This is a genomic window from Streptomyces sp. NPDC059256 (assembly GCF_042753785.1).
Lineage (GTDB): Bacteria > Actinomycetota > Actinomycetes > Streptomycetales > Streptomycetaceae > Streptomyces.
In genome coordinates this window covers 111777-226210 of the sequence record NZ_JBHYZO010000004.1, presented here as the reverse complement: position 1 = coordinate 226210, position 114434 = coordinate 111777, and the positions used below count along the sequence as shown (strand labels likewise).

At 69.4% G+C, this 114434-nt stretch carries 98 protein-coding genes, 1 pseudogene and 1 riboswitch (2 of these 100 cut by a window edge); of the genes and pseudogenes, 49 read left to right on the top strand and 50 right to left on the bottom strand.

What is annotated here, in order from left to right; all coding sequences use genetic code 11:
• A protein-coding gene (locus tag ACFXJL_RS12500; RefSeq protein WP_358877158.1) for a TetR family transcriptional regulator crosses the window boundary here: on the bottom strand, positions 1–378 show its 5' portion. The gene continues 207 nt to the left of window position 1, outside the view; the window shows 378 of its 585 coding nt (coding positions 1–378); the start codon lies at positions 376–378; its stop codon lies off the left edge, out of view.
• 87 nt (positions 379–465) lie between these two features.
• Between ACFXJL_RS12500 and ACFXJL_RS12495 the strand changes: the two genes are divergently transcribed.
• From ACFXJL_RS12495 to ACFXJL_RS12480, 4 genes are all read left to right on the top strand, one after another.
• The gene (locus ACFXJL_RS12495; protein WP_384692119.1) at positions 466–1146 is read left to right on the top strand and encodes a pyridoxal 5'-phosphate synthase; all 681 of its coding nucleotides are present in this window, start codon (positions 466–468) and stop codon (positions 1144–1146) included.
• 281 nt (positions 1147–1427) lie between these two features.
• Complete coding sequence (locus tag ACFXJL_RS12490) at positions 1428–2585, top strand: flavin-containing monooxygenase (RefSeq protein WP_384691680.1); 1158 nt, start codon at positions 1428–1430, stop codon at positions 2583–2585.
• A 607-nt stretch (positions 2586–3192) separates the two neighbouring features.
• Positions 3193–4554: a cytochrome P450 gene (locus tag ACFXJL_RS12485; protein ID WP_384692116.1), complete on the top strand. Its 1362-nt coding sequence runs from the start codon at positions 3193–3195 to the stop codon at positions 4552–4554.
• A 276-nt stretch (positions 4555–4830) separates the two neighbouring features.
• Positions 4831–6174, top strand: a complete 1344-nt coding sequence (locus ACFXJL_RS12480; RefSeq protein WP_358877156.1) for a cytochrome P450 — start codon at positions 4831–4833, stop codon at positions 6172–6174.
• Positions 6175–6238: 64 nt separating this feature from the next.
• Here ACFXJL_RS12480 and ACFXJL_RS12475 read toward each other — a convergent pair whose 3' ends face one another.
• Complete coding sequence (locus ACFXJL_RS12475; RefSeq protein ID WP_384635559.1) at positions 6239–7549, bottom strand: MFS transporter; 1311 nt, start codon at positions 7547–7549, stop codon at positions 6239–6241.
• A 169-nt stretch (positions 7550–7718) separates the two neighbouring features.
• On the opposite strand from ACFXJL_RS12475, the gene ACFXJL_RS12470 reads away from it, so the two are divergent.
• Positions 7719–8702, top strand: coding sequence for a GlxA family transcriptional regulator (locus tag ACFXJL_RS12470; RefSeq protein ID WP_384691677.1), 984 nt, complete (start codon positions 7719–7721; stop codon positions 8700–8702).
• A 127-nt stretch (positions 8703–8829) separates the two neighbouring features.
• Here the strand turns inward: ACFXJL_RS12470 and ACFXJL_RS12465 are convergent, their stop codons facing one another.
• The 3 genes from ACFXJL_RS12465 to ACFXJL_RS12455 all read right to left on the bottom strand — a co-directional run bounded on the left by ACFXJL_RS12465 (position 8830) and on the right by ACFXJL_RS12455 (position 11502).
• Positions 8830–9288, bottom strand: a complete 459-nt coding sequence (locus tag ACFXJL_RS12465) for an ATP-binding protein (protein ID WP_329020459.1) — start codon at positions 9286–9288, stop codon at positions 8830–8832.
• A 1135-nt stretch (positions 9289–10423) separates the two neighbouring features.
• The gene (locus ACFXJL_RS12460) at positions 10424–10939 is read right to left on the bottom strand and encodes an EF-hand domain-containing protein (RefSeq protein WP_358877153.1); all 516 of its coding nucleotides are present in this window, start codon (positions 10937–10939) and stop codon (positions 10424–10426) included.
• A 101-nt stretch (positions 10940–11040) separates the two neighbouring features.
• Positions 11041–11502: an STAS domain-containing protein gene (locus ACFXJL_RS12455; RefSeq protein ID WP_358877152.1), complete on the bottom strand. Its 462-nt coding sequence runs from the start codon at positions 11500–11502 to the stop codon at positions 11041–11043.
• A 380-nt stretch (positions 11503–11882) separates the two neighbouring features.
• Here ACFXJL_RS12455 and ACFXJL_RS12450 point away from each other — a divergent pair, with 380 nt between their 5' ends.
• From ACFXJL_RS12450 to ACFXJL_RS12440, 3 genes are all read left to right on the top strand, one after another.
• A complete protein-coding gene (locus tag ACFXJL_RS12450) occupies positions 11883–12461 on the top strand; it encodes a sigma-70 family RNA polymerase sigma factor (protein ID WP_329020463.1) in 579 nt (192 codons plus the stop codon).
• Positions 12458–14029, top strand: coding sequence for a zf-HC2 domain-containing protein (locus ACFXJL_RS12445; protein WP_384691672.1), 1572 nt, complete (start codon positions 12458–12460; stop codon positions 14027–14029). The genes ACFXJL_RS12450 and ACFXJL_RS12445 overlap by 4 nt, the downstream gene beginning before the upstream one ends.
• Before the next feature lie 116 nt (positions 14030–14145).
• Positions 14146–14592 carry a DUF4240 domain-containing protein gene (locus ACFXJL_RS12440; RefSeq protein ID WP_358877150.1) on the top strand — a complete coding sequence of 149 codons (447 nt, stop codon included), beginning with the start codon at positions 14146–14148 and terminating at the stop codon, positions 14590–14592.
• Positions 14593–14601: 9 nt separating this feature from the next.
• On the opposite strand, the gene purU is transcribed toward ACFXJL_RS12440, so the two are convergent.
• Positions 14602–15453: a formyltetrahydrofolate deformylase gene (gene purU, locus ACFXJL_RS12435; RefSeq protein WP_358877149.1), complete on the bottom strand. Its 852-nt coding sequence runs from the start codon at positions 15451–15453 to the stop codon at positions 14602–14604.
• A 45-nt stretch (positions 15454–15498) separates the two neighbouring features.
• Positions 15499–15945: a hypothetical protein gene (locus ACFXJL_RS12430; RefSeq protein ID WP_358877325.1), complete on the bottom strand. Its 447-nt coding sequence runs from the start codon at positions 15943–15945 to the stop codon at positions 15499–15501.
• Between the two features lie 189 nt (positions 15946–16134).
• Here ACFXJL_RS12430 and ACFXJL_RS12425 point away from each other — a divergent pair, with 189 nt between their 5' ends.
• Positions 16135–17460: an ABC transporter substrate-binding protein gene (locus ACFXJL_RS12425; protein WP_384691668.1), complete on the top strand. Its 1326-nt coding sequence runs from the start codon at positions 16135–16137 to the stop codon at positions 17458–17460.
• A gap of 31 nt (positions 17461–17491) precedes the next feature.
• Here ACFXJL_RS12425 and ACFXJL_RS12420 read toward each other — a convergent pair whose 3' ends face one another.
• Complete coding sequence (locus ACFXJL_RS12420) at positions 17492–19078, bottom strand: hypothetical protein (RefSeq protein WP_384691665.1); 1587 nt, start codon at positions 19076–19078, stop codon at positions 17492–17494.
• A gap of 197 nt (positions 19079–19275) precedes the next feature.
• Positions 19276–20658 (bottom strand): transcriptional regulator, encoded by a 1383-nt coding sequence (locus ACFXJL_RS12415; protein WP_358877146.1) that lies wholly within the window; start codon positions 20656–20658, stop codon positions 19276–19278.
• A 321-nt stretch (positions 20659–20979) separates the two neighbouring features.
• On the opposite strand from ACFXJL_RS12415, the gene ACFXJL_RS12410 reads away from it, so the two are divergent.
• From ACFXJL_RS12410 to ACFXJL_RS12395, 4 genes are all read left to right on the top strand, one after another.
• Positions 20980–21645 (top strand): bifunctional DNA primase/polymerase, encoded by a 666-nt coding sequence (locus ACFXJL_RS12410; protein WP_358877145.1) that lies wholly within the window; start codon positions 20980–20982, stop codon positions 21643–21645.
• Positions 21646–21731: 86 nt separating this feature from the next.
• Positions 21732–22556: an ABC transporter ATP-binding protein gene (locus ACFXJL_RS12405; RefSeq protein WP_384635545.1), complete on the top strand. Its 825-nt coding sequence runs from the start codon at positions 21732–21734 to the stop codon at positions 22554–22556.
• Positions 22553–24229 carry a transporter gene (locus ACFXJL_RS12400; RefSeq protein WP_384691661.1) on the top strand — a complete coding sequence of 559 codons (1677 nt, stop codon included), beginning with the start codon at positions 22553–22555 and terminating at the stop codon, positions 24227–24229. Before ACFXJL_RS12405 ends, ACFXJL_RS12400 begins: the two co-directional genes overlap by 4 nt.
• Positions 24230–24634: 405 nt before the next feature.
• Positions 24635–25072, top strand: coding sequence for a subtilase-type protease inhibitor (locus tag ACFXJL_RS12395; protein ID WP_384691658.1), 438 nt, complete (start codon positions 24635–24637; stop codon positions 25070–25072).
• Positions 25073–25177: 105 nt separating this feature from the next.
• On the opposite strand, the gene ACFXJL_RS12390 is transcribed toward ACFXJL_RS12395, so the two are convergent.
• The gene (locus ACFXJL_RS12390) at positions 25178–26065 is read right to left on the bottom strand and encodes an alpha/beta hydrolase (protein WP_358877143.1); all 888 of its coding nucleotides are present in this window, start codon (positions 26063–26065) and stop codon (positions 25178–25180) included.
• Between the two features lie 869 nt (positions 26066–26934).
• The gene (locus tag ACFXJL_RS12385) at positions 26935–27627 is read right to left on the bottom strand and encodes a metal-dependent transcriptional regulator (RefSeq protein ID WP_358877142.1); all 693 of its coding nucleotides are present in this window, start codon (positions 27625–27627) and stop codon (positions 26935–26937) included.
• 234 nt (positions 27628–27861) lie between these two features.
• Here ACFXJL_RS12385 and ACFXJL_RS12380 point away from each other — a divergent pair, with 234 nt between their 5' ends.
• Positions 27862–28617 (top strand): SIS domain-containing protein, encoded by a 756-nt coding sequence (locus ACFXJL_RS12380; RefSeq protein WP_358877141.1) that lies wholly within the window; start codon positions 27862–27864, stop codon positions 28615–28617.
• Positions 28618–29021: 404 nt separating this feature from the next.
• On the opposite strand, the gene ACFXJL_RS12375 is transcribed toward ACFXJL_RS12380, so the two are convergent.
• The 4 genes from ACFXJL_RS12375 to ACFXJL_RS12360 all read right to left on the bottom strand — a co-directional run bounded on the left by ACFXJL_RS12375 (position 29022) and on the right by ACFXJL_RS12360 (position 34479).
• Positions 29022–30446, bottom strand: a complete 1425-nt coding sequence (locus tag ACFXJL_RS12375; protein WP_384691653.1) for a PAS domain-containing protein — start codon at positions 30444–30446, stop codon at positions 29022–29024.
• A gap of 636 nt (positions 30447–31082) precedes the next feature.
• Positions 31083–31733, bottom strand: a complete 651-nt coding sequence (gene pdxH / locus ACFXJL_RS12370; protein ID WP_384692113.1) for a pyridoxamine 5'-phosphate oxidase — start codon at positions 31731–31733, stop codon at positions 31083–31085.
• A 161-nt stretch (positions 31734–31894) separates the two neighbouring features.
• On the bottom strand, positions 31895–33466 hold the full coding sequence (locus ACFXJL_RS12365; RefSeq protein ID WP_384692110.1) for a 4-coumarate--CoA ligase family protein: 1572 nt from the start codon (positions 33464–33466) through the stop codon (positions 31895–31897).
• A gap of 167 nt (positions 33467–33633) precedes the next feature.
• Positions 33634–34479 (bottom strand): DMT family transporter, encoded by an 846-nt coding sequence (locus ACFXJL_RS12360; protein WP_384635875.1) that lies wholly within the window; start codon positions 34477–34479, stop codon positions 33634–33636.
• A 211-nt stretch (positions 34480–34690) separates the two neighbouring features.
• Here ACFXJL_RS12360 and ACFXJL_RS12355 point away from each other — a divergent pair, with 211 nt between their 5' ends.
• The 3 genes from ACFXJL_RS12355 to ACFXJL_RS12345 all read left to right on the top strand — a co-directional run bounded on the left by ACFXJL_RS12355 (position 34691) and on the right by ACFXJL_RS12345 (position 36721).
• Positions 34691–35548 carry a LysR family transcriptional regulator gene (locus tag ACFXJL_RS12355; RefSeq protein ID WP_358877138.1) on the top strand — a complete coding sequence of 286 codons (858 nt, stop codon included), beginning with the start codon at positions 34691–34693 and terminating at the stop codon, positions 35546–35548.
• A 676-nt stretch (positions 35549–36224) separates the two neighbouring features.
• Complete coding sequence (locus tag ACFXJL_RS12350; RefSeq protein WP_358877137.1) at positions 36225–36530, top strand: hypothetical protein; 306 nt, start codon at positions 36225–36227, stop codon at positions 36528–36530.
• Positions 36527–36721 carry a hypothetical protein gene (locus tag ACFXJL_RS12345; RefSeq protein ID WP_358877136.1) on the top strand — a complete coding sequence of 65 codons (195 nt, stop codon included), beginning with the start codon at positions 36527–36529 and terminating at the stop codon, positions 36719–36721. The genes ACFXJL_RS12350 and ACFXJL_RS12345 overlap by 4 nt, the downstream gene beginning before the upstream one ends.
• Before the next feature lie 13 nt (positions 36722–36734).
• Here the strand turns inward: ACFXJL_RS12345 and ACFXJL_RS12340 are convergent, their stop codons facing one another.
• Entirely contained in the window at positions 36735–39623 is a 2889-nt protein-coding gene (locus ACFXJL_RS12340) for an FAD-binding and (Fe-S)-binding domain-containing protein (RefSeq protein ID WP_384691647.1), read from the bottom strand.
• 233 nt (positions 39624–39856) lie between these two features.
• Between ACFXJL_RS12340 and ACFXJL_RS12335 the strand changes: the two genes are divergently transcribed.
• The 3 genes from ACFXJL_RS12335 (at position 39857) to ACFXJL_RS12325 (ending at position 42526) form a co-directional block, all read left to right on the top strand.
• On the top strand, positions 39857–40456 hold the full coding sequence (locus ACFXJL_RS12335; RefSeq protein WP_358877320.1) for an ATP/GTP-binding protein: 600 nt from the start codon (positions 39857–39859) through the stop codon (positions 40454–40456).
• Positions 40457–40622: 166 nt separating this feature from the next.
• Positions 40623–41741, top strand: a complete 1119-nt coding sequence (serC, locus tag ACFXJL_RS12330; protein WP_358877134.1) for a phosphoserine transaminase — start codon at positions 40623–40625, stop codon at positions 41739–41741.
• 173 nt (positions 41742–41914) lie between these two features.
• Positions 41915–42526 carry a Uma2 family endonuclease gene (locus ACFXJL_RS12325; RefSeq protein WP_384691642.1) on the top strand — a complete coding sequence of 204 codons (612 nt, stop codon included), beginning with the start codon at positions 41915–41917 and terminating at the stop codon, positions 42524–42526.
• 57 nt (positions 42527–42583) lie between these two features.
• Here the strand turns inward: ACFXJL_RS12325 and ACFXJL_RS12320 are convergent, their stop codons facing one another.
• Positions 42584–43468 carry an ABC transporter permease gene (locus ACFXJL_RS12320; RefSeq protein ID WP_384691639.1) on the bottom strand — a complete coding sequence of 295 codons (885 nt, stop codon included), beginning with the start codon at positions 43466–43468 and terminating at the stop codon, positions 42584–42586.
• On the bottom strand, positions 43465–44430 hold the full coding sequence (locus tag ACFXJL_RS12315) for an ATP-binding cassette domain-containing protein (RefSeq protein ID WP_358877131.1): 966 nt from the start codon (positions 44428–44430) through the stop codon (positions 43465–43467). The genes ACFXJL_RS12320 and ACFXJL_RS12315 overlap by 4 nt, the downstream gene beginning before the upstream one ends.
• Positions 44431–44576: 146 nt before the next feature.
• Here ACFXJL_RS12315 and ACFXJL_RS12310 point away from each other — a divergent pair, with 146 nt between their 5' ends.
• The gene (locus ACFXJL_RS12310; protein WP_358877130.1) at positions 44577–45347 is read left to right on the top strand and encodes a TetR/AcrR family transcriptional regulator; all 771 of its coding nucleotides are present in this window, start codon (positions 44577–44579) and stop codon (positions 45345–45347) included.
• A gap of 37 nt (positions 45348–45384) precedes the next feature.
• On the opposite strand, the gene ACFXJL_RS12305 is transcribed toward ACFXJL_RS12310, so the two are convergent.
• Entirely contained in the window at positions 45385–46362 is a 978-nt protein-coding gene (locus tag ACFXJL_RS12305) for a WD40 repeat domain-containing protein (protein WP_384691634.1), read from the bottom strand.
• Positions 46363–46535: 173 nt separating this feature from the next.
• Between ACFXJL_RS12305 and ACFXJL_RS12300 the strand changes: the two genes are divergently transcribed.
• Positions 46536–47264, top strand: coding sequence for a GDSL-type esterase/lipase family protein (locus tag ACFXJL_RS12300; RefSeq protein WP_384691631.1), 729 nt, complete (start codon positions 46536–46538; stop codon positions 47262–47264).
• A gap of 19 nt (positions 47265–47283) precedes the next feature.
• Here ACFXJL_RS12300 and ACFXJL_RS12295 read toward each other — a convergent pair whose 3' ends face one another.
• The 4 genes and pseudogenes from ACFXJL_RS12295 to ACFXJL_RS12280 form a co-directional block, all read right to left on the bottom strand.
• Positions 47284–48795: a DUF6056 family protein gene (locus ACFXJL_RS12295; RefSeq protein WP_384691630.1), complete on the bottom strand. Its 1512-nt coding sequence runs from the start codon at positions 48793–48795 to the stop codon at positions 47284–47286.
• 7 nt (positions 48796–48802) lie between these two features.
• Positions 48803–49804, bottom strand: coding sequence for a glycosyltransferase family 2 protein (locus ACFXJL_RS12290; RefSeq protein ID WP_358877126.1), 1002 nt, complete (start codon positions 49802–49804; stop codon positions 48803–48805).
• Positions 49805–49944: 140 nt separating this feature from the next.
• The gene (locus tag ACFXJL_RS12285) at positions 49945–50985 is read right to left on the bottom strand and encodes a CU044_5270 family protein (RefSeq protein ID WP_384691628.1); all 1041 of its coding nucleotides are present in this window, start codon (positions 50983–50985) and stop codon (positions 49945–49947) included.
• 211 nt (positions 50986–51196) lie between these two features.
• Positions 51197–51791, bottom strand: a pseudogene (locus ACFXJL_RS12280) (RNA polymerase sigma factor); the annotation flags it as partial.
• Between the two features lie 157 nt (positions 51792–51948).
• On the opposite strand from ACFXJL_RS12280, the gene ACFXJL_RS12275 reads away from it, so the two are divergent.
• A complete protein-coding gene (locus ACFXJL_RS12275) occupies positions 51949–52935 on the top strand; it encodes an aldo/keto reductase (protein WP_358877124.1) in 987 nt (328 codons plus the stop codon).
• A gap of 133 nt (positions 52936–53068) precedes the next feature.
• Here the strand turns inward: ACFXJL_RS12275 and thpR are convergent, their stop codons facing one another.
• Positions 53069–53653: an RNA 2',3'-cyclic phosphodiesterase gene (thpR, locus tag ACFXJL_RS12270; RefSeq protein WP_384635505.1), complete on the bottom strand. Its 585-nt coding sequence runs from the start codon at positions 53651–53653 to the stop codon at positions 53069–53071.
• Positions 53654–53865: 212 nt separating this feature from the next.
• On the opposite strand from thpR, the gene ACFXJL_RS12265 reads away from it, so the two are divergent.
• Complete coding sequence (locus tag ACFXJL_RS12265; protein WP_384635502.1) at positions 53866–54279, top strand: hypothetical protein; 414 nt, start codon at positions 53866–53868, stop codon at positions 54277–54279.
• A 200-nt stretch (positions 54280–54479) separates the two neighbouring features.
• On the opposite strand, the gene ACFXJL_RS12260 is transcribed toward ACFXJL_RS12265, so the two are convergent.
• Positions 54480–55856: an MFS transporter gene (locus ACFXJL_RS12260; protein ID WP_384691623.1), complete on the bottom strand. Its 1377-nt coding sequence runs from the start codon at positions 55854–55856 to the stop codon at positions 54480–54482.
• Between the two features lie 28 nt (positions 55857–55884).
• Complete coding sequence (locus ACFXJL_RS12255; protein WP_329020532.1) at positions 55885–56328, bottom strand: MarR family transcriptional regulator; 444 nt, start codon at positions 56326–56328, stop codon at positions 55885–55887.
• Positions 56329–56524: 196 nt separating this feature from the next.
• Between ACFXJL_RS12255 and ACFXJL_RS12250 the strand changes: the two genes are divergently transcribed.
• The 4 genes from ACFXJL_RS12250 (at position 56525) to ACFXJL_RS12235 (ending at position 59568) form a co-directional block, all read left to right on the top strand.
• Positions 56525–56707 carry a ribbon-helix-helix protein, CopG family gene (locus ACFXJL_RS12250; RefSeq protein ID WP_358877121.1) on the top strand — a complete coding sequence of 61 codons (183 nt, stop codon included), beginning with the start codon at positions 56525–56527 and terminating at the stop codon, positions 56705–56707.
• 321 nt (positions 56708–57028) lie between these two features.
• Positions 57029–57730 (top strand): TauD/TfdA family dioxygenase, encoded by a 702-nt coding sequence (locus ACFXJL_RS12245; RefSeq protein ID WP_384691620.1) that lies wholly within the window; start codon positions 57029–57031, stop codon positions 57728–57730.
• Positions 57727–58665 carry an NAD(P)-dependent oxidoreductase gene (locus tag ACFXJL_RS12240; RefSeq protein ID WP_384691617.1) on the top strand — a complete coding sequence of 313 codons (939 nt, stop codon included), beginning with the start codon at positions 57727–57729 and terminating at the stop codon, positions 58663–58665. Before ACFXJL_RS12245 ends, ACFXJL_RS12240 begins: the two co-directional genes overlap by 4 nt.
• Positions 58666–58701: 36 nt before the next feature.
• The gene (locus ACFXJL_RS12235; protein WP_384691614.1) at positions 58702–59568 is read left to right on the top strand and encodes a hypothetical protein; all 867 of its coding nucleotides are present in this window, start codon (positions 58702–58704) and stop codon (positions 59566–59568) included.
• A 169-nt stretch (positions 59569–59737) separates the two neighbouring features.
• Here the strand turns inward: ACFXJL_RS12235 and ACFXJL_RS12230 are convergent, their stop codons facing one another.
• The gene (locus tag ACFXJL_RS12230; protein ID WP_358877117.1) at positions 59738–61180 is read right to left on the bottom strand and encodes an NCS2 family permease; all 1443 of its coding nucleotides are present in this window, start codon (positions 61178–61180) and stop codon (positions 59738–59740) included.
• 173 nt (positions 61181–61353) lie between these two features.
• Here ACFXJL_RS12230 and ACFXJL_RS12225 point away from each other — a divergent pair, with 173 nt between their 5' ends.
• Together ACFXJL_RS12225 and ACFXJL_RS12220 are read left to right on the top strand one after the other, a co-directional pair.
• A complete protein-coding gene (locus ACFXJL_RS12225) occupies positions 61354–61617 on the top strand; it encodes a DUF2530 domain-containing protein (protein ID WP_358877116.1) in 264 nt (87 codons plus the stop codon).
• Between the two features lie 226 nt (positions 61618–61843).
• Positions 61844–64306, top strand: a complete 2463-nt coding sequence (locus tag ACFXJL_RS12220; RefSeq protein ID WP_384635494.1) for an HAD-IC family P-type ATPase — start codon at positions 61844–61846, stop codon at positions 64304–64306.
• A 97-nt stretch (positions 64307–64403) separates the two neighbouring features.
• Here the strand turns inward: ACFXJL_RS12220 and ACFXJL_RS12215 are convergent, their stop codons facing one another.
• Positions 64404–67568, bottom strand: coding sequence for a sacsin N-terminal ATP-binding-like domain-containing protein (locus ACFXJL_RS12215; protein ID WP_358877114.1), 3165 nt, complete (start codon positions 67566–67568; stop codon positions 64404–64406).
• Positions 67569–68344: 776 nt separating this feature from the next.
• Positions 68345–69292, bottom strand: a complete 948-nt coding sequence (locus tag ACFXJL_RS12210) for a DUF3027 domain-containing protein (protein ID WP_384691609.1) — start codon at positions 69290–69292, stop codon at positions 68345–68347.
• Positions 69293–69763: 471 nt separating this feature from the next.
• Here ACFXJL_RS12210 and ACFXJL_RS12205 point away from each other — a divergent pair, with 471 nt between their 5' ends.
• The 4 genes from ACFXJL_RS12205 (at position 69764) to ACFXJL_RS12190 (ending at position 73422) form a co-directional block, all read left to right on the top strand.
• Entirely contained in the window at positions 69764–71119 is a 1356-nt protein-coding gene (locus ACFXJL_RS12205) for an MFS transporter (protein WP_358877112.1), read from the top strand.
• 303 nt (positions 71120–71422) lie between these two features.
• Positions 71423–71899 (top strand): DUF2771 domain-containing protein, encoded by a 477-nt coding sequence (locus tag ACFXJL_RS12200; protein ID WP_329020556.1) that lies wholly within the window; start codon positions 71423–71425, stop codon positions 71897–71899.
• 27 nt (positions 71900–71926) lie between these two features.
• Complete coding sequence (locus ACFXJL_RS12195) at positions 71927–72586, top strand: futalosine hydrolase (protein ID WP_384691606.1); 660 nt, start codon at positions 71927–71929, stop codon at positions 72584–72586.
• Positions 72583–73422, top strand: coding sequence for a 1,4-dihydroxy-6-naphthoate synthase (locus ACFXJL_RS12190; protein WP_384691604.1), 840 nt, complete (start codon positions 72583–72585; stop codon positions 73420–73422). The genes ACFXJL_RS12195 and ACFXJL_RS12190 overlap by 4 nt, the downstream gene beginning before the upstream one ends.
• Before the next feature lie 54 nt (positions 73423–73476).
• Here ACFXJL_RS12190 and ACFXJL_RS12185 read toward each other — a convergent pair whose 3' ends face one another.
• The gene (locus tag ACFXJL_RS12185) at positions 73477–73860 is read right to left on the bottom strand and encodes a cold-shock protein (protein WP_329027583.1); all 384 of its coding nucleotides are present in this window, start codon (positions 73858–73860) and stop codon (positions 73477–73479) included.
• Positions 73861–74624: 764 nt separating this feature from the next.
• Between ACFXJL_RS12185 and ACFXJL_RS12180 the strand changes: the two genes are divergently transcribed.
• Positions 74625–74861: a hypothetical protein gene (locus ACFXJL_RS12180; protein WP_329020563.1), complete on the top strand. Its 237-nt coding sequence runs from the start codon at positions 74625–74627 to the stop codon at positions 74859–74861.
• 87 nt (positions 74862–74948) lie between these two features.
• Here the strand turns inward: ACFXJL_RS12180 and ACFXJL_RS12175 are convergent, their stop codons facing one another.
• Positions 74949–75683, bottom strand: a complete 735-nt coding sequence (locus tag ACFXJL_RS12175) for an HAD family hydrolase (RefSeq protein WP_384691601.1) — start codon at positions 75681–75683, stop codon at positions 74949–74951.
• A gap of 299 nt (positions 75684–75982) precedes the next feature.
• Complete coding sequence (locus ACFXJL_RS12170) at positions 75983–77107, bottom strand: hypothetical protein (protein WP_384691598.1); 1125 nt, start codon at positions 77105–77107, stop codon at positions 75983–75985.
• Between the two features lie 100 nt (positions 77108–77207).
• Here ACFXJL_RS12170 and ACFXJL_RS12165 point away from each other — a divergent pair, with 100 nt between their 5' ends.
• Positions 77208–79739, top strand: coding sequence for a helicase C-terminal domain-containing protein (locus ACFXJL_RS12165; protein WP_358877107.1), 2532 nt, complete (start codon positions 77208–77210; stop codon positions 79737–79739).
• Here ACFXJL_RS12165 and ACFXJL_RS12160 read toward each other — a convergent pair.
• Positions 79702–80346, bottom strand: coding sequence for a VanZ family protein (locus ACFXJL_RS12160; RefSeq protein WP_384692107.1), 645 nt, complete (start codon positions 80344–80346; stop codon positions 79702–79704). The genes ACFXJL_RS12165 and ACFXJL_RS12160 overlap by 38 nt on opposite strands.
• A 265-nt stretch (positions 80347–80611) precedes the next feature.
• On the opposite strand from ACFXJL_RS12160, the gene ACFXJL_RS12155 reads away from it, so the two are divergent.
• Entirely contained in the window at positions 80612–82249 is a 1638-nt protein-coding gene (locus ACFXJL_RS12155) for a DNA repair helicase XPB (RefSeq protein ID WP_358877104.1), read from the top strand.
• A 99-nt stretch (positions 82250–82348) separates the two neighbouring features.
• On the opposite strand, the gene ACFXJL_RS12150 is transcribed toward ACFXJL_RS12155, so the two are convergent.
• Positions 82349–82546 carry a hypothetical protein gene (locus ACFXJL_RS12150; protein ID WP_358877103.1) on the bottom strand — a complete coding sequence of 66 codons (198 nt, stop codon included), beginning with the start codon at positions 82544–82546 and terminating at the stop codon, positions 82349–82351.
• A gap of 365 nt (positions 82547–82911) precedes the next feature.
• Here ACFXJL_RS12150 and ACFXJL_RS12145 point away from each other — a divergent pair, with 365 nt between their 5' ends.
• Positions 82912–85029, top strand: a complete 2118-nt coding sequence (locus ACFXJL_RS12145) for a HelD family protein (RefSeq protein ID WP_384691593.1) — start codon at positions 82912–82914, stop codon at positions 85027–85029.
• Between the two features lie 173 nt (positions 85030–85202).
• Here the strand turns inward: ACFXJL_RS12145 and ACFXJL_RS12140 are convergent, their stop codons facing one another.
• Complete coding sequence (locus ACFXJL_RS12140) at positions 85203–85901, bottom strand: copper homeostasis protein CutC (RefSeq protein WP_358877102.1); 699 nt, start codon at positions 85899–85901, stop codon at positions 85203–85205.
• A 193-nt stretch (positions 85902–86094) separates the two neighbouring features.
• Between ACFXJL_RS12140 and ACFXJL_RS12135 the strand changes: the two genes are divergently transcribed.
• Entirely contained in the window at positions 86095–88362 is a 2268-nt protein-coding gene (locus tag ACFXJL_RS12135; protein WP_384691590.1) for a heavy metal translocating P-type ATPase, read from the top strand.
• Positions 88363–88456: 94 nt separating this feature from the next.
• Here the strand turns inward: ACFXJL_RS12135 and ACFXJL_RS12130 are convergent, their stop codons facing one another.
• Positions 88457–88774 carry a DUF6479 family protein gene (locus ACFXJL_RS12130; RefSeq protein ID WP_329020583.1) on the bottom strand — a complete coding sequence of 106 codons (318 nt, stop codon included), beginning with the start codon at positions 88772–88774 and terminating at the stop codon, positions 88457–88459.
• 167 nt (positions 88775–88941) lie between these two features.
• On the opposite strand from ACFXJL_RS12130, the gene ACFXJL_RS12125 reads away from it, so the two are divergent.
• From ACFXJL_RS12125 to ACFXJL_RS12115, 3 genes are all read left to right on the top strand, one after another.
• Positions 88942–89682, top strand: a complete 741-nt coding sequence (locus ACFXJL_RS12125; protein ID WP_384635471.1) for a hypothetical protein — start codon at positions 88942–88944, stop codon at positions 89680–89682.
• A 177-nt stretch (positions 89683–89859) separates the two neighbouring features.
• Positions 89860–91080 carry a Cmx/CmrA family chloramphenicol efflux MFS transporter gene (locus ACFXJL_RS12120; RefSeq protein WP_384692104.1) on the top strand — a complete coding sequence of 407 codons (1221 nt, stop codon included), beginning with the start codon at positions 89860–89862 and terminating at the stop codon, positions 91078–91080.
• Between the two features lie 125 nt (positions 91081–91205).
• Entirely contained in the window at positions 91206–91808 is a 603-nt protein-coding gene (locus ACFXJL_RS12115) for a Uma2 family endonuclease (RefSeq protein ID WP_384691587.1), read from the top strand.
• Positions 91809–91822: 14 nt separating this feature from the next.
• Here the strand turns inward: ACFXJL_RS12115 and ACFXJL_RS12110 are convergent, their stop codons facing one another.
• Entirely contained in the window at positions 91823–92089 is a 267-nt protein-coding gene (locus tag ACFXJL_RS12110; RefSeq protein ID WP_383536703.1) for a DUF4031 domain-containing protein, read from the bottom strand.
• Positions 92086–92442, bottom strand: coding sequence for a hypothetical protein (locus ACFXJL_RS12105; protein WP_384691584.1), 357 nt, complete (start codon positions 92440–92442; stop codon positions 92086–92088). Before ACFXJL_RS12105 ends, ACFXJL_RS12110 begins: the two co-directional genes overlap by 4 nt.
• 99 nt (positions 92443–92541) lie before the next feature.
• On the opposite strand from ACFXJL_RS12105, the gene ACFXJL_RS12100 reads away from it, so the two are divergent.
• Entirely contained in the window at positions 92542–93474 is a 933-nt protein-coding gene (locus tag ACFXJL_RS12100; RefSeq protein WP_329027591.1) for a MurR/RpiR family transcriptional regulator, read from the top strand.
• Between the two features lie 38 nt (positions 93475–93512).
• Positions 93513–94490: an N-acetylmuramic acid 6-phosphate etherase gene (gene murQ / locus ACFXJL_RS12095; RefSeq protein WP_384691580.1), complete on the top strand. Its 978-nt coding sequence runs from the start codon at positions 93513–93515 to the stop codon at positions 94488–94490.
• A 344-nt stretch (positions 94491–94834) separates the two neighbouring features.
• Here murQ and ACFXJL_RS12090 read toward each other — a convergent pair whose 3' ends face one another.
• The 3 genes from ACFXJL_RS12090 to ACFXJL_RS12080 form a co-directional block, all read right to left on the bottom strand.
• Entirely contained in the window at positions 94835–95884 is a 1050-nt protein-coding gene (locus ACFXJL_RS12090; protein ID WP_358877095.1) for a Clp protease N-terminal domain-containing protein, read from the bottom strand.
• 289 nt (positions 95885–96173) lie between these two features.
• Positions 96174–96581, bottom strand: coding sequence for a RidA family protein (locus ACFXJL_RS12085; protein WP_358877093.1), 408 nt, complete (start codon positions 96579–96581; stop codon positions 96174–96176).
• Positions 96582–96670: 89 nt separating this feature from the next.
• Positions 96671–96886 carry a hypothetical protein gene (locus ACFXJL_RS12080; protein ID WP_329020601.1) on the bottom strand — a complete coding sequence of 72 codons (216 nt, stop codon included), beginning with the start codon at positions 96884–96886 and terminating at the stop codon, positions 96671–96673.
• A 549-nt stretch (positions 96887–97435) separates the two neighbouring features.
• Between ACFXJL_RS12080 and ACFXJL_RS12075 the strand changes: the two genes are divergently transcribed.
• Positions 97436–98227 carry a hypothetical protein gene (locus ACFXJL_RS12075; RefSeq protein ID WP_384691577.1) on the top strand — a complete coding sequence of 264 codons (792 nt, stop codon included), beginning with the start codon at positions 97436–97438 and terminating at the stop codon, positions 98225–98227.
• Between the two features lie 30 nt (positions 98228–98257).
• Here the strand turns inward: ACFXJL_RS12075 and ACFXJL_RS12070 are convergent, their stop codons facing one another.
• The 6 genes from ACFXJL_RS12070 to thrC form a co-directional block, all read right to left on the bottom strand.
• Complete coding sequence (locus tag ACFXJL_RS12070) at positions 98258–99784, bottom strand: alpha/beta fold hydrolase (protein WP_384691574.1); 1527 nt, start codon at positions 99782–99784, stop codon at positions 98258–98260.
• Positions 99785–100293: 509 nt separating this feature from the next.
• On the bottom strand, positions 100294–101889 hold the full coding sequence (locus tag ACFXJL_RS12065) for an alpha/beta fold hydrolase (RefSeq protein ID WP_384692101.1): 1596 nt from the start codon (positions 101887–101889) through the stop codon (positions 100294–100296).
• Between the two features lie 419 nt (positions 101890–102308).
• The gene (gene groL / locus ACFXJL_RS12060; RefSeq protein WP_358877090.1) at positions 102309–103931 is read right to left on the bottom strand and encodes a chaperonin GroEL; all 1623 of its coding nucleotides are present in this window, start codon (positions 103929–103931) and stop codon (positions 102309–102311) included.
• Between the two features lie 797 nt (positions 103932–104728).
• Positions 104729–104932 (bottom strand): cold-shock protein, encoded by a 204-nt coding sequence (locus ACFXJL_RS12055; RefSeq protein ID WP_005315736.1) that lies wholly within the window; start codon positions 104930–104932, stop codon positions 104729–104731.
• 436 nt (positions 104933–105368) lie between these two features.
• Positions 105369–105644, bottom strand: coding sequence for a MoaD/ThiS family protein (locus ACFXJL_RS12050; protein WP_358877089.1), 276 nt, complete (start codon positions 105642–105644; stop codon positions 105369–105371).
• Positions 105645–105670: 26 nt separating this feature from the next.
• Positions 105671–106954, bottom strand: coding sequence for a threonine synthase (gene thrC / locus ACFXJL_RS12045; RefSeq protein ID WP_358877088.1), 1284 nt, complete (start codon positions 106952–106954; stop codon positions 105671–105673).
• Positions 106955–106971: 17 nt separating this feature from the next.
• A riboswitch (SAM riboswitch) is annotated at positions 106972–107184 on the bottom strand.
• A gap of 167 nt (positions 107185–107351) precedes the next feature.
• Between thrC and ACFXJL_RS12040 the strand changes: the two genes are divergently transcribed.
• The 3 genes from ACFXJL_RS12040 (at position 107352) to ACFXJL_RS12030 (ending at position 110947) form a co-directional block, all read left to right on the top strand.
• Positions 107352–108296, top strand: a complete 945-nt coding sequence (locus ACFXJL_RS12040; protein WP_329027594.1) for a glucosyl-3-phosphoglycerate synthase — start codon at positions 107352–107354, stop codon at positions 108294–108296.
• A gap of 38 nt (positions 108297–108334) precedes the next feature.
• Positions 108335–108532 carry a hypothetical protein gene (locus ACFXJL_RS12035; RefSeq protein WP_358877087.1) on the top strand — a complete coding sequence of 66 codons (198 nt, stop codon included), beginning with the start codon at positions 108335–108337 and terminating at the stop codon, positions 108530–108532.
• A gap of 1005 nt (positions 108533–109537) precedes the next feature.
• Positions 109538–110947, top strand: coding sequence for a trehalose-6-phosphate synthase (locus ACFXJL_RS12030; RefSeq protein ID WP_358879485.1), 1410 nt, complete (start codon positions 109538–109540; stop codon positions 110945–110947).
• Positions 110948–110956: 9 nt separating this feature from the next.
• Here ACFXJL_RS12030 and otsB read toward each other — a convergent pair whose 3' ends face one another.
• From otsB to ACFXJL_RS12015, 3 genes are all read right to left on the bottom strand, one after another.
• Positions 110957–111805 (bottom strand): trehalose-phosphatase, encoded by an 849-nt coding sequence (gene otsB / locus ACFXJL_RS12025; protein ID WP_384691567.1) that lies wholly within the window; start codon positions 111803–111805, stop codon positions 110957–110959.
• A 9-nt stretch (positions 111806–111814) separates the two neighbouring features.
• A complete protein-coding gene (locus tag ACFXJL_RS12020; RefSeq protein ID WP_329020619.1) occupies positions 111815–112072 on the bottom strand; it encodes a DUF3263 domain-containing protein in 258 nt (85 codons plus the stop codon).
• 112 nt (positions 112073–112184) lie between these two features.
• Complete coding sequence (locus tag ACFXJL_RS12015; RefSeq protein WP_358879487.1) at positions 112185–113459, bottom strand: extracellular solute-binding protein; 1275 nt, start codon at positions 113457–113459, stop codon at positions 112185–112187.
• Positions 113460–113791: 332 nt separating this feature from the next.
• On the opposite strand from ACFXJL_RS12015, the gene ACFXJL_RS12010 reads away from it, so the two are divergent.
• Positions 113792–114434, top strand: partial view of an SIS domain-containing protein gene (locus ACFXJL_RS12010; protein ID WP_384642122.1) — the 5' portion only. 257 nt of this gene lie beyond the right edge of the window; only the first 643 of its 900 coding nucleotides appear in the window; its start codon is at positions 113792–113794; the stop codon falls past the right edge of the window.

Sequence of the window (114434 nt, the reverse complement as noted above, 5' to 3'; positions counted from 1 at the left end):
CTGTTCCGTCAGCACGGCCCGCAACTGCGGTCGCCGGGTGGCCTCCAGCCTGAGTTCCAATAGGGCGAGGTAGCCGGTGCGGAACGAGGTGACCCGCTCCACCACCTCGCGCACCAGATCGGCGGTGTGCTCGCGGGTGGCGGGGCCGTCCGTCATCCGCGCGAGTGTCTCGTCGTCGGGCCGCATCCGCTCGTAGATCCGGTCGCCGACCTGGTTGAGGAGGTCATCGCGGTTGGCGAAGTAGTTGGACGCGGTGCCCTTGGGCACATCGGCCTCGATGTCGACCGCCCGGAAGGTGAGCCCTCGGGCGCCGTCACGGGCGAGGACCTCGATGGCCCCGTCGACCAGAGCGGCGCGCCGGGCCAGGTTCTGCCGCATGCATCGATCCCTTTCGCCGCCGCGCCGGGGCTCCGGCACGACCGGTTAACCACTATAGGCACAGTGGTGTTCACTGATCTTATGGACATGGACAAGGACCTCCACGAGGCGGGCGCCGGCTTCCACGACCTCCTCCGCACCCAGTTGATCTGGGACACGACACTGCCGGCCTTCGATCCCACCGATGCGCCCGACGCCCCCCTGTCGCTGTTCCAGCATTGGTTCGCCGAGGCATGCGCGGCCCGACAGCCGGAACCGCACACCATGAGCCTCGCCACGGTCGACGAGGAGGGGCGACCGGACGTCCGCATCGTGGTGATGCACGATGCGGACCCGGCAGGCTGGCACTTCGCCACGCACTCCACCAGTGCGAAGGGGCGCCAGTTGGCCGCCGTACCCGAGGCCGCGCTCGGGTTCTACTGGGCCACCCAGGGGCGTCAGGTCCGGGTGCGCGGCACGGTCACGGCGAGCGACGCGCAGCAGAGCCTGGCGGATCTCCACGCCCGCTCCACCGGAGCCCTGGCCGCAGCCCTCACCGGCCGACAGAGTGAGGTCCTCGACTCGCTCGCGGAGTTGAACCGGGCCTCACGGGCCGCATGGGAGCGGGCACGTACCGAACCGGACGCACCCGTGCCCAGTTGGACGCGCTATGTACTGGAGCCGCACGAGGTGGAGTTCTTCCAAGGAGACGCGGAGCGGCGCCATGTCCGGCTGCACTACCGGGGCGGACCCGGGAGGGGTTGGCGGCGGGAACTGCTCTGGCCCTGACGGCGACCCCGTACCCGATCCTGACCGTCCTGTCCGTCCTGTCCGTCCTGTCCGTCCTGTCCGGCCCTGCCCTGTCGGGTGGGCGGTTCCGCCTCCCTGCGCACCGGGGCAGGACCTCCCGAGGACGTACCGAACCGCACAACAGGCATGCACAGATGAACGGGAAACGTAGGAAAGTCGGATGCAGAACGCACAGAAGACTTACCGGCGTGATCAATTCGCAACCGATTTCCATCTTGACTGAGACCCAGCACGTGAGGTGGCGATTACGCTCACGACTCATGGCCGATGAAAAGGGCAAGCGCAAGGTCATCGACCTCACGGACGAACGCCCCGTCTACATCGTCGGCGGTGGCCCGGGTGGGCTCGCCGTCGCAGCTTCTCTGCGGGAACGCGGTGTGCGGGCCGTGGTCTTGGAGAAGTCCGATGCTGTCGGCGCGTCCTGGCGCCGCCACTACGACCGGCTGCATCTGCACACCACCCGAAGGCTCTCCGGCCTGCCCGGACTCGCCATGCCCCGGTCGTTCGGACGGTGGGTGTCCCGCGACGACATGGTGCGCTATCTGGAGAAGTACGCCGAGTTCCACGAACTGGAGATCGTGACGGGCGTCGAGGTCTCCCGCATCGAGCCCACCGGCTCCGACTGGCTGTTGCACGCCACGGGCGGTCGCCGACTGACCGGGCGGGCCGTGGTCATAGCCACCGGCTACAACCACACGCAGGCGCTGCCCGACTGGGAGGGCCAGGAGACGTACACCGGTGAACTGCTGCACGCCGGCGACTACCGCGCACCCGGACCGTTCGCGGGCAAGGACGTGCTGGTCGTCGGGGTCGGCAACACGGGTGCGGAGATAGCGGTGGACCTGGTCGCCGGGGGCGCAACCCGAGTTCGGCTGGCGATCCGGACTCCCCCGCACATCGTCCGCCGCTCCACCCTGGGTTGGCCGACCCAGCGCACCGGAGTGCTGGTCCGCAGACTGCCGGCCTTCCTCGTGGACCCGGCAGCACGCGTCCTGTCCCGGCTCTCCATCCCCGATCTGAGCGCGCACGGGCTACCCCGGCCCGCCAAGGGTCTGCTCAAGCGCGCACGCGAAGGCGCCATTCCGGTTCAGGACATGGGTCTCATCCAGGCGGTGCGCAAGGGGTCCATAGAGCCGGTCGCCGCAGTCGCCTCCTTCGATGGCGACAAGGTGCTACTGGCGGACGGCAGCACGATCTCGCCGGACGTGGTGATCGCGGCAACGGGGTACCGCCGCTCGTTGGAGGACCTGGTCGGCCACCTCAAGGTGCTGGACTCCCGCGGCAGACCCCTCACCCGCGGCGGGCGGACCCCCAAGCACGCTCCGGGGTTGTACTTCACCGGCTTCACCAACCCGATCAGCGGGATGCTCCGGGAGATGGCCATCGACGCCCGCAAGATAGCGAAGTCGCTCTCCTAACCGCACACACCGGTACGAGAGGCGAGCCGCTCGAAAGATCCTCAGTACCCGGGCCGCCCATGGGCGCCCGGGCGCTACCGCCCCCGCCGCTCCTGTCGTCCCGGTACTCAGCAAGGCGCGACTTCATGGGTGTTGCTCCTTCGCCGGCATCAGGCTGCACCGTCCCGTCGCACGTCAGCCCCGGTGCAGGCATTCTGACGACGACGCCCGCGAGCCCCGGAAACCCACACCGTGGATCCCGGGCGCCGGCACCCGATGGCCTCCCCTGGCGCCCCCAACTCCAACTGACCCGTATCATCCGGGGCTTGTGTGGTGAAAACAGTCAAGGGATGCCTGTTCCCGAGATTTCATACGCAGCTATGCTGCCGTCGCGATGTCGGACCTCGTCCGAGCGCCATCGACTCGCCGCTCGTTGAGCCGCCCAGGACGGGCAGGCGGTACGGGGCAGTTGGTGACAGCGCTGTCGTAGCCCCTCGTCCCGTCCCACCTCGCGTCTTCGCTCCACCACTTCCTTATCCACCCTCGTTCCGGAGGCCCCGTGACCACCATCCACCACCTCAGCGACGGTTCGGACCCCGCGCCTCCGCCGGGCTGCCCGGCCCACGGCATGGGCTCCGGTCTGGCACCCGCCGGGCTGCGGCGGCTCTACGGGCCCGAGGCGGAGACCGACCCGACGCAGATGTACGAGGCGTTGCGCCGCGAACACGGCCCCGTCGCCCCCGTCCTGCTGCACGGCGACATCCCGGCGTGGGTGGTGCTCGGGCACCGCGAGAACCTCGAAGTGATGCGCACGCCGTCGCTGTTCTCCCGGGACTCCCGCCGTTGGACGGCGTTCCAGGAGGGGAAGATCGCCGCCGACTCACCGCTGATGCCGATGGTGGGCTGGCAGCCGCTCTGTGTCTTCGCCGACGGCGCCGAGCACACCCGCTTGCGGCAGGCGGTCATCGACGGGCTCGACCAGTTCGACCGTCACGGAGTACGGCGCTATGTGGTCCGCCATACCGACCAGTTGGTGGAGGCGTTCGCCGCGACGGGGCGGATGGACCTCGTCCATGACTACGCCGAACGTCTGCCGATGCTGGTGATGACCCAACTGCTGGGCATGCAGTCGACCGAGGACGGCCCCGACCTGGTGGAGCCGACCCTCGATCTGATGCGGGGCACCGAAACGGCCCTGGCCAGCAATGAGGTGGTCACCAAGACCCTGCGCGAACTGGTGCAGAACAAGAAGCGGAAGCCCGGCCGAGACCTCGCGTCACGGCTCATCGCCCATGAGTCGAAGCTGACCGACGAAGAGATCGTGGAGCATCTGCGGTTGGTGTTGGTCGCCGCCCACGAGGGCACCGTGAACCTCATCGCCAATGCCCTGCGCCTGATCCTCACCGACCCCCGGTTCCGCGCCAGTCTCTCCGGTGGCCAGATGACCCTGCCGGATGCCCTTGAGCAAGTGATGTGGGACACCCCGCCCATCGCCATGGTGCCCGGCCGCTGGGCCACCGGTGACACCGTGATCGGAGGCCAGCAGATCAAGGAGGGCGACCTGCTGGTGCTGGGCCTGGCACCGGGAAATACGGATCCGGCCATCCGTCCTGACCTCTCGGCACCGGTCCACGGCAACCGCTCCCACCTCGCCTTCAGCAGCGGACCCCACGAGTGCCCGGGGCGCGACATCGGCCGCGCCATCGCGGACACCGGCATCGACCGTTTGCTGACCCTGCTCAAGGGAGTGCAACTGGCCGTGCCCGAAAGTGAACTCACCACGGATGGCGCCTGGTTGACTCGTCGGGTGGCGGCTCTGCCGGTTCAGTTCACCCCCTGGCGCACGGGCGATGAAGGCACGATCAGCACGGCCGTTCCGGTGTCACAACCGCTGCCCGCGACCGCTCGCCACACGGTGAGCACGCCCACTCCCGCCCCCGCCGCGACGACCGGCAGACCCTGGTGGAAGTCGCTGCTCTTCTGGCGGTAGACCGAACGCCCCTCCGTCGCACCGGAGGGACACCGCGAAGCCCCCGTCTCCCCTCGATGCCGCCGATGTCCTCCATCGGAAGCAGGGAGCGGGGGCTTCGTGCTGTGCGGCACATCGGCCGGGTGGACATGAGGCCCCATTGGAATGGCCGAGAACCATCGATACTATGCGCGATAGTTGATCACCGCCGCCGTCGTTCCCCCACACCGTCCCCGTACCGGACCGCACCCACCCCGCGGTCCGGAGTCGCGCATGCCCCGCTGAAAGGACATGTCGGTGTCGCTTGAGTTGTCGGCCATTCCCCGCGCACCCGGCGCGATCCCCCTCCTCGGTCACACCATCAAACTGATGCGCGGACCGCTCGCCTTCGTGAGGTCCCTGCGGGAGAGCGGCGAGTTCGTCCGAGTGAACATCGGCACCCTCCCGGTCTGCTTCGCCACCAGCCCTTCCCTCGTCCACGAAGTCACGGTCAGCAAGGCGCGCAGCTTTGAGAAGGGCCGGTTGTTCCAGCGCGTGCGGCCCCTGGTGGGCAATGGCCTGGCGACCGCGGACGGGGACACCCACCGCCGGCACCGCCGGCTGATGCAGCCGATGTTCCACCGGCAGCAGATAGCCGGCTATGTGGAGGTGATGGCACACCACGCCGACACGCTGGCCGCGTCCTGGACCCCGGGCCAGCGCATCGACGTGAACCACGAAGTGACCTCGCTGACCATCCGGACCTTGGCCGAAACCTTGTTCTCCGCCGAGATCGGCCGAGAGGCGGTGACCACGGTCGGCCGTGAACTGCCGGTCATCATGAAGAACATGCTGATGCGCACGGCATCGCCCCAACTCCTCGACGGACTGCCGCTGTGGCGCTCCTTCGACCGGGCGACCGCCAACATGCGCTCGGTCATCGACCGTCTGGTGGTGCAGACCCGGGCCTCGGGACAGCAGGCCGGCCAGCCCGACCTCCTGTCCGTACTGCTCGAAGCCCGGGATGCCGACACCGGAGAGGCACTGACCGACGAGGAGGTGCGCGACGAACTGGTCACCATCCTCTTCGCCGGCAGCGAGACCACCGCATCGGTCCTGAGCTGGGCCCTGCACCACCTGTCACAACACCCCGAGATAGCCCGGGCCGTGGTGGATGAGATCGAGCGGGTCACGGACGGCGGGCCCGTGGGCTTCGCGGAGGTGCCTCAACTCTCGCTGATACAACGGGTGCTCGACGAGTCCCTGCGGCTGCACGGCGTGGTCCTCCTGATGCGCCGGGCGCTGGAGCCGGTGGAGATCGGCGGATACACACTGCCGGCCGGTACGGAAGTGGCCTTCAGCCTGTACGCCCTGCATCGAGACCCCGCGATCTACTCCGCACCCGATGTCTTCGATCCCGACCGATGGCTGCCCGAGCGCCGAGCCGAGTTGCCACGGGAGGCCGTCGTCCCCTTCGGCTCCGGCAACCGCAAGTGCATCGGGGACGCGTTCGCCTGGACGCAGGCCACGGTCACGCTGGCGGCGATCCTGCGGCGTTGGCGGCTCAGCCCGGTGGAAGGCAACACTCCGCGCGAGATGCTGGCCGCCATGGCGAACCCCGACCGCGTCCTGATGACCGTCCATCCCCCCGCCGAGAGCTGAGCCGTTGCCTACCGGCCATCGCTGACACAACGTCACCTCGGCTGACGGCATCGAAACGGTGCCGTCAGCCGGCCTTGACCTCCTTGGGCCGCCTGGCCCCTTCCTGTCCGGGTGCGGACACCTGTGGCTGCGGCCGTCGGATCACCAGCGACATCAGGGCCGCCACTGCGCACAGGGCACCGGCGCCGTACCAGACCACGTCGTAGGAGCCGAAGACATCCCGGGCGACCCCGCCGGCGAAGGCGACGATCGCCGCGCCGACCTGGTGCGACGCAAGCACCCACCCGAAGACGACGGCACTGTCATCGCCGTAGTGCTCACGGCAGAGAGCGATCGTCGGCGGTACGGTCGCCACCCAGTCCAGCCCGTAGAACACGATGAAGAAGATCATCGGTGGCTGCACGGAGGGGGCGAGCAGCATGGGCAGGAAGAGCAGACTGATGCCCCGTAGCGCGTAGTAGATCGCGAGCAGTCGGCGAGCGGAGTAGCGGTCGGTGAACCAACCCGAGGCGATCGTGCCCACCACGTCGAACACCCCGATGACGGCGAGCAGCGAGGCGGCTGCGGTGATCGGCATTCCATGGTCGTGGGCGGCCGGTACGAAGTGGGTCTTCACCAGGCCGTTGGTGGAGGCGCCGCAGATGGCGAAGGTCCCGGCGAGCAGCCAGAAGGGTCCGGTACGGGCGGCTCGGAACAACACCTTCAGCGCCCTGCTGGCGGCTCCGGGTACGGGGTCGGGCTTGGGGGTGAACTCCTTCGCTCCGTACGCGGTGGTGCCCACGTCGGCGGGGTGGTCCCGCAGCAGCAGCCAGACGAGGGGGACGACGGCGAGCGCGGACAGGGCGACGGTGATGGCGGCCGGTCGCCAGCCGTGCTGCTCCACCAGCCAGGACAGCAGCGGCAGGAAGACCAGTTGGCCCGAAGCGCCGGCCGCGGTGAGTATTCCGGTGACGAGTCCGCGCCGCTGGACGAACCAGCGGTTGGTGACGGTCGCAGCGAAGGCGAGCGCCATGGAGCCGCTGCCCAGGCCGACGAGCACCCCCCAGTAGATGACCAGTTGCCAGGCGGTGGTCATCACCACGGTCAGCCCCGATCCGAGGGCGATCACCGCGAGTGCCACGGCGACGACCCGACGGATCCCGAAGCGGTCCATCAGCGCTGCGGCGAAGGGCGCGGTCAGCCCGTAGAGCGCGAGGTTGACCGAGACGGCGAAGCCGATCGTGCCGCGCGACCAACCGAACTCCTCGTGCAGCGGGTCGATCAGCAGCCCGGGCAGCGAGGCGAAGCCGGCGGCGCCGATGATCGTGACGAAGGCGACGGCCGCAACGGACCAGGCGCGATGGAAACGGGGGGTTCTGAGCGGGGGTGCGGTCACCCGTTCAGCATCCGTTCGGCGATCAGCCCCAGCGAGTGGCCCGAAGGACAGGCTTCGCTAGGATCGGGCCAATGCCTGCGTCGGCAGGGGTGCCAGCACTGCCGGCCAGCGGTCGGCGACCCGGGCCCGAGACGGGCCGACCGGTCGTACCGCGTTCGAAGGAGGCTCCTTGTCCGGCTCACGGCACCGCGTGGTGGTCCTCGCCCTCCCCATGACCATCCCGTTCGAACTGAGCACTCCGCACCGGATCTTCGGCCGGGCGTACTCGGCCGCGGGGGAACAGCTCTACGAGGTCATCACCTGCACCCCGGAGCCCGGGCTCGTCTCCACCCAGGCGGACTTCCAACTCCATGTGCCGAACGGCCCCGAGGAGTTGGAGAGGGCGGACACCGTGATCGTTCCGGCCAGCTACGGACCCCCGGGCCTCTTCGAGGAAGGACGGCTACCGGACGACCTCGCCGCGCTCTTCGCCCGCATACGGCCGGGTGCGCGCATCGCGTCGATCTGCACCGGCAGCTTCTTCCTCGCCGCAGCCGGTCTGCTCGACGGCCGACCGGCCACCACCCACTGGGCCTGGACGGAACGCTTCCAGCGACTCTTCCCCGCCGTCTCCGTGGACGCGGACGTGCTCTACGTGGACGACGGAGACATCCTGACCTCCGCTGGTGTGGCGGCCGGCATCGACCTCTGCATCCACCTGGTCCGTCGTGATCACGGGGCGGCCGTCGCCAATGACACGGCCCGCAAGAGCGTCGTACCGCCGCACCGCGACGGCGGCCAGGCGCAGTACATCCTGCGGCCGGTCCCGGAGGCCGAGTCGACGAGCACCGCCGCCGCACGGGAGTGGGCGCTGCGACACCTCGGCGATTCACTCCAGTTGCGGGACCTGGCCGAGCGCGAGTCGATGAGCGTCCGCTCCTTCACCCGACGGTTCCGTGCGGAGATGGGCGTGAGCCCGGGGCAGTGGCTCACCCAACAGCGGGTGGAGCGGGCCCGCCAACTCCTGGAGGCCACCGACCGCTCGATCGACCTCGTGGCACAGGAGTGCGGTTTCGGTACGGCGCAGTCGCTGCGGCAGCACTTCCAAGCGGCGCTTGGCGTGGCTCCCACGATCTACCGACGGACCTTCCGGAGCAACGGAGCCCGCTGCTAGGCCGTAGGGACCGCACTTCGGCATCGCTCCGACGGCAACCCCGACGGCGTGGGCCCGCCGTGCGGTCGTCCCCCTTCGGCAGAAGCCGGTCGGGGAACGAACCGCAGCGATGGCGGCCCGGACGGCCTCAGCGACGAGCGGTGGCGAGCCGTCGGGCGACCACACGTCCGTAGGCGACATCGGGTACACCCCGATCGACCTCGCACCAGATCGACTTGCCCGAGCCCTCCGGCTTCCAGCCCCATCGATCCGCGAGGCCGTCCACCAACTCCAGTCCGCGCCCATTGGTGTCATCACCGTCGGCGTGGCGCTGACGGGGCGGTCTGGAGCAGTTGTCGGCCACCTCGACCCGGACGGTGCCCGCCTCGGCCACGCCCGCCCCGAAGAGCATCCGGAGAACGGCCGGGCAGCCCGTGTGGACCACGGCGTTGGTGACCAGCTCCGAAATCAACAGGATCAAGGTGTCGGCCAGCGGCTCGTCAGGCCCTATCCCGGAGCCTACGAGCCGCGACCTGGCCCATCTCCGAGCTCGTCCCACCTCCGCGGGATCGGGTCCGACCTCCAACTGAACCTGGAGCACCTGCACCGCTCACACCATCCGAACCGGCGGACACATCGCCTCGCGCCTCGACTGGGTCATCGACCTCGACCAGGTCACTGAAAGTGACTCCCTTGCGAGACAGCATGGTTGACGTACAGTCACCGCAACAAGCGCTTCGGGCATATTCCAGCGTGAAGGATTACCCGTGCCGCATGCTGTGCGACGCGCGCTGCGGGGAGTCGAACAGACGCTCGCGACCTTGTGGGCCAGGGGAATCATTCCGACTCGCATCTCACGGAGCGTACCGGAGGCGAGCCCTCCCCATGGGCAGTGACGGCAGACCGAAGGACACAACCCGATATCAACGCTCCGTCACCCCAGCAACGATGGGACCCCTCTCCCCACCCTTCCCATGTGCATCCGGTCACCGACTCCTGACGCAAGGGGCCACCGTCCGAGCGTCGTCCCACCGTGCCCCGGGGCTGCATGGACCTCGCCGCGATCCGCCTGGTTCCGGGCCTGTCAGGGCCGTGGACCTCCTGTCGAGGCGGCGCGCCGGACCGGTTTCGGCCCCGCTGGAACGACCGGTGCGGCAGCCCGCACGAGCACGGTTCCACACGGTGTCGAGACCGCCTGCGAGGACCTGGAGTTCCGTCGTACGGGCCCCTGAAAGACGTGCGCTTGACGTTCCGGACCGTGCACCGGACCACCCGAATCGCTCAAACCCCTTGGCGTGGCGCCCTCGCCCGATGGGCTGCGCCCGCCCGACAGAGGCTCCGTACGGCACTCCTTGGAGTGAGGGAGGGTGCGCATGTTCGGGCGGCTCCCCCGTCAGGGAAGCCGTGGCGACGGGGCGGGTGGGGAGCGTACTGGCGGTCGGACGGTTCACGACCGGGGACGGAACGAGACCGGGGACGGAACCAGGCCGAGACGGTACGAGACCGAATCAGCGGGCTCGGGGGCCAACGGGCGCGGGAAGGCGGCCGGGCGAGCATGCGACGCGGCCGTCGTCATCGCCGTCCCCTACGAGGGCACGCACCGGGAGCCACCGGATCGCGCACGGGTCGGGCGGGCGGCGCCCGGGGGTGGAGCACATCGATTCCCCGCACCGGCCCAGTAGCTCTGAGCCGGTGCGGCCGAAGCCCTCAGGAGTCGACCCGAGGGGGCGGGACATCCGGGGTCAGGGCTGCTCAGGGGTCACGTAGTACCCAGCGAAGGCGGCCAGGATCTCCTCCTCGGTGATCCGACCGTCGTCGTCGGCGTCCAACCCGCGCGCCACCTCCCCCGCGAGGGAGGCGTCCACACCCAGTACCGTCAGCACCCGCTCGGCCGCCGACCGCGTCACGCCGCCACCGTCCTCATCGGCGACCGCGACCACCGCGTGGAGGAAGGGACGGGCGATCTCGGCGAACCGCTGCGGATTGTCCCGCAGCCGCTTCACCGCACCCGTGATGAACTCCTGTCGGCTCACGCGCTGGTCGCCGTCCACGTCGGCGATCCCCGCCATGCCCTGCCAGAACGCCTCTGCGCCGTTGTAGAGGGCCTGCCCCTTGTCCGAGCGTGCGGTCGTGGAGAACTCGGCGAGCAGCCTGGCGGCTGTCCCGCTGAAGTCCTCGCGGTCGATAAAGCCGTTGCCGTCCTGATCGAAGGCGGCGAAACGAGACGCGATCTTGCGCTCGTACTCTGCGCTGTCCATGCGGGGAGAGTACGGCCCCGAAACCCTGAAGGGTGCAGGTACCCGTCAAATTAACCGGAGCTCATCTGCGAGCTGGTATTTTCCGCAGCTCAGCGACCGGCTCAGGCGGAGAGAGCCTCCGCTTCCCCGTTGGGTGCGGCGCCCGCCGAACGCCCCTGGCCACGGCCCACCACGGCGACCGGAAGCGTCGCCGGTCCCGTCCCGGAAGCGGTCGCGGCGAGCGTCGACTCATGGACGTCAAACAGTCGGCGCACACCGAGCGCGCCCAGGACCCTGTTCACATGCGCCGGTTCGGCGGAGCCCACCGGACCCCGAGCGGGCAGCACCAACCGAAGTCGTCCGCCGCAGGAGTGCAGCAGGCGACGGGCGGCGATCAACACGCCCACCCCGCTGGAGTCGCAGAACACCACTTCCGAAAGGTCGAGCACCACATTCCGGCGACCGGCTGCGACGGCCTCGTGCACCTGCTGACGAACCCGTGGCGAGGACACGAGGTCCAACTCGCCCCTGATGCACAGTACGTTCCACGCGCCCCGCCGGGTCTCGTCCACCTTCAGCGTCACTGCCTGAAACCTCCGCTTGCGCCCTGGTGCCCCTGTCGAACCCGATCCGGACCGTGCCGCACAACCACGAGCGAACCCGTTTGCGATTCGCAGCAGGGGAAACCTGATGCGGAACCGGGAACGGAATTCACGCTTCTGGCCCGCCTTCCCTGTCAGCCAGGCATGAAACCCCTTACTGGTGGCAGGTTTCAGGCAGGACCGGAGGCTCACTACCATCTCCGTCTTCCCTTAGGGGCGCACTTAGCGCAAACAGGCGTGCGTCCGGGACGGCCGCATTACATTCGAAAGGGGGCGACACCGGCCGTTAGACAGTCGCCGTCGCGCTCGCGTCGACGCTGACCGGCACAGGAGCAGACCGCAGGGAAGGCTTTGGGGGCCGCATGGCAAAGGACACACCAGCGCGCTGGGACCGCAAGATGCAGCAGCGGCTGGCCCGGGGTGAGGCCGCGGCCCTGGGCGAGCTGTACGACAAGTTCGCTTCGCTGGTGCATATGTTGGCCCACCGCGTGCTCGACGACGAGGACGCGGCGGATCTGGTGACCCGTGAGGTCTTCGGGTACATCTGGGAGAACCCGGACGCATACGACCCCAAACAGGGCTCCCTGCGCTCCTGGGTGGCCAAACTCACCAACAGCCAGGCCCTGCACCGACTGCGCCAAGCCGAGGCCCGTGCCATAGCGACCGGTGAGAGCTCCGTGGACGAACTCGAACAGAAGGTGCGCAAGGCCGCCGCCGCAGCCCGCGCCGACTACATCGTCACATCGATGCCGGCACCCTTGCGCGCCGCACTCGAACTGGCCTACTTCCAACGCCGGGACTACCGCCAGACGGCAGCCGACCTCGGAGTGACGGAGGACGAGGCGCGGCGCAGACTGCGGCTCGGCCTCCAGTTGCTCTCCACGGCACACACGCGACCGCTGGAGGGCTCGTCCCCGCCCGGCTACGGGCGGTCGCTGTGAACGGCCCGATCGACAACGGGCCCGAGGAGCCCGGTCCCCCCGCGGACCGGGATGGGATACGGAACGCTCCCCGCATCCCGGCACCCCGTCCGGCCGTGGACGATCTCGACCCGCTGCCTCGGCATCCCCATCCGCCGCCCTCGTCCCACGGGCCGCGCCCCCGCCCCGAACCGTTCCGGTCAGACGTGGCGATACACAGCCCCGAACAGCCCGAACAGCACGGTCCACCCGAGTACGTGGACCGTCCCGAGGCCCGCGAGTTCCCCAAGGTGACCGATTCCCCCGACGCCCCCGAGTCCCCCGAGTCTGCGGAACCCGCCGAGTGCGCTGACCCCGCCGAGTGCGCCGAATCAGCCGAGTCCAAGCATCGCCCGGCGCAGCCGGACCGCCCCGGGGCGCCGGAGCACACCGACCGAACCACCGTCCCGCCCGAGGCCGACATGTCCCAAGAATCCGGCAGCGGCGCCGGGACCCCGTCCCACAGCGTCCTGAAGTCCCTCCTCGGCGCCTGGGCACTGGCCGCCTGTTCCACGGAGGAGACGGCGGCCGTGGAAGTCCATCTGGGCGAGTGCGCCCCGTGCGCCGACGAGGCGCTACGGCTGCGGGACGCCGTGGGGCTGCTGCACCCGGGCCGTGACCTCGATCTCGATCCACTGCTGCGGTTCCGGGTGCTGGAGAACTGCCTGGGCCGTCGCCCCGCCCGCATTCCCGTGCCGGAGTGGGCGAGCCCCTATGACTCGGAGACGGCCCGCCTCGACGCCCTGCTGCGTGACTTCGGCGAATCCGAGTGGAAGGCGCCGGTGGAGCTGAAGTGGTTCAACGGCACCCGGCTCGCCCACCGCACGACGACCGTGGGCGGAGTCATCGGCCACCTCATGACGGTGGACGGCCTGGTGGCGGGTGCGCTGGGGCTCGACGATCCGCTCGGCCGGGGCGCTCCCCACTCGCCGACCCGTCGTACCGAGCAGTTCTGGCAGGACGGGGCCCACCAGGCCATGGAGGAGGTGCACTCGCCGTGGCGGGACCAGAGTCATACGCTGGTGCGCACGGTGTCGTTCGCCGGCCGCGGCGTCGCCGAACTCTCCGTTTCCTACGGAGAGTTCTCCCTCCCGCTGCGGGACTCCCTGCTGGATCGTGCCTTCGAGTGTTGGCTGCACGCGGACGACATCGCGGACGCGGTGGACTACCCCTACGATCCGCCGCGCGGGTCCCATCTCAACCGGATGATCGATCTGGCCGCGCGACTGCTGCCCGCGACGCTGGCGGCCCGTCGTCGCCAGGGACTGGCCTCGCCGCCGAAGGAGTTGGTCATGGCGGGTGCGCCGGGTCGTTCGCTGCGGCTGGAGGTGGAGGGCGCCGGTGGCGGCAACTGGTACATCGCGCTCGATTCACCGGCGGCATTGGGATCGCCCGACCACACGGTGGCGCAAGTGGCCCTGGAAGGGGTGGAGTTCTGCAAACTCGTCGCCGGCCATGTGTCTCCCCGGGACGCGGCGGCCGGTCAGGACGGTGACCGTGAGGCGATCAACGAGGTACTGCTGGCGGCGGCGTCCCTGGGGCGGCTGTAGGCGGGCCCGTGCCGGCCGCGGGGGACGGTCGAAGGCCGATGGCCACCCGATGGGTCGATTGATGGGTCAATCGATGGTCGAAGCCGATGTCAGTGCGGTGCGCCATGCTCTGTTCCATGGACGAAGCAACCTTCTGGCAGCTCATCGAGGCGTGCAGCCCGCCTGAGCCCGATCCCGAGGCCGAGCTCCTCGCGCCCGCGTTGACGGCACGGCTGCTGGCCGGCCCCGTCGAGGATGTCATCGGCTTCGCGGAACAGCTCTCCCGGGCCCTGTACCTGCTGGACACCGAGGAGCACTGCGGCGACGAGTTGTCGGGCGACGCCTTCCTCTACACCCGTGCGGCCGTCGTGGCGGCGGGCCGGCAGACGTACGAGGAGGTCCTGCGCGAGCCCGCCCGGTTCCGACCGTACGCAGAGGAACTGATCTGGGCCGAGTCCCTGCTGTACGTGCCCGACGAGGCGTTCCGGGAGCTCACGGGCAAGGAGTGGGATCGCGCCACTCGCCACAGCTACGAGTCCTTCTCCAACACCGACGGCTGGCCCGTCCGCCAGCCGCGGCCCTGAAGCCGTCCTCTAGGCGAAGACGACCGTACGACGGCCGTTCAGCAGGATGCGGTGCTCGGCGTGCCACTTCACCGCTCGGGCCAGCGCCTGGCACTCCACGTCCCGACCGACGGCCACCAACTGCTCGGGGGTCACCCCGTGGCCCACCCGCTCGACCTCCTGCTCGATGATCGGGCCCTCGTCGAGGTCCGCGGTCACGTAGTGGGCCGTGGCTCCGATCAGCTTCACCCCGCGCTCATGGGCCTGGTGATAGGGCTTCGCGCCCTTGAAGCTCGGGAGGAAGGAGTGGTGGATGTTGATGATCCGGCCGCTGAGCTGCTTGCAGAGGTCATCCGAGAGCACCTGCATATAGCGCGCGAGCACCACCAGCTCGACGTTCTCGGTCGCCACCAACTCCAGCAGCTGGGCCTCGGCCTCCGCCTTGTTCTCCCTGGTGACCGGGATGTGGTGGAAGGGGATGCCGTACGAACCGACCAACTCGGCGAACTCACGGTGGTTGGACACCACCGCCGCGATCTCCACCGGTAGGGCGCCGATCCGGGAGCGGAAGAGCAGGTCGTTGAGGCAGTGGCCGAACTTGCTGACCATGAGGACGATCCGCATCGGCTCGTCGGCGAGGTGGATCTGCCAGTCCATCTGGAAGGAGTCGCCGACGGCGGCGAAGCTGGCGCGCAGCTTCTCGACGGTCACCGGGGCGTCGGCGGAGAAGTGCACCCGCATGAAGAACAGACCCGTGTCCCGGTCACCGAACTGCTGGCTGTCCTCGATGTTGCAGCCGGTGATGAAGAGATAGCTCGACACGGCGTGCACAATGCCCTTTTTGTCCGGGCAAGAGAGCGTCAGGACGTACTGGTCGGTCATCCTCGTAGAGTGCCACACCTGCGGGCCCGTGCCGGATTCCGTCCGTTACGCGGAACGAGTCATGATCCGCAGCACATCCAGTGACCGCGGCGGCACGTCCGGCTCGTCGCCGTCGTTGGCGGACAACTGCACATGGGCCTCACGACAGGCGAGCACCGCCTCCGGCCAGCCCTGGTGCTCCATGTACGCGGACACATGGGCATCCGCACCCACCTGGTGCATCACCCGCAGCACCCGCAACACGGCGGCGTCGACCAGAGCGGCCTCGTTCGCATCACGGAAGATCGTCCCGATGTACTTGTCGGCGGACCAGTTGTCGAGCCAGGTGTCCTCGACCAGTCGGTAGACGGCATCGGTCACATCGCCGTACCCCTCACGGCCTATCAGCCAGGTCTCCTGGTGGAAGACGGGGTCAGAGAGCATATGCAGCGCGGAGCGCACGTTGGTGCGCCAGCGCCACCAGGGCATGTCGTTGGGCGGCATACCGCCCATGGTGGAGGAGCGACGGGCGCGACGGGAAGAGAAGTCGATACCTTGCTGCACGCGTTCGATCGTACGGTCCCCGCGGCCCGGACGCGCACGGCCCCTCCTCGCGCCCCCCTCAACGCTTCATCGGGCTGTCATCAACCGTTGTCCCGTGCCCCACCCGGTGTTCCTCGGGCGCCGGAAACCTGATCGGCCATGACCCCTTGGCGACCCGCCCCCTTCTCGCACCTCCGACGGCTTCGCCGGCCCGCCGTGGTTCCCCGCCCCCGGCGAGTTCCGGGAGGTCCGGCCGCCGTACTGATCGCGGCCTTCGCCGTGCTGACGACCGGGTGCGGAATCATCCCCGGCACCGACGACGACTCCCGCGCGACCGTCACCGTGATGACCTTCGCCCCCGAGGGCACCGATGCCACCAACATGCCGGGCATGCCGGCCATGGCGACGGCCTACGCCCGCTGGGTCAACGCACGGGGCGGCATCGACGGGCACACCCTGCGGGTCATCACGTGCAATGAGCGCAACACCAGACGAGGGGCGGCCGACTGTGCGGACCAGGCGGCCGAGGAGGGTGCGGTCGCCGTCGTCGGCTCCTACAGCCAGTACGGCCGCTCCTTCCTCCCTCCGTTGCAGTCGGCCGGCATCCCCTTCATCGGCGGATACGGAATCTCGCACGAGGAGATGAGCAGCTTCCACTCGTACCCGGTCAACGGCGGTCAGATCTCGCTGCTGGCCGGGCATGGCATCCAACTCGCGGATGTCTGCGGACGCGTCGCGCTGGTGCGGCCCGACTCCCTGGTGGGCGACTCGCTGCCCGCCCTGCTGGACTCGGGACTCGCACGGTCGGGCCGGGAGACCCTCTCCGTGCTCGCCCCCGAGGACGCCACGGACTACACGCAGTACGCCCATCGGGCCCGTACCCATGCACGAGCCACCGAAGGGGAACGCCCGGGCTGTGTCACCACCGTGCTCGGCGATCGGACCGAGACCTTCTTCGACTCCTTCCGACGGCTGCCGGGCGAGCAGGGCGGGGTCAGGGTCTCGTCGGTCCTCGGCAGCGTCGACCAGTCCCTCATCGACCGCACGGGCGGCCCGTCGGGCATCTTCGAAGGCGCCTTCCTCACCGGCTGGTACCCGCCCGCCGGCGATGCGCGCTGGGCGGATCTGCGCCGGGTGATCGACGTCCACGCCTTCGACGACGACCGCATCGATCCGGCCGACCCGGGCGTCCAGACGACCTGGATCGCCTACACCGTGCTGACGGCGGTGATCGAGGCGCTCGACCGGAACAAGATCACCCCGGACGCTATCTCCCTGGCACTCGATCGCGGGCTCGTGGTGCCCACCGGCGGACTCACCCCACCGCTGCGCTGGCTCTACGAGGACACCATGAACGACCGGAGCTTCTCCCGGGCGGTCAACCGAAGCGTCACCTTCCAAGTGGTACGGAAGGGGCGACTGGTGGCACAGAGGCCCGACTTTGTGGATGTGACCACAACGCTACGGGCGCCCCGACGAACCTGACGGGGCAACCGCCCCCGACCCGGACCCGGGCCTAGAGCTGGTCGCTACGCCGTTCGGTCAGGTCATAGCGGGCCGCGATGGGGTTCCACAGCCCGGCGGCCTCCCGCTTGGCCGAGGTCGCCTCACCACTGGCGCGATTGCCCTGGGACGCCCTCTTGCTGGTGCGCGCCCGGCCGTCCCGGCACCACTTCTTGCTCTTGACCTGCTTGGCCCAGACCGCGTAGTGATCATCCGCGGCGGCGGACGCCTTCCATGCATCGGTGAGCGACTCGGCCAGTTCCTCGTGTTCGGGCAGCCGGTCGATGTCCAGCTTCTCCAGCCGGTCCACCAGACCGCGGCGCTGGTCGGCCGCCCCCCGCAGATCCCTGGACGCCTGGTCCAGGTCCTTGCACTCCTTGATGTTCGCGACCGACTGGATCACCACCGCACGGCTGTCGTTGCTGTCGTCGAGCAAGCGGTCCAGCGCCCGCGCCTGCTGCTCGACGGGGTCGGCGGCAGCGGCCTTCGGCGAGTTGGCCGCACTCGGGGTGGACGGGGCCGCGGCGACGTTGTTCCCCGGGACGGAATCAGCCGGCCGCTCGTCGTCGCCGCCGAACACCAGTGCACTGACACCGAGCCCGAGCACCGCACAGCCGACGACGACGGCGACACCGACCATCGGCACCGACGAGCGGCGGCGCGGCCCGGACCCGTCCTGTCGACGGCGGCTCCGGGGCGGGGCGGGCGGCTGTGGGGGCGAGGCCGCGGCGAATCCGTCCGTCGGTGGCGTCGGGTCCGGCCCGGCACCGGTACGGAAGAGGTTGTCGAACTCCGCGGGCGGCGGACGGTCGCCGGGGGCGCCGGGGCGGATGCCGTAGGGAGCGCTGGTCGGGGCGTCGGGGACGGGCTGCTGCCCGTACGGTCCGGTCGACCGCTGGTGAGAGGGGGGCGCCGGCCGCTCAGGAGGCAGGGCGCCCGGTGTGACCGGCGGCAGATAGGCGGTCGCGTCGGCAGCTGCGGGTACACCGGGACCATCCGATGACACGGACACGGGCGGAATCACCTGCGTCGCATCCATCCCACCCGCAGGCCCGGGCGGCACCGGCGGCAGATACGCCGTCGCATCCGCAGCCCCGGGAACACCGGGACCATCCGATGACACGGACACGGGCGGAATCACCTGCGTCGCATCCATCCCACCCGCCGATCCGGGCGGCACCGGCGGCAGATACGCCGTCGCATCCGCAGCCCCGGGGAACTGCTGATGGGGCGCATGGCCGTGCGAGGAGTCGTACGGGGGCGCTGCGGGGGCCACCTCGTCAGGCCGCGGGCCGGACGCAGCGGTGGGGACGCCGACGCCAGGTGATCCGTAGGGGTCCGCGCCGGGTGGGCCATAGCCGGGGTGCTGCGCGTAGGGCTGCGCCAACTCGGGTGACCCGTAAGGGCCTTGCGCGGACGGATCGGTCACCGGCTGCTGTGTTCCCCAGGGTTCGCCCCACGGCTGACCGCCAGCGGGCGCGGTCCGGTCGGCCGGCTCCCCTGGCACCCAGGGGCCGGAGCCGTCGGCGGGCAGTACGACGCCTTCCCGGGCGGGCCGGGCATCGGGATGCCGCTCATCACCCTGTCCGCTGTGTGTCACCAGGACTCCTACGTATCGGCCTACGGAACCGTCGGGTCACGCTACCGGGTGCCCTCCGTCGCCCTGCGCACACATGTGCGGGGGCGGGGCAACGACCCTGGACACACGGCCCGAGGGCCGTTGATCTGTGACTGCAGTCACAACTCCCGGGCCGTTGCCGCCCGTCTCTCAGGCCGTCACAAGACGGGCTCGCCCTCCTAGGCGGCCTGCATCTCGACACGCGCCCCGAACTCCCGGACCGCGGGCTCGTCCCCGTACGGCTCCAGCCGCAACTGGAAGTCCTCCAGGTACTCCGCGCCCCGACTGGAACGCAACTGCCCCAGCAGTTCCACCGCACGGGTCCCCGTGTGGCACGCCTGCTCGACCTCGCGCTGCTGCACCTGGGCGGTGGCCAACAGGACAAGACCGATCGCCCGCCGCCGCGCCCGGGACTCCGGATGGCCCTCAACGGACTGGGTGGCGTGGTGCGCGGCTGCTTCCGGCTGCCCCAGATCGCGGTAGCAGTGGGCGAGTTCATCGGCGAGGTACGCCTGGTCGAAGTGGGCGATCCAGCTGGGGTCGTCCCCACCCTGCGCCTCCGCCCGCTCCAGCGCGGCCAGCGCCTTGCCGACCACGGTGTGGCAGGTGTGGGCATCACCCAGGAGGGCGTGCCCGCGCGCTTCCGCCGCGAAGAACATCGCCTCGGCCCGGGGGGTGATCCGCCCGCGGGCCCCTTCCTGCGCGGCGCGCGCCAGTTGGGCGATCTCCCGCGGATTGCCCAACTGCGCCGCGAGATGGCTCATCGACGCGGCCAGTACGTATCCGCCGTACCCACGGTCCCCGGCGGCCTGCGCCAGTCGAAGTGCCTGGATGTAGTAGCGCTGCGCGAGACCGGGTTGGCCCGTGTCCACGGCCATATAGCCGGCGAGTTCGGTGAGTCGGGCCACCGCCGCGAACAGGTCACGGCCGATCGCATCCCGGTACGAGCCCGAAAGCAGGCCGGAGACAACGGAGTTGAGGTAGTGCACCACGACCGGGCGTACATGTCCGCTGCCGAAGCGATGGTCGAGTTCGGTCAGGGCCCGGGTCATCGCCCGTACCGCCTCGACGTCAGAGGCGCCGACGCGCGCTCCCGCGGTGCGCGCCACCTGGCCGTCCGCACCGGTGATCAACCAGTCCCTGCTGGGCTCCACCAGCGCCGAAGCGGCCACGGTCGCCCCGGACAGAAAGTCGCGGCGACCCACGTCACTTCGCCACAACTCGCACACCTGCTCGATCGCGCCGAGCACGGTCGGCGAGAACTGAAGGCCGACCCCCGATGCGAGGTTCTTCCCGTTGGCCATGCCGATCTCGTCGATGGTGACCGTACGGCCCAGTTTTCGGCCGAGGGCCTCGGCGATGACACCCGGCGCGCGTCCGCGCGGCTGCTGCCCCCGCAGCCAACGGGCCACCGACGTCTTGTCGTAGCGCAGGTCGAGCCCGCGCTCCGCGCCGACCATGTTGACGCGCCGTGCGAGCCCTGCGTTGGAACATCCGGCTTCCTGAATGAGCGCCTGCAGCCGTTCGTTCGGCTGTCGGGCGACAAGAGACCTGGCTGCCATTGGTAACCCCCTGAGGCCACGATCCACGGAGGGATCATTGCCCGGCTGATTTACGGAGAATGCAGACTTCCGCGGCTTGGTCTGTTTTTTCCAGAAGTCCCGGCGGATTTCCGGATCACGCCGACTATGCTTCTGGCGCGGGCAGAGACGGCGTGTCGCCCCCCTATGTATCAGTGGGTACCCGCCCCCGTGGCCGGTCCGCACGCGCGCCCCCGTCCGTGCATCCATGCGCCCCATATGCGGGATCATGACCCCGGGCGGCCCGTAGGACGCCCGTAACCCTAGGTGACAGCGGAAGTTGAGTGGTGCGTGGAAGAGACCATGGGAGTTGCAGAGGCCGCACAGATCCCCCAGCAGAGAGGTGAGCAGCTGCTGGATCATGCCGTGCGGTACGCGGAGGAACGGCACTGGGACGTTTTCCCCGGTACCTGGCTGGTGTCGGACGACGGCAGGGTGCGCTGCTCCTGCGAGCAGTCCGACTGCGCTGCGCCGGGTGCGCACGCCACCGGCTCGGACTGGGCGAACCAGGCCACCGGAAGCGCCACCGCCGCACGCCGCATGTGGGGCAAACACCCCAAGGCATCGATCCTGCTCCCCACCGGCCGCACCTTCGACGCGCTCGATCTCCCGGAGTCCGCGGGCTTCCTGGCACTGGCCAGGCTGGAGCGGATGGACCTCCCGCTCGGCCCGGTGACCTGCACCCCTGATCGACGGATGCTGTTCTTCGTACTGCCGGGCGGCGCACAGAAGGTGCCGGACCTGGTCCGCGGTCTCGGCTGGGCGCCGACCTCGATCGATCTGATCGGCCGGGGCGAGGGGCACTACATCGCGGCGCCGCCCACCCGGGTGGGAGCGCAGGGCGCGGTGCAGTGGGCTCGTCGTCCGACGCCCGCGAACCGCTGGCTGCCGGATGCGGAAGAGCTCATCAGCCCGCTGGCGTACGCCTGTGGACGTGAGGCGGTGGCGGCCCGCGCCCGCGGGCTTTAACTGGCGCTTACATAAGGTGGACCCGTACGGACGCGAACACACTGTCGACGCGTAGAAGAAAACGGGAACACCGAAAGGCGGGCACCATGCCGGATGACCGGGCGATGGGAGCCGCGGAGGCGGACGGAGCGAACACGGCACCGTCCGCTGTTCGCGTCGAGGGACTCTGGAAGAGATTCGGCCAGCAGATTGCCGTATCCGGCATCGATCTGACCCTGCCCGCAGGCAAGTTCATCGGCTTGGTCGGGCCCAACGGCGCCGGCAAGACCACCACGTTGTCGATGGTCACCGGACTCCTCCGCCCCGATCAGGGGCGCGTCGAGGTCGCCGGGCACGACGTATGGCGCGATCCCATCGCCGTCAAGGCACGGATCGGTGTCCTGCCCGAGGGACTCCGTCTCTTCGAACGTCTTTCGGGCCGGGAACTGCTGGCCTACGGCGGGCGGCTGCGCGGACTGCCGGGCGACGAGGTGGACAAGCGCGCCACCCAACTCCTGGACGTCCTCGACCTCGCCGGCGCACAGCACAAACTGGTCGTCGACTACTCCACCGGCATGCGCAAGAAGATCGGTCTCGCCGCGGCCCTGCTGCACAACCCCGAAGTGCTCTTCCTCGACGAGCCCTTCGAAGGCGTCGATCCGGTCTCGGCCCAGACGATCCGCGGAGTCCTGGAGCGGTACACGGCCTCCGGCGCCACCGTCGTCTTCTCCAGCCATGTGATGGAGCTGGTCGAGTCGCTCTGCGACTGGGTCGCGGTCATGGCCGGCGGCCACATCCGGGCCCAAGGCCCGATCGCCGAGGTCCGTGGCGAAGCCCCGAGCCTCCAGCACGCGTTCCTGGAGCTCGTCGGTGCGAGCGGACGCGATGCGGGAGACTCCCTGGACTGGCTCGGCGGGGGCGGTGCGCGGTGAGCGCCGCGGACAATCGAACGACGCCCGCACCCCCAACCGATGCGCTGGCACCCGTCGGCGGCCCCCGGGGAACCGAACTGGGCGCCCGACAGTTGGCCGGAGTCTTCGTCCGGCTCAAGCTGTCGCTGCTGCGCAACGGACTGCGGCAGTCCTCGGCGCGTACGGCCGTCTTCGTCATCTCATTGATCTTCGCCCTGCTGATCGCGGCGGGCCAACTGCTGGGTCTGGTGCTGCTGCGGGGCAACGAGCACGCCATGACGGTGGCCGTGCTGCTCACCGCGCTGCTCGCCCTCGGCTGGGCGGTGCTTCCGCTGTTCTTCCCGAGCGGTGACGAGACCCTGGACCCGACTCGGCTGGTGATGCTGCCCCTGCGTCCGCGTCCGCTGGTCTTCGCCCTGCTCACCGCGTCCCTGGCGGGCATCGGTCCGCTGTTCTCGCTCTGTCTGGTGCTCGGTGCGGCGCTGGCGCTCTCCCATGGCGCGTTCGCCGCCGTGATCTCCGTGGTCGCCGTGCCGCTGACGCTCCTGGTGTGCGTGGCACTGGCCCGGACGGTGGCAGCCGGCAACGTCCGTCTGCTGACCTCGCGCAAGGGCCGCGATCTGGCCGTGCTCAGCGGTCTGGTGATCGCGGTCGGGATCCAGGTCGTGAACTTCGGCGCCCAGCAGCTCAGTCGCTCCGGTGGGATGTCGGCCCTGGAACCGGTGGCCGAGGTCCTGCGGTGGCTTCCGCCCGCTGCCGCGATCGGCGCCATCGACTCCGCGGCCGACGGCTCCTACGCCGTGGCCCTCGTCCAGCTGGCCCTGACCGCCCTCGCCCTCCAGGCCCTCCTGTGGTCCTGGGGGCGGAGCCTGACCGCTCTGATGACCACGCCCGACGGCTCCACCCTGGCGGCGTCCTCGGCCCCGACCCGCAAGGGGTCGTCGACCGGCATGCACCGGCTGCTGCCCGAGGGGCGTACGGGCGCGGTGATGCAGCGCAGCCTGCGCTATGTGTGGCGCGACCCCAAGACCAAGGCCGCGTGGGTGTCAGGGCTGGCCATCGGTCTGCTCGTGCCCCTGTTCAATGTGCTCCAGGGCGCCGGATCGATCTACTTCGCCTGTTTCGCCGCGGGGATGCTGGGCGTCCAGATGTACAACCAGTTCGGTCAGGACACCTCGGCCTTCTGGATGGTGTCGCTGACCATCTCCACCACCCGTGACGCCTACGAGGAGCTGCGGGCCAGGGCGCTGGCCCTGCTCGTGATCACGCTCCCGTACACGGTGCTGGTCACCGTGATCGTGGCCGCGGTCCTCGGGGACTGGAAGACGTTGCCGTCGGCGCTGGGTCTCTCGCTGGCCATCCTGGGCGCGATGCTGGCGACCGGCGCTCTGGCGTCGGCGCGCTTCCCCTACTCGATCCCGCAGGACAGCGCCTACAAGAACGCCGCCCCCGGACAAGGCGCCATCGCCTGGCTGTCGATCCTCGGCGGCATGCTCGTCGCGACCTTGCTCTGCGCTCCGGTGATCACGGCGACGATCTGGCTGCACCTCACGGACGGGCACGACCAGCTGTGGCTGTTGCTGCCGGGGGGCGCGGCGTACGGGATGCTGATCGGTTGGGCCGGGGTGCGGCTGGCCGCGCCCTGGACCGCGAGGCGACTGCCGGAGATCCTGACGGCGGTCAGCAAGGGCTAGGACCACCCGGCAACTCCCGTCTGGTGGATCTTGCAGAGTAAGGGCCTCTGGTCGAGCAACTGCTCGACCAGGGGCCCGTCTTCGTACATCCAGTCCACCGCGGCAGCGATGGTTTCGCGTCGAAGGGAGAGGGCCGGGCAGTCGCACTCCTGTGCTGATCGCCGGCTGACGGTTCTCGGCGGTGCGGCTCCCGCGGGCAGAAGTCCAGTTGGGGTGCGGACGCACCACGGCGAAACCGGCCCGACGGAGCCGGCGACGAGCCGTCCTTGAGGCCGGATGGGTGATCCCGCCCATGGGGGTACGGCTGGAAACGGGTGATGGGTCGTCGACCCTCGCCGTTCTCACCGTCCGCGTACGCAAGACTCCCGAGCGCAATCACCCGCAGTCGTGAAGGAGCTTCCTCCCATGCGTCGTACGCACAGCGTGCTCGCCGTCACCACCGCCCTGGTTCTGGGCGGAACGGCCGTCGCGGCGGCCGAAGCCGCACAGCCCGCTCGTGCGGGCGCCCTGTACGCACCCTCCGCGCTCGTGCTGACCATCGGCAAGGAGTCGGCGGCCGGCGCCACCACCGTCGAGCGGGCCGTGACCCTGGACTGTGCCCCGGCGGCGGGCGGCAGCCACCCGGCGGCGACTGCGGCCTGCGGTGAACTCGACCGCGTGGACGGGGAGTTCACGGCGCTGCCGTCCGCGCTCGCGTACACGACCTGCACCCGCCAGTTCGACCCGGTGACGGTGACCGCTGACGGCGTGTGGCGGGGGCGGCACCTCACCTGGTCGGGCACGTACAACAACGGCTGCGAGATGGTGGCGAGCCTCGGCGGCGGCGCGGTCTTCTCCTTCTGAGCCTCGGCCCCGGAGGGACGGCCCCCTTCGCGCGCAGGCCCCGGGAGCACGGACCGCATCGCCCGTGCTCCCGGGGCCGCCCATGGACGCGACAGTGGCCCGTGGTCACTCCTCCTGTCCGCGCACCCCTTCGAGGAAGGGCTCGATGGCGGCACGCCACCCCTCCGGCTGGTCGTAGTGGATGAGGTGACCGGCATCGGGCACCTCCGCGTACTGACCGCGCGGCAGCACCCTGACCATCTCCTGGGCCTCCGCCCGGCCCAATTTGCCGTCCACGCCGCGGACCACCAGCGTGGGGCACTCGACCAGGGCCAGATCCTCCCAGTGCGCGTCGTGGACCCACGCCTCACGCGACTTCAGCATCTGCCGCCGGGAGAAGACCGGGCGCCAACCGTCCGCCCGCTCGGCCATCACCTCCGCATAGAACTCCCCCCGGGACACATTGGGCTGTTCCATCGTCGGATCGTCCTCGCCGAACCACTTGCGCACATCCGCCAGCGTGGCGAACGGCACCGGCCAGGCACGGAACCACTCGTCCCACTCGCGCTGCGAGGCCGCCCCCAGGGCGGAGGCCCGCATATCGCAGATGATCAGCGCCTTGACCAGGTCCGGGCGTCTGGTGGCGACCTGCCAGGCCGTCAGCGCGCCCATCGCATGGCCGATCAGCACCACCGGAGCGACGCCCAACTGTTCGATGGCGGCCTCGGCGTCCGCCGCGTACGCCTCGCGGGTGTAGGGACCCTCCGCCGGCTTGTCGCTCCGGCCGTGGCCCCGCTGGTCGAGCGCGATGGCCCGATGCCGCTCGGCGAGCCAGCGGGCGGTCGACGCCCAGTGGGAGGCCCGGCCCATCAGTCCGTGCAGCAGTAAGACGCCGGGCGCAGGTGCGGACTCGTCGGCCACCTGCTCCTCCCCGCCCCCCTTCGGCGGATCCGCGTACTCCCAAGCGGCCAGCCGTACGCCGTCGGCTCCGGTCACGTCGATGCGCCGCACCATGTGCCCGGCACCCCCTTCTGTCCCCTGTTGACCTGTTCGGCTGCCCACCCGCAGCTTATCGAACTCACATTCGAAAACACGCTTCTGACGTGCAACACCCCTCGTTCGAGTGACCGCCTTCCAGGATTGACCGTCGCTGCCTGGGGGAGATCTTCAGCGGGAGGCGGGCCGCTCGGGGAAGACGGTCCGAGGGGATTGACCCTGGGAGCTCGGGGCTCCGGGTCAACACAGGGGAGGACGGGCCCCGGCGCTCTTGGGCGCCGGGGCTCTCCCTTGCGGCACTGCGCGTCCGCCCCGCCCGTTCCGTCGATCTCATCGGATACATCAGGCACGTCAGGCACATCGAATACGTCAGGCACATCGGGCTCACGCCATGGAGCGATCGTCGAAGGCGCCACTGCACCAGGGACGCCCCAGGGCGCACCGAGAGGCCGCGGCAGCCATGGCCACCGCCCTCTTCCACCGGGTCGCCGCCGAGGCAGGGAGCCCGTCGATCTTCGAAGGCGACGCGAACCCGTGGGGGGAGAAGTGCGGCAGCGACCGTGCGCGGGCAGTCTCCATGACTGCTCCGAGGCTCCCGACGGCGCTCCATGGGCCGCGGGACACGCGTAGATAGATTCCGGGGGCCGAGGACCTGTGGACTGCGCTGCTCGGTACGCGGGGCGTACGACGGGCGCATCACCCTGATCCCTCCCCGGCCTTGGGTCATATGCCTCGGGCCCAGACTGGCACGCGATTCGCCCGGGCGTTGCCATTCCGGGCGGAAAACGTTCTCAGAGATGCCGGTGAGGGCGCTGGGGCGCACGCCCCATGTCTCCCCACCGGAGTACGCGGGCGGGACCCTCAACAGGGTCCCGTAACCCCGCGCTCTACTGCTTGGCCACGAAGACGTGCGAGGCCACATCGGCCTCCAGCTCCGCCGCCTCACCGCTGCTGCCGACGAGCACCCCGCCCGCCGACTCCGTCACGCTCACCACGGAACCAGGCTGGACGCCGGCCCGACGCAGCGTGTACATCAACTGGGCGTCGGTCTGGATCGGCTCCCCGATCCGACGGACCACCACCGTCTTGCCCTCGACCCCAGGGTCGAGATCGGCGAGCGAGACCATGCTGTCGTCCAGGAAGGGGTCGGCCTCGGCCTTCTCGCCCAGCTCCTCAAGACCCGGAATCGGGTTGCCGTAAGGAGACTCGGTGGGGTGGCGCAGCAACTCCAGCACCCGCCGCTCGACGGCCTCGCTCATCACGTGCTCCCAGCGGCACGCCTCGGCGTGGACCTGCTCCCACTCCAGCCCGATGACATCCACCAGCAGGCACTCGGCCAGTCGGTGCTTGCGCATCACGCGGGTGGCCAGGCGCCGCCCCTCCTCGGTCAACTCCAGATGGCGGTCTCCCGCGACCGTCACCAAACCGTCCCGCTCCATGCGGGCCACGGTCTGGCTGACCGTCGGGCCGCTCTGGTCAAGCCGCTCCGCGATGCGCGCGCGCATGGGAACCACACCTTCCTCTTCGAGCTCAAGGATGGTGCGGAGATACATCTCCGTGGTGTCGATCAGTCCGGACATACGTGCCCCTCGATGAAATCGTGCGCTGCGGCCCCGACTCAATTCTTACGCATCGCACTGACAACTGTGTCGCGCCGGAGAAAGCCGGTAGCTCAGGCCGTATTGACAGTGCAGTGGTCCAGACCTCAACGTGATCCGCGGCACGGGATATTCCCGGCACGCTCCATGTTCCATTCGTACCCGGGTACGCGTGTTTCGCATAGCGTTCCCACACACCCCCGAAAGGGCTCGGCGATGAGCGAGAGCAAGCTGGCCGGTCGGTTCTTCGACGCTTCGATCGGTCTGCTGCAACGCGTACGGGACGAAGAGGCGGAGAACATCGCCGCCGCGGGCGAGGCGATAGCGGACACCGTAGCCTCCGGAGGCCGGTTGTTCGCCTTCGGCGCGGGCCACTCCTCGCTCGCCGCACAGGACGTCGTCTACCGCGCCGGCGGCTTCGCACTGATGAATCTGCTCGCCGTCCCGGGGGTGGTCGGCGTCGACGTGATGCCGGCGACGCTCGGCTCCGCGCTCGAACGCGTGGAGGGCCTGGCATCGGCGGTGCTCGACACCAGCCCGCTGAAGGCCGGTGACCTGCTGGTGATCATCTCCCTGTCCGGGCGCAACACCCTGCCGGTCGAGATGGCGCTGAACGCCCAGGCGCTGGGGATGAAGGTCATCGGGGTCACGTCGGTGGCCTACGCGGACGCCACCAGCGCCCGGAACGCGTCCGGCACCTTCCTCAAGGACCACTGCGACATCGTCCTCGACTCCAAGATCGCCGTGGGGGACGCCGAGCTGACCCATGAGGGGATCGAGGCGCCCTTCGCCCCGGCGTCGACCGTCGTCACCAGCGCGATCATGCAGGCGATGATGGCGACCGCGGCGGAGCGGCTGGTGGAGCGGGGCATCGAGCCGCCGCTGCTCAGGTCGGGGAACGTGGACGGCGGGCACGAGTGGAACGGCCGGGTGATGACGGAGTACGGCGACCGGATCTTCTACCGGCGCTGAGCCGTACGCCGGTGGATCCCCCCTGAGGCGCCCGGCTCGGGCGGCCGTCCTCCGGGGGCAGGCCAAGCCTCCGTACACCTGGACATGCCAGGAGGTGCGGAGGCTATCCCCACGGCGAACGGCGCCCTGGTCGCCGTGTCGCTCGTCGACCCGGCGGCCGGGGCCTTTGCCTACCCGCCGTCGGGTACTCGGGGCCGGTCCAACGGCGTGGCACGACCCGTGCACCTCCAGGCCGTTTCCTAGTGCTGTGACCGGAAAGGTTTGCCGTGGGGCCCGCGGCGTTCGGTGCGGTGCATCGCAAGGCGGAGGTCCACGGCTCGTACTGGACGTACTTGCGTGGTCCGACAACACGGCGAGGTGCCGTGCCGGGCGTCGCGGGCCGGTGAACGTTTCCGGTCACAGCACTAGCCGGCCACCAGGGCGGCCATGTCCAACGAGGACGCCGTCAGGGACGACATGCTCTCCGCGTACACCGCGTCCGGCCGTTCGAACGCAGGCCGGGAGGCGCCGCGGAGGAAGGTGACGACCCCGAGCGTGCGGCCCCGGCTCCTGAGCACCGTGCAGAGCGCGTGCGCCATGTCCCGCGGCCAGCGCCGGTCCTTGGACCACTTCGCGAACTCGGCCCCGGATGCCGTGCCGGGCGCGCTCGCCCGCACCGAACCGGTGCGATCGACGGCCTGGAGCGCCGGATGCCCCGGCGCATAGGGGATCGGCGCACCTCCGCCGGTCAGGGGGAGGCACGGGCCCGGCGCGCCGGCCGGTGTTGCCGCCGCGCGGATGAGCCGCCCGCCGTCGACCGGCTCGAATAAGTCCACCACCACGTGATCGGCGAACCCGGCGAGGGCGAAGTCGAGATAGGTCATGGCCGCCGCGGTCGGGTCCTCGCACTCGGCCGCCGCCCGACCCGCCCGGTGCAGTTGCCCCGCGCGAAAGCGCAGCCTGTCGGCCTCCTGTTCGGCCAGGCGCGATTCGGTGATGTCGTGGAACAGCCAGGCCACGCCCAGCGGCACCGGCTCCTCGGCCAGCGGGGAGCCCAGTCTCAGGAAGCCGCTGCGCCAGCATCTGCGCCGGCCGACGGCCGGCCCGGTGCGGGCCGGGTCCTCGGCGCTGCCGGCCAGGGTGACCCACAACTCGCTCAACCCGCGCTGGGCGCCCTCGGCCAGGACGTGGTGGAGCGAGGACTCCAGCTGCTCAACGCCGTCGACGACCATCTCGCCCAGGGGGCGGCCCAGGGGTGAGCCGCCGCCCGCCGCCAGGGCCCGCTCGGCATAGCCGTTGACCGTGGTGGGGCGCAGATCGACGTCGACCAGGACCACACCCCAGGAGGCGTCGTCGAACAGGGCCTCGCTCAGGGCGATGGAACGCTCCAGGTCGATCTGCGCATGGACCTCGCTGAAGGCGCAGTAGACCCCGGCCGGACTGCCGTCGGCGCCGAGGACGCGCGCCGACTGGATCCGTACGAGCACCCGCCCGCCGTCCTTGCGCAACAGTGCGAACTCGTCGACCTGGCGCCCTGGCGCGGCCATCACCGCCATCAGCCGGCGCGCCACCTCGTCCGCGTCGGCCCTGCGCACGGCCCATCCGGTGAACCCGCGCCGGCCCACGGCCTCGTCGGGTGACCAGCCGAGGATGCGTTCGGCCTCGCGGTTCCAGTGGGTGATCGTGCCGTCAGCGGCAAAGGCACAGAGTGCCGCGTCCATCCCGTCGAGGAGGGCGGCAAGCAACTCCGAACACGGCTCGCTCACCGTGTCGTCCTGCGCGGTTCCGCCGCGGCCCGGGGGCCAGGACGAGTCGGCCGCCTCACTCGTCTCACTCTTCGAAGCACTCATACCGGCCCCCTGAAGGACGCGTCCGCGCGAGTTGATGCACGTCAGACCATTGAACTCGAACGTGACCGGGGACACACGGGGTTCCGAAAAAGCCGTGCACATTAATTCGGTTGAACGGGCCGAGCGGGGGTTCCTAAGGTGTGGGCACACAAGAAAGGAGGTGGTTCGGAAGATGTATGCATACCGGACGAGTGAGGTGGCTGCGGGCTAGGGCCTGCCGCCGCACTTCGTGCAGTCGGCAGACCTCCTGCCGCAATCCAAGCAGTCACCGACCCGCGGGCTCGCCGGTATCGTCCGGCCGGCCCCTCCGCAAGGAGGGACCCGAGCCCGCGGGTTTCTGCATGGGCGCACCACACGATGAAATTCGTCATGTGCACGCCCATTTTTTGCGCTTTTTGAATGACCCTGTTCCGACTGGTCCGATTCCGTGTCGCCGCATTTCGTCCGTCCCCACCCCGGGGAAGCGGCCAGGGAAACGGCCGGGGGATTCCCACGGCCCCCTGGCTTCGGACCATTCCCGCGGGGCCGTCTGCACCCTACGGTGAGACATCGTCGGCGCCGCCCGGCACCGGGGAACGGCCGGGCAACGGCCGGGCAGCGACCCGCCGGGGAGCCCCGCGGGGCGAGCAAGCGCTCTCAGGGGGACAGTCGCTCGACCCGCCACGCCTTGTCCCCATCGCCGTGGCCCTCCTCGCCCGGTGCCCGTACGTATCGCAGCCGGTCGTGCAGCCGGTTCTCGTGCCCCTGCCAGAACTCCGCCGTCTCCGGCACCACGCGGAACCCGCCCCACTGAGGCGGCGCGGGCACCCGCTCCCCCTCCGGATAGCGGTTCGCGAGTTCCTCGTACCGACCCACCAACTCCTGTCGTGAGCCGATCACGGACGACTGCTCGCTCGCCCAGGCGCCCAGTTGGGAGCCGTGCGGACGGGTCCGGAAGTACGCCACCGTCTCCTCACGGCTGACGCGCGTCGCGGAGCCGGTGACGATGATCTGACGGGCGATCGGGTGCCAGGGGAACAACAGCGAGACCCAGGGGTTCTCGGCGATCTCCCCGCCCTTGCGCGAGGTGTAGTTGGTGTAGAAGACAAAGCCCCGACCGTCGTAGTGCTTGAGCAGCACCGTGCGCGTCGAGGGGCGGCCGTCGGGGGTGGCCGTGGCGACGACCATCGCGTTCGGCTCCTGGAGGGCAGCCGCCGTGGCCTCGCGGAACCAGCGGGCGAACTGGTCCATGGGCGTGGGCGCGAGGTCCGACTCCAGGAGGGGCGTCGAGCGGTACTGCTCGCGCATGACGGCGGGATCCGGTACGGGCTCCAGGTCGCTCGACGTACGCATCCTGGCGGCGGGGTCCGGGGCAGCGGCGTGATCGGTCACCGCCTCATCCTGCCCCACCGCCCCCACCGCGCGACACGCAGTGCCAGAGCCCGTTCCCCGACTGCCCGGCGAACGCCCTATCCGCCTTCGCGTTCACGGAGCTGGCGCCGCAGGACCTTCCCGGAAGGCGCCCGGGGAACCGTCGTGACGAAAGTGACGCGCCGGACCTTCTTGTACGGGGCGACCCGGGCGGCGACATGGGCCATCACCTCGTCCGGGGTGAGCTGTCCAGCGGCCACGCGGCGGACGACGAAGGCGGCGGGAACCTCCGTACCGTCCTCCTCGCGCACCCCGATCACCGCCGCGTCCGCTATCGACGGATGGGTGAGCAGCACCGCTTCGAGCTCCGCGGGGGCGACCTGGTAGCCCTTGTACTTGATCAGTTCCTTCACCCGGTCGACCACGAACAGCCAACCGTCGTCGTCGACCCGGCCGACATCTCCGGTGAACAGCCAACCGTCCTTGTCGACCATGGCGGCGGTGTCGTCCGGACGCCCCAGGTAGCCCTGCATCACCTGGGGGCCGCGGATCGCTATCTCGCCCTCCTCGCCCGGGCCGACGGTACGCGTCCGGTCGTCCAGGTCGACGATCCGCATCTCCGTGGACGGAAGCAGTCGGCCGACGGTCCCCGATGGCGGGTCCTCGGCATCCAGGGGAACGGCATGGCAGGCGGGCGAGAGCTCGGTCATGCCGTACGCCTGCCGGACGGGAGGCAGTCCCAGCCGGGCCGAGCAGGCCAGGGCCAGTCGGGCGTCCAGGGGTGCCGCCGAGCAGACGATGTGCTCCAACGAGGTGAGGTCGTAGCGGTCGACCGCCGGGTGCTTGGCGAGCGCCAGCACGATCGGCGGCGCCACGTACAGCCGGCTCACCCGGTGCCGTTCGATCGCCACGAGGAAGCTGTCGAGCTCGAAGCGTGGCAGTACGACGACGGTCGCCCCCTGCCGGAGCGGCCCGGTCAGCAGCGCGGTCAGCCCGTACACATGGAAGAACGGCAGCACCGCGAGGATGCGGTCCCCCGCTCCCAACGGCAGCAGGGGATGGAGTTGGGCGAGATTGGTGGCGAGTGAGCGGTGGCTGAGCCGCACCCCCTTGGGCAGACCGGTGGTACCGGAGGAGTACGGCAGGGCGGCTATGTCCTCGGCCGGGTCGATGTCGACGTCCGGCTCGGGTGCCGTCGAGCGCAAGAGGTCGCGCACGCTCCGGCGCCCTCCGGAGTACTCGCTGACGAAGATCTCGGCGATCCCCGGCACCAGCTCGGCCGACCGTCGGGCCACTTCGAGCAGGGCAGGGACGGTGATGATCCAACGGGCACACGAGTCCCGCAGCTGTCTGGCCAGCTCCTCGGCGGTGGCCAGCGGATGGACGGTGGTGACGGTCGCACCCGCGCGGGTCGTACCGAAGAAGAGCCCCGGATAGCCGATGGTGTTGGGGCTGTGCAGGGCGATCACATCGCCCTTGCGCACGCCCGCATCGGCGAGGGCCGCGGCGATCCGACGGTGTTGCTGATCCAGCTCGGCATAGCTGACGGTGGTGCCGTGCACCGCGTCGATCAGGGCGGGCGCGGCACCCAGGTCGGCGGCCCTGGCGAGCACCGCTTCGTGGATGGGTTCACTGACGGGCTGGACGTCTGCGTACTGGCTGCGGAACACCACGGGAGCCCCCTCGCTGTTGCATCGCCGTGCAGACAAGGCTGGAGGCCCAGAATCGCGGTTGCGCCCCCTCTTGGGGAGACCCGGGGAGGCTCCGGATGCCGTGAGACGGGTGTGGAGGGATCAGATCCGGCCGAATGCGACGATCCGACCGGACCCCGCCCCGACTACTTGCGGCGCACCTGGGTGCGGACGGCTCCCATGCTGGCCACGATGACCAGGCTGATGGCCAGCGCTTCGGTGACCGCGAGCGCCTGGTTGAGCACCAGGAATCCGGCCGTTGCCGCGACCGCAGGCTCCAGACTCATCATCACCGCGAAGGTGGACGCCGGCAGCCGCCGCAGCGCGAGCAGTTCCAGCGTGTACGGCAGTACCGACGACAGCAGTGCGACTCCGAGGCCCATCAGCAGGATCGAGGGCTCGATCAGCTTGCTGCCGGCCTCGACCAGTCCGAACGGCAGGCTGAGCAGTGCACCGAACGCCAGCGCCAGGGCCAGACCGTCGGCCTGTGGGAAGCGTCGTCCGGTGCGTGCACTGAAGACGATGTACGCGGCCCACATCCCGCCCGCGGCAATGGCGAGCAGCGCACCGACCGGGTCCAACCGGTCGAATCCACCGCCGCTGAGCAGGACGACGCCCACGAGGGCCAGTCCCGCCCAGACGAAGTTGATCGCCCGCCGGGACACGATGACCGAGAGCGCCAGCGGACCGAGCACCTCCAGGGTGACCGCAGCGCCCAGCGGAATCCGGTCGATGGACTGGTAGAAGAGGATGTTCATGCCGGCCATGGCACTGCCGAAGGCGACGACCGTGCCCCAGTCCGCGCGGGAGTGGCCGCGCAGCCGGGGCCGGCAGATGATCAGAAGGACGAGTGCGGCCAGCACCAGTCGCAGGGTGACCACACCGAACGCGCCGGCCTCGGGCATCAGCAGAACCGCGACCGCCGCCCCGAACTGGACGGACAGCGCACCGCCGACCACCAGCCCGACGGGCCCGAGCGAACCGCCGCTCAGCCGTGCCCATCGACCCTCGGCAGGCTGTGCCGCATCGAGCGCCGCAGCGGTCTCGGGCCCCTCTGCGGCGATTGCACTTCGCACCTCGTCCACTGGAGCCCTCCACGGCTAACAGATGCACACCTTCGGCCCAGAGCGGGCCGAACACCACGCTACGGCCTGCCGCGCATCTCGTGAAATGCCGACTGGTCTGCGGTTATGCTGCGGGCGCATGAGCATCGAGCTGCGTCATCTGCGCGCCTTCCTCGCCATCGCCGAGGAGGGGAGCATGACCAGGGCGGCCGTTCGCCTCCATCTGACGCAGCCGGCGGTCTCCCGCGCGCTGGCCGCGCTGGAGAAACAGTTGGGTACGAAGTTGGTGGACCGCTCGACCCACCATCTGGCGCTGACCGGCGAAGGCAGGGTGTTCCGCGACAAGGCCGCGGCTGCCGTGGCGGCCTTCGACGAGGCGTTGGATCCGAACCGGCTGCACCACTGGCCGTTGCGCCTGGGGCATGCGTGGTCCGCGCTCGGCCCCCATACGACCCCCCTGTTGCGCCGGTGGGAGCGCGAGCAGCCCCGGACCCCGTTGGAACTGCTCCGCATCGACGACCGCACGGCGGGGCTGGCGCGCGGCGCGGTGGACGCGGCGGTGCTGCGCGGGCAGGTGGACACGCCCGGTCTGGTGACGGAGCTGCTGTTCATGGAGCCGAGAGTGGCCGCGGTGACCTCGGACGGACCGCTTGCGGCCCGCGCTGAACTGACCCTTGCGGACCTTGCGTCGGGACCGGTCCTGATCAATCTGGTGTCGGGGATCACCACGGTCGATCTCTGGCCCGAGGACGGGCGCCCGGTGTCCACGGTGACGGTGACCAACACGGACGACTGGCTCACCGCGATCGCGGCGGGCCGGGGTGCGGGGGTCTCGGTGGCTTCGACGGCGAAGATGCACCCGCACCCCGGGGTCGCCTACCGTCCGCTGCCGGACGCCCCACCGGTCCCGGTGCTGTTGGCCCACCGGGTCGGCCCGGGACACCCGGCGCTCCCGGCGCTGCGGGAGCTGGCGCGGGAACTGACCCGGGACGCATAGGCCGGCCCGCGATATGACCACGCTGTGCGCCCGGCTCTCGGCACCGGCCGTCGTACCGGGTGCCGAGCGCTCTTGATCGTCAGCCATCGACGGCGATCGCCCGGACCCAACAGCACGCCCTGACCCCGGATGGCCTCCCGACCTCACAAGTACCCCCGTACAGAGGGAAGTTAGAGACATCGACCGACACGCGACGGCGGGCGACACTTGTACGGTCCCCGAGCAGTCATACCCATGATTCCCGCCGCTCTCCTGGTGATCAGCTCCCCCAGGGCTGGTGTTGCACTCCTCGTGGGGCATTTCTCGGATGCGCTCTGGAAGATCACCCGACGGGGCTGCACTATGACCTGGTGCGGTAGCTCGACCTTCCCAGGAGCCGGGAAGCGCGAGCGGCCCGGGCCTTCGGTCGTCCGCCGAAGTCCGTGCGCGTAGTACCGGACCGGCACCGTCGCCCCGGAACCCCTGCCCCGGCGGCGGAGCGCGCATCCCCGTTCGCCCTCCCCGGGGCGAGCACGGCTTGGCATTTCGCGCACCGGAAACGGCTGCGCTCCTGAACACCCCGGAGTACGCGCGGGCAAAAGCAGCCGCCTGCGCCCTGTTCCCGATGCGCGCTCGACGCGACCATGGACGGGGCCCGACAACAGCGACGAGTAGCAGTTGAGGAGCTGACCCCCACATGTGTGAACTGATCGCCCGCCTGCTGCAGTGGGCAGCACGTCTCTTAGGAGGGGGCAGGGGTGAACTGATCCCCGACTGCACCCCGCCCCCCATCGACCCCTGGACGCAGCCCTGGGCCACCCCGACCCCGGTCCACGTCATCGAACGGCACTGCCCGTTGCGCGGCGAGGACTCCCGGCTGGTGAGGCCCTACGCCCCCGCCGACGACACCTTGGAGCTGCGACCGATACGACCGCGTCGAAGGCTTCTGTACGCCGCGATGGGGCTCGACCTCCCCGTCACCGCCCGAGGAGCGTCCGTATGACACTCGACGCCCTCACCGCACCCGCCCCGACGGTGTTCTGCGCCGACTGTGTCGAGTGCGGGCGCGCCACCGCCGCCGCCGTCCCCGTTCGTTGGACGCACGCGGGCGAGATACTGCTGTACGCCTGTCCCCATTGCGCGCCGCTGCTCACCCCGGGCCCAGCCCCGGATGAGTACGCCCCGTCCCGGTAGTCGCGGCGTTCCCTCAGCTCTCCTCGGGTTCCAGGCCGTCGGCCAGGACCTCCGCCAGATGTCTGGCTCGCACTCCGGCGAGTTGGGCCAGCTGCGTACGGCAGGAATAGCCGTCCGCCAGCAGTTCGGCGTCCGGTCCTGCCGTGCGGACCGAGGGGAGCAGTTGTTCTTCCGCACAGGCCGTCGACACATCGTGGTGGCCCTTCTCGAATCCGAAGTTGCCGGCCAGGCCGCAGCAGCCACCGCTGAGTTCACCGCGCAGCCCGGCGCGTTCACGCAGTCGACGCTCGGCTGAGTCCCCGAGCACCGCGTGCTGGTGGCAGTGCGTCTGCCCGGCGACGGCACGGTCGAGCACCGGGGGGCTCCAGTGGGGGGCGTTCTCCTCCAGCGTCTGGGCGAAGGTGCGGACCACGGACGCGAGCCGGTCGGCCCGGGGGTCGTTCGGCAGCAGTTCGGGCAGGTCGGTGCGGAGCGTCGCGGCGCAACTCGGCTCCAGGACGGTCACGGGGAGGTCGAGCCCCTTGGCGGCGTACAGCGGCTCCAACGCCTCCAGGGTGCGGGTCATCACCCGGCGGGCCCGGTCGAGTTGTCCGGTGGAGACGTACGTGAGTCCGCAGCAGATCCGGCCGGGGGGCACCAGGGGCGGAAGTCCGGCCGCGGAGAGGACGCGCACGGCCGCACGGCCCGCCGAGGGGTGCAGATACGTCGTGAACGTGTCGGGCCACAGCAGGGTGCCGGGCCGCTCGGGCACGGGCACGCCGCGGCCGAAGCGTTCGACGGCGAGTGCCGGCAGATCGCGTTCCGGCGCGACGCCCGCCAGTCGTTTGGCGACGGCGGCCAGTGGAGGCAGTTGCGCGAGGGCGTTCAGGGGGCGGGCCAGGGGGGCGGCGATGCGCAGCCATTCGGGCAGCCGACCGAGCGCGTAGTGGGATGCCGGGCGCAGTCGCCCCTGGTAGTGGTGGTGGAGGAACTCGGACTTGTAGGTGGCCATGTCGACGCCCACCGGGCAGTCGCTGCGGCAGCCCTTGCAGGACAGACAGAGGTCGAGGGCGTCCCGCACTTCGGGGGAGCGCCATCCGTCGCGGATGACATCGCCGGCCAGCATCTCGTGCAGCAGTCGGGCTCGACCGCGGGTGGAGTGGGCCTCCTCGCCGGTCGCCCTGAAGGAGGGGCACATCACGGATGGTCCGGCGGTCGTGGGCGTACGGCACTTGGCGATGCCCACGCAGCGGCGGACGGCGCCCGTGAAGTCACCGCCGTCGGCGGGGTAGGCGAACACGGTACGGACCCTGTCGGCAGCACCAGCACCATCGGTGCCATCGGCACTGCCTCCACCAACAGCACTGCCCGCGCCACCGGCCGGGGTGCGGGGCAGTACGGCGAACCGCAGATTGGCGTCCAGCGGGTCGGGGCGGACCAGCATGCCCGGGTTCATACCGCCGTCGGGGTCCCAGACGTCCTTGAACCGGGTGAAGAGGGAGACCAGCTCGTCCCCGTACATCCGGGGCAGCAGTTCGGCTCGGGCCTGGCCGTCGCCGTGCTCGCCGGAGAGCGAGCCGCCATGGGCGACGACGAGGTCGGCCAGTTCCAGCGAGAACCTTCGGTACGCGGCCACTCCGCGGGTGCTCAGCAGGTCGAAGTCGATCCGGACGTGGACACAGCCCTCACCGAAGTGGCCGTAGGGGGTGCCGCGCAGTCCATGGGCGGCGAGCAGGGCGCGGAAATCCCGCAGATACGGTCCGAGTCGGGCGGGCGGCACCGCACAGTCCTCCCACCCCGGCCAGGCTTCCGCGCCGTCGGGGGTGCGGGTCGCGGTGCCGGCGGCGTCCTCGCGGATACGCCACAGGGCCCGCATCCCGGCCGGGTCCGCCACGATCGTCCCGTCGAGGGCGTCCGCGCCCCGCAGCACCGCTGCGGCCCGGGACCTCGCATCGGCGGGGGTGGCGCCGCCGACCTCGACGAAGAGCCAGGCCGCGCCGCGCGGCAGGCCGTGCCCTTCGGGGACGAGGTCGTCCGCCATCCCTTCGACGGTCAGGGGGCCGTGGGGCAGCAGTCCGGCCGCGGCTTCCGCCGCCGCGCCCTCGTCCGGGTAGCCGAGCACGGCCAGCGCCCGGGCCGCGGGCGCCGGGACCAGTCGTACGGTGGCCTCCGTGAGCACGCCGAGCGTGCCCTCGCTCCCGCAGAACGCACGGGCGCCGTCGCGCCCGTTCTCGGGCAGCAGCGCGTCCAGGGCGTATCCGGAGATGCGTCGGGGGAGGTCGGTGGGGTAGCCGGTGCGCAGGAGCGCAAGGTTCTCGTCGATCAGTTCCCGCACGCCGACGGGGAGGTCGCTGCCTTCCCGGGTGAGGCGGTGGACGGTCCCCGAGTAGGCGAGCACCGACAGTTCCCGGACATTGTCCGCGGTCGTCCCCCAGGCGACCGAGTGCGCACCGCAGGAGTTGTTCCCGATCATGCCGCCGAGGGTGCAGCGGGAGTGGGTGGAGGGGTCGGGCCCGAAGGTGAGCCCCAGGGGGCGTACGGCATCGCACAGGGCGTCCAGTACGAGTCCCGGCTGCACCACGGCCGTACGGTTGCGCGCATCCACGTCCAGAAGGGCGTTCATATGCCGGGTGAAGTCGAGCACGACACCAACGCCCGTCGCCTGCCCGGCGATTGACGTACCGCCTCCGCGCGGGACCACGGGGGTGCGGAAACGTCGGCAGACCTCCAGGGCCGTGGCCACGTCCTGCGCATCCTGCGGGCTGACCACGCCGACGGGAACCCGACGGTAGTTGGAGGCGTCCATGGTCATCAAGGCGCGGGCCGCGGGGGTGAAGTCCACCTCGCCGCGGACGGCCGCACGGAGTTCACGTGCCAGTTCGGTGGCGTTCGAGGGAGGGCGCAGGTGTCGCTGTTCGGCCATGGGTCCCAGGATGCCCGGCCCGCTCCTGCCGTACGGTTAGGAAACATGCCGGTTGAGACCATTGCGTCCGTAGCACTCTTGGCAAAGCCCAGGGGGAGACACCAAAGTGATCGTCAACCCTCTTATAGTGACCTTCACTTGATCAGGAACCAGCGGCTCCAGTTATGCCCCCGCCACCCCTCGGAAGGCAAACACTCGATGACCGGCACCGCACGAAAGCGATGACCCGCGCCATGCGAGCGGTCCACCCCGCAGAAATCCATCCGGAGCTCCCCGGCGTGAACGAGAACGCCCTGAAGATCGTCGTGGTCGGCGGCTTCGGCGTCGGCAAGACGACCATGGTCCGCTCGGTGAGCGAAATCCGTCCGCTGCACACCGAAGAGGTGATGAGCAGAGCGGGCCGACAGCTGGAGGACACCAGCCGGGTCAGTTCGAAGAACGCCACCACCGTCGCGTTCGACTTCGGTCGCATCACCATCGACACCCGCAGCACCCTGTACCTCTTCGGCGCCCCGGGGCAGGAGCGGTTCTGGTTCCTGTGGGAGCGGCTGCTGTCCGGAACCATGGGGGTCGTCGTCCTGGTGGACACCCGCCGACTGACCGACGCCTGGTACGCGCTGGACCGGCTGGAGCACCATGGGATGCCCTTCATCGTCGCGGTGAACGACTTCGGCGGGCCCCTCCACAGCGATGACCACATCCGCAGGGCGCTGGCGCTCGGCCCGGAAGTCCCGATGGTCGAGTTCGACGCCCGGGACCACTCGTCCAGCAAGTTCGTCCTGATCGCCCTGGTGGAGCATCTGCACGCGCTGTCCGTACACCAAAAGCGCTGATCCCTCGCGGGAAGCCTGACTTCTCGCGGGCGGGCAGCTGGCGCCCGACCGCCCCCGATCGGGGCACGACAGAGCCCCGACACTCCCTCATCAGCACGGATGTCCGCCCGTCTCAGCCGACGGACCCCCCGGCGCTGCCGATCCGGGAGCCGTTACGCTCCAGTGCGTGGCTGATATCCAGATTCCCGCTGACATCAAGCCCGCCGACGGCCGTTTCGGCGCGGGCCCCTCCAAGGTGCGTACGGAGGCGCTGGACGCCCTCGCCGCCACCGGTACCTCCCTCCTGGGCACCTCCCACCGGCAAGCGCCGGTCAAGAACCTGGTCGGCGAAGTCCGCTCGGGCGTACGCGACCTCTTCCAGCTCCCCGAGGGCTACGAGGTGATCCTCGGCAACGGCGGCTCGACCGCCTTCTGGGACATCGCGACCCACGGCCTGATCGAGAACAAGTCCCAGCACCTCTCGTTCGGCGAGTTCTCCTCCAAGTTCGCCAAGGCCGCCAAGCTGGCGCCCTGGCTGGCCGAGCCGACCGTGATCTCCTCCGACCCGGGCACCCACCCGGAGCCGGCGGCCGAAGAGGGCGTCGACGTGTACGCCTTCACCCACAACGAGACCTCGACCGGTGTCGCCGCCCCCATCAAGCGGGTGGCGGGCGCCGACGAGGGCGCGCTGGTGCTGGTGGACGCCACGTCCGGCGCGGGCGGTTTGCCGGTCGACATCACCGAGACGGACGTCTACTACTTCGCCCCGCAGAAGTGCTTCGCGGCGGACGGCGGCCTGTGGATCGGCGTGTTCTCGCCCGCCGCCCTGGAGCGTGCGGCACGGGTGCACGGCTCGGGCCGGCACGTTCCCGAGTTCTTCAGCCTGCCCACCGCGATCGACAACTCGCTCAAGAACCAGACGTACAACACCCCCGCGCTCTCGACCCTCTTCCTGCTCAATGAGCAGCTGAAGTGGATCAACTCGCAGGGCGGTCTGGACTGGGCGGTGGGTCGCACCGCGGCCTCGTCGCAGGCGCTGTACGGCTGGGCCGAGGCGTCGAAGCACGCCAACCCGTTCGTGGTGGACCCGGCGAAGCGGTCCCAGGTCATCGGCACGATCGACTTCGCGGACGAGATCGACGCCGCGGCGATCGCGAAGGCGCTGCGGGCGAACGGGATCGTGGACACCGAGCCGTACCGCAAGCTGGGCCGCAACCAGCTGCGCGTGGCGATGTTCCCGGCGGTCGAGCCGTCGGACGTCGAGGCGCTGACGGCGTGCGTGGACTACGTGATCGAGAACCTGTGACGCCCTGAAGTGTCCTGTGACGCCCTGAGGTGTCCTGAGACGGACTTGAGTGAGCCCCGGTGGGATCAAACCCAGCGGGGCTCACTCATTGGGGTGGTCGTGGGGTGACATCGTCTGACCTGGCAGGCCGGCCTACGATGATGTTCTCGACAACCAGCCCTCAGGAGGCCCAAATGTCTGCCGCAGCAGCAGAGCACCCCTGTGATGGCGAGCCGAGGTCCCTTCTCGACGAGGCTGACATCCTCATCGAGCAGCTTCCCGGCCACCGTGTCGAGATCATCGGAGGCGTCATCACCGTGTCCCCATCGCCGGACGGGGCTCATGCAAGGGCTCTCACCACAGTCATGATCCCCTTCATCATGGCAGGTCTCCACGGCACTGGAACACAGGTTCTCCAGGCTGTCGGTGTGTGGCTCCCCGGTGGGCCCTCCGACTATGCGATCCCCGACCTGGCCATCCTCGACGCCGACTTCGAAGAACACCACGTCGAGCGCAACTGCTATGACCCCGCCGTCTTCCGCCTGGTCCTCGAAGTCACCTCCAGCAACTACCAGGCCGACCTCCGGAACAAGGTCGCCGCCTACGCGCAGGCGGGCATCCCCGTGTACGTGATCGTCGACCGCAAGCACCAGCGCCTCCACGTGCTGACCGATCCGGACGGCACCGAGTACGGGCACCACCGCATCCACGCCCCCGGCGAGCAGATCACCCTGCCCGAGTCGATCGGCGCCGAGGTCAAGCTGGACGTCGAGGAGCTGCTGAAGGCTGCTGAACGCAAGGCGTGAGCGTCTGAGAACGGGCCCAGGGACCCCCCGTATCCCTGGGCCCGTCCGGTCAGGGGGTCAGCGGCTCAGCCGCTGGAAGCGGCGGACCGCGAGGGGCAGGAAGATCGCGGTGATCAGCACCGGCCAGCCAACGGCCATCAGGAGGGCGTTCTCCTGGACCCAGCTGCCGTCGCTCGCCACCGGGTTGCCGAACAGCTCACGGGTGGCCCCCGCAGTCGACGAGATCGGGTTCCAGGCCGCGAGCGTGCCCAGCCAGTCGGGCATGGACGAAGGCGGCGCGAAGATGCTGGAGATCATCGTCAGCGGGAAGATCACCGCGTAGAGGGCACCGGCCGCCTCCGGGCTGGGGATGATCAGGCCCAGGAAGATGCCGATCCAGATCAGGCAGAACCGCAGCAACAACAGCAGTCCGAACGCGGCCAGCGTCTTCAGCACGCCGCCGTCCGAGCGCCAGCCCATCGCCAGGGCGGTGAGCGCCAGGATGGTCAGTTCGGTAGCGGCGGTCAGCAGGTCGCTCACCCCGCGCCCGGAGACCACGGCCGAAGGCGCCATCGGCATGGAGCGGAACCGGTCGATGACCCCCTTGCTGGAGTCGGTGACCACGGTGATCGCGGTGTTCATCAGGCCGAAGGCCATGGTCATCACGAACATGCCCGGCATCAGGAAGTCGCGGTAGTCGCCACCTTCCGGTGCCTTCATCGCACCGCCGAAGACATACCCGTACAGCAGCACCGACACGATCGGGAAGCCGAGCTGCCAGGCGATGTAGGAGGGGTGGCGGCGGTAGGTGAGGAGCCCGCGGCGGACCACGGTCCAGCAGTCCGCGATCGCCCAGTACAGCCGGCGTTCCCGAGCGTGGTCGAGTTCGAGGCTCACCTTTCCGGCGGTCTGGGTCTCTGGCGGCGTGCCGGTGGCGGTAGCCGTGTCGGTGAGCTGGCTCATGCCGCGGCCTCCTCTTCCTTGTCCGTGCGGTGTCCGGTCAGTCGCAGGAAGACATCGTCGAGGCTCGGTCTGCGCAGTCCGATGTCCTCGACGCCGATCCCCTGGTCCTGGAGGGTGCGGGCGACGTCGGTGAGGGACGCCACGCGATCGGTGACGGCGGCGTGGACCCGGCGTTCGGCCTGGTCGACCTCGGGTACGCCATCGGCGACCCGGGCCACGGCCTTCACCGCGGCGTCGATCTCGCCGATGTCCTCGACGACGACTTCGATGCGGGAGCCTCCGACCGTGTTCTTCAACCCGTCCGGGGTGTCGTCGGCTATGGCGCGGCCCTGGTCGATGACGGTGATGTGGGAGGCGAGCTTGTCGGCCTCCTCCAGGTACTGGGTGGTCAGCAGGACGGTCGTGCCCTGGGCCACCAGTTCCCGGACGGCGTCCCACACCTCGCCTCGACCGCGCGGGTCGAGCCCGGTCGTGGGCTCGTCCAGGAAGAGCACGTCCGGCGCGAGGATCATGGAGGCGGCCAGGTCGAGCCGGCGCCGCATACCGCCGCTGTAGCCGTCGACGCCCTTGTCGGCCGCCTCGACCAGGTCGAACTGCTCCAGGAGTTCGACCGCCCGAAGGCGGGCGCGCTTGCCGCCGAGGTGGAACAGCCGGCCGAACATCTCCAGGTTCTGCCGGCCCGAGAGCATCTCGTCGACGGCCGCGTACTGACCGGTGAGTCCGATGCGGCTGCGGACCAAACGGGCCTGCTTCCCCACGTCGTAGCCGGCGACCTCGGCATGTCCGCCATCGGCCTTCAGCAGGGTGGACAGGACGCGTACGGCGGTGGTCTTGCCGGCACCGTTCGGACCGAGGAGTCCATGGACGGTGCCACGGCGGACGGTGAGGTCGAAGCCCGCGAGTGCGCGCTTCTCGCCGTATCTCTTCTCCAGTCCTCGGGCGTGTACGGCGTGATCGGTCACGGGTTCCTCCAACAACAGGCAGTCGAGGCAGCAGGAAGGCAGGGGAAGGCACCGCGCACATCATCCGCGTACGCCGTACCCATAAGAGAGTACACCGTACCCAGTTTTAAATGAGAGCAGGGGAGCAGGCCCTTTAAAGTGAGGTCATGACGATCGAAACGAGTGGCTCCGGCGATGTGGCTCGGACCCTGGAGCTTCTCTGGAGCACGGGCGAACGGCCCACACGCGGCCCCAAACCGGGGCTCACCCTCGATCAGATCGTGGCGGCGGCCGTCGAACTCGCCGACGCGGAGGGGCTGTCCGCGCTCTCGATGCGCCGGCTGTCCACGGAGCTGGGCACCGGGACGATGACCCTGTACCGGTACGTCCCCGGCAAGGCCGAGCTCCTTGACCTGATGCTGGACCGGGTGACCGACCCCGGCCCGCTGCCCGACCCCGCCGAGCCGGTGGACTGGCGGAGAGCCTTCGACTCACTGGCCCGCCGCTATCTCGCCCTCTTCCGCGCCCATCCCTGGCTGCTCAAGGTCAACCAGGCCAGGACCGTCCTCGGCCCCAGTGCCGTGCGGTCGCTGGAGGCCGCGCTCACCTGCCTCTCGGGCATGGGCCTGCGCGATGCCGAACTGATCTCGGTGATCATCGCGACACAGAGCTTCGTCCAGGGCATCGCGCGGATGGAGACGGAAGGCCGAGAGGCCGCGGACGCCACGGGCATGAGCCACGAGGACTTCTGGAAGAGTCAGGAACCCTTCTTGACCCGAGCGATGCACAGCGGCGACTACCCGCGGATGGCGGCCCTGGAGGACGACGCCTTCAACGAGGACTTCGACCACTTCGAATTCGGGCTGGGCCGGCTGCTGGACGGCCTTGAGGTGCTGGTCCGCGAGCGCGCCGACGCCAGGGAGCGAGCGCGGGACTGAGGCCGCGCGAAACCGCTCCCCCGCCGGCTCTGGCAGTTCAGCTCCCGCTGCGCCGCAGTCGCTTCACCGCCATCACCAGGGCCACCACTGCGGCGATCCCGATCAACCCGTAGGTCGTCGTGGACGTCTCACCGTCGCCGTCGCCCGTCGCCGAACTGCCCGAGCCGGCCGCAGAGCCGCCACCGCTCTTGTCGCTCTTGTCGTTCCTGTCGAGCCCGACCCGCTCGACCTCGCTCTGCTCCCCCTCGGTGCCGAACATCAGTGCCGAGCCGTCGACCGTGTAGGACACCGACTCGGACTGGCCCTGGATGGGGGCCTTGACCCGATGGTCCGCACCGAGGCGTCCGTCCTTCCAGACATAGCCGCGGGCGCTGAAGTAGGAGCGCAGCACCAGTTCATCGCCGTCCGGGGAGAACGCGCCGTCCGTCACCCAGGGCACCTCTCCGATCCGTCGGAAGGTGTTGGTCCCCGTGGGCGTCAGCTTCGCCGGGCCTTCGTACAGTCCGCCGCCGTCCTCGTTCTTGGAGGCGATGTAGACCCGTCCGGTTCTGGGGTGCACCATCATCGCCTCGGCGTTGCGGGCGCCGTCCGCGTACTTCACGGTGTACTGCGTCGCGCTCACCGTCATGTCCCGCAGGGCCTTCGGCTCGGGGAAGGTGTAGATCCAGACGTGCGCCCAACTGCCGTTGAGGTTGTCGCCGATGTCGCCCACGTAGACGTTTCCGTCCGGGCCGATCGAGATCGCCTCCATGTCCCGGGGCTTGCCCACCCCGCGCAGTGTGACGGTGGCGAGCGTCTCCCCCGTCTTGGAGTCGATCGCGAAGACCCGTGGCTCGTCCTGGTCGTTGTGCGTCCAGTACACCCCCGGATGGGCCCGACTGGCGGCGAGGCCGCTGGACTCCTTGATCCTCGGGTCCTTGATCGTGAAGCTCTTGTCCTCGGCGGTGGCGGGGGCGGCGAGGACCGTGAGCAGCAGCAGGGCTGCGGCACCGGTGGCGTACGGGAGCGAGCGCATGCAGTAAGCCTGCCATCCCGGGCGGGCGCATTCGGCCGTTGAGCGCATCGATCCGATCATCGTTCCGGGCGGCCGGGTGCCATCGACTCCGCGCCACGACGGTCGGTCCCGGAACCGGGCCGTGGCGGGGCTCACATCGCAGGTGGGCGGGCCCATCGGCGATGATGGCGCCCATGCGTTTTCTGTTCGTCGGCGACAGCATGACCATCGGGCGCGCCGGCGATCACACCTGGCGCTACCGCATGTGGCAGCACCTGGAGGCAACCTTCGACGGTGCGTACGAGATCGTGGGCCCGCGCTCGGAGCTCTACGTCCCGGAAGCGGCCGAGGGGTCGGAAGCGTTCATTGCCGACCACGCCGACCCCGACTTCCCTGCCGAGGCCCGTCGCCATCTCGCCGGCTGGGGCGAGGGCTGGTTGCACATGGCCCCCGTCATCGGTCCGGCGATCGCCGAACACCGGCCGGACGTACTGCTGGTCTCGCTCGGCCTGATCGACCTCGGCTTCTACACCAACAGCGATCAGACCGCGGAGAACACCCGCAGGTTCATCGCCGAGGCCCGTGCCGCCGCGCCGGCCGTGCGGATGGTGCTGCTGCCCGTCATCCCGAATGTACGGGCCCGTACCGATGCACCCTTCGCCGCGGAGTGCGACCGGTTCAACGCACTCCTGGCCGCGGCGGTCGCCGACCTGGACGCACCCGCCGCACCGATCCTGCTGGCCGCACGTCCGCCGTCGTACGCACTGGACTCGGACACCTACGACGGCACCCATCCGAGCCCATCGGGCGAACACAAGATAGCGGCGGCGTTCGCCGATGCGCTGCACCGGGCATGGGGCATCGGCGGACGGTACGCGGCTGCCGAGCAGATCGTCCCCGTGTCCCCCGCTGTCGTGCGCTGATCCGGGAGCCACCGGGGCCCTACGGCATGCGCTCCGCGTAGGTCAGCCGATCCAGGTGGTAGTAGTCCGCCACGCACTGCACCGGCCACTTCTTGCGCCCCTGGTCGCCGAAGGGCTCCAGCATCCTCCCCACCCTCGTGGGGGTGTACGGCAGTACGGTCTCCCCGCGGGCCGCGCCCTCCCGCAGGAAGGCGTCCTGACGGTCCCACCGCTGGGCGCGGGTCTCCATCTGGCGTCCGAGGTCCATGAGCGGCAGGGCGAGTCCTGCGACGGTCACCGCGCACACCAGCGCCGCCCCCGCCAGTGCGGTCCTGCGGACTGTGTCACCGCGAGCCTCGGCGGTGCGCGCCCGCAGCCACCGGCCCAGCAGGGCGCCCGCGCCCACCAGGACCAGGACGTACACCAGGAGGTAGTCGTTCCAGGTGCGTTCGGTCGTCACCACGCGCGCACCGAAGACGGGGTAGGTGATGACCGTGCACAGATACCCGGAGACGAGGAACGCGGCGGCGCCCAGGGCGATCAGCACCGGCGGGCGGGCGGGCAGCAGCACGGCCGCCTCCCGCTCGCCGACGCGCCGTGCGACCAGGCCCAACAGCACTCCGGCGGCGATCGCCCCCAGATACTGCCAGGTGGTGAAGACCGTCCCGAGGATCTCCAGATAGCCGCGCAGTGCGCCCCGGAGCGATTCGGGGGCGAGCATCGACACGCTCTCGGCGTCGTACCGGGTGCGGCGGTTACGGGAGCCGGGTGACGTCACCAGGATCAGGGTGCCGAGCGCGACCCCCGCCATCCCGGCCAGGGACCAGATCCGGGCGAACCGTCGCACCCCGGGTACGAAGATCACCTGGGCGAAGAGCACCACCCCACCGAGCACCACCAGGGCGACGACGGACGCCTCTTCGGAGAGGGTGCCCATGAAGGCACCGGCTCCCACGACCGCCACGAGCGCGAGATTGCGGCCCCGCCGCCCGTGCGCCACCAGGAGCGGGATCGCCGCCGCGAGCGCGAGCACCGGAGCGACGGTGTGGGAGACGGAGGCGGCGGGCCAGTAGAACGTCTTGTACGTGTTGGGGGTGGCGAAGAGGAACACGGCCGCCACCATCGCGGCGACCAGCAGCGGCACCCCGCGGGGCACTTCCAACTGGGCCCGGCGCAGCAGCCGGACCGTCAGCGCCCAGAGCAGCACCAGCATCAACGCCCCACTGACCAGGCCGAACCACTGATGGCCCGCCACCGGGAACTTGGCGTACAGACCGACGAGCAGACCGTTGCCGACCCGGCCGTTGTCGGTGAAGTAGAACTTGTCCACCAGGCCGGTGATGCCGTGGTCGCGCACGTGCGGCAGGAAGCACCACTCGTCGGCGGACGGTCGGACATGGCGGCCGTACCACGAGGCGAGGGTCAGTAGCCCCAGCGGCAGCATCGCGAGCGCGACGGCCCAACCACCGCGCCAGTCAGGGCGCCCCGGCTTCGGGTCATCGTCGCTGGTCCGCTGTCGGTGTTCGTTCGAACGGGAGACGTCGAGGGCCATGGGTGCGCTACCGCCTCTCGCCCTGCGGTGCCATGGGACGCATCGTGGCGCCGCCGCGCAGCACCATCGGCACGGAGAGGGGCAGTTCCGTCTCGTCGGTCTCCCGCACCACGTAGTGCGGGCGGTGCTTGGACTCGTGGTAGATCCGACCCACGTACTCGCCGATGATGCCGAGCGTCGCGATCTGTACGCCGCTCATGCCCACGATGACGGTGATCAAGGTGGCGTAGCCGGGCGTGTCGACACCGTCCACAACGACATTGGCGACGATCCACAGGGCGTAGGTGAGCGCCGAGAGGAAGAGCCATAGACCGCCGTGAATCGCCATGCGCAAGGGCCGGCTGTTGAAGGACAGCAGTCCGTCGATTCCGTAGTTCAGCAGTCGACGCCCGCCCCATTTGGATTGACCGGCCGCCCGCTGAACGTTCTGATACGTAAAGCTGACGGTGTCAAAACCAATCCAGGAGAACAACCCTTTGGAGAACCTATTGCTCTCCGGCAGGGACAGCAGCGCATTGACGGCACGTCGGGACAGCAATCGGAAATCACCTGCGCCATCGATGATCTCAACATCCATGAATCTTCGGACCAGCCGGTAGTACGCCTGGCTGAGCACTGTGCGCACCGCGCCTTCGCCGGTGCGGTCGCGCTGCGCCACGACCTGGTCGTAGCCGTGCCGGTGAAGTTCCATCATCTGCGGGATGAGCTGGGGCGGATGCTGGAGATCGGCGTCCAGGATGATGACCGCGTCCCCCTGGGACATCCGCAGCCCGGCCAACATGGCTGACTCCTTGCCGAAGTTGCGGCTGAAGGAGGTGAACCGGGTACGACTGTCGGCGGCGGCAAGGCCCTTCAGCAGTACGAGGGTGTCGTCCACGCTGCCGTCGTCCACGTAACAGATCTCGAAATCAGCCTCGGTCGGCGCAAGGGCATTGACCAACTCGGCGTGGAATGCCCCGATCACCTCACTCTCGTTGAAGCACGGAACAACAAGTGAAATCTGTGGCATCGCTGCTTTCCTCGGTCGTCTTGCCGCTGCTTGACCTGCCGTGCATTCACCGCCCCGGCCGTGATCTGAGGTCCATAGTGCGCAGGTAAAGGGGCGCGAACCGAGAAGGTGACGCTGCCTTGGCGTGGCCAGTCCGTTGGTCAGACGGTCTGGCCCTTCCTATCCACTACTGCCGCGGCAGTGCGCATCTCGTCATACAAGACGGTTCCTGCCGGAATCCGTTGCCTAGAGGCGTTCGATCCGGCTGCCGGTTCGATCACATGGTCCTTGCCTGCGACCGTCCATGACCCGGCATAGCCGAAATCACGCTGATGGAGCAGGATCTGCGACGGTTCGGAAAGTGGGGAGTCCTTCAGCCCAACGGCGATGAACTCCCGGTTTCCCGGGGCGCGGCGTACTTCCACCGCCTCGATCCCCGGGATGGTCGCCAGCGCACGGTAGATCCGGGCCTGGCCGGCGGGTGGCAGCGGATGGGTCTTGAGCAGTTCGCCGACGGCCCGCAGACCGTGCTCGGCCTTGGTCTCGTCCTCGGGCGGGGTTCCCGTCTTGCGCCCCATCACGGTGGGGGCGCTGTCCGTGGGGAACAGCGCGCGCACGGCAGCCAGCGCGGCTACGGGGTCTTCGGGCAGGCCGTTGACGGCGCGGTAGAGGTCGCGCGGGGTGTAGACGGGGTGGCCCTGCGCCGTACGGCTCCCTGCCGACGCGTACGGGGTCCAGGCGGCCGGTCCGGTGCCGGGGCGCCAGATCCGTTCGATCCGTACCTGCTTCGGGTCCACGTTCGGGGTCAAGGACATCTGCTGGAGCTCGGTGTTGGTGTAGATCCACTGGTCGGCGCGTGGCTCAGGCGGGGTCGGCCGAGCCTCGAACGCGGCGGCGGCGCGCAGCAGCAGGGCGGAGGACTCGTTGGCCGTCCCCGCGGAGCCCGCGGCCCGTGTCCCGTCGGTACGGGTGGGCCCGAGGTCGGCGCTGAGCACGGCGGTCGCCGTGAGGGCGACGGTGATGGAGAAGGCTGCCCCGACGGTGGCGAACCGCCAATCGGTGCGCAGCCTGCGCAGTAGGGCTCGGCCGGCACCATCGGTCGCCGTGGCCCGGTTGAGCCGCTGCCGGCCACGGGCGAGGGTCATGGGATCGATCGGGGTTCGGTCGGCGCGCAGTTCACGTACCTGGGTCAACTCGTCCACGGCGAATCAGCTCCTGACGACGGGGTGAGGGCGGGCTCGACCGGCTGCCCGGTGGCCGGTCCGGTGGCGGGGAAAGCGGGATGGTCGGATGGGCCGAGAGGGGCGGGTTGGTTGCGAAGGTCGGGTTGGTTGCGAAGGTCGGCGGGTTCGGCGGGGTCGGCGGCGACCAGCGGCTTCGGATCGGCCCGTTCGCCGCAACGCGGTTCGTCATCGGCGAAGGCGGGGTCGGCGATCAGTGCCGCCCGCACCTTGCGACGGGCCCGGTTGAGCCGTGAGCGCACGGTGCCCAGCGGGATGCGCAGCGCCTCAGCGACCTCCTGGTAGTTGAGATCGGCCCAAGCGACCAGCAGCAGCACATGGCGATCACCCGGTGATAGGGCGGCGAGTGCTCCCGCGAGCGGGGCCTGTGCGGCGATCCGGTCGTCGCAACGCTCACTCCAGGACTCGGCGAGAGGGTCGTCACCGGTCCTGGCCAGGGCGCGCAGAGCGCGTTCCTCGCTGCGGCGATGCCCGCCGATGAGCTTGGCGGCGATCCCGTACAGCCAGGGCCGGGCGCTGGGCCGGGACAGGTCGTACCGGCCACGGCGGCGAAAGGCGATGAGGAACGTCTCCGCCATGATGTCCTCGGCCGCGCCCTCCCCGAGGCGGCGCGCGGCGTAGCGGTGGATGTCGGGCGCATGGCGGTCGTAGAGCAGGGCGAAGAGCTCCGGTTGCTCCAACGACTGGGCGACGACCTCGGCGTCATCACGGACGACCGGTGGTCCGGTCACGGCGACTCCAGAAGGTAGGACGGCAGGGTGTGTCATCTGCTTCTTGACCGCACCGGCCGAAAAGGTTCACGCGGCCCCGGGCTGTGTCCATGTCGTACCGTCGCACCGCACTGGCAGGCGAGGGAACACGACCGGCCGGCTGACCGTGGACGTCCTTGCTTCGAGTGCACTCCAAGGCGTTGGCTGGTTGCCCATGGAGTACACGCAACTCGGACGCACAGGACTCAAGGTCAGCCGGCTCGTCCTCGGGACGATGAACTTCGGGCCCCACACCACCGAAGCGGACAGCCACGCCATCATGGACGCGGCGCTGGATGCGGGCATCAACTACTTCGACACCGCCAACACCTACGGCGGCGATCCCCGCGGTCGCACCGAGGAGATCATCGGCAACTGGTTCGCGAAGGGCGGCGACCGCAGGGACAAGGTCGTCCTCGCGACCAAGGTGTACGGGAGCATGGACCCCAGCCGCGAGGACTGGCCCAACCACACCAAGCTCTCCGCGCTCAACATCAGGCGCTCCGTGGACGCCAGCCTCCAGCGGCTGCAAACGGACCACCTGGACATCTACCAGTTCCATCACATCGACCGGGCCACACCCGTCGAGGAGATCTGGCAGGCCGTCGACACCCTCGTCCAACAGGGCAAGATCCTCTACGCGGGCTCATCCAACTTCCCCGGTTGGAAGATCGCCCAGACCAATGAGCGGGCACGCCAGAAGGGCTCGTACGGGCTGGTCAGCGAGCAGTGTCTGTACAACCTCTTCGAGCGCCGCGCCGAGATGGAGATCATCCCGGCCGCCATCGAGTACGGCCTCGGCGTGATCCCCTGGTCGCCGCTGCACGGTGGACTGCTGGGCGGAGTGATCCGCAAGGAGGCCGAGGGCGGCCGGCGTGCGGGCGGTCTGACGGCGGACCGCCTCGCGGCACCCGGGGCGCGCGAACAGATCCAGGCGTACGAGGACCTGCTCGCCAAGCAGGGGCTCGACCCGGCCGAGGTGGCGCTCGCCTGGCTGCTCACCCAGCCGGGGATCACCGGGCCCATCGTCGGACCGCGGACCGCCGAGCAGCTTGATGGCGCCCTGCGCGCAGTGGAACTGGAACTGGACGCAGAGCTACTGGCCTCGCTGGACGGGATCTTCCCGGGGCCCGGAGCAACGCCGGAAGCCTTCGCCTGGTAGGCGGGGCCAGCGGGGGTCTAGGAGCGGGCGAGGGTCACATACCGGCCACGGATGCCACGGCGATGATCGCGAACATCAGGACGAGCACGCCTGCCATGATCTGGTTTCTGGTCTTCGTCTTCACCCCTTGAGGTTAACCGGACCGCTCCCCGTCCCCGCCCCCCAGGGGCCAAATTCCGACCGTCTCGTACCGCGGCTGCTCCCCGGGCACCCCGCTGACGGGGAGATTGCTCCGCACCAGGGCGAGGCTCTCCACCTGCCAGTCGACGCCTTCGAAGTCGCCCAGGCCGTCGGCGTACGCCCGCAGCTCCGTCTCCGTACGGCTGCGGGCGATCGTCAGGTGCGGGGTGTAGCGGCGGTGCTGCTCCATGTCGATTCCAGCCCTGCGGGCCGCCGCGTCCGCCCGCTCGGCGAGCAGCCGCATCTCGTCGAGGCCACCCGCGGCACCCGCCCACAGGGCCCGGTCGCCGAAGTGGCCGGCGCCGTGGATGCGCAGGGGGAAGGGGGAGCTGCGCCGGGCCGCACGGGCGAGGCGGGCCCGCAGATCGGGCAGGAGCGCCTCATCGACCTCGGCCATGAACGCCAGGGTGAAGTGCCAGCCCGCCCGATCCGTCCAGCGCAGCCGGTCTGCGCCGGGCAGGGCCCTGAGCCGATCGACGGCCGCACCGAGTTCGGCGACGGCTCGGGCGGGCGGGAGCACGGCGGCGAACAGCCTCATGCGGCCAAGTCTGGCGCATGCGAGCGGGGACATGGCCGGGATCTCCGAACTGCAGCGGAAGCGCCACCGTTGATGAGATCTGTGCGTGATACCGCGTGATGTGCCAGGTCGTAGCCGTGTCGATCATTTTCCCGCGCAGCGGCCTGTACGGACGATCACGGCAGTGCTGTCCTAGCCGTGTACCTGACAATCGGTCGCCACAGGGAGAACCCATGTCTCGTCGTCACTCCGCGCGCCTCGGAACCCTCCTCGCCGCTGTCGGCCTGCTGCTATGGGGGATGCCAACCGCCTCCGCACAGGAGTCCGCCGCGTCGTCGCAGCTCGAATACGTCTACTACAACGGCGAAATCGTCGGCTCCGTAACCTGGAATCAGGACCCCGCCGGTTCCACTCCGGGCGACTCCATGATGGTGTGCGACCTGAAGAGTGACGGCTGGGCCATCGAGGCCGATCTGTTCCGGACCGGAGTCGTGGAACGTACCGTCAACACCCGTGGTCACAACGCCGTTTACTGTTCCCCCTGGGCGAGCGGAAACCTTCAGGAAAACCTTGGCTGGGTCATTCACGTCAATATGGTGAACGGCAGCAACACCCGCCATATCCACACCATGTACGTGAACTCATGACCCACTGACGCTTCGGCGCAGCTCGCCACAGGCTGATGCCGGGAATTCCATCCCCCCGCACGGGGACGGGAGCGCACCAGCCGGGCCGAGCAGCGCCCCGCCAGGTTCTGACCGAGCAGTGGTGGCGCGCTTCCCCGGCCCCCTGCCCTGGTGGGGCACCCGCTGGACGAACCTGGCCGGCGTCCCATGGTCGAGCCAGATCAGGCAGCCGTCGTGACGGGCTTCCTGACACCCTCGGACCGCTCGGGGGCCTTCGGCACGAAGTCCAGGTGCTTGTGCCCCCGGCGCAGGTCCACCTTGAGCCGCAGACCACCCGCCCTGGCCAGCATCAGTCCGACCAGCAGCGCCCCCGCGAAGGACAGCACACCACCGGCGGCGAACCCGATCCGCGGCCCGTACACGTCGGTGATCCAGCCGAAGACCGGCGCACCCAGGGGCGTGCCGCCGACGAAGACCATCATGTACAGGCTCATCACCCGTCCTCGGACGGCCGGGTCGCTGGCCATCTGGACGGTGGAGTTGGCCGTGACGTTGACCGTGAGGCCGAACATTCCGATCAGCACCAGAAGTCCGGCGAAGATCCAGAAGTGGGGGGCGAAGGCCGCCACGACTTCGAGGATTCCGAAGATGACCGCCGCTCCCACCAGGAGGCGCAGCCGGGACGTACCGCGGCGGGCCGCCAGGAGTGCGCCCACCAGCGAGCCGACCGCCATAAGGGTGTTGAGCAGGCCGTATGTGCTGGCGCCTGAGTCATAGACGTCGTCGACGAAGGCGGACAGCCAGATCGGGAAGTTGAAGCCGAAGGTGCCCACGAATCCGACCAGGACTATGGGCCATATCAACTCGGGGTGGGCGGAGACATAGCGCAGCCCTTCCCGCAGCTGCCCCTTGCCGCGCGGGGTGCGGACGCTCCGGTGCAGCTCGGACGTCCGCATCAGCAGCAGCGCGGCGATCGGCGCGATGAACGAGAGGCCGTTGAAGAGGAAGGCGTACCCGCTGCCGACCGCGGTGATCAGCACACCGGCGACCGCAGGGCCGACGAGTCGGGCCGACTGGAAGTTCGCCGAGTTCAGACTGACCGCATTGGCGAGTTGGTCGGGGCCAACCATGTCGGCGACGAAGGTCTGCCGGGCGGGGTTGTCGATGACGGTGACGAGCCCGAGGGCGAACGCGGTCACATAGACGTGCCAGACCTGGACCTCACCGCTGAGGGTCAGCGCGGCCAGGGCGAGGCCGGTGATGGCCATGGCCGCTTGGGTCGCGAGCAGCAGGGGTCGCTTGGGCAGCCGGTCGGCGAGGACTCCGCCGTACAGGCCGAACAGCAGCATCGGAAGGAACTGGAGGGCGACGGTGATGCCGACTGCGGATGCCGAGCCGGTCAGCGTCAGGACCAGCCAGTCCTGCGCGATGCGCTGCATCCACGTACCCGTGTTGGAGACCACTTGGCCGGCGGCGAAGAGGCGGTAGTTCCGGTTCTTGAGCGAGCTGAACATGGTGGTAGGTGGGATTCCATCCGACGCCTTACCGGCGGGGGAGGAAGGCGCGGGTGCGGAGTCTGCTCCGGGTCCCGTACGCAAAAGTGGTCGCCTCCTTCGGGTTGAGCAATTACAGATGTGCGAGCTTCTCCAGTACGGGAGCTGCCGCACGGAGCTTGGCCCATTCGTCCTCGTTGAGTCCCTGGGCGAGCTCGGTCAGCCAGGCGTTCCGCTTGCGACGGCTCTCTTCGAGCATCGCTTCGGCCTCCTCGGTCTGACTGACGACCTTCTGTCGACGGTCGTCGGGGTGTGGCTCCAGCCGGACCAGCCCCTTGGCCTCCAGCAGCGCCACGATTCGGGTCATGGACGGCGGCTGGACATGCTCCTTGCGCGCCAGCTCACCGGGGGTGGCCGAGCCGCATCGGGCGAGGGTGCCGAGCACCGACATCTCGGTCGGGCTCAGCGACTCGTCGACGCGCTGGTGCTTCAGCCGCCGCCCGAGCCGCATGACGGCGGAGCGGAGGGCGTTCACAGCGGCTACGTCGGCATCACTGCCATGGGACAGATCAGACATGTTCGTTAGGATAACTCATTACTCTGCCTAAATACCAGCCAATGAACCACCCCGCTCGACGCCGCCGTCACCGCACTCCAGGTGGCCCCCGCAGACCGGTCGCCCACCAGCCGCTGACCAGCAGGACTCACCCAAACGAGTGACACGAATGCGAAAAGCGACACATCCAGCGCGGTCGGGCAGCAACCCTGACCGCATGGGATCGACGGTGCTCAGCCTGCGGATAGACGGTGAGCTGCTCGACCGACTCAGGCGTCGGGCGGCCAAACGCGGAATGAGCGTCCAGGACTATGTGCGCCGGACGCTCATCCGTGACGATTTCGACGAACGCTTCGAGGCGTCCGTCGACGAGACGGAGAAGTTCTACGGGGTGAACTGACCGAATGAACGCGGGGGCGCCCGGAGGGTCATCCCTCCTCGGCAGCCCTGTGGGGCCGGCCCGCGGGGCGAACTCGTGAGGTCGGTTACGGAGGGACGCCAGGTCCGGCTTCGAAGCCCACGCACCCCTTCGAGGAATCAACGCCACCGCGCACCCGACGCATGCGACACAGGTCCGACGACCGTACGCAAGGACGGGTCCCAGGCCCAGAAACAGGGATGCGACGACGCCCAAGGGGCCCCGGAAGTGCCCTTGTTGGCCTGCGCGGAAGCCCCGTAGCATACCCCTCGGTGCTGCTGCCGACAGGTTGAGGGGCTTACCGTGGCGGATATTGCAGGAATTGATTTAGCACAGGTCCTGAGCAGCTTAGAAGAGCAGGGCTACTGCCATATCAAGCAGGTTCCCGATTCCTACGACTACGTATCCGCGCTCTCATCACTCGGCCCGCTCATGACGCAGTACCAGGGCGACCTCATCCGCGAAGTACAGCCCAATCCAGCCGTACCGGAAGGTGCCAACTCCGCCGCGAGCACATCGGCAGCCACCCCACACACGGAGTTCTACGAATTCCCGGGAATTCCCCCTCGTTATGTGGCTCTGTGGTGTGTCCGACCTGCCGTACCCGACGGCGGTGCAACGACCCTGGCCGACGGATATCGATTCCTGGCCGGATTCACGGCCGACGAAAGACATCGACTCTCCAGCGAAGACCGCGACTGGCGCTCCAGGCCGACCCTGTCGGCCGAGGGCATCGCCCCGGCCTCGTGTCGTACCCCTGCACTGGTGCAGCACCACGGCAGAGTCGTGATGCGCTTCAGCACCCGCGACCTCACCCGGGACGGCGAACTGACCTCCGCCTACATCGACCGGGGCCAAGAGTTCTTCAACACCGACCACATCGCCGTTCGACTGGAACAGCGCGCCATTTTGATCTGGGACAACTGGCGCATGATCCATGCCAGGACCGCCTTCGACGACCGGCGTCGGCATCTGCGCAGAATCCTCATCGGGGAAGCCGCATGACCTCTTCAGACCCCATCCCGGGCACGGCGTTCGTCGCCCTGCCCGACCTTCCGGACAACCCCCGGGCGTTCGATCTGCTCCGGGCCAACTTCTGCGATGTCCGCGTCGCCGGGACCAGGGAGCGGGCCCTCGCCGAACTGTCCGCCATCGGCTCCGATGTGTCGGCGGCCATCGTGGGGGTGAAGGAGCAGATCACGGCCGGTGTCCTCGACACGCTGCCCGGCCTGCGCGCCCTCGGTTCCGTGGGAACGGGCAGCAACCACCTGGACCTCTCCGCACTGCGGGACCGCGGCGTGGAGGTCATCACCACGCCCGGGGTCAACGCGGTATCGGTCGCTGAGCACGCGATGATGATGATCCTGGCGCTGGCGAAACAGACGGTCCCGGGACACGCCGCCTCGCTCAGCGGAGAGGACCGGGCGGGAATGCCCGCGCCCGCCGTCGAGCTCCGGGGACGCCGCGCCGGGGTGCTCGGGGCAGGAGCGACGGCGCGCGCACTGCTCCCCCTGCTGCGGGCGTTCGGCACCGACCCAAAGGTGTGGACCCGTACCCCGGACAACCATCCGGACCTGGCGACCCGCCCCCTGGAGGACCTCTTCCGGCACAGCGAGATCCTGAGCATCCACCTCCCGCTGACCAGCGGGACGAAAGGACTCGTGGGCCCTGACCTCCTGTCCCTCCTCCCGGAGGGGGCCATGGTCGTCAACACCGCGCGGAAGGAGATCTTCGACCTTGCGCGTCTTCCGTCGCTGGTGCGGGACCGGCCCGATCTGCGGTTCGCGGTGGACGACTTCGATCTGGCAGCCGACGGTACGGCCGCCGCGCTGGGAGGTCATGCCCTGCTGAGCCCACACATCGCGGGTGTCACCGTCGAATCGCTCGCAGCCATGCAGGAGAGCGCGGTCCGCGGAACGATCGCCGCGCTCCGGGGCTGAGTCACCTCGTTCCCTCGACGGAAAAGGAACACAGCGATGTCCTGGCTCGAACGCGCCAATACGGTACTGGGTGTGGTGGGCTTCATCATCACGATCATCACCTTGGTGAAGGTGCAGTCCGTACAGCGGGCTCAGTCGGAGGAACGGGCACTGCTGCGCAGGCTCTACGGCACCGAGTCACTGGCGGGCCATCTGAGATCGGCGGCCGGTTTCCTCAGACAGGGTGAGCAGGACGCCCGTAACTTAGCCGAGGAATTAGTCAGAATGTGCGGCCAGATAGAAGGGATCAGCCGAGCCTTGGATTCGATGAACCGCATGCGCGGCAACGGCACCGGAGAGCAGCGGATGATTCGGCTCGTGGAACGCGGCTACTACACACCGGCCTTCTACAGTCGGGTGGTCAATGACGCCCAGAGCAACGCCGACTTCTTGATGTACCGCAACCTTCAGATCTCCAACGTCGACATGTTGCAGGCGATGGAACGTGCGGCCAAGCGGGGTGTGAGCATCCGAATCCTCGCCATCTCGTCGACGTCGAGCGACAGCGTCCTCGAACAGGCGTCAATGGTGCTGCCGTGGCCTCAGGTCCCACCGGAGACGCTGCGGCACCAACTGGCCGAGTCCGAGGAGAGGGTCAAGAACGTGGTGGCCGCCTGGCCTGACCGGGCCCGCAGGAACTTCGAGTACCGCGGATACGTGATCACGCCCAACATGCACTTCGCCCGCATGGACGGCCTGGTCATGCAGGGCTTCGTCGGGACCCTCTCACCCGCCCAACCCGATCAGCTGGAGGACCGGGGATACGTGGAGCTGCCCCGGGATCGAGAGCCGGGAGCCACCTTGTCACGACACTTCGACGAACTGTGGGCCCAGAGCGCCTCATCCGTGGTGGTCGCCGGGTGAACCCGGGCGCGCCCAAGGCTGTTCCAGTCGATCGCCGGCGCTACCGGCCCGATTCCGGTTCCCTGCCCCACCTCCATCGATCGATGACGGCCTCACGCAGACGCCCTGCGCCAGATGAGTGCCGGTGGGCGACTCGTCTACCGCAGGGCGTCCCGCTCTGTCAGGTCTGTCAGGTGAGGCCCAGGGCCGGCATGGCGTAGTAGAAGACGAAGACCGCCGACACCGCGTACATCGCGATCGGCACCTCGCGTCCACGGCCGGCCGCCAGGCGCAGGACGCAGAAGGAGATGAAGCCGATGCCGATGCCGTTGGTGATCGAGTAGGTGAAGGGCATCATCACCATCGCCAGGAAGGCCGGGACCGCGAGCGTGTAGTCGCTCCAGTCGATGTCCCGGATGGAGCCGGCCAGGATGAGGAAGCCGACCGCCAGCAGGGCGGGGGTCGCCGCCTGGGAGGGGACCATCGTGGCGAGCGGGGTGAGGAAGAGCGCCACCGTGAACAGCGAGCCGGTGATGACCGAGGCCAGTCCGGTCCTGGCTCCTTCGCCGACGCCCGCCGTGGACTCCACGAAACAGGTCGTCGCCGATGATGAGGTCGCACCTCCTGAGGCGACGGCGATGCCGTCGACGAAGAGGACCTTGTTGATGCCGGGGAGGTTGCCGTCCTTGTCGATCAGCTTGGCTTCGTCACCGACGCCCAGGATGGTGCCCATGGCGTCGAAGAAGCAGGACAGCAGCACGGTGAAGACGAACAGCACGCCCGTCAGATAGCCGACCTTCTCGAAGCCGCCGAACAGACTGACCTCGCCGACCAGACCGAAGTCGGGGGTGTCCACCGGGCTGCCGGGCCACTTGGGAGTGGTCAGACCCCAGCTGGGGACCGTCGCCACGGCTTCGATGACCATGGCCACGACCGTCATCGCCACGATGGAGATGAGGATGGCTCCCGGCACCTTGCGGATGATCAGTGCGAGGGTCAGCAGGGTGCCGATGGCGAAGACCAGGATGGGCCAGCCGACGAGGTGGCCGCCCTGGCCGAGCTGGAGAGGGACGGTGGTCTGGGCGATGTCGGGGATGCGGGAGACGAAGCCTGAGTCGACCAGGCCGATCAGCATGATGAAGAGGCCGATGCCGATCGCGATGCCCTTGCGCAGACTCCGCGGGACGGCGCTCATCACGCGTTCCCGCAGCCCGGTCGCAACCAGCAGCATCACCACGAATCCGGCGAGGACGACCATGCCCATCGCATCCGGCCAGGACATCCGGGGTGCCAGTTGGAGGGCGACGACGGTGTTCACGCCGAGGCCCGCCGCGAGCGCGATCGGAACATTGCCGATGACGCCCATCAACAGGGTGGAGAAGGCGGCGGTGAGCACCGTCGCGGTCACGAGCTGACCGCTGTCGAGCTGGTTCCCGTACATGTCCTTGGCGCTGCCGAGGATGATCGGGTTCAGCACGATGATGTACGCCATCGCAAAGAAGGTGGCGAATCCGCCCCGCACCTCACGGCCGACGGTGGAACCGCGTTCGGAGATCTTGAAATAGCGATCCAGACCGCTGAGTGTGCCCTTCGGCTGATTCTCGGGGGCGGCGGCGGGGGCCGAGGGGCTCATACGGTCCTCATCAGAGCGGTTTTTGTGGGTTCATACGAATGAATCCGGTCAATAGCAAACCGTTTCAGTATGAACATATAAAGAAGAGAAAGCCATCTCCGCGCGTAGACAGCCCTGGCTCCTGGCGCCCGCGCCGCCCGATGGTCTAGATCACCGCCGCCTACACTGTCCCCATGGCGAAGTGGACCCCCCGACACGAGGCACCCGAGCCCCTGGAGGGGCCCGTCGTCGCCACCATCACCGGCGGCACGATCGTCTGGTTCGTCCTCTTCCTGGTGCAGATCCCCTTCTACAACTGGTTCGCCGACCGCGATCTGATGTGGTGGGTGTGGACCTGTCTGGCCGGTGCCGGACTGGGGCTGATCGGCATCTGGTACGTACGCAAGCGGGAGGCGGCCATCAAGCGTTCGGCGGCGGAGGAGCAGCCGCCCGTCTAACGGTCGCCTCCACCGTTGTGGGCGGGCACGACCGCGCGCCTTCGCCGGCAGGATCCGCGGGCTCGTCCTCGGCAGGATCCGCGGGCTCGACAGAACCCCACGTTGGCGCGATCTCGACCAACCGCGCACCACACCCGCCCACCGGCCCATGGCAGCGCTGATCCGTTCCGGCCGACCGCCCCGCCACGGCGGGTGAAGCCGTCCCACCAGCCGTACCGTACGAACCATGAGTCAGCGGGCGAGGATCGACACGGAAGGCCCGGAGCCGGGCGGCCCCTCCATCAGTGCGGGCGCCGAACTCGACCCCGTCCACCCCGTGAAGCCGCCCGCGGCCCGCAGGGAGCACATGACCCCGCCCACCGGACTGACCTCCGCCGAGGTCGAGGAACGCATCGCCCGTGGCGAGGTCAACGACGTACCCGTACGGTCCTCCCGGTCGACCGTGGACATCGTCCGGGGCAATGTCTTCACCCGCTTCAACGCCATCATCGGCGTCCTCTGGGTGATCATGCTCTTCGTCGCACCGATCCAGGACAGCCTGTTCGGCTTCGTCATCATCGCCAACACCGGCATCGGCATCATCCAGGAGCTGCGGGCCAAGAAGACGCTCGACGGACTCGCGGTCATCGGAGAGGCCAAACCGACCGTCCGACGCGATGGAAGGGCAACCGGGATCTCCACCTCGGCGATCGTCCTGGGCGACCTCATCGAACTCGGTCCCGGCGACAAGGTCGTCGTCGACGGCGTGGTCGCCGAGGCCGACGGTCTGGAGATCGACGAGTCCCTGCTGACGGGCGAGGCCGACCCGGTGGTCAAACAACCCGGGGACCAGGTGATGTCCGGGAGCTTCGTGGTCGCGGGCGGCGGCGCCTTCGAGGCGACGAAGGTGGGACGTGAGGCGTATGCGGCGCAGCTCGCCGAGGAGGCGTCCCGCTTCACCCTCGTCCACTCCGAGCTGCGCAGCGGCATCAGCACGATCCTCAAGTACGTGACCTGGATGATGGTCCCCACCGCGACGGGGCTGATCATCAGCCAGCTCATCGTCAAGGACAACGACTTCAAGGACTCCGTCGCACGGACCGTCGGCGGCATCGTGCCGATGATCCCCGAGGGCCTGGTGCTGTTGACCTCGGTGGCCTTCGCGATCGGCGTCGTACGGCTGGGGCGCAAGCAGTGCCTGGTGCAGGAGCTGCCCGCGATCGAGGGGCTGGCCCGGGTCGACGTGGTCTGCCTCGACAAGACCGGCACCCTCACCGAGGGCGGTATGGACGTCACCGAACTCCGCCCCCTCGACGACGCGGACCCGGCGTACGTACGCCGAGTACTGGGCGCCATCGGCGCATCTGACCCCCGCCCCAACGCCTCGCTCGCCGCCGTCATCGACGCGCATCCGGACGACGGCACCCTCAAGCCGGTGCAGTCGCTGCCCTTCTCGTCGGCGCGCAAGTACAGCGGGGCCCGCCTCCACGACGGCGAGGGGACGACGACCTGGCTACTGGGAGCCCCCGATGTGCTGCTGGCCGAGGACGATCCGGCGCTCGCCGCCACCGAGCAGCTCAACCAGCAGGGTCTGCGGGTCCTCCTACTCGCCCGGTCCACGGCGGAACTCGACTCCCCGCGGGCCGCGGCCGACGCGGAAGCGGTCGCGCTCGTCGTGCTGGAGCAGCGGTTGCGGCCGGACGCCTCGGACACGCTGCGGTACTTCGCCGAACAGGACGTCGCCGCCAAGGTGATCTCCGGGGACAACGCGGTGTCGGTGGGCGCCGTCGCCGCCAAACTGGGACTGCCCGGCGCCGAGCACACCGTGGACGCCCGCCGGCTGCCCACCGATGCGGATGCGATGGCGAGCGACCTCGAAGCGGGGTCGGTGTTCGGCCGGGTCACCCCGCAGCAGAAGCGGGACATGGTGGGGGCGCTCCAGTCCCGCGGCCACACCGTGGCCATGACCGGCGACGGCGTCAATGACGTCCTCGCCCTCAAGGACGCAGACATCGGTGTGGCGATGGGGTCCGGCTCGGAGGCCACCCGGGCCGTCGCCCAGATCGTGCTGCTCAACAACAGCTTCGCGACCCTGCCGTCCGTGGTGGCGGAAGGGCGGCGGGTCATCGGCAACATCACCCGTGTCGCCACGCTGTTCCTGACGAAGACGGTGTACTCGGTCCTCCTCGCCGTCCTCGTCGTGTGCAGCCAGGTGGAGTACCCCTTCCTGCCCCGGCATCTGACCCTGCTGTCCACGCTGACGATCGGGGTGCCCGCGTTCTTCCTCGCGCTCGCCCCCAACAAGGAGCGCGCCCGGCCGCACTTCGTCAGCAGGGTGATGCGGTACGCCGTGCCCGCGGGGGTGATCGCCGCGGCGGCCACCTTCAGCACCTATCTGCTCGCCCGCTCCCACTACAGCGGACCGGGCTCGCTCGAAGCGGAGACGAGCGCGGCGACGCTGACCCTGTTCCTGGTCTCGATCTGGGTGCTCGCCATCATCGCCAGGCCGTACACCTGGTGGCGCCTGTGCCTGGTGGGTGCGATGGCGCTCGGATTTGTGATCGTGCTGATCGTGCCGTGGCTCCAGGACTTCTTCGCGCTGAAGCTGGTGGGCGTCCAGTTGCCGTGGACCGCGGTGGCGGTCGCCGCGGCGGGGGCGGTGCTGCTGGAGTTCAGCTGGCGCTGGGTGGACCGCAAGCACCCCGCCTGAGACCCGGGACGATCCGGCCGAGACCCAGGGACGATCCGGCCGAGCGGGGAGCGACCCATCCGCCACTCCCCACTCAGCCGGCCCCGGGCGCGAGCGGTCAGCGCAGGGGGTCGAACCAGCGGTCGCGGCCCAGTTCGGCCGTACGGGACGGGTCCTCCAACAGTGCGGCGACCTCGAAGCGACGCGGCCACTGGCCCGCCGCCCAGGCCAGTCCAGCCGCCACGCCCTCCAGCGTCGCCGCGTGCAGGACCCCGTCCGGGGTGCGTCGCCACTGGAGCTCCACCCCGCCGGCGATGAGCTCCTCGTGCTCGATGTAGCTGCGCGGTACGAGCGGCCCCAGGAGCACCCGTACCGACTCGGGGACCTCGTGCTCCTCGCCGTCCGTCGTGACCTCCGCCGTGACGGTCTCGCTGAGGCGGCGCACCTGGAACAGCTCCGCCAGATCCGCGGCGCGGTCGGGAGCCACCGGCAGCAGGGGCAGCCCATCGGCGAGAGGCAGCAGGTCGGGGGTGTCGGCGACCACCGCGTCGCGGGCGTCGACGACCCGGACGTCACCGTCCACCACGGCCCGTAGGTCATCGGGCAGGGTGACCTGTTCCGGATCGAGGTCGGCCAGTGCCGTGTAGAGGCCGTGCAGCTGAGCTGGGTGCACCGGCAGATCGGGGTCGGCCAACCGGCCGAGCAGTTCGGCCGCGCCACCGGGCTCGTCGAGGAGTGCGCCGAGCGAGGTCCGCACTCCCAGTGCCCGCAGCACCTGCACATCGTCGAAGCCCGTCGCGTCCACGGCTTCGTACACTCCGTCGAGCAGGGGATCGCCGCCCGCGGCCCGCAGACCGGCCGGCCGCCGACCGTCGAGGACGGGGTGGTCCCGCAGCCACCAGGCGGTGTGGGAACGCACGGTCTGCGTCGTGCCGTCCGGCAGGAGCACGCGGACGGGTTGGGTCAGCGCGTCCCGCAGCGGCGGCCTGGCCAGCAGGGCGAGTGCCTGGGGCCAACAGTCGTCGTCGACCAGTTCGAGGTCCCGCACGGCGACGATCTCCGTCGCGACGGGCGGGACCGCGGTTTCGGGCAGCCGGTCGAGCACGTCCTCGCACCAGACGTCGATCGCGTCGAGCAGCCCCGCGTCATCGGGTTCCGCGTAGTCGCCTTCGCGGGGCTCCAGCTCATCGGGGTCGAGGACCACGTCGGTGGCCCGCACGAGGGCGAAGTCGGCGAGCACTCCACAGGCGGCCAGCGGTTGCTCGCCCCAGCGGGCGGCCAGGTCACCGTCGCACAGGGCCAACTCATCACGTCGCATGACCAGCGCGAACGGGCTCCCGGGGAAGACCAGTTCGCCGGCCGGTGCGAGTTCGCCCTCCTCGTCGGGCAGGGCGAGCGCCCCGAGCCAGGGCTCGTCGCCCGGTTCGAGGTCGGCGTCCCGGACCAGCGCGAGCACGGTGTCGGCGAGCTCCTCCGCGTCGGGGGCGTCCTCGTCGCCGAAGTCGAAGAGCTCGCCCTCGTCGAGGGAACCGGCGACGGCCGCCCGCACCTGGGGCGTCGTCAGTACGGCGCGCGGGGTCGCGGGCAGCGCGCCGAGCTTCTCAAGCAGCGGATGTGCGGCATCCGGGTGGACGACCTTGAGGCCGAGTCGGGCGAGCCGCGGCGGGGTGTCGGCGAGCGGCAGGAGGGTCTGCCGGGGACCGATGACGGTACGTCCGTCGGCGAGCGGTACCGGCAGCCCCGAGAGCCGGTCGGGGTCGACGCCGGCCAGGCTGTCGTACAGCCGCCGCCACCAGTCGGTATCGCGTTCGAGGCCGGCGAGCCGGTCGATGGCCTCGGTCAGCGGTACGCGGGCGATCCCGAGGGTACGCAGCTCCACCCGGCGCTCCAGCCCGGCGGGCAGCAGGCTCGGCAGCACCTCGGAGAGCACCTGGACGGTTTCCGCACCGGCGCCTTCGAGGACTTCCGCTTCGATCGGGCGCAGCGCACCGGGGACCTGACGGTCCGGCAGTCCGGTGTCGGTCGGCTCGGGGTAGTCGGCCTCTCCGCGGGGTGCGGCGGCTTCCAGGAAGGCCGTGCGCGGCAGGAGCCGCAGGATCGCCTCGCGCAGGGCACCGTCCAGTCCGCCCTTGCCGAGGGGCCCGGGAACCAGGTCGATGGTGGCGCGGGTCACCGGTTGCCAGCTGCCGAGCAGTTCGGCGTAGGCGTCGGCGGCCCGTTCGACGAGGAAGTCGGTGAGCGGACCGGGCGCGGGGTGTCGGCGGGTGGTGTCCAGCGGCAGTGACGCGATGAGCAGGGCGGGCACGCCCAACGGCTCGTCGGTGGGCGTGGGCGCATGGACGACGGGTGCGGTGCGCGGCCGGTCGGGAGCGCCTTCGGCATCGACGGGAACGGCCCAGGTGAGCGTCCAGTGCGGCCGGAGACGCTCCTCCACCGGGCGGTCGGCGAGCAGTTCGGGAGCGATGTCTCCGCTGTGGCTGACGACCCGCCAGCGCCGGTCGCCGCGTTCGCTGTCCTCGATGTGGATGTGGGGCGCCTGCTCCGAGCGCCGCAGGGTGCGTACTCCGTCGGGCGTCTCGATCACGACTTCGGCGAGTCCGGCGAGGGTGAGCAGGAGGGCGTCGTCCACATCGGCCAGCAGGCGTTCGACGAGGTCCGCCGCCGAACCGTCGCGCAGGGGAAGGACGACGACGGTGTCATAGCCGTCGGGTGCGGTGCCCTCGGCTGGCAGGGGGAGACGCAGCAGGGGCACATGGCCGTCGCGCCGACGGCGCTCCTCGCCGAGCCCGGGGCTGGTGCCGGCTGCTTCGTCGACGAGATCGCGTGCTTCGGCGAGTGACCAGCGCACTCCTCCGTGCCGGCCGACGACCGCGGGTTCGTCGCTGACGGCGAGCACCGCGGCGAATCCGACGCCGAACCGGCCGACGCTGCTGTCCGCTGCATCACGTTTGGCGGAGGCGCGCAGGGTGCTGAGGGATTCCACACCGACCGCGTCAAGGGGTGCGCCGGTGTTGGCGGCGGCCAGGACGGCGGGGGTGTCGCCCACGGCGGGCTTGAGGGTGAGCCGCAGTCGGCCGAGTTCGCCGGTGCGGGCGGCGGCATCGGCCGCGTTCTGGGCGAGTTCGACGACGAGCCGGTCACGGTAGCCGCCGAGGACCAGGTCCTCTTCCGCATTGGCGTCCTCGCGGAACCTGGCGGGGCTGGCGCGCCAGGCGTCGAGCACGCCGCGTCGCAGCCGTGCGGTCTCGAACGGGTCGGCGCCCTCGGTGGTCGTGACGCTCACGGTGTGACTCCGCTCTTTCTGGTAACGCTGTCGCCTTCGGCCCTACTGGGGCCGAAGGTACTGCCTGGGTCGTGGGAATCGCTCCCGGCAAGGGAGGTGACGCTATCGTGCGCCGGTGTCGGTCGGTCCGGTGCGGGGAGGTGCCGGCTGGTCAGAGCCGGTTGGCTGGTTCGGCGGGCGGGGCGCGGAAACTTCTCGTCGCACGCGTACCCCCGACCGGGCTCCCCACCGGACGACGGGGACCCGACCCCGCTGATCGGCGCCAGGAGGCGGGACCCGACTCCCTGTCATGGGGTCTGTGCCCACGGGCGGGTTCGAGGGGGTGCGAACCACCTGTGGTGCCTGTCGTGGCGGTCGTGCCTGTGGTGCCTGTCGTGGCGGTCGTGTCTTCGGTGCCTGCCGTGACCGCCGTACGGAATCGTCAGCGAGTACCAGCGCCCGTCCGGGCGAACAGTCGTGTCACCCGGTCCGTCCTGAACACGGCTCGAACATGGCCGAAACCAGATGGCTTCCCGATGCGCACGGGCATGCGGACGCAGGAACCTTCGTACCGCGAAACGGCCGCGTCGGGGCCGACGTACCCGGAAACGGACGCCGACACGGGCGCCAGTAGTCCGACCCTCCTACGGCAAGGTCACGGACCGTGTTCTGGCCGTCGACGGCGAGGGCAGGAAGCCCTGGGCCCGGGCCGCCATCGCCCGGGCCCGCGACCAGAAGTGGCCCGGCGCAGGACCAAAGTGGCCCCGGCGCAGGACGAGAAGTGGACCCACCCAGGATCAGGAGTGGCCCAGGTCTTCGTCTTCGTCTTCGCCTTCGGCACCCTGCGTGGCCGAGGACACCGAAGCGGCCTCCCGGTCCGGGTGGAGCCGGAACTCATCCGTCCCCATGGAGTCGAAGACCGGTGGCGCGGGCTGTGGCGGCTTGGGCATCACCGCGGCCTCCGAATGTCCACCGCACCCATAGCCGAGGGACACCACCCGACCGTCGGCAGGTGAGAACTCATTGGCGCACACCCCGAACGCCTGCCGGAGCGATCCCGCGAGGGGTACGAGGAATCCGCAGGTCACACAGGCCGCCGGAGCTGCCTGCGCCATGGGGGTCTTCGGCCCGAAGGACTCGTCCCAGCGGTCCGCTGCGATGTGGAGGCCATAGCGGGACAGCACCCGCGCCCGGCGCATTCCGAGCTCCTCGGCGATGGCCGCGAGCTCGCCCCGCGCATTGAGGACCGTGTCCGCGGGCGCCCGGTCGACGAGCTCCGCGTCCTCCGCGTCGACGCGTTCGACCAGGTCGTGGGAGGTCTCAGCGATGATCGAATTCGGCGGTGGTGCGTCCTCGCCGGTGAAGCCCGGCTCCAGCCGCAGATCCTCCGCCTCGGTGGGCAGCAGATCGCCTGGGCCCATGTCACCCGGTCGCAGCCGCTCGCTCCACGGCACCCATTCGGGGGCCAGCAGCGCATCCGGGCCCGGCAGCAGGACGGTTTCATCGACGGTGACGAGCTTGGCCCGCGACGCCCGGGCGACGGTCACCGCCCAGCGCCACCCCCGATAGCCCAGTTCCTTGGACTCGAAGAAGTGCGTGACGACACGGTCCCCCTCGGAGACCAGGGACACATGCTCACCCACCACCCCCGGGGCCGCGGCCTCCTCGGCCGCCTCCCTGGCGAGGTCTACCGCCTCGGCGCACAGGCGGTCGGGGGTACGGCTTCGCGTCGTCGCAGCACTCACAGGTCTCGCTTCTCTCCTACGCCGTCTCACGGGTGCGCCGACCGATTCGTGAGGTTCGAGCCGCAGGCGGAGCGGACCAGGGGGCCGCATCGACGTCCGCGCCCGAACCAAAGCGTCCCGGGCACACCTACCGTCATCCATTCTGCGGGATGCCGAAGAGGAGCGCGGCCGAGAACAATCGCCGGTGGCGCCCTACGCACGCTACCCCCTCCACAGCGCCGAGCCCACCTGCGCGCTCCAAGAAGGGGCCGATCAAGAGCTGATCAGCGACCACTGAGACGTCCCTGAGACATCAACGAGACATCAACGAGTCGCCGGAGGTCCCCGCCGGCGACCTGCGCGCGTCCACCGCGCAACGACTGTCCACACCGCGGCGCCCGGCGGTCCGTACGGGCAGACATGATCGCCCCGTACACCGGGACAACATCGCATCGGACCTCCTACGGCCCGCCCTTGGGGCACTATGGCCAGGTGGCAGCCGCGAGCTCGTCTGACAGGTCCGGCCCGTTCGCACGAGCGGGCCGGGCGATCGGCCGTGCGCTCCACCTCCCGTTCACGGGCACGGCGCGCGGCATCCGCAAGGCCACCCACGCACACGGCGCGGGCGAGTCGGGCCTCGGCAAACTGATCGAACTGCACGCGGTGAACGGCGCCGGCGACGTCATGATCACCGTTGCCCTGGCATCCACCGTCTTCTTCTCCGTACCGACGGACGAGGCGCGCGGACGGGTCACGCTCTACCTCGCGATCACCCTCGCGCCCTTCGCACTGCTGGCACCGGTGATCGGACCGCTGCTGGACCGCATTCCCCACGGCAGGCGCGCGGCGATGGCCGGGGCCATGCTGACGCGGGCCGTGCTGGCGGTGATGATGTCGGTACTGGTGGCGACGGGAGGGCTGGAGCTGTATCCGGCGGCACTGGGGGTGCTGGTCGCGTCCAAGGCGTACGGAGTGGTCCGCAGCGCGGTCGTGCCACGACTGCTGCCACCCGGGTTCTCCCTGGTGAAAGCGAACTCCCGGGTCACCCTGGCGGGCCTGCTCGCCACGGGCGCCGCCGCGCCCATCGCTGCCGGCCTGCAACAGGTGGGGCACCAGTGGCCGCTGTACGGGGCGTGCGTGCTCTTCCTCCTGGGCACCTACTGGGCCCTGCGGATGCCGCCCAAGGTCGACTCGGCCAAGGGGGAGCACAAGGTCCGCATCCTCGCGCACGGCGAGAAGAAGCCGAGCCTGCGGTCGGTGGGCCCGTCCGTGGTGCACGGACTCCAGGCGAACGCGGGGTTCCGGATGCTCTCCGGATTCTTGATCTTCTTCCTGGCCTTCCTCCTGCGCGAACACCCGCTGGATGGGCAGAGTGCCGCCCTGTCCCTGGGGATAGTGGGTGTCGCGGCGGGGCTGGGCAATGCGCTGGGGACCACGGTGGGCGCCTGGCTCAAGGCCCGCGCTCCGGAAATGATCATCGCGACGGTGCAGGGCCTGGTCCTGACGGCGGCGATCCTGGCGGCGATCTTCTTCGGTGCCGGAATGGTGGCGGTTCTGGGGGCGACGGCGGGTCTGTGCCAGGCGCTGGCGAAGCTGTCGCTGGACGCGACGATCCAGCGGGACGTCCCGGAGGAGATCCGCACGTCCGCTTTCGCCCGGTCGGAGACCCTGTTGCAGATGTCATGGGTGGTGGGTGGGGCGATTGGCATCGTGCTGCCGTTGAACGGAGTGCTGGGCATGTCCGTGGCAGCCGCCATCGTCTTCACCGGAGCGACCGCATCGGTACGGGGGCTGCTGGAGGCGGCCCGGGGCAGCGGCAGCGGCAACGCCCGGCCACGCGTGGCATAGCGCGGAACGGCACGAACACCGCCAACCGGCGCCAGGCACCGCCAGCCACCAGCCACCAGCCACCAGCCACCAGCCACCAGCCACCAGCCAGGAACGACAGCACGGACGGCGCAGCCAGCTCCGACGACCAGGACCACGACCAGGGAATCGAACCGGTGCGGCACGGCGCGCCCGTCCATCGCTGCCGGGAACGCCACGACACCCGGTCGGCGATCCCTGAAAAGCGGCGGTCCGGCACGGCGTGCGGACGGCGCGCCGGACCCCCACACAACCAGGCGCGGTGGGACCGATAGCCTTTCGGCCATGACCGTTGCGTTCTTCTCGGGCAAGCGCCGCCGGGCCGCTGCCACCATCGGTGCCGTCTCCGCCGGGCTCCTCGTCCTCTCCGCCTGCGACAAGCCGACGCCGCTGGCGACCATCACGGTGGGGACGGACTCCGTCAACTCCGAGGCGGCCTGCTACAACGACGGCAAGGCCCTCGCGGAGTCCAAGGTCCAGGGCTGTCTCTCCAAGTCCAGCGGAAAGACCGTCAAGGTCGCGCTGGACGACAAGATCCGCTTCGGTGTCGACACCGAGATCGCGGAGAACGGCTGGGTGCTCTTCCTCGGAGGACAGCGCGCCGAGGAGGAGCCGTACAAGAACACGTACCGGACCATCCCCGCCAGCGCCTTCTTCGCCTCGCAGACCGGGGAACCGGTCAACAAGGTGAACGTGAGCATCATGGAGCAGAAGGGCAAGAAGGTCCTGGGCATCTGGCACTTCACGCTGGAGAAGAAGTGACGAAGTCCTGACGCCGGGAGGCCGAGCGTGCGCGTACTCGTCGTGACCGCAGTGGCGGCGGAGGCGGACTCCGTCACCGCCGCCCTGCCCGCGTCCCTGCTGGACCGTCATGACCCGGAGCACCGGGTGGAGGTCCTGGCGGGTGGCGTCGGTCCCGGCGCCGCAGCGGCGGCCACCGCGACCGCCCTGGCCAAGGGCTCGTACGACCTGGTCGTCTCGGCGGGCATCGGCGGAGGCTTCCAGCCCCAGGCTCCCGTCGGTTCGCTGGTCGTCGCCGACGCCATCGTCGCCGCCGACCTCGGGGCCCAGACTCCCGACGGCTTCATCCCGGTCGTCGAGCTCGGTTTCGGGCACTCGACCCACCGCCCGCCCGCAGCCCTCGCCGCCCGCGCCGCGCGGGCGATCGGTGCGCTCCACGCACCCGTGCTCACGGTCTCGACCGTCACCGGTACCGCCGCCCGCGCCGCCGAGCTGAGCTCCCGTCATCCGGGCGCTGGCGCCGAGGCGATGGAGGGTTTCGGCGTCGCCGAAGCAGCCGCCGCGCAGAACGTTCCGGTACTGGAGATCCGGGCGATCTCGAATGCGGTGGGCCCGCGGGACCGCTCGGCCTGGCGCATCAAAGAGGCCCTTTCCTCGTTGGAGGGCGCCTTCCATGCCCTTCGCCCGCTCCTGGAGGAGTCGCCGTGACCTTGCGCATCGCGTACTCGCCCTGCCCCAACGACACCTTCGTCTTCGATGCCTGGGCCCATGGCAGGGTGCCCGCGGCGCCCGCCATCGATGTGACGTTCGCCGACATCGACATCACCAACGGCATGGCCGAGCGTGGCGGGTTCGATGTCCTCAAGGTGTCCTATGCGGTGCTGCCCTGGGTCCTGGAGGACTACGCCCTGCTGCCCTGCGGCGGCGCGCTGGGGCGTGGCTGCGGCCCGTTGGTGCTCACCCGCACCCCGGGGATGGATCTGACGGGCAAGACGGTCGCGGTCCCGAGCGAGCGCTCGACGGCGTATCTGCTCTTCCGGCTGTGGGCCGCGGACCTGGTGCCCGGCGGGGTGGGACAGGTCGTCGTGATGCCGTTCCACGAGATCATGCCCGCGGTCCAGGAGGGGAAGGTGGACGCCGGTCTGGTGATCCACGAGGCCCGGTTCACCTACCAGAACTACGGACTGCACCGCCTCGCCGACCTCGGGGAGCACTGGGAGTCCACCACCAGCCTGCCCATCCCCCTGGGCGCCATCATCGCCAAGCGTTCGCTGGGTGAGGACAAGCTCCTCCAACTCGCCACGACGATCCGTACGTCCGTACGGATGGCCTGGGACGATCCGGAAGCGTCCCGGCCCTATGTGCGAGCGCACGCCCAGGAGATGTCACCGGCCGTCGCCGACCAGCACATCGGCCTGTACGTCAACGAGTTCACTGCCGACCTCGGCGAGGACGGCTACGCGGCCGTGCGCGGACTGCTGACACGCGCAGCGGCCGAGGGACTCGTACCGCCCCTCGGCCCGCGTGCTCTCGCGTTCGTGTGAAAGCCCCGGCCGGACACCGGCCGGGGCTGCGCATCGGATTCGGGCGTACGGGACTCAGACGTCGAGCTGATCCGCCACCGCCCTGAGCAGACCCGCGATCTTCTTGCCGTGGACCTTGTCGGGGTAGCGACCGCGCTCCAACATCGGAGTGATGTTCTCCAACAGGGTCGTCAGGTCCTGGACGATCGACGCCAGTTCATCGGGCTTGCGCCGTTGGGCGGCAGCGACGGAGGGAGTGGGGTCGAGGACGGTGACCGACAGCGCCTGGTCGCCGCGCTGTCCGGCGACGACGCCGAATTCCACCCGCTGACCGGGCTTGAGCGAATCGATGCCGTCGGGCAGCACTGACGAGTGCACGAAGACGTCGCCGCCGTCGTCGCGGGAGAGAAAGCCGAAGCCTTTCTCACTGTTGAACCATTTGACCTTGCCGGTAGGCAAAGCACGCACCCCATTCCACCAGTCAGCCAAACCACTGTTTCCGCGGGTCAGGCTATCCAGCGCTTGCTCGTGCCTGCCGTTTGAAGCCTCCCCAGCTTGATACCCCCCGTCAAGCCGCTCCACCCATCCGGCCACTGGCGGTGGCCGACATTGATCGCAGCTCGCTCGGAGGCGAGAAGGCACGCACATCACAGCACATGTCGGTGACACCGGGACAGTGGATACCCCTCGCGCATACGGCGAATCCCCCTCCCGTGGTGAATGCGAGAGGGCGATTCGACAGGTGGGAGTACGGACATCGGAAAACCATCCGCCGACACCGCGAGAACGAGAGGGGACGGGCGAATCGGGGAGAGCCGATCAAGGCCCGGAGCGCAGTGGGTGAAAAGGAGCTTCCCCGACGATCGAGCCCCCGGGCTGATGGGGGCCGATCGGTACTCGTGGGTGTCTCGATACGGTTTTCCGCAATGCGGCGGTACGGACGGCGGGCGAACGATCCGGGTACGGAACTCCCGGTACGCCACTCAAAGCGGAGACCGGATACCGGGGCACCAGCCACACGGCAACGGCTCGACGCGATCGGCACGGTCGACCGGGCCACGCCCTGGAGGCGGCTCAGCGGCTCAGCGGCTCAGCGGCTCAGCGGCTCAGCGGCTCAGCGGCTCAGCGGCTCAGCGGCTCAGCGGCTCAGCGGCTCAGCGGCTCAGCGGCGACGATCCGACGCCCCCGAACGGTTCCCTGACGCCGGGAACTACCCTGGCCGGATGACTGCTACTCCTTCCGACCCGGGTGACCGACTCGTCCGCATCGGAGCCATCGTCTTCATCGTCGGCGCAGTGGCCACTTTGGTCACCTTCGCCCCGCTCTTCCTGGGAACCGAGCCGTTTCCGCCGGTCGCCTACGCGGTGTGCATGTTGATGGGCGTCGGCTTCATGATCGCCGCGGCGGGTGTGCTGCGGTCGATCGCGGCCCAGCGACGGGCGGCACGGTCCCTCTCCTAGTGCAACTGCCGGGCCGTGCGGCTACGGGGTCGCCGCGCGCTGTGAGCGTGCCTCAGGACGCGGGGGCGATGGCGCCCCAAAAGGGCATCACAAGCCGGGCGTCACATCGTGGGAGCCGGAGCCGGAGCCGGTGCCGGAGCCGGAACCGGAACCAGAGCCGGAGTCGGTACCAGAGTCGGAGCTAGCCCGGCCCGCTGCCTCGGCGTACGCGCGCAGCCAGTCGGGGAAGGCCAGGAGATCGTCGAGCACCACATCGGCACCGCCGTCGTGCAGTTCGGCACGGCTGCACGGACCGGTGGGCACCGCCACGGCGAGGGCTCCCGCTGTGCGCGCTCCCCTGATGTCCCCGAGGTGGTCCCCGACGTACACGCTGGCCCCGTACTCACGCAGCGCCAGCGCCTTGCCCTCCGCCCACAGCCATCCGATCACCGCGTCCGGGGCGATGCCGAGGTGGGCGAGGTGAAGCCGGGCGTTGGGCTCGTGCTTGGCGGTGACGACGATCGCCCGCCCCCCGACGCCCTGCACCGCGGCCACCGCCTCACGGGCCCCCGGAAGGGCCTTCGTGGGGGCGATCGCATAGTCGGGATAGAGCTCTCGGTACCGATCGCCCATGGCTTGAATGTGCTTCTCCGGGAACCAGTGCGCCAGTTCCTGATCCAATGGCGGACCGAGCCGGCTCACCGCGAGATCGGCATCGATCCAGACACCGGTCTCGGCGGAGAGCGCCGTGAAGGCGGCGTGAATACCGGGCCGGGAATCGATGAGCGTCATATCGAGGTCGAAGCCAATGGTGAGCGGTGGAGTCGACGGATCTGGAGCCATGGGGTCCATTGTGCCGGTGCGTCCGCACCTCCCGACCGCTGATCCGGCCGCTGATCCGACCTCCGATCCGCTGATCCGCGCCCTTCGCCCCCGGCTGGCCCCTTCGCCGCCCGCCGCGGGAGCACGACACGCGCGACGTCGACCCCGTCCCGGTCATCCCTTCCGTCGGGACTCCCAGCGGGCCCAGCGGCTGGCCGCTTACCTCGAAGCACCGTCCGCCAGAGCACCGTCCCCTGAGACCTGGCGCACCTGGCGTATTCGGCGCACCCCCGTAAGCGGCGCATTCGGCGCGCAAGGACTCACTCCACGACCTTGCGGGCCCGCCACACCAGATACAGGGCCGAGGCGATCGCCGCCCCCTTCAACATCCAGGGCCAGGTCTCCACCATCGCGTCCCGCATCCCGTCCGGTGGTACGGCTCCACCCCAGCGGCCGACCGAACGACCCCAGAGCCAGACCAGCCCCGCCGTCAACGCGGCACCGGGCAGAACGAAGACGGCGACCTTCTTCTGAGCGGTCGTGAGCTTCCGCGAGACCCACACCAGCAACCAGCCGAGACCGAGTGCGAGCAACGAGCCGGCAAGGGCGCCCCCCAGCAGGGCGACGGCGGCCACCAACAGCATCGGACTGCCGAACCGCGTACCCACAGCAGTCGCGCCAGCCGCGGGCTCGACCACGGCTTCGATCGGGCGACGCCGGAACTTGGCCAGTGACCGCGGCACGGGCACCCAGCGCAACCAGCGCTTCCGGGCCTCGGCTTCCGCTGCTTCGTCCTCCTCGGTGGCCCCGGCCTCCTCTTCCTCCTCCGGCGGGGGTTTCAGTATTTCCGGGATCTCCACCCCGCCCGTGAAGCCGGGCACCTGCTCGCCCACCCCGAACGGCGTCGACTCGATGCGCCACCAGTCGACGTCCGGGCCCGGGTCCACATCCCCGAATTCGCCCGGCTCCGCCTGGTGCGGGGGCAGCCCGCCATCGGGGAACAGCGGATCCGGCACCGGTTCCGGTGCGACGGTGTCGGACTTGGTCAGCCAACTCCGCGGGCGCGGAATCCGACGGCGCGCCGGCTTCTCAGGCTCGATCGGCGAGGGCGCCGGAGGAGCGGGCGGAGCAGCCGTAGCGGGCGGCTCCTCGGCCTCCAGCGGTGGAGCGGGTTGCTGCGGGGCGAAGGGCTCGGTCGTCTCGGACGGGGACCGATCGCCCGAACCGACCGCGTTCACCACCTCGTCCGGGGTACCTAGCCGCCCCAGGATGCGCCGCACCGAAGCGGGCCCGTCACCCAGCGCACGGGCCCGCTGCCGATCGATCTCCCCACGCAGCGAAGTCACCAACTGCATGCGGGCGCCCGATGGCAACTGCCGCTGCTGCGCCAGATCTCCGACCCGGCTCAGATAGTCGTAGACGAGCTGATCGCTCTCGATCCCCACGGGCTTTCCCCTGCCGTTCCCTGCCCCGGGCCGTCCCGTCTTCCCCGGACCGGCCCGCCCTGCACCAGACCGTAGCGTTCCAGGGGCTAACGTGGGGCGGATGGGGACCACACCCGAAGGAAGCAGCCCGCGCACACTGGCCGAGGCCCTGCGCTCCCGAGACGACGGGGAGCTCGCGGCCCTGCTGCGCGCACGCCCCGACCTGTTGTCCCCGGTCCCCGGCGATCTCACCCAGCTGGCGACCCGGGCGGGCACCAGGGCCTCGGTGGTGCGCGCTCTGGAACGGCTCGACAGGTTCACGCTCCAGACCGCCGAAGCCGTCGCCGTGGCGCCCGATCAGGCGTCGTACGCAACGCTCCTGGCCCTGATGGCGGGCGACGACGGCAACGAAGCGGTGGAGGCCGCCCTGCCGAGGGCGGTGACGCTGCTGCGCACCCAGGCGCTGCTGTGGGGTGGCGATGACCGGCTGCGGCTGATCCGCACCGCCCGTGAACTGCTCGCGCCCTCGCCCAGCCGGCCGTCTCCCACCGGGCTCGGTCCGACCGTCGCGGAATCCACGGCCGGGATGTCGCCCGGGCGCCTCCAGGAGATCATCGCGGCGGCGGGCCTGCCGACCACCCACGATCCGGTGTCGGCGGTCGCCGGGTTGACGGCGCTGTTCACCGACCGGGAGCGCATGGCCGCCCTGCTGGACACCGCCCCCTCCGAGGCACTGACCGTGCTGGACCGACTCGTCTGGGGACCCCCGTACGGCGAGGTGACGTCCAGTCCGACACCACCGGTGCGCTGGCTGCGCGATCGCGGACTGCTGCTGCCCACCTCGCCGCGGACGATGGTCCTGCCGCGCGAAGTGGCGCTCCATCTGCGCGCAGGGCGGGCCCACCGCACTCCCGAGCCGGTACCGCCCGCGGTCGAACCGGCCGTCTCAGCGCTGGGCGAGGGCCGTCCACAGCTCGTGGACGCCACGGCGGCGGGTCAGGCGCTCACCGCCCTGACGACCGTCGAGGACCTGCTCCAGGACTGGCATGAGGGCGGACCCGCCGTGCTGCGCGCCGGTGGACTCTCGGTGCGCGACCTCAAGCGGACCGCGACCGCGCTCGACACCACCGAGGCGATGGCCGCCTTCTGGTTGGAGTTGGCGTACGCGGCCGGGCTCCTCGCATCCGACGGAGAAGCGGACGAGCGGTACGCCCCCACGCCCGCCTACGACGAATGGCTCACCCTCGCCCCCGCCGCACGCTGGGCCGAGCTGGCGCGTGCCTGGCTCACGGCGACGCGTACGTCCGGCCTGGTGGGCAGCTTGGACGGCAAGGGCCGCACCTATGCGGTGCTCGGTCCCGACCTGGACCGTTCGGCGACCGTGGAGACCCGACGGCGGGTGCTGGAGCTGCTGGCCGCACTGCCCGAGGGCACGGCCCCGGTTCCGCAGACCCTGCTGGCACGGTTGCACTGGGAGCGCCCGCTGCGGTCGCAGACCCCGAGCAACACCCTCACCAGCGGCCATCCCGCCGACCGTGCGAGCGGCCCGGTCGACCTGCGCTCCAAGATCGCGTCTTGGACCCTGGCGGAGGCGGAATCCCTGGGCGTGACCGGTCGGGGCGCACTGGCGAGCCACGGCCGGGCGCTGCTGTCGGCCACTCCCGGTTCGGAAGAGCCGTCTTCCGAACCGGGAGTGGCCGATCCGGCCCGGACCGCCGCAAGCGTCCTCACCCCCCTGCTGCCCAACCCGCTCGACCACGTCCTGCTCCAGGCCGACCTGACCGCCGTCGCGCCGGGCCCGCTGGAGCGGCCCCTCGCGGAGACCCTCGCGGTCCTCGCGGACGTCGAGTCCAAGGGCGGTGCGACCGTCTACCGCTTCACGCCCGGTTCGGTGCGCCGCGCTCTGGACGCCGGCCGTTCGGCATCCGATCTGCATGCCTTCCTGGCCGCGCACTCCCGTACCCCGGTTCCCCAGCCGCTGAGCTATCTCATCGACGACATGGCCCGTCGCCACGGTCACCTACGGGTCGGTTCGGCCTCCGCGTATGTGCGCTGCGACGACGAGGCGCTGTTGGACGAGATCCTCGCGGACCGGCGCTCGCAGCCGTTGGGCCTGCGGCGCATCGCCCCCACCGTGCTCGCCGCCCAGGCCGACCCGGCGGGGCTGCTCACCGGACTGCGCGGCCTCGGGTACGCACCCGCCGCCGAGTCGTCGGACGGCGATGTGATGATCGCCCGCGCCCATGCCCGCCGCACCCCGCCGCGCACCCCGCCCACTCCGGTGCCCGACGGTCCGCCGGTGCCGGATTCGACCCTGCTCGGAGCGGCGGTCAAGGCGATCCGGGCCGGCGATCTGGCGGCGACGGTGGCCCTGAAGCCGGTGGCGTCCGATGCGCCCCAGCCGAAGGGCGGCGAACTGCCCCGCTCCACTCCGGCCGAGACCCTCGCCACGGTTCAGGCGGCTGCCATGACGGGGTCGGCGGTCTGGATCGGTTATGTGAACGCGGAAGGATCGGCGAGCCAGCGGGTGATCGCCCCGGTGCGGGTCGAGGGCGGCTTCGTCACCGCGTACGACCACACGGCCGACGAGGTCCGCACCTATCCGCTGCACCGCATCACGGGCGTCGCGGAACTCGCGGACGATCCGAGCTGAATCCGTCCCGGAACCTGAGCCTGAGCCGGGTCAGCGCCTTGGTCCGGCCGGCGCCGGGGGCCGCCGGCTTGCTCTGCGGGGCCGGCTTGCTCAGCGAGGGGGCGGGCGTGGCCGGTTCGCCCTGCCGGTCGTCCGTCTCCCGGCCGGGTTCGGTGCCCCTCGGGTCCATGGCGCCCCGGGACGGGGTCGGCTCGGCCAGGGTGTGGAAGCGATGGCTGATCCGCCGCCCCAGGAGGAGATAGGCGATCAATGCACCGCTGGTGTTGAGGATGACGTCGTCCACGTCGAAGGCACGGCCTTCCACCAGCGCCCCCTGCGTCAGCTCCACGAAGATCATCACCACCGCGGTCAGCACCAGGACCCGGAGCATCCGCAGCTTGCGGGGCACGAGCAACGGCAGGAGCAGTCCGAACGGGGCGCCAAGCAGCAGATTGCCGCCGACCTGCTTGCAGGCGGCGAGGAAGGTGTACTCCTCGGCGTACTGCCGCAATGACCTACCGGGCTGGAGATTGGCTCCGGCGATGTCGGCCGATGCCGTCGAGGGGGTCAGGGTCAGTCTGGCCAGCACCACCGAGAACACGACCAGTGCCGCCAGAGCCACCGCCATGATCAGCAGCCGCAGGGCCGTCGTACGCCATGGAGCACCCGAAGCATCCGCCGAGACAGCGCCTGCCGGGGTACCCCCTTCGCTCTGTGTTCCCCTGGGTCCGGTCATATCTCGCGGATGCCCCCGAAGGCGGCGATCAGGCGTGTCGAACACAGATGCTGCCCGGGTGTTCGGCACCGTCCACCGGCCGTGGCGGCCCGCGTCACACCCCACGGGGGCATCCATGCGGCACACTGGAGGTTTGGCTCACCGAAAGGGCACAGGTGTGAACGGCCCCCTCATCGTTCAGAGCGACAAGACCCTCCTCCTCGAAGTCGACCACGAGCTGGCCGACGCCTGCCGCCGCGTCATCGCTCCCTTCGCCGAACTGGAGCGCGCGCCCGAGCACATCCACACCTACCGGATCACCCCCCTCGGCCTGTGGAACGCCCGGGCGGCAGGGCACGACGCGGAGCAGGTCGTGGACGCCCTCGTCGAGTACAGCCGCTACCCCGTGCCCCACGCCCTGCTCGTCGATGTCGCCGAGACCATGGCCCGCTACGGCCGGCTCACGCTGTCCAAGCACCCCACGCACGGGCTGGTCCTCACCAGCACCGACCGGCCGGTGCTGGAGGAGATCCTGCGCTCCAAGCGGGTCCAGCCGCTCATCGGGGAACGCATCGACGCCGACTCGGTCGCCGTGCACCCCTCCGAGCGCGGGCAGATCAAGCAGACCCTGCTGAAGCTGGGCTGGCCCGCCGAGGACCACGCCGGATACGTCGACGGCGAGGCCCACCGCATCGATCTCGAAGAGAACGGCTGGGCACTGCGCCCGTACCAGAAGCAGGCCGTCGAGGGCTTCTGGCACGGCGGCTCTGGCGTCGTCGTACTGCCGTGCGGTGCGGGCAAGACGCTGGTCGGCGCGGGTGCGATGGCACAGGCGAAGGCGACCACGCTGATCCTGGTCACCAACACGGTCTCCGCCCGCCAGTGGAAGCACGAACTGATCAAGCGCACTTCGCTGACCGAGGACGAGATCGGCGAGTACAGCGGCACGAAGAAGGAGATCCGCCCGGTCACCATCGCCACCTACCAGGTGCTGACGACCAAGCGGAAGGGCATCTATCCGCATCTGGAGCTGTTCGACTCGCGCGACTGGGGGCTGATCCTCTACGACGAGGTGCATCTGCTGCCCGCGCCCGTCTTCAAGTTCACCGCCGACCTCCAGGCCAGACGTCGCCTCGGGCTGACCGCCACGCTCGTACGGGAGGACGGACGCGAGTCGGACGTGTTCTCGCTGATCGGTCCGAAGCGGTTCGACGCGCCGTGGAAGGAGATCGAGGCGCAGGGTTACATCGCGCCCGCGGACTGTGTGGAGGTGCGGGTGAACCTCACCGACTCCGAGCGTCTCGCGTACGCCACGGCGGAGACCGAGGAGAAGTACCGCTTCTGTGCCACCACCGCCACCAAGCGGAAGGTGACCGAGGCTCTCGTCGCGAAGCACCAGGGCGAGCAGACCCTGGTCATCGGGCAGTACATCGATCAACTCGATGAGCTCGGCGAGCATCTGGACGCGCCCGTGATCAAGGGCGAGACGTCCAACGCCCAGCGCGAGAAGCTCTTCGAGGCGTTCCGGCAGGGCGAGATCTCTGTGCTCGTCGTATCGAAGGTCGCCAACTTCTCGATCGACCTTCCGGAGGCGACCGTCGCCATCCAGGTGTCCGGCACCTTCGGTTCCCGACAGGAGGAGGCCCAGCGGCTGGGCCGGGTGCTGCGGCCCAAGGCGGACGGCCATGAGGCGCGGTTCTACTCGGTGGTCGCGCGGGACACGATCGACCAGGACTTCGCGGCGCACCGTCAGCGCTTCCTGGCGGAGCAGGGATACGCCTACCGCATCATGGACGCGGACGAACTGCTCAGCTGATGTATCCGTGGGAAGACCCGGTGGGTTGCGAGCCAGGAGTCGGGTCGTCCTCGGCGCCCGCGGTGCGAGGTACGGGGGCGGGGTACGGGGTCTGCGGATTCAGCGGCGCCGGACACCCGCCTCCTCCGCGTACTCGCCGAGGACGGCGACGCTGAAGACGGTGCCGACGAACACCTTGACCGCGCGCAGCGCATTTCCCGCGCGGTGGGGTGAGTGGTGGGCGCCGCTCGCCGATGCACCGTGGTGGGAGCGGGGTCGAGGGACCTGGGCGCTGGGTGTGAAGGTTGCTGTACTCATACCTCCATGGTGGTCGGCGGGCCGTTCGAACACATCGAACCAAGGACTGAACCGCGTCCCCACCCGCCTACGACTCCAGACATAGGGGTTCCCCTACGGGCACGGGACCTGGGGAGGAGCGGCGAGTCATCCCTGTGGCAGGCAACCGATGGGCGGGTGGAGCCCTCCACCCCCCGGCGATGCTCACACCACACGATCGAACGACCACACCGTGTCACCGACGGGTGGGAAACCCGGTCGCCCGGGACCCGCCCCCAGGACTAGACTCCGCGCCTTGCCCGCCTCCCACTCGTGGAGCGCCGCCGTCCGGACGGAAACCGGACGGCTCAGCCATGCCCGTACCGCTGTTGCTCCGGAGGCGACCCGTGCCCGCGCACGCCCCACTCCCAGCCGTCCCCGACCCCGACCCGGTCCCAGACCCCGAAACCGTGCCCGAAGCCGTGCCCGCTGAACCTGCTGTCGCCCTCGACCCGCTGGCGCGAGAGCGTGCCCATCTGCGCGCGTCGCGCACCGCCCTGCGCTCCATGCGCGAGGAGGTGCAGGCACTGGACATCAAGGACGTCACCGCGAACTGGGTCAACGCGGCCGTCCTCCAGGCACAGATCGACGGGCGCATCGCGGAGTTGGCCGACCTCTCCCACACCCCCCTCTTCTTCGGCCGTCTCGACTTCCTCCACACCACGCAGGAGGGGCAGCGCTTCTACATCGGCCGCCGCCATGTGCACGACGGCGGCGGCGATCCCATGGTGGTGGACTGGCGCGCCCCGGTGTCACAGGCGTTCTACCGGGCCTCGCGGAAGGACCCGCTCGACGTCCGGCTGCGCCGCAGGTTCGGCTACACCGGCGGCGAACTCACCGCGTACGAGGACGAGGACCTGACCGTTCCCACCGAGGGCGACGCGTACGCGAGCAAACTGCTCCAGGCGGAGATCGAACGTCCCCGAGTGGGCCCCATGCGGGACATCGTCGCCACGATCCAACCCGAGCAGGACGAGATCGTCCGGTCCTCGCTCGGCGGCACGGTGTGCGTGCAGGGCGGGCCGGGCACCGGGAAGACGGCCGTGGGTCTGCACCGGGTCGCCTACCTCCTCTACGCCCATCGGGAGCGCCTGGCCCGCACCGGCACCCTGGTGATCGGGCCGAACCGCTCCTTCCTCCACTACATCGAGCAGGTGCTGCCCGCGCTCGGTGAACTGGACGTCAAGCAGGCGACGGTGAACGACCTGGTGGCCCGGGTCGAGGTGCGCGGGGTGGACGAGGCGGCAGCGGCGGTCGTCAAGGGGGACGCCCGGCTGGCCCGGGTGCTGCGGACCGCCCTGCGTTCCCACGTCACCCTGCCCACCGAGCCGGTGATGGTGGTGCGGGGTTCACGGCGCTGGCGCATCCCCGCGTACGAACTGGAGGAGATCGTCCAGGAGCTGTTGGACCGGGACATTCGGTACGGCGCGGCCCGTGACGCACTGCCGCAGCGCATCGCCCATGCGGTGCTGATCCGGATGGAGGCGGCCGGCGAGGCTCCCGACGACCGGGTGCAGGACGCGGTGGCCCGCAATCCCGCGGTGAAGGCAGCGGTCAAGGCCATCTGGCCGCCGGTGGACCCGGCCAAGCTGGTCCTGCGGCTGCTGTCGGACGCCGACTTCCTGGCGGAGCACGCCGAAGGGGTGCTCACCGCCGAGGAGCAGCGCACGATCCTGTGGATGAGACCGGCGAGGAGCGTGCGCAGCGCGAAGTGGTCGGCGGCGGACGCCGTGCTGATCGACGAGGCCACCGATCTGGTGCAGCGCACGCCGTCGCTGGGCCATGTGGTGCTGGACGAGGCTCAGGATCTGTCCCCCATGCAGTACCGGGCGGTGGGTCGGCGCTGTACGACGGGATCGGCCACTGTCCTCGGTGACCTGGCCCAGGGCACCACTCCGTGGGCCACCGGGAGTTGGCGCGAGGCCCTGGCGCACCTCGGCAAGCCGGACGCCCATGTGGAGGAGCTCACCGCGGGCTTCCGCGTGCCCCGGGAGGTCATCGCGTACGCCTCCCGGCTGCTGCCGCACATGTCGCCGGGGTTGGCGGAGGTGCGTTCGGTGCGGGAGTCCCCTGGGTCGCTCGACGTGCGCCGGGTCGAGTCACCCGGGTCGCTCGACGAGGCCGTGGTCGGGGCCTGCGTCGAGGCGCTGGCCCATGAGGGGTCGATCGCGCTGATCGCCGCGGACGGCCGGGTGGAGGCGCTGGGTGCGGCTCTGTCCGCGGCCGGGCTCGCCTTCCTGGCGCCGGGCGAGGAGACCACGGTGGACTCCCGGCTGACCCTGGTTCCGGCGTCGCTGGCGAAGGGTCTTGAGTACGACTACGTGGTGTTGGACGATCCCGCGACGATCGTGGCGTCCGAGCCCGACGAACGCACCGGGCTGCGACGGTTGTACGTGACGTTGACGCGTGCCGTGTCGGGGCTGACCGTGCTGTACGAGGACGAACTGCCGGCTCAGCTGCGGTAGCCGGCCCACTCACGGCCTTGGGGCCACCACCACCCCGTCGGGATGGTAGTGGCCCCAAGGGCCGCTCAGGCCGGCCCGGTCTGGTTCACAGGCGGGCCGGCCCGATCGGGTTCACAGGCGGGCCGGCCCGGCCGGGTTCACAGGCGGGCCGGCCCGGCCGGGTTCACAGGCGTTCAGGCGTCGAGCACGGACCGCCATTCGCGTACCGCCGATGCCGACACCGGCCCGGTCCAGCCCTCGGGGCGGGCCGCTCCACCGATGTGGAAGCCCTCGATGCCGGCCGAGAGCAGCACCGACACATGGTCCAGGCGCAGCCCGCCGCCGACCAGGATCTGGGCCTCGTACCCGGGCTCGCCCGCGCGGGCCACCTCTGCGAGCAGCGTCGGCAGTCCTGCGTCGACGCCCGTGGGGGATCCGGCGGTCAGATAGGTGTCGAGGCCGGGTACGTCCGCCAGTCGTGTGCGCAGGGCCTCCCGGTCCTTGGCGCGGTCGATGGCCCGGTGGAAGGTCCAGGCACAGCCGGAGATCTCCACCAGGATGCGTTCGACGGTGACCAGGTCGGGGTTGCCCGATGCGTCCAGGTAGCCGAGGACGAATTCGTCGGCGCCCTCGGCCCGTAGTCCGGCGGCGGCCTCCACCAGGTTCTCGACGTCCTGGGGTGACCCGGCCGTGAATCCGTCGGTCAGTCGCAGCATGACGCGCAGCGGGATGTCCACGGCGGCCCGGATGCGGCCGAAGGTCTCGCGGGACGGGGTCAGCCCGTCCGCCGCGATGTCGGTGACCAGCTCAAGCCGGTCCGCGCCTCCGGTCTGGGCCGCGACCGCGTCCTCGGCGTCCAGAGCGATCACCTCTAGGACTGCACGGTTGCTCATGTGACCCCATTCCTCCAGGGAGACGGCTTATCGCTCCAATAGGTCTAGTCCAATAAACAAGACTAGTGCGCAGCCTGCACAGCCGCAGCAGCACCCCCATGGGTCCACACTTGCATGAGATACGGGCAGGGGGTATACATGAACCCATAAGAGATACCCCCTAGGGGTATCAGCCGCCGGACAGGGAGGACTCATGGCGCACACAGCCACCCACCAAGAGGTAGAACTCGCCATCGGCGGGATGACGTGTGCCTCCTGCGCGGCCCGCATCGAGAAGAAGCTCAACCGCATGGAAGGCGTCGAGGCCACCGTCAACTACGCCACCGAGAAGGCCAAGGTCACCTTCGCGGGCGAGGTCTCCGTCCAGGACCTGATCGGCACGGTCGAGGCGACCGGTTACAGCGCCAAGCAGCCCAAGCCGGCCCCCACCCACGGTACGACGGGCGGGCCGGGCGACGGCGACCAGGAGCCCGAAGAGGAGGACCGCGAGCTGGTGACCTTGCGCCAGCGCATGATCACCGCCGTCACCCTCTCGATCCCGGTCATCGCCATGGCGATGATCCCCGCCCTCCAGTTCCAGTACTGGCAGTGGCTCTCGCTCACCCTCGCCGCTCCGGTCGTCACCTACGCCGGCTGGCCCTTCCACCGCGCGGCCTGGAAGAACCTGCGGCACGGCGCGGCCACCATGGACACCCTCGTCTCGGTCGGCACCTCGGCCGCGTTCATCTGGTCGCTGTACGCCCTGTTCTGGGGCCACGCCGGGATGCCCGGCATGACCCACCCCTTCGAGCTCACGATCTCCCGCAGCGACGGCGCGTCGAACATCTACCTGGAGGCTGCGGCCGGCGTCACCGCGTTCATCCTGGCCGGCCGGTTCTTCGAGGCGCGCTCCAAGCGGAAGGCGGGCGCGGCCCTGCGTGCGCTGATGCACCTGGGCGCCAAGGAGGTCACGGTCCTGCGGGACGGGCAGGAGGTCCGCGTACCCACCGGCGAACTGGCGGTCGGCGACCACTTCCTGGTGCGCCCCGGAGAGAAGATCGCCACGGACGGTGTGGTCGTCGAGGGCTCGTCCGCCGTGGACGCCTCGATGCTGACCGGTGAGTCCGTACCCGTCGAGGTCTCCCCCGGCGACGGGGTCACCGGTGCCACCCTGAACGCCGGCGGCCGACTGGTCGTCGAGGCCACCAGGGTCGGCGCGGACACCCAGCTCGCCCGGATGGCACAGCTCGTCGAGGACGCCCAGAACGGCAAGGCGTCCGCCCAGCGGCTGGCCGACAAGATCTCCGCGGTCTTCGTCCCGATCGTGATCCTGCTCGCCCTCGGCACCCTCGCGGTGTGGCTGGCGACCGGCGAGGGCTGGGCGGCTGCCTTCACCGCGGCGGTGGCCGTACTGATCATCGCCTGCCCCTGCGCGCTCGGCCTGGCCACACCGACCGCCCTCATGGTCGGCACCGGCCGGGGAGCCCAGCTCGGCATCCTGATCAAGGGACCCGAGGTCCTGGAGACCACCCGCAAGGTCGACACCGTCGTCCTGGACAAGACCGGAACCGTCACCACCGGCAAGATGACCCTGCTCGCCGTCCACACCGCCGACTCCACCGACGAGACCGAGGTGCTCAGGATCGCCGGCGCGCTGGAGAACGCATCCGAGCACCCCATCGCCCAGGCCGTTGCCGCCGGCGCCGTCCAGAAGACCGGTGCGCTGCCGACCCCCGAGGACTTCGCCAACATCCCCGGACTCGGCGTCCAGGGAATCGTCGAGGGCCGTGCGGTCCTGGTCGGCCGGCAGAAGCTGCTCGCCGAGTGGGAGATCCACCTGCCGGTGGAGCTTGAGCGCGCCAAGGCGGACGCCGAGGCCGCGGGCCGCACCGCGATCGCGGTGGCCTGGGACGGCGAGGCCCGTGCGGTCCTGGAGGTCGCCGACGCGGTGAAGGACACCAGCGCCGAGGCGATCAAGGGGCTGCGCGCCCTGGGACTGACGCCGATCCTGCTCACCGGTGACAACCGGGCGGTGGCCGAAGCGGTGGCCGCCGAGGTCGGCATCGACGAGGTGATCGCCGAGGTCATGCCGGAGGACAAGGTCGACGTGGTCAAGCGGCTCCAGGCCGAGGGCCGGAGCGTGGCCATGGTCGGCGACGGTGTGAACGACGCCGCGGCGCTCGCCCAGGCCGATCTGGGGCTCGCCATGGGCACCGGTACGGACGCGGCGATCGAGGCCAGCGATCTGACCCTGGTACGGGGCGACCTGAGGGCCGCGGCCGATGCCATCCGGCTCGCCCGTCGCACCCTGGGCACGATCCGCTCGAACCTGTTCTGGGCCTTCGCCTACAACGTGGCCGCCCTGCCGCTCGCGGCGCTGGGGCTTCTCAGCCCGATGATCGCGGGCGCGGCGATGGCCTTCTCCTCGGTGTTCGTCGTGGGCAACAGTCTGCGACTGCGCCGCTTCAAGTCAGCCATCTGAAAACCGGCCGACCGACCCTCCGAGCCGAAGGGACAGAGGACCAAAAACAGAGGACCACAAGGGACAGAGGACCAAGGGAGCGGGAGTCGGGGCGTCAGCCGCCCAGGCTCCCGCTTCCGAATGCCCCGCCGCCGACGTTCTTCCCGTGCATGGGCCGAGCTTCCCGCCCCTTGCCGGTGCTGTGGGAGCTGTGCGCCTTCATGTTGTACGGCAGCAGACGTTCCCCACCGTGCGGGAAGTCGTCGACGTCTTCCTCGCGGACCTCTTCGATGTGCTCCCGGTGGGCCGGTTTGTGCGGCTGCTCATCGGGGCGCGGCGGCTCGTACTCCTCCCGGCGGCGCGAGTCCCACCACATGGCCGCGGTCAGCAGGGCCACCAGGAAAATACCGATGATGAGCATGAGTGCGATCATGGTGTCTGCCTTCCGTACGGGGTGGCACGCACCTCTCCTTCCTTCCAGTATCGCCCTCTTTGTGCGTTTTAGTACGATTCAACTGACGAGGACCGCTCTGACCTGCACGAACGGGATGCAGACGACCATGAGGACACCGCGAACCGTGCCGCTCTAGAGTCGGACGCATGAGCCCCGCTGACGCCGGCCTCCCGGAACCCCGAGCACTCCACGCCCTTGAGGCATCCCTGCCACCTCAGGTGCTCGTCGAGCGCTTCTCCCGCGCCCTGCTGGCCGCCCGCGGTGATGCCCCGGGCCCCGACCCCCGGCCGTACGCCACTGCCCTCCTCGCCCGCTGGGACGAGCCGCAGCGCCGCTACCACACCACCGCCCACCTCGCCGCGGTCCTGGACCACATCGACGCCCTCGCCCCGCACGCGGCGGACGCCGACCTCGTACGACTGGCGGCCTGGTTCCACGACGCGATCTACCTCCCCGACCGCTCGGAGAATGAGGAGCGCTCGGCCCGGCTCGCCGAACGCGCCCTGCGTGAGGCAGGGCTGCCCGAATCCGCCACCGCGGAGGTCGCCCGACTCGTCCGGCTAACCGTCACCCATGCCCCCGAGCCGACCGACGCCAACGGCGCGGTCCTGTGCGATGCGGACCTGGCGATCCTCGCGGCACCTCCGACGGCCTACGCGGCCTATGCGGCAGCCGTGCGCGAGGAGTACGGATTCGTCCCGGACGACGCCTTCCGCGCCGGCCGGGCCGCGGTCCTGCGCCAACTCCTCGCGCTGCCCGCGCTGTTCCACACCCCACCGGCGACGAGGGAGTGGGAAGAGGCCGCGCGCACCAATCTGGCAGCCGAGATCGGTCGGCTCGATGCCGGCCCACCGCACTCGACGGACACCCACCCATCACCCGCGTGAACAACCCTGCGGGCCGATGCGCCTCGATCGTGGCTGAGCGCACCGGGGACTGGAGTCCGACGCGTACCGCACCGGCATATCACCGGTAATTCCCGGCCGAAATTCGCTGTGGCGGGAATGTAGACCCCAAGGCGTCCCGTTGCCACTGCTATGCCCGACTCCACCCAGCGCTCCCGCATGCCCCTCGCCGTCTACATCCTCGGCCTCTCCGTCTTCGCCCTCGGCACCAGCGAATTCATGCTCTCCGGGCTGCTCCCTCCGATCGCCGACGACATGGACGTCTCCATCCCGCAGGCCGGCCTGCTCACCTCCGCCTTCGCCATCGGCATGGTGATCGGAGCGCCCCTGCTGGCGGTCGCCACCCTCCGGCTCCCCCGCAAGACCACCCTCATCACCCTGATCTCCGTCTTCGGCCTCGGGCAGGTGGCCGGCGCGGTGGCACCGACGTACGAGATCCTCTTCGCGTCCCGGGTGATCAGCGCACTGGCGTGCGCCGGCTTCTGGGCGGTCGGCGCGGCGGTCGCCATCGCCATGGTTCCGGTCACCTCACGGGCCCGAGCCATGGCCGTGATGATCGGCGGGCTCTCCATAGCCAATGTCCTCGGCGTTCCGGCCGGGGCGTTCCTGGGCGACCACCTCGGCTGGCGATCCGCGTTCTGGGCCGTGGGTCTGGCATCCGCCGTCGCGCTCATCGGCGTGATCACCCTGATCCCGCACATCCCGCTCCCGGCCGAGAAGCCGCGACTGAAGCGGGAACTGCTGATCTACCGCGACCGACAGGTCTGGCTGTCCATCGCCGTGACCGCGCTCGCGGCGGGCGGGGTGTTCGCGGTGTTCACCTACTTCGCCCCACTGCTGACCGATGTGGCGGGCATGGACAAGAGTTCCGTCCCGATGGTGTTGGGCCTGTTCGGTCTCGGCGCCCTGGTGGGCACGGTGGTCGGCGGCCGGGTCGCCGATGCGCACCTCTTCGGAGTGCTGCTCTCCGGCATCACGGCATCGACGGTCTTCCTCGCGTTGCTCGCCCTCTTCGCCTCGACGCCCGCAGTGACGATCGCGCTGGCGTTCCTGCTCGGCCTCTCCGCGTTCTACACCGCGCCGGCGCTCAACGCCCGGATGTTCAACGTGGCGGGCGCAGCCCCCACGCTGGCGGGCGCGACGACGACCGCCGCCTTCAACCTGGGCAATTCGGGCGGCCCTTGGCTCGGCGGCAAGGTGATCGACGGCGGGTTCAGCCCCGCGGCCACGGCCTGGGCGGGGGCGGGAATGACGATCGTGGCACTGGCCCTGGTGGCTGTCTCACTGCGACTCCACGGCACCTCCCGCCTGGTCGCGGCCTCCGCACCGGCTTCCGACTCCCCCGTACGACCTGCGACACCGAGCCCCGAGCGCGTCTGATCCGGTGGACGGTTCACCCGGCCGTGGGACGCTGAACGAAACGGCCACGGCCGGGAACCCCATGGATCTACGCTCGCTCAGTCGGGTCACGGAACCCGTAGAGGGCCACGGAGAAGGAAGTCGGAATGACCTCCGCAACAGCCGGGAACGCCCGGCCGCCCCAGGGACAGCCCTGGGACGACCTCCTCCAAGCCTGGCGTGAACTGGAGGTGCGCGACGGGTGGCGTGCGGAGATCGACGGAGGAAAGATCCACGTGGTACCCCCGCCTCATGCACACCGCAACCACATCGCGGCCAAGGTGCAGCGTGCTCTGTACCCGACGCTCCCCGAGGACCTGGAGATCTACCAGACGCTCGGCGTCCACATCGCCCCGCTCGGCAAGCTGTACATCCCGGACCTCGTAGTGGCCCCCGGTGAGCTGATCGCCTCGGCATCGCCGGATCGAACCGATCCCGTCGATGCGGCCGAAGCCCTCCTCATCGTGGAGATCACCTCGCAGGGCAACGCCAAGGACGACCGCACCAAGAAACTCTGGGCCTACGCACACGCACCCGTGCCCGTCCATCTGCTGATCGACCGGTTCGATGAACACGGCCCGACCTCGACCCTCTTCACCAAGCCGCACCACGGCGCCTACCAGCACGCCGAGCGGGTGCCCTTCGGGCAGCAGGTCCGGCTGCCGGTGCCGTTCGACCTCAAGCTCGACACCGCGGCCTTTCCCCACTGATCCGCCGCAGGCGGCTACCAGGCCCGGCCCTTGGGGCGCCGCAGGCCGGCCGTCACCAGCAGCCGCACCACTTCGCGGCTCGACACCTCCACCGCACCGGCCCCCACCGCGTCCGCGTACCGATGGGACGGCACGTCGTAGTGATCGCGCTCGAACGCCCTCGGCGGACAACCGATCGAGGCGGCGAACACATGGAGCTCGTCGTACGACAGATCGCTGATGAGGTGGGACCAGAGCCGGCCGTGGCCCGGCCAGGTCGGTGGGTCGATGTACACGGTCATGCCAGCCCGCCGACCTTCGCGACCACCACGCCTGCCTTGTGGCACACCCACTGGGGATCGGGCCCCAGTTCCGGTTCCACTTCGAGGGCGTGCGGATCACCTTGATCGCACACGGGGCACAGCGGCCAGCGGCCGTGTCGTTCCAAAAGGGCGTCCTGTACGTCTTGGGCGACGAGGCCCGTGATGTACTCAATGCCCTGTGGCCACTGCTCGACCCACCAGCGCCGATGGGTCACGGAGTCTTCCACCAGTGATACGACCGCCGCGTCGGCCACGTCACGTGCGGCGAGATCCGCGAGCACGAGGGCCCGGGCCAGATGAAGGGCCTGCTCAAGAGGGTCGGCGTCGTCCATGCAGCCATTGTCACCCCTTTGGAGTACCGACCACGGCCCCGTACAGGGTCTTGACGTGAGGGTATTTTTGAAAATATCTTTCATAATGTGAGTGATTCCGTGAAGGATATTTTCAGCACGCTTCCCCCTACCGGGTCAAGGGGGCATACGCCCCCTGCCCCGGCCGCCCTGGCCGCGAAGGTCCGCACCCTCGCGCCTTCGATGACCCGCTCCATGCAACGGGTCGCCGAAGCCGTAGCCGAAGACCCCGCCGGCTGCGCCGCCCTGACCGTCACCGGACTCGCACAACTGACCGGCACCAGCGAAGCCACCGTCGTGCGCACCGCGCGCATCCTGGGGTACCCCGGGTACCGCGATCTACGCCTCGCACTGGCCGGTCTCGCCGCCCACCAGCAGTCGGGTCGATCCCCCAGCGTCACGGCTGACATCGCTGTCGACGACCCGATCAGCGAGGTGGTCACCAAGCTGGCGTACGACGAACAGCAGACCCTCGCCGACACGGCGGCCGGTCTCGACATCGCCCAACTCTCCGCGTCCGTGGCCGCTCTCGCCACGGCCCGTCGGATCGACATCTACGGCGTCGGCGCATCCTGTCTCGTGGGGATGGACCTCGCCCAGAAACTGCTCCGCATCGGTCTCGTCGCCCAGGCCCACGCCGATCCGCACCTGGCCATCACCAATGCCGTACAACTGCGCTCCGGTGATGTCGCCCTCGCCATCACCCACTCGGGCAGCACCAGCGACGTGATCGAACCACTGCGCGTGGCCTTCGACCGCGGCGCCACCACGATCGCGGTCACCGGCCGCCCGGACGGACCGGTCACCCAGTACGCCGACCAGGTGCTGACCACGTCCACGGCCCGCGAGAGCGAGTTGCGGCCGGCCGCCATGTCCTCCCGTACGGGGCAACTGCTGGTCGTCGACTGCCTGTTCATAGGTGTCGCCCAGCGGACCTACGACACGGCGGCTCCCGCACTCGCCGCCTCCTACGAAGCGCTCGCCCACCGCCACAACCACCGCAACCCGAGATGAAGAGCGGCGACGGACCACCTGATAGAGAGCAGAGCTCCATGACCTCCACGTCGGCATCGACGTCGACCTCCGCATCGGCCTCCACATCAACCCCCGCGCGCTACCGCGAGCTGCGCGCCCAACTCGACTCCCTGACCACCGAGGCGTTCCGCCCCGAGCTGGCCGACATCGACGAGCTGCCCACCCTGGACATCGCACGGATCATGAACGGGGAGGACCAGACCGTCCCCGCCGCGGTCGCCGCCCAACTGCCCCGGATCGCCGCCGCGATCGACGCCATCGCCGAACGGATGGCCCGCGGCGGACGGCTGGTCTACGCGGGCGCCGGCACGGCCGGCCGGATGGGCATCCTCGACGCCAGCGAGTGCCCCCCGACCTTCAACACCGGCCCCACGCAGGTGGTGGGCCTCATCGCCGGCGGTACGGAGGCGATCTCCGAAGCCGTCGAGGGCGCGGAGGACGATGCCGCCTTGGCCGCCGCCGATCTCGACGGGCTGGCACTGACGCCGGACGACACGGTGATCGGCGTCTCCGCCTCCGGTCGCACCCCCTATGCCGTGGGTGCCGTCGAGTACGCCCGCTCCCGTGGCGCGCTCACGGTCGGACTGTCCTGCAACGCGGGCAGCGCGCTTTCGGCCGCAGCCGACCACGGCATCGAGGTCGTCGTCGGACCGGAACTGCTCACGGGCTCCACCCGGTTGAAGTCCGGCACGGCACAGAAGCTCGTCCTCAACATGATCTCGACGATCACCATGATCCGGCTCGGCAAGACCTACGGAAACCTCATGGTCGATCTGCGCGCCTCCAACGAGAAGCTGCACGCCCGTTCCCGGCGGATCGTCTCCCTGGCCACCGGTGCATCCGACGAACAGGTCGAAGCCGCGCTCCTCGCCACCGACGGCGAGGTCAAGAGCGCGATCCTGACGATCCTGGGGAAGGTGGACGCCTCCACGGCGACCCGGCTGCTCACCCAGTCCGACGGCCATCTCCGCGCTGCCCTGTCAGCAACCGGCTAGCCCCCCGAGGAACTGGCTGAGCAACCGGACGAGAACCGGCTGAGAACCAACTGAGAACCGGCTGAAGCAGCCACCACGCGGGCCCCATCGAGAACACCGCGCCATGAAGCACACATGAAGAACACCGTGCGCGACGGCAGACACAGAGAACCGGAGCGCACGGAGAACACAGAGAACACAGAGAACTCACCGTTCGTGCAGGAAGGATTCGCGGCGCCCGAAAACCGGTCGTGCCCCCGGCCCCTCGGCCCCACCCGAGGCCCCGGCACCACCCCAGGGTCGCCCTCCGTCTTCCTCGCACACCGAGGGAACAGCGCGCAGCAGTGCCCCACCGTGCCCGTATCTCAGCCGTCGACAGCGCCCAGCGCCTCGACGAGCCGGCGAGCGCGGGTGTCGTCCCGCAAGAGGGCTTCCACCAGGGGCCCGGTTCCACTGTCGGACGCGGCTGCGTCGAGGTACTTCCCGACGGCCCGGGAATCCTCTGCCCCGAGGGCGAACCTCTCCGACTCGTCGCGCTCGATCGCCGCCCACACCGAGGCGTAGTCGACACCCATCTCATGGAGTCGTCGGCCGCCCGCGTACCGGGTGTCCAGGAGGTCCGCGCCGGCCAGCCCCTCGGCCGCCAGATGCGGGTAGTGCACGGCCACTTCATGGGTCGCGAGGACGGCCAGCAACAGGTGCTCGGTGCGCTGTTCATCGTGGCCGAGCCACTTGACGTGTACCTCGGTCTCCATCTTCACCCAGGCGATCGGGGTGGAGGCCCAGTTGACCCCGGCGGAGATGACCAACCAGCGCTTGAAGAAACCGAGGCTCCGATAGGCACGGTGCCCCAACAAACCATCGCGGGTCTTCCACAGCATCAGGTCGAGGCCGTCATCGGGGTCGGGCTCCGCGCCGTCGATGAGGGCGATGACGGCGGCAGGGGTGGTGCCGCAGATCCGCAGCGCCTCGGCGGCCCGGCTCTGTTCGTCCTGGAGTACGGCCCGTAGGAGCATGACGGTGGTCAGTTTCTTCGCACGCTGCTGTACCGCCGCGGCCATGGCGGTGTCGACAGCTCGCCGGGCGGCACCCGTCAGTTGGACGCCCTTGGCCGCGTGCTCGCCCAGCGCGACCTGGATGTCCACGCTCCGGGCGATGTCGTCAGTGCTCGTCCAGGCGTCGGGGCGGCCTGCCCGGTCGCGCAGCAGACTGAGCATGACGGTTTTGGTGACCCGTGCGTCGGCCAGCGCGCGCCTGGCGGTGGAACCCTCGTCGGTGAGGGCGGCCAGGAGTTGTTCCGTACCGATGGGTCCGTCGTCGTCACGGGCGCCCCGGGCGGCGCCGAGGACTCCGGCGGTGCTCCAGTCGGGTTCGACGACGATCGGCGTTGGGCCCTGGCCCGAGTGGCTGGTCATGGGCCCACCCTGCCCGAAGAGGATGCATACGACATCGACTGTGAGGTGGAGCGCCGACGTTCTCCTTGGTCGTGGTGGACCGGTTCAAGGAGCACCCAAAGGGGGTTGCGCAAACCGGCCATGGCATGCCGGGGCGGCGATCGGACGGCCCGGGGGACGCGCACTGGCCGCGGCCGTTTCCACAGGCCGCGGGCGGATGTCCGGGCGGGCCACCCGGTGCGCAGTGCCCCGGCTCAACTGACCGGCGCCCAGCGCTCAGGGGTGGCCGCTCGGTGCGCAGTGCTCCGGCTCAGCCCAGCGACGCCGTCAGGTCCACCTCGATCAGCTGTCCCGGGTAGCCGAGTTGGGCCACGCCCAGCAGGGTGCTCGCGGTGGTGAAGGCGGGGGCGAGCACGGATTCGTTGAGGCGGAACCAGGCCGCCGCCAGCACCTCCGCATCGGCGCTCGCCACGTAGATCACTGATCGAACGACGTCCTGCGGGGTGGCGTCCACCGCGGTGAGGGCGGCCACGGCATTGGCCGCGACCTGGTCGATCTGGGCGTTGAGGTCGGCCTCTCCCACCAGGTCGCCGGCCGGATCCAGGGGGCATTGCCCGGCCAGATATGCGGTCCGGCCCGCTTCGACGACGGTGATGTGGTGGTAGCCGGGGGTCGCGTGGAGATTGTCAGGGTTGATTCGGGTGATGCGTGCAGTCATGGTCCGAGTCTCATCGAAATGCGGAGGGGGCGCACCGGGATTTCGCTCCCGGCTCGCCCCCGCGTCCGCGTCCGCCTATCAGCGGTCGATCAGCCCCTGACCTGGTGGAGTACGACAGCCAGTCTCATCGCCGTATCCAGATTGCACCGCCCCAGATCGACCAGGGGGTAGGGGTCATCGCTGGCGAGCGAAATGGGGTCGACGCGAAGCGACGGCAATGTCACTCCCATTTCCCTCAGTTCGGTCCTCAACTGTTCGATGACCTCCTCGGCCGCCCGTAGGCGCTCCGCCGATTGCGTTGTCATAGGCCCTTCACCTCCACGCCGTGGTCGCGACTTACGTACACAGCGTGTCCAAGAACTGCCCCGCCTGAACAAGGACAATCCAGCCCTAATAGTCCTACTATTTGGCGGGCGAGTCGGCGCCGGGTCGGGGATGCCCACGACGGTCCGTACGGGTGCGCCAGAAGCCGGCCCCGACGCTGGGAGCTTGAGCTTCGAGTCGCCGAGATCGCGTTTGGCGCCGGTCGGGCCAGGGCAGCCAGTCATCGGATCTCGGGCCCGCCGGGATTTGAGCCCCGAGCCGCGAGCCCTCTCTTCAAGGAACGGGAGGAGGGCTTCAACCCGCCCACCCACCCGTGCAGTTGACTCCGGGCTACCGGTTTGCCACGGAGTGTCATCAGGCTCTAGCGTGCCCACAGCGGCACGACTCCCGTGCCCTCAGAACGAAACAACCCCCGCCAGGCGCTAGCAACACCTGCGGGGGTCTGACCAACCAAGATCAGAAGAGTGATCCAGATGGCTGATACCCAGCTTAGTGCTGTCCCGTCTCAAGTGCACGCCCACACCCACCCGATGGCCAATCCGGGCTACGGAAAGCGCTCAGCGCCGAACCAAGTAGCCCCCACCAAGCAGACGTTCGCCCACCTCCCTAGCCGGGAAGCCGCCGTCGCCGCCTACATCGACCGGCTGGCGGACGGCTCAGACATCTCCGTCAAGACCCTCGCCAAGGTCCTCCCGTACGGGCAGTGCGCCCTGCGTACGGCTCTCAACCACCTGGCCCGCGCAGGGCACTTACGACGTGGTCGCGAACACCTCAAGGGCTCGAACAGCGCCCGCTGGGTCACCCGCACCTGGTTCTCGCGCACCGCACGGGACGACACCTGGTGGGCCGCCTTCGCCGGTGGGGAGCTACGGGAGGACGTTCCGCCCCGGCCCACCCGGTCACGGGCCCTGATCCTGCTGGTGGCCCTGGGACGCACGGCTCCCGCGCTCTCCCTGTCGGCGGCGGAGTGCGCCTCCCTGGAACCGCTGGTGTCCCAGTGGTTCACCCGTGGCGCCACCGAAGCCGAGGTGCTGCGGGCGCTGACCACGGGGCTGCCCGACCCGATCCACAGCCCTGCGGCCCTCACCCGCAACCGACTGGTGCACAAGATCCCGCCGACGGCCCCGGCGCCCCCGCCCGCCCTACGCATCCTGGAGTGCGACACCTGCGGCGCGCCCGGACGCCCGCAGGCGCTGCCGGGTGGCACCTGTGCCTCCTGTCGAGGAGAACGCACCCCGTCCACGAACCCCGCCGCCCTGCCGCCGTCCCGGGTGCACGCCCACGCCCAACTGGCCCGCAGATCGGCCAGGGCCACGCGTTGACGAACGCTGGGCCCGATCGTCGCCCGATCGTCAGGAGAACCCCGGTGTGAGCGGATTACTGGGCCCCGGAAGCGTTCCGGTGCGCTCCGGCTCCGACGAGGAAGGACAGTTCAGATTGCTCGCCGGCAGCCGGCCGGACACCAGATAGGCGTTGGCCGCAGTCTCGGCGCAGACATTGCCGCTGAGGTCGTACACGCCGTGCCCCTCACCCTCGTCGACCGTCACCAGACGCGAACCCTTGAGCGCCTTGTGCATGGCGATCCCCGTCGACAGGGGGGTCTGTGAATCCCACTCGTTGTGGAGGATCAGCGCACTGCCCCCGTGGTCGATCTTGGTGGCCGGCTCGATCGCCTTGGTCCAGAACGCACAGGGGGAGACATTGGAGGGATGGTCCCCGTACAGCGGATAGCGGCCCGCGTCGTGGTACGCGTCCCGTCGATAGGTCTGGGGGTCGCGCGGCCAACTGCGGCTGTCCCCGCACAACAGGGCGTACAGGGCCGCCACCGCATTGTCCGACACCGGCTTCAACTCGGGCAACGCCGGTACGGGTTCACCCGCCGCAGCCCGCTTGAGATCGGCCATGTACCCCGCACCGATGCGGGGCGAGAAGAACGTGCCGCGGAACAGATCGCGGATGTCCGCACCGGTCAGGGAGTGCTCGCCCCACACGATGGGCTCGCGGTCCGCCCGGTCCACCAGCCCCCAGAAGGTCCCGATCACCTCGTCGCGGGTGTCCCCGAGCTGATAGGTGGTGTGGCGCTCGGCGGTCCACTCCGCCCAGCGCTGGAAGGCGGGCTCGGCCTCCGACGCCCACTTCTGGAAGGTGCCCCGCCAGATGAGTTCGGGGTCGATGGCACTGTCCAGGACGAACCGATCAGTCCGCCGGGGGAACAACTGCCCGTAGACCGCGCCCAGATAGGTGCCGTAGGAGTAGCCGAAGTAGGAGATCTTCTGCTCGCCCAGTACCGCCCGGATGATGTCCATGTCCCGCGCGGTGTTACGGGTGGTGGTGTAGCGCATGCGGTCGCTGGACTCGGTGCGGCACTTGCTCGCGATGGTGCGCGCCCATGCCACCTGCTGGGAGAACGCCTTCTCGCGGAAGGGCCTGAGCCACTTCCGCTCGTCCTCGGTGGTGCGGCAGCTCAAGGGGGAACTCTGGCCGACGCCCCGCGGGTCGAAGCCGATCAGGTCGTACCGGTCGGTGACCGACTTGGGCATGGCGGCCGTCATCTGGAGCGGCATCCCCAACCCACCGGCACCGGGCCCACCGGGGTTGAGCAGCAGTACTCCACGGCGCTTGACCGGGTCTCCCGCGGTAAGCCGCGATATCTCCAGATCGATCGCCCTGCCGCCGGGCGTCTGGTAGTCGAGCGGCACTTCGATCGTCGCGCACTGGAAGTCGGGAGTGGTGTCGGCACAGGACTGCCACACCGGGGTCTGGCGGATGTACCGGTCCAGCGCGCTGGCCGCACTGGCCGGTTCCACGGAGTAGAGCGCAGGGGCGAGCGTCGCGAGCACGGTGACCGCGATCAGTGGCACCAGCCGCTGTGCACGCATGGAGAGTCCTTCCGATCTCGGCCCGGCGAATGGGCTGACATGACTTTGCCGTGCCGGACCGCCCGACGGAAAGCCCCACTTGTGTGTGCCAGCGGCATGCACCGGGCTCCACAGAGCTGTCCGACTCGCCCCACCGTGGTACCGGATTCCCCCCGCACGCATCCGACTCCACCGACAGACCACGCCTTTTACCGGAAACCGCCCACTGTTCGGACGGACCGTCAGGAGTTCAGCCGGCCCCTGGCGGCGGATGGCGAAACGGACCTGTGAGCTTTCCCACCCTCGGGGCCGGTGTGATTTCGTACACCTTCGCTGCCGATGGTCGGGTCCGGGCAACGTTACGGCCACTCATGCCGCTTCTTCGCCTGCCCGACGCCTCTTCTGCCGATGGTGTCGCTCGTAGCGAACCCTCTGCCGATGGTCCGCTCGAACCAACCCCTTCCCCGGCGCCCGGCCCTGCGGATCACGAGCGCCGGGGAGGAGGTCCTCAGAAGCGGGGGAGAAGGTCCTCAGAAGCGGTTGGGCAGTTGGGGCAGCGGGATCGGGCTGGTGCGCGGACCGGAGGTGCGCGGCGACCCGCTCGCCTGGCAACTGACGTTCTTCGCGGGCAGCTTGCCGGTGTTGAGGTAGGTGTTGGTGATGCTGTCGGCACAGAAGTTGAGGCCCCCGTAGACGCCGTGTCCTTCGCCGCCCTTGACCGTGAGCAGCTTGGACCCCTTCAGCGCCCGGTGCAGACCGAGAGCGGAGGAGAGCGGGGTCTGCGGGTCCCACTCGTTCTGGAGGATCAGCGCGGGCACCTTGTTGTCGACCACGGTCACGGGCTCGACTGACTTGTTCCAGAAGGCGCACGGCTTGATGTTGGAGGCGAAGTCGCCGAACAGCGGATAGCGGGCCTTGTCGCGGATCGCGTCCTTGCGGTACTGCTCGGTGTCCCGGGGCCAGGCGGCGGAGTTGTCGTTGCACACGACCGTCCAGAACGCCGAATCGAGGTTGTCCAGCGTGGCGAAGTCGCCCGAGGCGGCGGGGGTGCCCGAGAGAGCGGGGGTGCCCGATGCAGCAAGGTGGCGCGACGGCGCGAGGTTGCCCGACATCGCGAACGAGCGGGGTGCCTCGGTCGGCGCGGTGCTGCGCTTGCCCGATGTGGCCTTGCCCGCCGCGGCCTTCTTGAGGTCCGAGACCATCCTGCTGGCCGTGTCCACGAAGAAGAACACATGGCGCCCGGCGCGGATGGCGTCACCGCTCAGGACTTCACCATCGATCTTGATGGGCTTCTTGTCGGCCCGGGCCACCAGGTCCCAGTAGGTCTTGCTGACCTTGGCCGGAGTGTCGCCGAGCCGATAGGTGGTGTGGCGCTTGGCCGCCCACTCGGTCCACCGCTTGAACGCCGGCTCCGTACCCTCTGCCCACACCTGGATCATCCCGCGCCAGGCCAGCTTCGGGTCCACTGCGCTGTCGAGGACGAACCGGTCCGCCCGGCTGGGAAACATCTGGCTGTAGACGGCGCCGAGATAGGTGCCGTACGAGTAGCCCAGGTAGGAGATCTTCTTCTCGCCGAGGGCGGCACGGATGACGTCCATGTCCCGGGCGGTGTTGCGCGTGGTGAAGTGCGGGAGCTTGTCGCCCACCTTCTTGCGGCACTTGTCCGCGATCCCGCGCGCCCAGGAGACGTCCTTGTTGTACGTGGCCGCCTTGTAGGGGCGCGGCCACTCCAAGTCCTTGTCGGTGAGACCGCAACTGACGGGCGAACTGTGGTTCACACCCCGTGGGTCGAAGCCGATCAGGTCGTACCGGTCGCGCACCGACTTGGGCAGCATCTGCATCATGTCGTAGGGCATGTAGAGGCCGGAGCCACCAGGGCCGCCCGGATTGAAGAACAGCACTCCGCGACGTTTGGCCGCGGTACTGGTCTTCATCCGAGATATCGCCACCTCGGTCTTCTTGCCGGTCGGCTTCTTGTAGTCCAGGGGCACCTTGATCTTGGCGCACTGGAGGGTGGCCGGAAGATCGGGAACGCACCGCTTCCACTTGAGCTTCTGCTGCGTGTACTGGGCCAGCGGCTGAGCGGCTGCGGGTGTTGCGGCGAGACCGGGGGCGAGTGTCGCCATGACGCTCACGGCGAGCAGGGGCACCAGTCGTCGTCTTTGCACGTGGGGATTCCTTCCGGCATATGCAGGGGACATGACGACACTGCCGTGCGGGACGACCCGCGGAATCCATCGCTCAGATGGCTTTGAATCCACCTGTGGTCGGACAACCGATCGACGCTCTCCTCCTAGGGCTGTAGAGAAGGAACAGCCCGTTCCGAGGGAGGAATTGAACGAGGGCACCGGAGAAGTCCCCTCGGCCGGCCTGGGGTTCCCCTGAGCGGGCACACCCGGCCCCATGCAGACACCCGGGCCCACAGGGCACCCGGCCCCATGCAGACACGCGGATACTCAGACCCGCAGACATGCCGAAGGGCGGCACCCCCTGGGAGTTGGGGTACCGCCCTTCGTACGTACCGGGCTACCGATCCTCAGAAGGATCAGAAGTCCATGTCACCGCCGGGCATGCCACCGGGAGCACCGGCGGACGCCTTCTCGGGCTTGTCAGCGATGACAGCCTCGGTGGTGAGGAACAGCGCGGCGATCGACGCGGCGTTCTGAAGCGCCGAGCGGGTCACCTTCGCCGGGTCGAGGATGCCCTCGGCGATCATGTCCACGTACTCACCGGTCGCGGCGTTGAGACCGTGACCCGGGGTGAGGTTGCGAACCTTCTCGACGACGACGCCACCCTCAAGGCCGGCGTTGACGGCGATCTGCTTCAGCGGGGCCTCCAGGGCGAGCCGCACGGCGTTGGCGCCGGTCGCCTCGTCACCTTCGAGGTCCAGCTTCTCGAACACCGAGGTGGCCTGGAGCAGAGCCACGCCGCCACCGGCGACGATGCCCTCCTCGACGGCCGCCTTCGCGTTGCGAACGGCGTCCTCGATGCGGTGCTTGCGCTCCTTGAGCTCGACCTCGGTCGCGGCACCGGCCTTGATGACGGCCACGCCGCCGGCCAGCTTCGCAAGGCGCTCCTGGAGCTTCTCGCGGTCGTAGTCGGAGTCGGAGCCCTCGATCTCGGCACGGATCTGGTTGACCCGACCGGCGACCTGGTCGCTGTCACCGGCACCGTCGACGATGGTGGTCTCGTCCTTGGTGATGACGACCTTGCGGGCGTTGCCCAGGAGGTCGAGACCGGTGTTCTCCAGCTTGAGGCCGACCTCTTCCGAGATGACCGTGCCGCCGGTGAGGATGGCGATGTCGTTCAGCATCGCCTTGCGGCGGTCGCCGAAGCCCGGAGCCTTGACGGCCACGGACTTGAAGACGCCCTTGATCTTGTTGACGAGCAGCGTGGACAGGGCCTCGCCCTCGACGTCCTCGGCGATGATCAGCAGCGGCTTGCCGGACTGCATGACCTTCTCCAGGAGCGGCAGCAGGTCCTTGACGCTGGCGATCTTGGAGTTGACGATCAGGATGTACGGGTCGTCGAGCGACGCCTCCATACGCTCCATGTCGGTGGCGAAGTAAGCCGAGATGTAGCCCTTGTCGAAGCGCATGCCTTCGGTGAGCTCAAGCTCCAGACCGAAGGTCTGGGACTCCTCGACGGTGATGACGCCTTCCTTGCCGACCTTGTCCATGGCCTCGGCGATGAGCTCGCCGATCTGGGTGTCAGCGGCGGAGATGGAGGCGGTCGAAGCGATCTGCTCCTTGGTCTCCACGTCCTTGGCCTGCTCAAGGAGAGCACCGGAGACGGCCTCGACGGCCTTCTCGATACCGCGCTTGAGGGCCATCGGGTTGGCGCCGGCAGCGACGTTGCGCAGCCCCTCGCGCACGAGCGCCTGAGCCAGAACGGTGGCGGTGGTCGTTCCGTCGCCAGCGACGTCATCCGTCTTCTTGGCGACTTCCTTGACCAGCTCGGCGCCGATCTTCTCGTACGGGTCCTCCAGCTCGATCTCCTTGGCGATGGACACACCATCGTTGGTGATCGTGGGCGCGCCCCACTTCTTCTCAAGGACGACGTTACGGCCCTTGGGACCGAGGGTGACCTTGACGGCGTCGGCGAGCTGGTTCATCCCGCGCTCAAGGCCGCGCCGTGCCTCCTCGTCGAACGCGATGATCTTTGCCATGTGAAGTGTCCTCCACGGACTGGGTGGGAAGCTCTGGGGGACCGCGCTGGCGCCCGCGACGGACGGCCTGCCAGCCGGATGGTTTTCTGTACCGTCCGGCTTGCGGGCCTCACCGACCCGGTCCTTCTTTTTGTCACTCTCACCCGGAGAGTGCTAACGCCAATGATTAGCACTCGCCCCCTTCGAGTGCAAGCGCCTTCGAGAGAACCACCCCCCGCGCTACCCCCCCGAAATCAGCCGTGCACGGGGTGCCCTTCGCTGCATGCGCCCTGGTGGTACGGGGTGTCGTGGCGGAGCGCGGGGGGTGTTGAAGCCGTCTTGGACGGGAGTTCCATGACGGCGGCGTGATGGCGTTCGACCGTTCCCCGCACAGTCCGGGCACCGCGCTCCATGACCGACACGGCCGAAATCGAGGGCCTGCGGAGGTCGGCGTGCCTGACCTGAGGGGGCGGCTGGGAGGGGGCACGGCCGGTCCTCGGTGAAGGCACGAGGAGGCAAGTCCGTGAGCGTCATGGGTGCGGGCGGCGGAGGGCTGCCGACGGCGCGCTTCGACGCTCGCGGCCGGGGGTGGGGTGCGGATGCAAAGACCGGTCGACGGGGCACGAGCGGGCCCACCGGTGCGCGGGGCACACAGCGGTGTCCACCCGCGCACATCGGGCCGACCGCTCATCACGGTGCCGGTGTACGGGACGGTGTCCGGGCACGCACATGGGGCCCACACCCCCCGGCGGGATGTGGACCCCATGTACATATAGATGAGCGCGTCGGTGGCCGATCGCGTCGCAGTTGCCGCGGAGTCAGACCGCGAGCTTGACCATGTCCGCCTGCGGACCCTTCTGCCCCTGCGAGATCTCGAACTCGACTCGTTGACCCTCCTCCAGGGTGCGGTAGCCGTCCATCTGAATCGCGCTGTAGTGGACGAAAACATCCGCACCACCGTCGACCGCGATGAAGCCGTAGCCCTTCTCCGCGTTGAACCACTTGACGGTGCCCTGAGCCATGCCTAACTCCCCTATTACTGGCCCTTGCGCAGGACCGCACTTCGCGGACCCGGGTCAGACCTCACCTGATTCGGTTTTCCTCGCCGGAGTGGCGAGGTGACTTCATAGGCGTGCGCCGGAACGCGTCGACCGCGGCTGAATGTATCTGCCCAACTGCCCTCTGCAACAGGTCAATCGGACGACAATTCGCAGGCTCAGCTAACGGGAAATTGATATGAATTCAAGAAATTCCGGGGCAAGTCGGGCCCGACAAAGAAGACTTATGAGACAAATCCCCGAAGCACATTGGCTGTTTCTTATCGGAGCTGGGGCGCATTCTGTTGCTCGACCGACGGGAGCAGCGGAGGGGCCTTCCCCAACTGTATCGCGCTCAACCATGCAGAATTGCCCCCTCCGTTTCTCTCACGGAGGGGGCAATTGAAATGACGTTGCGTAATTAGCCACCGGCCACGGCGGGGATGATGGAGATGCCCGCACCGTCCGGGGTCGCCGTCTCCAGTCCCTGCTCAAAGCGGACGTCGTCATCGTTCACATAGACGTTGACGAAGCGCCGCAGCTTGCCCTGGTCGTCCAGGACGCGCGCAGCGATGCCCGCGTGATTCTTCTCCAGGTCCGCGATCACCTCGGAGAGGGTCGCCCCCTCGGCCGGGACCTCGGACTTGCCGCCCGTGTAGGTGCGCAGAATGGTCGGGATGCGGACGTTGACGCTCATCTTCGGGTCTCCCAGTGATCCGTTGGTCAGTTGGCCAGGCCGGCGGCGCGGAAGGCGTCCAGGCTCGGGCGAATGGTCGCCGAAGGGCCGGTGGTCGGGGCGACGGCGTCCAGGGTCTTGAGGCCGTCACCGGTGTTGAGGACGACCGTAGTGAGCGAGGGGTCGAGCAGGCCGCTGTCGATGAGCTTGCGCGTCACTCCGACGGTCACGCCGCCCGCGGTCTCCGCGAAGATGCCCTCGGTACGGGCCAACAGCTTGATCGCGTCCACGATCTGCTCGTCGTTGACGTCCTCGACGGCACCGCCCGTGCGACGGGCGATGTCCAGGACGTACGGGCCGTCGGCGGGGTTGCCGATCGCCAGGGACTTGGCGATGGTGTCCGGCTTCACCGGGCGCACCACGTCGTGCCCGGCCTTGAAGGCCGCGGACACCGGGGAGCAGCCCTCGGCCTGGGCACCGAAGATCTTGTACGGGCGGTCCTCGACGAGCCCTAGCTTGATCAGCTCCTGGAACCCCTTGTCGATCTTGGTGAGCTGGGAGCCGGAGGCGATCGGGATCACGATCTGGTCGGGCAGCCGCCAGCCGAGCTGCTCGCAGATCTCGTACGCGAGGGTCTTGGAGCCCTCGCCGTAGTACGGGCGGAGGTTGACGTTGACGAAGCCCCAGCCCTCACCGAGCGGGTCACCGATCAGTTCGGAGCAGAAGCGGTTGACGTCGTCGTAGTTGCCCTCGATGCCGACCAGCTCACCGCCGTAGACCGCGGCCATGACGACCTTGCCCTGCTCCAGGTCGTGCGGGATGAAGACGCAGGAGCGCAGCCCGGCGCGAGCCGCCGCAGCGCCGACCGCACCCGCGAGGTTGCCGGTGGAGGAGCAGGACAGTGTGGTGAAGCCGAAGGCGCGAGCGGCCTCCACGGCGATGGCGACGACCCGGTCCTTGAAGGAGTGGGTCGGGTTGCCGGAGTCGTCCTTGATGTGGAGCGAGCCGGTCACACCGAGTTCGCGGGCGAGGTTGTCAGCCTTCACGAGCTTGGTGAAGCCGGGGTTGAGATTGGGCTTGTCCGCCACGTCGGCGGGGACGGGCAGCAGCGGTGCGTACCGCCAGATGCTGTCCGGGCCCGCTTCGATCCGCTTGCGCAGCCCCTCGGGGTCGCCCGTCGGAAGGTCGTAGGCGACTTCCAGCGGCCCGAAGCACGAGGCGCAGGCGAAGATCGGGCCGAGTTCGAAACGCTCGCCGCACTCGCGACAGGAAAGCGCCGCGGCGGGTCCGAGATCGAGCGTGGTGTTGTCTGCGACAGTCTGCACAGCCATGGAGGCGAGGCCCTTTCTCCTCATCTTCCTCATGACGCATTTCGCCATGAGACGGATTTGGCACCTTCCCGAGCCGGGAGCCTCGCGGCGCTGAATCGGCTGCCTCGCACGACGGACAGTGTCCGTACGGAACTGTCTGCGGGTGGCGGCGACTCTTAATGCGACGGAGACCGGCTGGAGGGTTGCCGGGGCTTCAACGGGCCGTATCCCTCTGCCCCTCTGGATGAGCGGTATTCGGTTGTTGATCATGCGGGGCGGTGATCGCTCCGCACCGGTGTACGCATCACCCCGACGTGCGCCGGGCTTCAGCGTTGCTCAAGACTGTAACCGAACGCCCGGACTGTTGAGATAGTCGTCCGAACCGCGAGATGGATCACAAAGTGCAGGAGTGGCGAACGTGCTGGAAGAGGTGGAGCGCTGGCTGACCAGGCGTTCCTGGTCGGCAGCCGACCGCCCGCTGGCCCGGATGATGGCGGCGAAACGCGCATCGGGAACCACCGTCAGTGTGGTCCTTCCCGCCCTGAACGAAGAGGCGACGGTCGGCGAGATCGCGACCGTCATCCGACGTGAATTGATGGAGGCGCTGCCGCTCGTCGACGAGCTGGTGGTGATCGACTCGGGCTCCACGGACCGTACGGCCGAAGTCGCGGCGGCGGCGGGGGCACGCGTGGTGCACCGGGACACGATCCTGCCCCGGATCCCTGCGGTGGCCGGCAAGGGCGAGGTGCTCTGGCGCTCCCTCATGGTGACGCACGGTGACATCGTCTGCTTTGTGGACGCGGACCTCAGGGAGTTCTCGGCGGATTTCGTGTCCGGGATCGTGGGCCCGTTGCTGACCGAGCCCGAGGTGCACTTCGTCAAGGCGATGTACGACCGCCCGCTGGGTGAGCTCGCAGGTCAGGGCGGTCGGGTGACCGAGTTGGTGGCCCGCCCGCTGCTGAATCTGCACTGGCCGGCCCTGGCCGGATTCGTTCAGCCGCTCGGCGGCGAGTACGCGGCACGGCGCTCCCTGCTGGAGCGGCTCCCGTTCCCCGTTGGTTACGGGGTGGAGCTGGGGCTCCTCGTGGACGCACTGCACACGGTCGGGCTCGACAGTCTGGCGCAGGTGGACGTCGGCTCCCGCAAACACCGCCACCAGGACGGCCAGGCACTCGGCCGGATGGCGGCGGCGATCTACCGGACGGCCCAACTTCGGCTTTCCCGAGGTCACTTGGTACGGCCGGCGCTGACGCAGTTCGAACGTGGCGAGAAGGGGTTCGTGCCGCGGACCCATCCGGTGGACACGGAGGAGCGTCCGCCGATGCGCGAGATCGGTGAGTATGCGGCGCGTCGCGCCGCATAGCGATGACTAGCACCACTTCAGTGATGACTATCCTATTTATGAACTTTAGACGTCATGTACTGAGAGGCACCGGAATCTTCGTCATCGTTGTCGCCATCGTGGGTGCCGCCGCCCCCACGAGCCCGGCGAGCAGCCCTGCCACGGAACGCCTCTGGCTTCTGGGCGGGCTGGCATTGAGCCTGACGGCGGCGGGGGTGGTGGCGGTGGCGGCGGCACGGGGGCGGCGCAAGGGGTGAGGGGTCCTAGCTGTTTCCGGGTGGGGCTCGTGCGTGGGTTTCCGCCCTGGGGGGCGGGGGGTTCCGTCCTCAAGCGCCGGACGGGCTGAGGGTGGTCCGGCGCTGCGGGGCCTAGCTGTTACCGGGTGGAGCCCGTGCGTGGGTTTCCGCCCTGGGGGGGCGGAGGGTTCCGTCCTCAAACGCCGGACGGGCTGAGGTGGTCCGGGGCTGCGGGTCCTAGCTGTTTCCGGGTGGGGCTCGTGTGTGGGTTTCCGCCCTGGGGGGCGGGGGGTTCCGTCCTCAAGCGCCGGACGGGCTGAGGTGGTCCGGGTGCGGGGTTTGGGTTGGTGCGGGTGGTGGGGGTGCTTTCGGGCGTGACTCCTCAGCGCCGGCGGCCAGCGGCTGATCCGTCGGTGACAGCCCTGAAGCCGCCGACGCTTCCGGGGACACCCCCTGCGCGCCCCCAATACCGCAACCAGGCACGTCTGCCCCTGGCCGGTCCATAAGTCGGGCTCAGGATGGGCGCTCGGTGGCGCAACTGCCTCCGCCTACCCCCGCCCCGTCCACAAGTCGGGCTCAGGGCGGGCGCTTGGTGGAGTAACCAGGCATGCCTGCCCCCGTCTCCCCCCCATAGGTTCGGCTTCGGGCGCGCCCCAATACCGCAACCAGACACGTCTGCCCCTAGCCCATCCGTAAGTCAGGCTCAGGATGGGTGCCCAGTGGCGCAACTGGTGCTGTTCGCCCCCTCCCCGTCCGCGAGTCGGGCTCATCATGGGCGCCCAGTGACGCAACCAGGCATGCCTGCCCACGGTCCCGTCCGTAGGTTCAGCTATGGATGGGGGGTGGGCCCCGGGCCGTGGATCAAGCTTGGAGCTTGAGGGGGAAGTTCTACGGGTCCAGGTCTGCTTGGCCCCTGGCCCGTGTGGTGGCCAGGGGTGGGGGAGGGATTGAGCCAGTTGTGGTGAGGGGGGACTCTTGAGGGCGAACGCACGTTTGGGGGTTTACGGGACGGGCTAGGTTCGCGACATGGTCTCCGAGCACTCAGCTGCCCAGATCCTCGTCGCGTCGAACCGCGGCCCCATCTCCTACACCGTCCGGGATGACGGGACCCTCGACTCGCGGCGTGGAGGCGGTGGTCTGGTTTCCGGGCTCTCCGCCATCGGATCGGAGGCCGACGCCCTGTGGGTGTGCTCAGCCCTCGGTGACGGTGACCGGGAGGCGGTGCGTCGCGGTGTCGGTGAGCAGGGCGTCCTCATGCTCGACATCGACGCGGACATCCACCACGACGCCTACAACGGCATCGCCAACTCCGTGCTCTGGTTCATCAACCACATGCTCTACCAAACCCCGCTGGAGCCGGTCTTCGACCTGGAGTTCCGGCGGCAGTGGGGTGCGTACGAGCAGTACAACCGCGCCTTTGCGCAGGCCCTCGCCGACCGTGCTGGCGAAGGTGCCGCGGTCCTGGTGCAGGACTACCATCTGGCCCTCGTCCCCGGGATGCTCCGCGCGCTGCGGCCCGATCTCAAGATCGGTCACTTCTCGCACACCCCCTGGGCCCCGGTGGACTACTTCCGGTTGCTGCCCGACGACATCTCCCGTCAGCTGCTGCGCGGGCTGCTGGGCGCCGATCGAACCTGCTTCCTGACCCGCCGTTGGGCAGATGCCTTCGCGCAGTGCTGTACGGAATTGCTGGGAGCAGAGGCGCTCAAGGGCACCGACATCGGAGTGCACGGGCTCGGCGCGGACGCGGAGTTCCTACGCGAGCGGGCGCACCGGCCCGATGTGGACGAGCGTCTGGCCGACCTTCGGCAGCAGATCGGGCCGGAGGGGACGGACCGTCGAACCATCGTGCGCGTCGACCGCACCGAGTTGTCCAAGAACATCGTGCGCGGACTCCTGGCCTACCGGGAGCTGCTGAACACCAGGAGCGAATGGCGCGAGCGCGTGGTGCACGTGGCGTTCGCGTACCCCTCCCGCCAGGACCTGTCGGTCTACCGCGACTACACGGCCGAGGTCCAACGGGTCGCCGATGCGATCAACGCCGAATTCGGAACGGACGGCTGGAACCCGGTCGTCCTGCATGTGAAGGACGACTTCGCACGTTCTCTGGCCGCGTACCGCTTGGCTGACGTGGCGCTGGTCAACCCCATTCGCGATGGCATGAACCTGGTCGCGAAGGAGATCCCGGTGGTGTCGGATGCGGGCTGCGCCCTGGTGCTGTCACGAGAGGCGGGCGCCCATGAGGAGCTCGGCGAGGACGCGATCACGGTCAATCCCTATGACGTGACCGGCACGGCGGAGGCCCTGCACGAGGCGCTGACCATGCCCGCCACCGAGCGCTCCCGCCGCACTGCCCGACTGGCCGCCGCTGCGACGGCGCTGCCGCCGCAGCGGTGGTTCCTCGACCAGTTGGACGCCTTGCGCCAGCAGCGCTGATCGGCGCTGCTACAGGCTCTCCGCCAGGGCGGCGAGGAAGTCGACAACGGCGGCCGGACCCGGAAGGAGGAGGTCTGCCCGTTCGGCCAGTTCGGGGACTTCCGCGCTGCCGCTGCACACGAGCAGTCCGGGCAGGCCGTCCGAGCGGAGCTTCTCCACGGCCGCGAACGCGGGCAGGTCGCCCAGGTCGTCACCGGCGTAGAGGACGGCTTCGGCGTCGACCTCGCGTACGTAGTCGGCGAGAGCGACGCCCTTGTCCATGCCAGGTGGGCGGATCTCCAGCACCATCCGGCCCGGTTCCAGGATCAGACCGTGGCGGGCCGCGAGGGTGGCCAGTGGTTCGCGCAGGGCCTCGAAGGCTCCCTGCGGGTCGCTGGCACGGCGGGTGTGGACCGCCACCGCCTGGCCCTTCTCCTCGATCCAGGTGCCCTGCCAGGCACCGATGCTGTCGAGGAACCCGGGCAGTTCGGATCGTACGGCGGCGACGCCCAGATGTGGTGCGGGTGTGTTCACGGTGCCGGAAACGGCGTCCCAGCGTTCTGATCCGTAGTGCCCGAGGACGACGAGGTGATCGAGGCCCGACACCCCGGCGAAGCCTCCGTAGCGAACGGCGACGCCCGCGGGGCGGCCGGTGACCACGGCGACGGAGGCGACCTTGGGCGCCAGTTGCGCCAGTGCGGGTACGGCGCCCGGGTGGGCGCGTGCGCGCTCGGGGTCGGGAACGATCTCGGCGAGTGTGCCGTCGAAGTCGAGAGCGACGACGGCCTTGTGCGGTCTGGCCAGAAGCGCGGCGAGACCTTCACGGCCCGCGGGCGTCGACGGCGACGGCAGGGAGTGCGCGTGCGGAGAGCTGCCCATGCTCCGACCCTATCGGCGGGCGCGTTGTGCGTCTCTGATCCGGCGCAGGCGATTGACGGTGATCGGGTCGTGGGCGAGTGCCCGCCGATCGTCGAGGAGGGCGTTGAGAAGCTGGTAGTAGCGGGTCGGAGAGATCCCCAGGTCCTCCCTGATGGCCCGTTCCTTGGCGCCGGGCCCAGGCCAGGAGCGGCGCTCCATCGCGAGCACCGCCCGATCGCGCTCGGAGAGCTCGGTGGGACCGGGGGAGGCGGCCTGATCGTCGGTCATACGATCCAACCTATCGGCGGACGCCTCCCCCCGCCCCTCACCCGGTTGCGCCGGGTCGACGGCCCGCTCGATCAGCGCGAAGGACCGAAGGAGCGATGTCGGGGAGGCTCGGCTACTCCCGTTGCTGTGCCTCGCGGGCCTTCTGGGCTATGTGCTCCAGGACCTGACGGGGGCTGCCGCCGGGCTTCACCGCGTTTCCGATGTTCTGCTTGAGCTCCTCGCTGACGGTCGCCCAGGACGTCTTGTCGACCGGGGGCAGCACCGACTCCGGCAGCTCGTCGAGGAACTGCTTCAGGTCCTGGTGATTCGGGTCGGCCTCCATGGCTTCCGACGCGGAAACCGTGACGGGCAGCAGGGCGTTCTGGGCGGCGAAGGCGAGGACGTTCTCGTCGGTGAAGAGGAAGTTGAGGAAGTCGCCTATCTCGGTCTGGTGCCCGTTCTGCTTGAAGCCCATGATCCAGTCGGCCACGCCCATGGTCGACCTCGACCGTCCGACGCGGCTGGGCGTGGTCACCATGCCGACGTCGACGCCGGCGGCCCTGGCGGACTTCATCAAGGAGGGATGGCCGTTGAGCATGCCGACTTCGCCCCGCGTGAAGGCGGCGAACGCCTCCTTGCGGTTCAACTTGCCGGGAGCCACTGGACCGGTGAGCTTCTGGTCGACCAGGTCGGACTTCAGCCACTCAAGGGCTGCCGTGTTGTCCTCGGAGTCAATGTCGTAGACACCGCTGGGGTCGACGTAGCCGTTGCTCCCTGCGCCGAGGAGCCACACCATGGTCTCGGCCTGGGCCTCCTCCGGCCCGAGGGGGAGCGCAATGGGATAGCTGACCTTGGTGTTGGCCTTCAGGAGCTGTGCCGCTTTGCCCAGCTCCTCCCAGGTCTGCGGGGGCTTGACTATGCCTGCCTTCTTGAAGTGCTCCTTGTTGTAGAAGAGCATTCGAGTGGAGGCTGTAAACGGAAGTCCGTAATGCACGCGTCGCTGCTTGCCCGCGGCGACAAGGGGGGCGAGGAAGTTCGATTGGATGGGGATGGAGAGGAGTTCATCGGCGGTGTAGAGCTTGTCACCGGCTGCGTAGTCGGCGTACGCACCGATTTGGGCGATGTCGGGAGCCTCACCAGCCTTGACCAGCTCGGCGACCTTACGATCGATATTGGTCCAGGACTCGATCTGGACTTCCACATTGATGTCGGAGTGCGCTGCTTCGAACTTGTGAACGACGCCGTCCCAGTAAGCACGGCTGCTGTGACCGCCGTTGACGTCGTAGTCAGCGGCGATCAATTTCAGGGTGACCACATCGGCTTCGCCCGATGCGCTACACCCCGCCAAGGCGACCGCCATGCCTAGTGCGGCCGTCGCCGCGGTCAGTCTCAAGAAGTGCCGTTGCACAGCTCTTCCCCCACTATTGGTACTGATGGCTGGATTTACTCCGGTCCGCTCCCCGTGGCGCCCCCGTTTATGCCCCCGTGGCGCCCCTCGCGACCTCATTGAGGCCCCAGAGATGAGCAGCGATTTTCCACCATGAAACCTTCAGTGGTCTACGCCCTCTGATCTCACTTTTGCAACGTCTCTTCCGAAGGAACCTTTCAGAAAGATGTGCCCAAAGTGGCGGTCGTTGCTCGTGTGTGTGTTGGGCTGCTAAGCACATATCGGCACGTCGTCGCCATCACGACTGGGTGCCGGTCCGAGAACAGCATGTACGTCGCTAGGAGCCATGCCACATGTCCCGTACCGCAGCTGAGATAGTCACCCAGCCCAATTGCTGGCGACGCGCGGCAGAAACCGCCAAAACCTTCGATGGACTACCCCGGTCGGGCGAGCGAGTGGCCGTGACGGGGTGCGGCACCTCCTGGTTCATGGCCATCGCCTACGCCGCTCTGCGCGAGGCCGCGGGGCTCGGCGAGACCGATGCATTTGCGTCATCGGAGTTCCCGTCGGGACGGACGTACGACCGTGTCGTGGCCATCACCCGGTCCGGTACCACCACTGAAGTCCTGGAACTCCTCCAGCAGCTGAAGGGACACGTCCCGACGGTGGCTCTCACCGCCGACCCCGCAACGCCCGTGATGGAGGCGGCGGACACGGTGGCCGTACTGGACTGGGCGGACGAGGAATCAGTGGTCCAGACCCGTTTCGCGACCACGGCTCTGGCCTTCCTGCGGGCCGGCCTCGGTGAGATTCCCGGAGTGAAGTCGATCGCCGAAGCCGCGGTGGACGCGGAACTGGCCGTGACGGAACCGCTGCCGGACGGGGTGTTGGGAGCGGAGCAGTGGACCTTCCTGGGCCGGGGATGGACCTACGGTCTCGCCCTGGAGGCCGGTTTGAAGATGCGTGAGGCGGCGGGGGCCTGGACCGAGGCGTATC

Bases quoted from the DNA above. Each gene is read 5' to 3' on its own strand.
- ACFXJL_RS12135 (WP_384691590.1), top strand. From the start codon at position 86,095: ATGGCGCACACAGCCACCCACCAAGAGGTAGAACTCGCCATCGGCGGG.
- ACFXJL_RS12255 (WP_329020532.1), bottom strand. From the start codon at position 56,328: ATGTCTGATCTGTCCCATGGCAGTGATGCCGACGTAGCCGCTGTGAAC.
- ACFXJL_RS12355 (WP_358877138.1), top strand. From the start codon at position 34,691: ATGAGCATCGAGCTGCGTCATCTGCGCGCCTTCCTCGCCATCGCCGAG.
- ACFXJL_RS12200 (WP_329020556.1), top strand. From the start codon at position 71,423: ATGACCGTTGCGTTCTTCTCGGGCAAGCGCCGCCGGGCCGCTGCCACC.
- ACFXJL_RS12490 (WP_384691680.1), top strand. From the start codon at position 1,428: ATGGCCGATGAAAAGGGCAAGCGCAAGGTCATCGACCTCACGGACGAA.
- ACFXJL_RS12265 (WP_384635502.1), top strand. From the start codon at position 53,866: ATGTCTCGTCGTCACTCCGCGCGCCTCGGAACCCTCCTCGCCGCTGTC.
- ACFXJL_RS12160 (WP_384692107.1), bottom strand. From the start codon at position 80,346: ATGGCGGTGGCTCTGGCGGCACTGGTCGTGTTCTCGGTGGTGCTGGCC.
- ACFXJL_RS12020 (WP_329020619.1), bottom strand. From the start codon at position 112,072: ATGACCGACGATCAGGCCGCCTCCCCCGGTCCCACCGAGCTCTCCGAG.
- ACFXJL_RS12250 (WP_358877121.1), top strand. From the start codon at position 56,525: ATGGGATCGACGGTGCTCAGCCTGCGGATAGACGGTGAGCTGCTCGAC.
- ACFXJL_RS12275 (WP_358877124.1), top strand. From the start codon at position 51,949: ATGGAGTACACGCAACTCGGACGCACAGGACTCAAGGTCAGCCGGCTC.
- ACFXJL_RS12495 (WP_384692119.1), top strand. From the start codon at position 466: ATGGACAAGGACCTCCACGAGGCGGGCGCCGGCTTCCACGACCTCCTC.
- ACFXJL_RS12130 (WP_329020583.1), bottom strand. From the start codon at position 88,774: ATGATCGCACTCATGCTCATCATCGGTATTTTCCTGGTGGCCCTGCTG.
- ACFXJL_RS12090 (WP_358877095.1), bottom strand. From the start codon at position 95,884: ATGACCAGCCACTCGGGCCAGGGCCCAACGCCGATCGTCGTCGAACCC.
- ACFXJL_RS12390 (WP_358877143.1), bottom strand. From the start codon at position 26,065: ATGGTGCGGCGCATCGACGTGACCGGAGCCGACGGCGTACGGCTGGCC.
- ACFXJL_RS12230 (WP_358877117.1), bottom strand. From the start codon at position 61,180: ATGAGCCCCTCGGCCCCCGCCGCCGCCCCCGAGAATCAGCCGAAGGGC.
- ACFXJL_RS12375 (WP_384691653.1), bottom strand. From the start codon at position 30,446: ATGAGTGCTTCGAAGAGTGAGACGAGTGAGGCGGCCGACTCGTCCTGG.
- ACFXJL_RS12055 (WP_005315736.1), bottom strand. From the start codon at position 104,932: ATGGCTCAGGGCACCGTCAAGTGGTTCAACGCGGAGAAGGGCTACGGC.
- ACFXJL_RS12385 (WP_358877142.1), bottom strand. From the start codon at position 27,627: ATGTCCGGACTGATCGACACCACGGAGATGTATCTCCGCACCATCCTT.
- ACFXJL_RS12065 (WP_384692101.1), bottom strand. From the start codon at position 101,889: ATGGCGACACTCGCCCCCGGTCTCGCCGCAACACCCGCAGCCGCTCAG.
- ACFXJL_RS12220 (WP_384635494.1), top strand. From the start codon at position 61,844: ATGAGTCAGCGGGCGAGGATCGACACGGAAGGCCCGGAGCCGGGCGGC.
- ACFXJL_RS12120 (WP_384692104.1), top strand. From the start codon at position 89,860: ATGCCCCTCGCCGTCTACATCCTCGGCCTCTCCGTCTTCGCCCTCGGC.
- ACFXJL_RS12405 (WP_384635545.1), top strand. From the start codon at position 21,732: ATGCCGGATGACCGGGCGATGGGAGCCGCGGAGGCGGACGGAGCGAAC.
- ACFXJL_RS12450 (WP_329020463.1), top strand. From the start codon at position 11,883: ATGGCAAAGGACACACCAGCGCGCTGGGACCGCAAGATGCAGCAGCGG.
- ACFXJL_RS12380 (WP_358877141.1), top strand. From the start codon at position 27,862: ATGAGCGAGAGCAAGCTGGCCGGTCGGTTCTTCGACGCTTCGATCGGT.
- ACFXJL_RS12430 (WP_358877325.1), bottom strand. From the start codon at position 15,945: ATGGGCGGTATGCCGCCCAACGACATGCCCTGGTGGCGCTGGCGCACC.
- ACFXJL_RS12395 (WP_384691658.1), top strand. From the start codon at position 24,635: ATGCGTCGTACGCACAGCGTGCTCGCCGTCACCACCGCCCTGGTTCTG.
- murQ (WP_384691580.1), top strand. From the start codon at position 93,513: ATGACCTCCACGTCGGCATCGACGTCGACCTCCGCATCGGCCTCCACA.
- ACFXJL_RS12440 (WP_358877150.1), top strand. From the start codon at position 14,146: ATGGACGAAGCAACCTTCTGGCAGCTCATCGAGGCGTGCAGCCCGCCT.
- ACFXJL_RS12410 (WP_358877145.1), top strand. From the start codon at position 20,980: ATGGGAGTTGCAGAGGCCGCACAGATCCCCCAGCAGAGAGGTGAGCAG.
- ACFXJL_RS12415 (WP_358877146.1), bottom strand. From the start codon at position 20,658: ATGGCAGCCAGGTCTCTTGTCGCCCGACAGCCGAACGAACGGCTGCAG.
- ACFXJL_RS12225 (WP_358877116.1), top strand. From the start codon at position 61,354: ATGGCGAAGTGGACCCCCCGACACGAGGCACCCGAGCCCCTGGAGGGG.
- ACFXJL_RS12345 (WP_358877136.1), top strand. From the start codon at position 36,527: ATGACACTCGACGCCCTCACCGCACCCGCCCCGACGGTGTTCTGCGCC.
- thpR (WP_384635505.1), bottom strand. From the start codon at position 53,653: ATGAGGCTGTTCGCCGCCGTGCTCCCGCCCGCCCGAGCCGTCGCCGAA.
- otsB (WP_384691567.1), bottom strand. From the start codon at position 111,805: ATGGGCAGCTCTCCGCACGCGCACTCCCTGCCGTCGCCGTCGACGCCC.
- ACFXJL_RS12485 (WP_384692116.1), top strand. From the start codon at position 3,193: ATGGGCTCCGGTCTGGCACCCGCCGGGCTGCGGCGGCTCTACGGGCCC.
- ACFXJL_RS12290 (WP_358877126.1), bottom strand. From the start codon at position 49,804: ATGCCACAGATTTCACTTGTTGTTCCGTGCTTCAACGAGAGTGAGGTG.
- ACFXJL_RS12110 (WP_383536703.1), bottom strand. From the start codon at position 92,089: ATGACCGTGTACATCGACCCACCGACCTGGCCGGGCCACGGCCGGCTC.
- thrC (WP_358877088.1), bottom strand. From the start codon at position 106,954: ATGGCTGTGCAGACTGTCGCAGACAACACCACGCTCGATCTCGGACCC.
- ACFXJL_RS12180 (WP_329020563.1), top strand. From the start codon at position 74,625: ATGACTGCTACTCCTTCCGACCCGGGTGACCGACTCGTCCGCATCGGA.
- ACFXJL_RS12340 (WP_384691647.1), bottom strand. From the start codon at position 39,623: ATGGCCGAACAGCGACACCTGCGCCCTCCCTCGAACGCCACCGAACTG.
- ACFXJL_RS12085 (WP_358877093.1), bottom strand. From the start codon at position 96,581: ATGACTGCACGCATCACCCGAATCAACCCTGACAATCTCCACGCGACC.
- ACFXJL_RS12350 (WP_358877137.1), top strand. From the start codon at position 36,225: ATGTGTGAACTGATCGCCCGCCTGCTGCAGTGGGCAGCACGTCTCTTA.
- ACFXJL_RS12175 (WP_384691601.1), bottom strand. From the start codon at position 75,683: ATGGCTCCAGATCCGTCGACTCCACCGCTCACCATTGGCTTCGACCTC.
- ACFXJL_RS12235 (WP_384691614.1), top strand. From the start codon at position 58,702: ATGTCCTGGCTCGAACGCGCCAATACGGTACTGGGTGTGGTGGGCTTC.
- ACFXJL_RS12425 (WP_384691668.1), top strand. From the start codon at position 16,135: ATGACCCCTTGGCGACCCGCCCCCTTCTCGCACCTCCGACGGCTTCGC.
- ACFXJL_RS12240 (WP_384691617.1), top strand. From the start codon at position 57,727: ATGACCTCTTCAGACCCCATCCCGGGCACGGCGTTCGTCGCCCTGCCC.
- ACFXJL_RS12030 (WP_358879485.1), top strand. From the start codon at position 109,538: ATGGTCTCCGAGCACTCAGCTGCCCAGATCCTCGTCGCGTCGAACCGC.
- ACFXJL_RS12035 (WP_358877087.1), top strand. From the start codon at position 108,335: ATGAACTTTAGACGTCATGTACTGAGAGGCACCGGAATCTTCGTCATC.
- ACFXJL_RS12105 (WP_384691584.1), bottom strand. From the start codon at position 92,442: ATGGACGACGCCGACCCTCTTGAGCAGGCCCTTCATCTGGCCCGGGCC.
- ACFXJL_RS12125 (WP_384635471.1), top strand. From the start codon at position 88,942: ATGAGCCCCGCTGACGCCGGCCTCCCGGAACCCCGAGCACTCCACGCC.
- ACFXJL_RS12305 (WP_384691634.1), bottom strand. From the start codon at position 46,362: ATGCGCTCGCTCCCGTACGCCACCGGTGCCGCAGCCCTGCTGCTGCTC.
- ACFXJL_RS12300 (WP_384691631.1), top strand. From the start codon at position 46,536: ATGCGTTTTCTGTTCGTCGGCGACAGCATGACCATCGGGCGCGCCGGC.
- purU (WP_358877149.1), bottom strand. From the start codon at position 15,453: ATGACCGACCAGTACGTCCTGACGCTCTCTTGCCCGGACAAAAAGGGC.
- ACFXJL_RS12075 (WP_384691577.1), top strand. From the start codon at position 97,436: ATGGCCAATCCGGGCTACGGAAAGCGCTCAGCGCCGAACCAAGTAGCC.
- ACFXJL_RS12070 (WP_384691574.1), bottom strand. From the start codon at position 99,784: ATGCGTGCACAGCGGCTGGTGCCACTGATCGCGGTCACCGTGCTCGCG.
- groL (WP_358877090.1), bottom strand. From the start codon at position 103,931: ATGGCAAAGATCATCGCGTTCGACGAGGAGGCACGGCGCGGCCTTGAG.
- ACFXJL_RS12050 (WP_358877089.1), bottom strand. From the start codon at position 105,644: ATGAGCGTCAACGTCCGCATCCCGACCATTCTGCGCACCTACACGGGC.
- pdxH (WP_384692113.1), bottom strand. From the start codon at position 31,733: ATGCGCGAGCAGTACCGCTCGACGCCCCTCCTGGAGTCGGACCTCGCG.
- ACFXJL_RS12335 (WP_358877320.1), top strand. From the start codon at position 39,857: ATGCGAGCGGTCCACCCCGCAGAAATCCATCCGGAGCTCCCCGGCGTG.
- ACFXJL_RS12140 (WP_358877102.1), bottom strand. From the start codon at position 85,901: ATGAGCAACCGTGCAGTCCTAGAGGTGATCGCTCTGGACGCCGAGGAC.
- ACFXJL_RS12310 (WP_358877130.1), top strand. From the start codon at position 44,577: ATGACGATCGAAACGAGTGGCTCCGGCGATGTGGCTCGGACCCTGGAG.
- ACFXJL_RS12115 (WP_384691587.1), top strand. From the start codon at position 91,206: ATGACCTCCGCAACAGCCGGGAACGCCCGGCCGCCCCAGGGACAGCCC.
- ACFXJL_RS12325 (WP_384691642.1), top strand. From the start codon at position 41,915: ATGTCTGCCGCAGCAGCAGAGCACCCCTGTGATGGCGAGCCGAGGTCC.
- ACFXJL_RS12320 (WP_384691639.1), bottom strand. From the start codon at position 43,468: ATGAGCCAGCTCACCGACACGGCTACCGCCACCGGCACGCCGCCAGAG.
- ACFXJL_RS12165 (WP_358877107.1), top strand. From the start codon at position 77,208: ATGGGGACCACACCCGAAGGAAGCAGCCCGCGCACACTGGCCGAGGCC.
- ACFXJL_RS12080 (WP_329020601.1), bottom strand. From the start codon at position 96,886: ATGACAACGCAATCGGCGGAGCGCCTACGGGCGGCCGAGGAGGTCATC.
- ACFXJL_RS12150 (WP_358877103.1), bottom strand. From the start codon at position 82,546: ATGAGTACAGCAACCTTCACACCCAGCGCCCAGGTCCCTCGACCCCGC.
- ACFXJL_RS12460 (WP_358877153.1), bottom strand. From the start codon at position 10,939: ATGGACAGCGCAGAGTACGAGCGCAAGATCGCGTCTCGTTTCGCCGCC.
- ACFXJL_RS12295 (WP_384691630.1), bottom strand. From the start codon at position 48,795: ATGGCCCTCGACGTCTCCCGTTCGAACGAACACCGACAGCGGACCAGC.